Below are 115,343 nucleotides of genomic sequence, written 5' to 3' on the forward strand. Positions count from 1 at the left end.
CGACATATATGCGTCTTGGTTCATAAATAGCGGCATCCACGGTGACACGTAGATCGGCAGAATAAACAGTGCGTATGCCAGCGGAACGCGAACCTTAACGTTCTTCGGTCCCTTGGTGATGACTAGGTCGGCGAGCAGGCCGAATACAGCGGCCACCGCGATGCCTCCCACCCAGTGGCCGGTCACGAAAAAGAGGATTTCGATGATAATCAGCATGATTGTCAACGCCCCCATCTTCGGAGTGCGTGCTGTGAACAGCGCAAAGACGATGCCGTTAACGAGGATAGAAAGCAGGAAACCGGCATACATGGCGGCGGGGATGAACCCGAGCATTCCGAATGCAAACACGATGACGAACATCAAGGCGGTGAAGACGCCAATGTTGATGAAGTCGCGCGCGTTGAGGCGCGAGGACGTGGGTGTGGACATAGTTTTTCCTTTCATGTGCTTATACGTGCTGTGTTTTAGACGAGTTGCCATCCGGCTGCGTTGATGCGTTCTTGCCAGAAATCGCGGTATTGACCTGGCTGGTTGACCAGCTCGTCGTGGCACCCGCGCTGAGCGATACGCCCACCGTGGGAGAGCACAATGATTTGGTCAGCTTGTCGAATGGTTTCAAGTTTGTGGGCGATGACAATCAGTGTGGAGTGTTTGCGTAGCTCATTCATCGCCGCAACAATATTGGCTTCATTTTCCGCGTCCAACGCGCTAGTGGCCTCATCGAAAAGCACGATCGGGGCCTTCTTCACCAAAGCGCGGGCGATAGAGACGCGTTGCCGTTCCCCACCCGACAGTGCACGCCCGCCAGAACCCGCCAATGAATTCCAGCCGTCTGGGAGGCGGTTGACGATTTCCGTCACGCCCGACAGGTCAGCGGCCCACCTGATTTCTTCATCGGTGGCTTCTGGGTTGCCAAGGCGAATGTTGGCTTCGAGAGTGTCGTTGAATAAGTAGACGTCTTGGAAGACAAGAGACACCTGGCGCATCAAATCTTCGGTGGTCTGCTCGCGCACGTCCACTCCGCCAACGCGCACGCTGCCGGACTGCACATCCCAGAAACGTGCAACCAACCGGGCGATCGTCGTCTTCCCGCACCCAGATGGACCAACCAGGGCACACATGCCGCCTTGCGGGACATGGAAGGAAATATCACAAAGAACCGGGGTGTCCGGATCGTAGCTGAAGGTGACGTCCTCGAAACGAACATCACCAGGGGCGTTTATCGGTGTGGAGGCATCGGGTTCGGACAGTTCGGGGGCGTCCATGACCTTGTCGACGTGGTTCATCTGCTGGCGGCGTTCTTCCAGCCCGGTCATGCAGCCACCGATGTCTTGGAGCATGGTGGTGAACCGCAGGCACATGCCGATTGTGACCACGGCGTTCAGCGCATTCATTTGCCCGCCGAGGGCGAGTTGGGCGGTGAGCCAGATCATCACCACAATGAGCGCTTGGACGAACATCCCATTAATCAGGTTCGCTAATGTTTCGATCCACAATGCTTTGCGGCTTTTGCGGTCAGCCTGTTTGAATGCCCGATCAAGGGCCGGGTAGTCGTCGGCGACGTGGCAGGAGCGCAGCGCGCCTTGGCAGGTGGCGAATTCGACCATGCGAGCCGCCAACTCTGATTCGGCTGGTTCGGAAATCTGCTTACCTTTATCAAGAAGCACGCGGGAGATATGGAGGAAGGCGAGCATGATCGGGAAGGCGATCGTCAAGGTCAGTCCCAGTCGCCAATCCCAGAACCAGGTTCCCACAGTCACTACGAGCACGGCCGAGAGTTTTTGGACGAGGGAGAAAATGAAATGCGCCGCCGACTCGCCCAAGTTCATCATTTCCTGGGTGACCATGCGCGACAGCCGTCCAGAGCTACCCGAATCGAACACTCCCAACGGTAGGCGGGCTACTTTGTTACCTACTGCCTGGTGTACGTCGTGAATGAATCCGAGCGCGCCGATATAGCCGGTGCGCATGCCATAAAACTCCGTGCCCACGCCCAGCATCGCGATCACCGCCAAGGCGATGAGCCAGCCCGAAAACGATAACCCCCACACCGGCATTCCGGTCGCTAGGGCACTTGCTGCGGGAAGCAGAGTCAGCAGGGCAAAGCCGTGACACAGTCCTGAGACCGCACCCCACGCTTGACCGACCGAGAGGTCTCGCCACGAGGCGGGTTCCATCAAACGCTTAAAGCGTGGCAGCAATAGTTGATTCATCGTGTCATCTCCTCGCATGCACCTTGGGCAAGAAGTGCCTGATAGTGCGCATTACCCAACAGCTCGTCGTGTTTACCGACCACAGCAATGCGCCCGCGTTCCATGACGACGATTTGGTCTGCCCCTCTGATCGAGGCCAGTCGGTGGGCGATCACAATCACGGTTCTGCCTTTGGCAAGAGTCGAGAGAGCTTGTTGGATTTTCGATTCCGATTCCGGGTCCGCCATCGCCGTCGCCTCGTCCAGCACCAACACTGGAGCATCAACCATGAGCGCCCGGGCGATCGCGATACGGGCTGCCTGCCCGCCCGAAACGTGGGTGTCCTCCCCCAACACGGTGTCGTAACCATCTGGCAGGCTCATGATGAACTCGTCGATCTGCGCTGCCCGCGCCGCCTGCCGCACCTGATCCAAGGTTGCGTCTGGCGCGCCAAGAGCGATGTTGTTGTGGATGGTGTCGCGAATAAGCTGTGCATCTTGCAGGACGAATGCGACCGTCGAATACAACACGTCCTGGGAAATGCTCTTTAGATCAACCCCGCCGATGGTGATCGTGCCAGCGTCCGGGTCATCAAAGCGGGCAATCAAACTCGCCAACGTCGACTTCCCCGCACCCGACGGGCCAACCAGCGCGGTCACCGTGCCTGCCGGAATGCTCAGGCTCACCTCGTCTAATGCCTGGATGTCATCATAGGCATACGACACACCCCGAATCTCAATATCATGACCCTTTGGTGTCTGTGGCGCATCGGGCTGACTCAACGCCGGTAGCTCCATGACGTTCACCAGCCTCACTGCCGCAGACCCTGCGAGCTGGTACGACCAGGCGATGGTTGCGACTGCCATCAACGCTCCCGGCAGCACCAAGGCGATCAACGTCGTCGTTATCACCTCGTAGATGCTCACCCAACCGGCGTTCATCATCAACGCGCCACCGCCAAGGTTCACGATCAACAACACCGGGATCGACACCCACGAAAATGAGGCGACCGACATCGACACCAGCGGCATACACCACGCCCGGTAGAACTTAGAAAACTCGTTAGCTGCATCTAAATAGGCTTTATGTGCTTGGCCGACCTTGCCGAACGCTTTCACCACTGAGATACCGGCAACGAACTCGGCCATCGTTGCCGAAACCTGAGCGAGCTTGGTGTCCATTTGTGCGGTCTTCTCATTCATCCCACGCATCGACATGCCATACATGCCCACATAAATCGGAATCGTCGCAATCGACAGCAACGCGAGTCGCCAATCCACCACAAACGCATACATCAACAAGGCGAGCGGGGATACGATCGCGTTCAGTTTCTCGATCGGCCCGTGCGCGATCACTGTGTGCACCGTGGCCGTATCATCCTGAATGGTCTTGCGGATCTTCCCCTCACCCTCGCGGGTAAACCACGACAGCCGAGCAGTCGACATTCGGGCGGCAATTTGCCGACGCAGCTGATTACGCAACGACAGGTCAATAAAATGCGTCACGCCCAATGCAACAAAATATAAGGTCAACCGGGTCATGTATGCGCTGACGAGGAGTATGACGATCCAGTTCACCCGCGCCGGGTCCACCTGGTCTTGCATAAGTTCTCTGCCAAGCTCCACCAGAGCCACATACGGGGCAATAGCCAACACACCAGAGAGAAAAGCCAAAACCTGCGCGATAAACAGTTTGCCTTTCACCGGCTGCGATAGCTGACGGATCGCGTTCTGGCCAGCGACAGATTTTTCCTTCGCGGACCCATACTCACCTTCAACAACCTGATCCGTTACACTATCGTCCATACAAACACCATCCTTATTAGGTAAGGCTAACCTTATCAAATGAAGCGTCCTGGGTTTAGTTCCTACCTCAGCTAAGGAAGGATTGAACTATGCCTAGAAAGTATTCCGTCGAGTTCAAGGAAAAGGCGGTCCATCAGATCATCGAAATGGTCCGCCTGGAGTCCTGCTCACTGCAATGCGCCTACACAGAGGTCGGCGAGCTCCTTGGAGTATCTCACCACACGTTGCGGGCTTGGTACCGTGACAGCGCTTCAGTACGTGATGACTCAGACGCTTCAGGTGGCGAAACAATGGAAGAAGAGCTCAAGCGTCTGCGCCGCGAAAACCGCGAACTGAAACGAGCAAACGGGATTCTTAAGACTGCTTCGGCTTTTTTCGCAGCGGAACTCGACCGACCCACGACCAAATGATCTCCTACATCGACGCGTACAAAGATCAGTTTGGGGTCGAGGCCATCTGCCGAGTCCTCAAACAAGCAGATCGTGGATTCATCACCTCACGCGGCTACCGCAAAGCCACCACACGCGTTCCCAGCGCAAGGGCCTTAAGCGATAGCCTTCTCATCCCAGAGATACAGCGTGTGCATGCGCAGAATTTCTCGGTCTACGGCATCCGCAAAATGTGGCACGCGATGAACCGTGAAGGCTTTCATATCGGCCGCGACAAGACCGCCCGATTAATGAAGCTAGCAGGTGTTTCCGGCCGCAGACGTGGGCGAACGCCCGTGACAACGATTAGCCCGAAGACACCGGATCATCGCCCGGACCTAGTGCAGCGAAACTTTCGTGCACAAGCGCCAGGCAGGTTGTGGGTTGCCGATATTACATACGTTCGTACCCTGTCAGGATTCGCCTACACCGCGTTTGTCGTGGATGTCTTCAGCCGAAAAATTGTTGGTGTTGCTACACGCTCGACGATGCGCACCGATGCGCTGCCCATGGAGGCCTTGGAGCATGCATTAACGACTGCCGGACGAATCCATGGTAACCAGCTGATTCACCACAGCGATCGGGGCAGCCAGTACGTGTCGCTGAAGTATTCCACCGCCCTAGCGGAATCAGGAATACGCCCGAGTGTGGGAACAGTCGGCGATTCTTATGACAATGCACTAGCCGAAACAGTCAATGGTCTCTACAAGGCGGAACTGATTCATGCCCAAGGCCCGTGGACATCGGTCGGAGAAGTCGAACTGGCCACCTTGCGGTGGGTGCATTGGTGGAACACCAAGCGGCTTCACGAAGCATTGGACTACGCCACCCCACAAGAAGTAGAAACCGAGTACTATCTCACCCAGCCCATCAACACAGGGCCGTAAAAGAAGCGGAACTAAACCCAGGACGCTTCAAAATTTCTGGGAGGCGTGCCTAGCCGTGCACGTCAACCGATACGAGCATCACCCTTTCAAGGCCATGCTCACCTGTTCACCGGTGCGGAATACAAACCGGATCGTATCCTCGCCTACGATGACGTGATAGATTAGGGCGTTCCAATCTACATCTGTAAGAACGAAGGTTCTTGGGCTGGAAGTTTGCTGCGCCCGCGAAATGAGTCCATACCGATCAAGCACTTCAGGACTGTCCAACACGAACTTGAAGCAAGTCCGTCTACTGCTCAAGAGTACGAAACACTCACAGAGTTAATCCTCGAAACGCTCAATCAAGCCGGTATTGAAACGCTCCGTGTCCTCCAACCACTAGCTGAAAGCGACGACACCCCCTAACCAGATACCCGCTAACACAAGCCCACCCGCAGACCCCCTTGGCTTCAAACGGACGCCACCCCCAGTGGGCGTTACAGCGATGACCGCCGGATCGCCGAACCTCCAGCAGCCCAGCGAACCGCTCCGAAAACAACAAAACCCCTGCCCAACAGGGGTTCAAAGGCTCAAGCGGCTTTTATCATTTTCGACGTCTTTGTTTCTCAGTTTCGTTCGCGGCACTTGTGCCCGCACCGCAGATCCCCATTCACGACATCGTTGCGCGGGCGCGAAACTTCGAACTCTGGAGCACCAGTTTTCGCACTCTGGCACTTGCGCTGTCATACTCTGGATTTACACTGTAGAAACGGAGTTACACTGTGCCGCCCAATGCGGCGGCGCACTCGAATTCATCCTCTCACTCAGAGACAATGTGATACTTCGTATCACGGTGACCCCAACCGCCATACTGGCCCACGCTGCCGGCCTCCTTGAGCTTGTTGAGCGCGTATCGCAAACGCCCGGTATTCAACCCGGTGCGAGCGCGTAGCTCCTGGAACGAGAGCGGCCCACTGGCGGCGAGAACTTCGAGCACGGCTTCCCCGTTTTTCGTCACGAAAGCGGTCAGCACGGGAACGGAAACGGGCCTTTCCGGACGATCCTGCTCCGCTTCCACATCCAAGGTTGTCGGCGCGGGCATCGTCGTCGGCAGCTCGGCATATGCGACGGGGGTGCCGTAGAGAATGGCGGTGAAACGCACGCCGTTATCGGCGAAAGTGGCAGCCGGGAGGCCGGCCAAACCGAGCTGACGGTACACCTCGGACACGCCTCCACCCTCACCTTCGATCACGCTCGCACCGGAATCGGTTCGGAGGCGCTTTGCCATGTCGTACAGGCGGGGGTTCACGGCGTTCTTGGCGAGCGATGCGCTCGCGAGCTGCTCCTTCGAGATGCCTCGCAACCCGCCAGGATTGGTGACGATCAGGTGATCGCCCACGATGCGCACCTCCACCCACTGGCCTTCCGAGTTCGGGGAAAGATCGCGGTGGACCAGCGCGTTCGCGATGATCTCGCGAACTGCGACGAGCGGGAAGAGCGGCTCTTCGACCATGTTGCCGTCGTCGAGGTAACGGTTGTGGCGCGGCGCATTTTCCTCCACCCATCGCAGGGCAGAATTGAGGAGGTCGGGAAGTGGGCCGTCGAAGTCCTGCCGGCTGCGCGTGCGGACGCTGCCCGAGCGGTCGCGCGGCAGTTGCACCGCGGCTGTCACCCGAAGCTGCGGGGCCTTTGCCTGCGGGTAGCGTCCGAGCGAGTACAGGCCGGCGAGCGTAACTTCGCCGCCCGGAGCGAGCACGTTTGTCAGTTCCAGGAGTTCGGCGTCGTCCGTTACCTGGGCGAGGCGCCTGCTCGTCTTGCGAGCATTTGCGCAGAAATCAGCCGCCGCGTTCGCATCGAGATCGTCGATCGACGTGCTGGACACAGCGGCAGAATCGAAGCGGTAGAGCTCGGACTGCCCCAGCTTTTGGATCTCGATAAGTGCACGGTCGGCGTCGTTCATCACGTAGTCGCCGTCCGACTGGCGCAGGTAGGCGCGGCCGCGATGCAAGGCGGGGCGCTGCGACAGCGGCAACGGAGTCACCTCGACAACGAGGACCTCCCTCCCCTCCCAGGTCAGAACCGTCGGCAAAAGCTGCGGGGCCGGGGTGACGGACGAGCGGGTTTGATCCACGACTCGCGCCGCCAGCTCGTGTGCGTTATCCACGCCGACGACGGCGAAGTTGTCGCGCTCGTCAACACCGAGGATGACCGCGCCGCCACCCGGCATGTTCGCGAATGCGCACATGGTTTCAGGCAGGTTGCACGGGAGCTTCGAGGCGCGCTTGACCTCGACATCAGTCGCATCGCGCTTGATCTGACGAAACTCTTCAAGAGTGCGAAGGAGCCGCTCTGTCGTCCATTTCATACTCTACAGTATGAATAGTTTCACTCTAGAGCGCAACTGTTGCGCAGGCGAATATCACTCTGGCGGCGCGGAGTCGCACTCTGGAAGCAGCGTTACACTCTGCCGCCGACACCCTACTCACAACACCTTTCCGACATCCGCGCTAGCAATTTGCCGTCGCCAAAGTCAGAAAAGCATCGCAGGTGCAGCGGACGCCGCGGAACCGCGCTACTCCTGGAAGGTCTCCACCGGAACACAGTCCTCCACCGGCTCCATCGCGGCGACCAGCTGTTCCTCGGTGGGGGCGGCCACCAGGTCGGTGTAACCCTCGCCGAGCACCACGTCCACGATCTGGCTGGTGATGTTCGGGTCGATGTGCACGAGGGCGTCGGGGAAGTAGGCGCGCAGCGTGTAGGCGCTGGTCACGCCGTCCGGGCTGGCGTAGAGCCGCACGGGTTCGGTGAATTCCTCGCCACCCCAGTTCGCGGTCTCGGACACGACCACCCCGGCCGCAGACAGCGACGTCGCCACCGTTCCCGCCAGACCCGTGCGGGTGGTGGCGTTGTAGACGCTGACGGTGATGGTGGTGGGATCGACGTGCTGCGCGCCGTCAATCGGGCACACCACGGAGTTCGTGTCCGGTGCCTTGGAAAACTCCCTGTCGAAGGGTATGGGCAGCAGTCCCGACCACGTGAGCGTCCCCAGCACGAGCAACACCGCCATGACGGCGATGATCGAACCGAAGATGACGGTCTGGCGTTGCTGCGTGCGCTTGCGGTACTCGGCGCGGGCGTTGAAACTCACCCGTCCAATCTAGCGGATTTACGCCGGGTTGCGCAGGAATCTTGCGGTACTGGGGGATGACGTTCACGACGCCGACGACGCCCCCCTGCCCGCCGCACGCGGAGGTGGGCAGGGTGCTGGCAACTTGGCAGGCGCCGGCGGGCCGGCCGGCGCCCGCCCCGCATTCCCCGGTGTCCGATTAAAAAAACTTGGACGATTTCGGGGTCATAGGCCCATATAGCGAAGATGACCCCGAAATCGTCCAGTAAATTGAAATCGGCCAGCGCCAACATTAACAGGAGCCAGCGCCGCGCCCGCTCCTAGTGCTCCCGCGTCAGGGCACCCGGCTCGAGCTCCGCACCGGCAGGCGCGGAGGCCGGGGTGGCGGGCTCGATCGTCGTGCCACGCCAACGCGACAGGGCCCGCATCGCGTGGTAGATGATGATCGCGGCGAACGAGCCGAGCGCGATACCCTCGAAGGTCATCTCACCCCAGTGCCAGGTGTAGTTCGCGATCGCGATCACCATGGCCACGGCGGCCGTGTTGAGGTTAACGGGGTCGGAGAAGTCCACGCGATTCTGCACCCAGATGCGCACGCCCAGCATGCCGATCATGCCGTACAACACGGTGGCCGCGCCGCCGAGCACCCCCGGCGGGATGGTGGCGATCAGCTGGCCGAACTTCGGCAGCATTGACAGCCCGAGCGCAATAAACGCCGCGATCACGTAGGCCACGGTTGAGTACACGCGGGTCGCGGCCATCACGCCGATGTTCTCCGCGTACGTCGTGGTACCGGAACCGCCGCCCGAGCCGGCGAGCATGGTTGAGACACCGTCGGCGAAAAGCGCGCGGCCGGTCACGTCGTCAAGGTCCTGGCCGGTCATCGCGGACACGGACTTCACGTGCCCCACGTTCTCCGCGATGAGCACAAGCACCACGGGCACGAACAGGCCAAGCAGCGTCACGTCGAAGTCGGGGGCGCGGAACTGCGGCACGCCCACCCAGCCGGCGGACGAGATCGCATCGAAGCTAACCTCGCCGCGCACCACCGCCGTGATGTAACCAACCACCACGCCGATCAGGATCGACAGGCGCCCGATGATCCCCTTAAACAGCACCGTGACCAGCAGGATCGTCACAATCGTCACCACCGCGGTGACCGGCGCCTGCTGCACATTCCCCCACGCCGCCGGCGCCAGGTTAAACCCGATAAGCGACACGATCGCGCCCGTCACGATCGGCGGCATGAGCTTGTCAATCCACCGCGCGCCCGCAAAGTGCACAACGACGCCGACCAGCGCCAGCGCCGCACCCGCCGCGATCACCCCGCCCTGAGCGAGCGACGCCTTCGCCGCGTCGACCGAACCGCCCCCGCCGGCAACGTAGCCGGTCACCGCACCGATCGGCGCAATCAGCGCGAACGACGACCCGAGGTAGGACGGCAACCTCCCCGCCGTCATCAGCAGGAACAAGATTGTGCCCACGCCCGTGAAGAACAGGGTGGTTGCCGGGTCGAACCCCGTGAGCAGGGGCACTAAAAAGGTGGCCCCAAACATGGCCACCACGTGTTGCGCGCCGATGCCGAACGTAATCGGCCACGACAGTCTTTCGTTCGGAAGAACAACCTCCCCCGGCGCGATAGAATGCCCATCGCCATGGAGCTTCCAAGTAAAACCAGCCATACGAGCCTCCAGTGAGTAGACGTCAAGGTGCACGCGAACCCCGTTCACGACCCTGCACGATCGTACTCACCACCACCCCGCACGCGAAATCGTCTCACCATCCGACAAGACGCCCGCCCAAACCTCGGACTCGCGGCCCGGCTTCGCCTGCGCTGGCGGTCGCGCCCGCTTCACGGCGACGCCGCCTGGCTCCCCCCCATCCGCGATGGAACTCTGACAGGTGCGCTAGTGGTGTGCCGTCGCCGATGTCAGAAAAGCGTCGCAAACGCGGGTAAGGGCCACAAGCTCAGCCCTGGCCCTCCTGCCAGTTGTGCATCCGCTTCCAGGTGTCGATCTCGGTTTGCCGCTGGCGCACGAGCTCCGCCGCATACGCGCTGGTCAGAATGCGCGTGAGGCCCGACACCACGGTGCCGCCGCCCAGCAGCGCACGTATCCGCCACGACATTCCCCGCTCCGACCTGCCAAACGCCGAGGCCAGCATTGCCCCGCCGATAGCAGCCTGCGCGGCCGACATCAGCGCCACCGCCCACGGCCGCTCCAAGTACACCTTGCGGTAGGCGCCCGCCACAGTCGGCTCCACGAAGCCCTCGCCGGCGAGCTCAAACGCCAGCCGGTCCTCAAACGCCGCCCCCGCGCTACTGGGCTCGAAGAGTCGCGAGTTCGGGATGTCGGCCAGCTCGCCGTCGCCCTCCAGCACGTCGGCCACCTCGCTGGGCAGCCCGAGCGCATCCACCAGCGCCCGCGGGCCGTCCTCACTGCACAGCGCCTCGCGGATGTCGCCAAACCGGGCCGCAATCACGTCGGCCACCATCTTGCGCGCCACCGCGCCCGCCCCCGTCTCATCGACCACGAACTCGTATTCCTCGGACCCCTGCTCGATCCAGGGGAACACGGGCAGCTCCCCGCTCCAATCCCAGGTTAGATACGAGTTGTCCCGCCGCACGTACAGCGTGGGGCTCTCCTCCGCGTTCCCCGCCGACACCGTGATCTGGAACGACGGCCGCGGGAAAAGCCGCCGCACCGAATCCATGCTCGACTTGGCCACCAGCACCAGGGTCTCCCCCAGCTTGGACACAGCCACCGCCTCGTCCTCCACCTTGACGATGCTGGGCACCTCGGACAGCGGCAGGTCCACGATCACCAGCATGGCGCCCTCGCGGTCAAATGCCGCGTCATGGATATCGGCGTCGCTAACCGGCTCCTCCTCGGAGTCGTCAAACAGCACCTCATGCGAGATGTCCACCGCGCCCAGGTCAATCGGGCCGTGGGCAACCGTGCCGTCGAGCTCCACCTCCACCTTGCGCAGCCGCTCCGACAGCTCCTCCACCAGGTCATTCACCGAGCGCCCGCGGAACACCGTGCCCGTGTCATCCAGCGTGGCAACCCGACGACGCCGGCCGCCCACCGCCACCTCAAACGTGTAGCCGCCCGAACCGTCCGGACGCCCGCGCCCAAGGATGCGTTCATCGGCGAAGAACGCCTCGATGTCGCCATCAGTCACCAGCGTCTGATCGAGCCGATGGATGTGCCCGTGAACTGTTCGCCAAGATGCCATGTCGCCTCCTTTGCCGTCCGGCCTGCCGTCACCTCCCAGCCTATCGCAGGCCTCCGACACATTTTTAGCCCTGCACGTCTTTTCTGTCGGAATCAATTTGGTAGAGCGCAATCCCGGTGGCCACCGCCGCGTTCAGCGACTCCGTGGCCGAATCAATCGGGATCGACACGACGACGTCGCACGTCTCACGCACGAGCCGCGACAGCCCCGCGCCCTCAGACCCCGTCACGAGCACAACCGGAACGTCCGCCATGTCCGCGCCCGCGACGTCGACCTCGCCGTCGCCCGCCAACCCCAGCACGAAGTAGCCCTGCTCCTTGAGCCAGGACAGCGCCCGCACCAGGTTCGTCTCCCGCGCCACCGGCAACCGCGCCGCCGCACCCGCCGACACCTTCCACACCGTGGCATTCACCGACGCCGAGCGCCGCTCGGGAATAAGCACGCCGTCGGCCCGGAACGCCGCCGCCGAACGCATGACCGCACCCAGGTTGTGCGGGTCCGTCACCGAGTCCAGCGCCACGATGAGTCCCGTCCGCCCCGAGCGTCGCCCGAGCTCCACCAGCCGCTCCACGTCCACGTACTCATACGGCGGCACCTCGATCGCCACGCCCTGGTGGACCGCGCCACCCGTCATCATGTCAAGCTCCGTGCGCGTGACCTCCACGATCGCCGTGCCGGCGTCCATCGCGGCGCGCGCGACCTCAGCCACCCGCTCGTCGTGAGACATCGCCCCCACGAGGAACACGCGCTCGTACGGGATGCCGGACTGCACGGCCTCGTAAACCGGGTTGCGGCCCGCCACCAGCTCATACCCCTCCGGCTGGCGCAGATGCCCGCGCAGCTTCGGGCCCTCGGCGCGCTTGGCCGCGGCCTCGCGCTCCTGCTTCTTCTTATACGCCGGGTGGTAGGTGCGGTCCTCCGCCTTCGGGGTGGGGCCCTTGCCCTCGAGCCGCTTGCGGGAGTGCCCGCCCGTGCCCTTGCTCGAGCCCTTCTTCGCGTTCTTGCGCACCGCCCCCGGGCGCCCACGGTGAGCGTTAGCCAAGGTCACCACCGACCTTCCAGCGCACGCCCTCCGCCGAATCCTCCACCGTGATGCCGGCGACCGTCAGCGAATCGCGCAGCGCGTCCGCCCGCGCCCAATCCTTGTTTGCCCGCGCCTCCGCGCGCTCCTCGAGCACCCGGTTGACCAGCGCGTCCAGCGCGTCATGCATCGACGACGACGCATCCGCATGCCGCCACGGCTCCGCCATCGGATCCAGGCCCAGCACGTCGAGCATCGCCCGCACCAGCACCTGCTCCGCGCGCGCCTCCACGTGATCATTGTTCGCCAGAGAGTTGTTGCCGGCCGTCACGTGCTCGTGAATCTGGGCCAGGGCGGCCGAGACGTTGAGGTCGTCGTCCATCGCCTCCGCAAAATCCTCCGGGAAATCATCGTGGCCGAGCGCCGCGATCTCCTCCGCCGGCACCTCGCCCACCGTGTCCACCGACCGCTGCACGAACCCAGTCAGGCGCTCCCAAATCGCGCCCGCCTCGGTGAGTGTGGACTCCGAATACGCCACAGTGGAACGGTAGTGGACCGTGCCCAGCGCCAGACGCACCACCACCGCCGGGTGCTCCTTCACGATGTTCTCCACCGTGAGCGAGTTCCCCAACGACTTACTCATCTTCTCGCCCTCGATCGTCACCCAGGCGTTGTGCATCCAGTACTGCGCAAAATCCCGACCCGCGCCATGCGACTGCGCCTGCTCGTTCTCATGATGCGGGAAACGCAGGTCAATGCCGCCGGCGTGAATGTCGAACTCCGCGCCCAGGTAGCGTCCCGCCATCGCCGAGCACTCCAGGTGCCAGCCCGGCCGGCCGCGCCCCCAGGGTGTCTCCCACGACGCCGTCTCCGGCTCGTTTACCTTCGCCGCCTTCCACAGCGCGAAATCGTGCGGGCCGCGCTTGTCGGTAGCCGCCTCCTCGTCGTCGTGAAGATCGTCCACCGACTGATTCGTCAACGAGCCGTAATCCGGCAAGGACGTCACATCAAAGTACACGTTGCCCGGGTTGCCCACGTATGCATGCCCGCGCTCGATCAGCGTGGCGATCAGGTCAATCATCTCGGGCACGTGGCCCGTGGCGCGCGGCTCATACGTGGGATCCAGCACGCCCAGGTCCCGATACGCCTTGGAAAACTCCTTCTCAAAACGGTAGGCCCACTCCCACCACGGCCGGCCCGCCTCCGCGGACTTCGCCAAAATCTTGTCATCGATATCGGTCACGTTGCGCACCATCGTCACGTCATACCCGCAACGCCGCAGCCACCGCACCAACACATCAAAGGCCAGAGCGGAGCGCATGTGGCCAATATGCGGCGACCCCTGCACGGTCGCCCCGCACAAATAGATGCCCACCTTGCCCGGCTCGATCGGGGTGAACTCGCGCAATGACTTCGTTTTCGAATCAAAAATCTTCACCCCTCCAGACTACCGTCTCCCACCGACACTCGCCCATTTCATCCCCAGCCCTTCGGGCCGCCGACCACACGACGGTGCCCGGGCATCGTCACGCGATGGGTGCAGCTGGCCGGGTGGGCGGCCGTCGTCGGGAAAGCCGGGCGGCACGCGCTGGGCATCGGGCGTGAGAGGCGCGGACGGCGTCGTCGACCTATTTACCAGACAGTAACGAAAACGACGTATGTTAAGACTATGAACCACAACGCGGCGGGCGGCGCAGCCCCAACAACCAAAACACTGACCAAGGACGTCTGGGCCTGGGGGCTGTGGGACTGGGGGTCGGCCGCGTTCAACGCCGTGGTCACCACCTTCGTCTTCACCGTCTACCTCGCCAACGCCGACCTCTTCGGGCCCGACGCCAACCGCCTCCTCGGCTTCGCCCTCGCCATCGCCGGCATCCTCGTAGCGATCGTCGCCCCCGCACTCGGCCAAGCCGTGGACCGCAGCGGCAAACGCGCCACCGTCCTCCGCGTCACCACCACCGCCACCGCACTCATTATCGCCTGCCTCTACTTCGTTATCCCCGGCCAATCCGGGCTATGGCTCGGCCTATTCCTCGTGGCCGCCGGCAACATCCTGTTCGAAACCGGATCCGTCATCTACAACGCCATCATCTCCGACCTCGCAGAACCCCACAATGTCGGGCGCATCTCCGGCTTCGGGTGGGGCCTGGGGTACCTTGGCGGGATCGTCCTGCTACTGATCCTGTTCGTCGGCTTCATCAGCCCCGAGGTTGGCTGGTTCGGCGTCACCAGCAAAGACGGGCTCAACATCCGGGTGGCGATGCTCCTCTCCGCCGCCTGGCTCCTCCTCTTCTCCCTCCCCCTATTCTTCACCCTGTCTAACAAGCCCGCCCGCACAGGCGAACCTCGGCTCGGCGTCATCGACTCCTACCGGCAACTCTTCCACTCCATCGCCGAACTGTGGCGCTCCGACCGGCAGGTAGTGTGGTTCCTCCTGTCCTCCGCCATCTACCGCGACGGCCTCGCCGGCGTCTTCTCCTTCGGCGCCGTGCTCGCCAGCGCCGCGTTCGGCTTCAGCGCCGACGAAGTGATCGTGTTCGGCGTGGCCACCAACGTGGTAGCCGGCATCGCCACCATCGCCTTCGGCTGGCTTGACGACAAACTCGGCGCCCGCGCCGTCATCATCATCTCCCTGACCTCCATGGTCGCCATGGGACTGTGCGTGTTCTTCTTCCACGCCGGGGTGGGGCCGCTCTCACCGAAACAGGTCTACTGGATCTTCGGGCTCGTGCTGTGCATCTTCGTGGGGCCCATCCAGTCCGCCTCCCGCACCTACCTGGCCCGCATTGCCCCGGCCGGCGAGGAAGCAGAGATCTTCGGCCTGTACGCCACCACCGGCCGCGCCGTCTCCGCGCTGGCGCCCTTCATGTACTCCACCGCGATCACCGTGGGCGCCGGGTTGCTCGGCATCGGCGTGGACGAGGCCGCCTACTTCGGCATCCTCGGCATCACGATCGTGCTAGTCATGGGCCTGGTGGCGTTCCTGCCAGTCAAGGCACAGCCGAAGGTTAAGGCGGAGGCTTAGTTCCCGCCCCTGTAGCCAACTAGTGAATCTGAGAGCTCTCATCGCCAAAACCGGCCTTCCCGGCCTCAAACTCATCTGTTCGCTACGGCTTCACCACTGCCTACCCCGGCTCCCAGCTGCCCGCCACCAGTGGGCCGTCTAGACCCTGCTCACCAGCGCCGTGGCGATCGCCGCCAGCCCCTCGCCGCGCCCGGTGAAGCCCATCCGGTCGGACGTCGTGGCCGACACCGCCACCGGCACCCCCACCACCGCGCTCATCGCGGCCTCCGCCTCGGCCTTCCGCGGCGCGAACCTCGGCCGCTGCCCGATGATCTGCACCGAGATGTTCTCCACCTGCCAGCCCGCCTCGCGCACCAGCCGCACCGACTCCGCCAGCAGAGCCTCGCCCGACGCCCCCGCCCACTCCGGGCGGTCCGTCCCAAACACGGTCCCCAGCTCGCCAACTCCGCTCGCCATCAAGATCGCATCACAGGCTGCGTGCGCCGCGACGTCCGCGTCCGAGTGCCCCTCCAGCCCCCGCTCACCGTCCCAGCGCAGGCACGCCAAAAACAGCGGTCGCTCCTCCTCGGTAAACCGGTGGGCATCAAAGGCCGTGGCCACGCGCATGTTAGCGCCCCCTCTTCTCCAGCAACATCTCCGCCACCGCCAAATCCCAGGCCGTCGTCACCTTCATTGCCTCCGGCGAGCCCTCCACGAGCACCACCTCGTGCCCCATGGCCTCCACCAGCGCCGCGTCGTCCGGCGCCGCGCTCAGCTCGTCCGCCCCGCGCTCCCGCCCGGCCCGGTGCGCCTCCCGCACCAGCTCCGTGCGAAAACCCTGCGGCGTCTGCATCGCCCGCAACCGCGAGCGCTCAAGGGTCGCCACCACCGGCTCGACGACGACGCCGCTCCCAGCCGCGTCCCCACCTCCGGCCGCCTCCGGCCCGACCACGCCAGCCCGCCGGTCCCCGACCTCCTTGATCGTGTCAGTCACCGGCAGCGCCGGCACCACGGCGTCATACCCCGCCTCCAACGCGACGCGCACACGGTCAATGACAGCCACGGGCGTCAGCGCCCGTGCGGCGTCGTGAATAAGCACAAAATCGCTGGTCACGGCCGCGAGCCCGTTCGCCACGGACCCCTGCCGCGTCACCCCGCCGACCACCAGCCGCGCGCTCACCCCGCCCGCGGCGAGCGCCTTGTCAAACTCCTCGCGCACCGCATTGCCGGCCGGGATGGTGACAACGACGTCGTCCACGCCCGCCGCGTTCATCCCGCGGATCGCGTGCACCAACAACGGCACGCCGCCAAGCGGCACCAACGCCTTGGGCATGTTGGCGCCAAGCCGCGTGCCCGAGCCGGCGCCCGCGATGACGGCGGCGATCGACATTAGTCCGCTGACTCAGCCGACTCCGGCGTGGCAGCCGTGGCCGCCGACTCCGCGTCGATCCCCATCACTTCATCAAGCAAAACTTCGGCCTCTTCATCCGAGATGTCGCGGGCAAGCGCCACCTCAGACCCCAGGATCGCGCGGGCCTGCGCCAGCATGCGTTTCTCCCCCGCCGACAGGCCACGGTCCACATTCCGACGCGACAAATCGCGCACGACCTCAGCCACCTTGTTCACGTCACCCGACGTCAGCTTCTCACCATTGGCCTTGTACCGGCGCGACCAGTTCGCAGGCTCCTCCACGTCCGTCTCACGCAACACATCAAACACGCGTTCCAGCTGCGCCTCATTCGACACATCGCGCACGCCCACCTGCTCCAGCGCCTCCTGCGGAACCTGAATGATCAGATCGCCCTGAAGGATCCGCAGCGTCAGATACGTGCGGGTCTCACCACGCATCGTCTTCTCTGAGATTTCCTCAATGTAAGCCGCACCGTGGTGCGGGTAAACGACGGTTTCGCCAACTTTGAAGCTCACTGGGGGATCACTCTTCTCTCAATCGATGTCCCCCTATTCTACCATTGCACTTTGCCCGCTCGAGCCCCCAAAGTTTCGCCGAAAAGAAAACTACTGCGCCTCCGGGTTCGACACCAGCTTGTAGCCCAAACCCCGCACCGTCACCAGCGCCTGCGGCCTGGCCGGCTCCACCTCAATCTTCGAGCGGATGCGCTTAACGTGAACGTCCAACGTCTTCGAATCGCCAATGTAGGCCATGCCCCAGACCCGGTCGAGGATCTGCCCGCGGGTCAGCACCCGATCCGGGTTCTCCATGAACAGCTCCAGCAACTCGAACTCGCGCAGCGGCATCGGGATCGGCTCCCCCGCCACACGGACCACATGCGCATCCAGGTCCATCTCGATCCGGCCCACCGTCAGCAACTCCGACGACTCCTCGCGCGCCGGCGCATCCGCCATGCGACGCAGGATCGCGTGCATGCGCGCCACCAACTCCCGGTACGAATAGGGCTTGGTCACGTAATCGTCCGCGCCGATCTCCAGGCCCACCACCTTGTCGATCTCCGCGTCCTTCGCCGTAACCATAATGATCGGCACCTGGGACTGGGCCCGGATCCGCCGGCACACCTCATTCCCCGACAGGCCCGGCAACATGAGGTCAAGCAGCACCAGGTCGATCTCCTCGGAGAACTTCTCTACCGCGGCCAGCCCGTCCGCCGCCGTCTCCACCTCAAAGCCGTCGCGTAACAGGTTAAATTCGAGCATGTCCCGATAGGTGGGCTCATCCTCCACCACAAGAATCCGCGTCATCTCGCGCCCTTCATGTCCACCACCACCTGGCCCTGCGCGCCTTCCGGCACGTAGGCCTCGGGCAGAATCATGGTGAACGTCGAACCCTGCCCCTTCTGACTCCACACCTTGACACGCCCGCCATGCTCGGCCACCACGTGCTTCACTATGGACAACCCTAGTCCGGTTCCACCCGTTTCGCGCGAGCGCGCCCGATCCCCCCGGTAAAAGCGCTCAAAAATCCGTTCACGGCTGCCCTCCGGGATGCCCTCGCCCTGGTCAATCACAGAAATGTGGACCTCCCCGGACTCCGCGCTCACCGCCACCGACACCTGCCCAAAATGGCGCGAGTACCGCACGGCGTTATCGAGAAGGTTCCGCACCGCCGTCGTGAGCAACGCCCGATCGCCATACACCTGCAGGTCCGGCGTGCCACCCGACACGAGCCGCACGTCCCGCGACTCCGCCTCCACCCGCACCCGGTCCAGGGCCTCGGCGACGACGCTGTCAACCTCCACGAACTCCGAATCCGCCAGCGCATTCGCATCCTGGAGGCGCGACAGCTGGATGATCTCCTGCACCAACTGGGACAGGCGCTCAGCCTCCTTCGTCAGCTGCGCCGAAAACCGCCGCACGTGCTCCGGTTCATCCGCCACCTTAGTCAACGTCTCCGACAGCAGCCCAATCGCCCCCACCGGGGTCTTCAACTCATGCGACACATTCGCCACGAAATCCCGCCGCGTCTCCTCCAAACGACGCTTTTCCGTGTTGTCCTCAAACAAAATCAGCACCTTGTCACCCGAAATCGGAGTGGCCAGCACCGACAGGCGCAACTCCGGCGCATCCTCATCCAAGCGCGGCAGCCGCAAATCCAACGCCGACACCTCCCCTGCCGCACGCGCCTCCGCCGCCAAATTCCGCAACTCCTTGCGCAACTGCCCATTCCCGACCAGCCCGTAAGCGTAAGTGATCGACGAAGCCCGCACCACGGCGTCGTCAACATCAATGATGATATGCGACTGCGGCAACGCCGCCAGCACCGCCATCACATCCGAATCATCCACGACAGGCGACGGAACCTCCGCATTCCCGAGGAGCCGCTGCGAAATCTCATAGGCCGCAACCGCCACCACAACCACAAGGATGCCAAGGAAAAACCCCAGCCCGAAACCGAAACCGTCTGCCATGACTCCAAGCGTAAACCATCCCACCGACACTCTTACCCCAACGCCCAAGCTTCCTCCCACCCGTCAATTCCCGTTAACCTTCGCGGTAAACTGTGTTCACCTGAACATGGTGGAATGTCCAAAGGGAGCGAAGCCGCGCCCCTCCACCCGCTCGGGTCACTCAACCGCGGCACACAAAAGGAGTACCGTTGCGCGAACAATTCCGTCAGCAGATGCAAGAACTGTCTGACACCCTCGTCTTGCAAGCAAAGGCCGCCGCGAAAGCCATGAATGGTGCCGCCGCTTCCCTCACGGACGCCAACCTCGCCCTCGCCGAGCGAGTCATCGACGCCGACCACTCCATCGACATGCTCGAGCGCAACATCGACGACATGGGCATCTCCCTGCTCGCTCGTCAGGCCCCGGTCGCCGGCGACCTGCGCACCGTCGTCTCCGCCCTGCGCCTGTCCGCCACCCTCGAGCGCATGGGCGACCTCGCCCGCCACGTCGCCTACGTCGCACGCGGCCGCTTCCCGCAGGCCGTGGTCAAGGGCGAAGTGCAACAGCTCTTCGAGAAGATGGCCACCAAGGCCGCCGAGGTGGGCAACCTCGTGGCGAAACTCGTCGAGACCCAGGACCTCTCCATCGCCGCCCAGATCATCGCCGACGACGACGTCCTCGATGACTTCCACTCCCGCACCTTCGACTACGTCCTCGACGATTCGCTCGACCTCACCCGCCAGGAGATCGTGGACATCATCCTGCTCGGCCGCTACCTTGAGCGGTTCGGCGACCACGGCGTGTCCGTGGCGCACCGCATGCGCTTCCTCGTGACCGGCATGGCGCTGGACGACGAGGAGATGGCCCAGATCGAGGAGTTCTAGGCCCGGCTGGCCAGCTGCCCGGGCTCGAGGGCCGGTTCAGCGCCGGTTCGCCCGCGTGCAGGCCCGGCTCAGCGCCCCGCCGCTGGGTCACCTCGCAAATGCTGTACTAAACCGCAAGATGCGGCACTAAATAACGGTAAAGTAGTGCCGCATCTTGCGGTTTAGTGCCGCATCTGTGGATCGGACCGCGCTCGACAGCCTCGGACACCCACCCCATCCACACGAACCCGTCGCAAAACCTGTCCACAGGCGCGCGATGTGCCGACCCTATCCACATATGGGGGTTGGGCAGCATTCGTCGTCGCCGGAAAACAATATGCTCATGGGCAAACAGGGAAAGGACACCCATGAGCACGCGCCCCCGCCTCGTCTCGCAGCCCACGCCGAACACAGACATTGGGTTGCCCTCGTGGCTCAAGAATGCAGAGGTGCGCTTCTTGCGGATCCGCCAGCAGGGCGTACGGCTCGGCGACCTTCACACCGATGATCACCGCGAGCTTGGCCGGCATGCCACCGCTCACCGTTGGCATCGGCCTTTCCCCGGCTATGTTTGCCCCAGCCCAGATCCGGAAGCCCAGGCGTACGAGCGCGAGCGGACGGCAGCCCTCCACCTCATCGACTACGTCGACCGCCGGCGCACAGACCGAGCGCGCTCCAAACACGTGGCACTGGCCGGGCAGTCCGCCGCGATGCTGCTCGGGTTACCGCTGGTCCACGGGCATCCCAGCTACGTTGTGCGGCAAGTGGGGCCCGCGAGCTCTTCAGGACGCACGGCCAACACCCGCACCTTTCGCTCTCCCGCCGAGCCGGAGACGGTGGAGGTGGCGGGAATTGTGGTGTCGTCGCCGGCGCAGGTGGTGGTTGACCTGGCGCGTTTCGCCACGGTGGAGGATGCACTGGCCTGCGCAAACTTCGTCCTCCACCGCGAGCTCGCAACCCGCGAGCAAATCGAAACGATCGCAGGGCAGCTACAACGGGTCAAAGGGGTGGGGAACATTCGGCGGGTGCTACGGCTGATGGATGGAAGGATTGAGTCGGTGGGCGAATCGCTGACGCTGTTGCGCCTGGACGATTTCTCCCTCCTTCCGGTCAAGCCGCAAGTGTGGGTGCAGTTGCGGGATCGGACGTACCGGCTCGACTTCCTCGACCTCGCCCGCAAGATCGCCTACGAATTCGACGGCAGGGCGAAGATGTTCACACCTTCCATGCTCAAGGACGGCGACGTCCGCGCCGCCATCAGCCACGAAACCGACCGCGACCGCCATCTACGCGCGATCGGCATCGATCCGCTTCACTTGGTGTGGAGCGATGTGAAAACCCGGGAGGGGTTCGAGAACTGGCTCGCGGATGCCCGCGCGCGTGGCGTGAGGATCTAGCGTCGTCGCTACACCCGACCGGACACACTGCGCCCAGATGCAGGGGGGAGAACAGAGGGCGCGGGCAAAAGGGCGGGTGGCCTGGGCCGGCTTCTGCCGTGCTCAGGCCACCCGTGCACACCAGGTTGTAGACCTGCTACTTGCCCTGGTTGGCCACGGCCTCGATGGCGGCCTTGGCGGCCTCCGGGTCGAGGTAGGTGCCGCCCTTCTTGACGGGCTTGAGAGTCTCCTCGTCGAGCTCGTAGTAGAGCGGGATGCCGGTGGGGATGTTGAGGCCGGAGATATCCTCGTCGGAGATCTCATCGAGCATCTTGACAATGGCGCGTAGCGAGTTGCCGTGGGCAGCAATCATCACGGTCTTGCCCGTCTTCAGATCGGGGACGATGGCTTCCTCCCAGTAGGGGAGCAGGCGGGCGATGACGTCCTTGAGGCACTCGGACAGCGGGATCGGTTCGCCGGCGTAGCGCGGGTCCGAATCCTGGGAGTACTCGGAACCGACCTCGATCTCCGGCGGGGCGACATCGAACGAGCGCCGCCACTCCATGAACTTCTCATCCCCGTACTCGTCGCGAATTTCCTTCTTGTTCTTGCCCTGCAGGGCGCCGTAGTGGCGCTCGTTGAGGCGCCAGTTGCGGTGGACAGGAATCCAGTGGCGGTCGGCCGCGTCGAGTGCGAGGTTCGCGGTCATGATCGCGCGGCGCAGCAGCGACGTGTGGAGGATGTCGGGCAGCACACCCGCATCGGTGAGGAGCGTGCCGGCGTGGCTCGCCTCCTTCACGCCCTTCTCCGACAGCGGCACGTCAACCCAGCCGGTGAAGAGGTTCTTTGCGTTCCATTCGCTCTCGCCGTGGCGAACGAGCACCAACTTGTACACCATATTGTTCCTTCTCTTGGAGAGGTTACGCGTTTTCGCGCATCCCTTTCATTCTATCGTTTTGCGGGCCCCTATTTGTGGGACTCCTCGCGTGGGAGCTGTTCCCATCGCACGCCCAGGTCGGTACTGGCGATGAGATTCGCGAACGCGTCCTCGACTGCGGCCGAGATCCCGTCCGCCACGTCTTCCCCGGCGGAGACCAGATCCAGCCCCACGGCTCCCGCGTGCTCGCATTCGACGACGCCGCCCTTCACGGCCCATCCTCCACGGCCCGGCATCCCGCCATCCTGGGGAAGCCCGGCGAGCCACTCCTCGGCAGCAGCCCTCGCGTTCGTCTCCGCCCCGTCGGTCAACACCAGTCGCAGCACGGCCGGCGTGCCGTCATTGTGCGGGGGTTCTTCCCACAGCCAGCCGTAGTCAACCACGTACCGCCGCGGATCCTCCTTCTTATCCCACGCGATCGGCAGCTTGCGCGCGCCTTCCACCCGGCCTTCCCGCTCCTTCGCCCAGGGGATGGCGATTTCCTCCATGAGGTCCGCCACCGGGCACGCCGACTCGTCGCGCTCCCGTAGGTGCCGCGCCGTTTCCGCGATCCCCTCCGCCGACAGGTTCTGGCTCAACTTCGCCTTCCCGATCACCTCGGCGACCTCCAGCTCCACGCCCACCATCGCCGCGAACGCCGCGTGCACGAGTTCATAGGACGTGTGCTGCCCCACCCGCCATTCACGCTCGAAGTGCTCCACCAGCGCGGTGAGATGAGCTTGCTTCCACGCCGTGTCGTCGTGAATCGAGAGCGAGCCCCTGAGGTGGACCGTGACGTAGTTGAGCGTGGGCACGGTGGGCAGCTTAGCGCCGGGGCGCTCGGCCGGGAGGTCCAGGCCCGACACGTGTGCGCTCGGCCCCTGGACGATCAGCATCGCCTCCCCCGCGTCCCGCCACTGCGGGTTGACCCGGTTCAGGTGGAACTGGGCCACCACCTTGCTCCCGCACTCCACAATATTGAACGGCAGATACGTGGCGTTGAGGCCCCCGGCCCCAACGGACACGAGCTGCCCCACGCCGATGCTCCCGGCAAACCCGAGGGCGGCGGCGCGATCCATGGCATGTTGCTGTGCGACGTACATGCCCCCACTCTACAATCTCCCTCCGACAAATTTTCCCGACGCCGTCCGGCCCGGGCACAACGCCAGGCAGGGCGCCCCGGCCGCACCCTCATGAACCTGGAACTGATCCGCCACGGCTACCCGGCCATCACGATCGCCCTCGTCGCCGACCTCATCGGCCAGGAGGGAGTCCTCATCGCTGAGCTCCTCACCCGATCTTGCCCCGGTACGTAGAGCCGGACAAACAAAAGTCCGGCAACCACGAATGGTTGCCGGGCTAGCCGAGCCGCCTGAGAGAATCGAACTCTCGACCTTCTCATTACGAGTGAGACGCTCTGCCGACTGAGCTAAGGCGGCCTGCAGTTCAATTTATCGAACTGCTCCCCCGTTTACCAAATAGCCGGACGTGATCTATGCCGCCTATTCGGCCGGGCAGGTCAGCCCGTCCTCGGGGGCCTCGCCCGTGAGCAGATACTGATCGAGCGGCTGGGAGATGCACTCGCCCGCACGGCTGTAAGCCGTGTGCCCCTCGCCTTCCCAGGTCACGAACCGTGAATTTTCCAGGTTGTCGGCGAACGCCTTGCCCCACTCGTACGGGGTGGCCGGGTCGCCCGTCGTTCCAACGACCACGATCGGGTCCGACCCCGCCGCCACGAACGGCCCCAGCGACCCGTCCTCGCCGCCCGGCATGATCTGGCAGGCGTACTCGGAATAGCCCATCGCGGCGCCGAACACCGGGGAGATCTCCTTCAGCTCATCCGACATCCTGTCCCAGTCGGCCTCCGTGCCCTCCACGTGCGTGTCAGCGCAACTGATCGCGAAGTTCGCCTCGAACATGTTGTTGACGAACTTATCGCCCTCGCGGCCCATGTACTGGTCGAACAGGAGGGCGAAGATCGAGCCGTCGTCGTCGTGAATGAGGCTGTCAAAACCCGCGTCGAGCGCGAACCACAGCGAGTCGTCGTAGAGCGGGGTGATGATGCCGTAGAAAAAGCCCGTCTCGCCCAGCACCCGGCCCGAGCCGGCGGACACGGGCTTTTCCTTGATCTGGTCGGTCAGCTCGGCCAGCTTCGCCCAGCCCTCATCCACCGTGGCACCTAGCGCACACTTGCCGCCCTCCACACAGTGCTGCAGGTAGGCGTCAAACGCCTCGGTGAAGCCCACCACCTGGGCCTTCGCCTGGTCGAAGCTGGAGATCGAATCGTCCACCGCGCCGTCGAGGATCATGCGCCCCACGTTGCCCGGGAACAGCTCCGCATACATGCCGCCCAGGCTGGTGCCATACGAGAAACCCACGTAGTACAGCTTCGGATCGCCCACCACCTGGCGCAACACGTCCAAGTCTTTCGCGGCAGAGCGCGTGCCCACGAACTCCAACAAGTCCCCCGACTTATCCTTACACCCGGCCACGAGCTTCTCCGTGTCCACCTTGGCCTGCGCCTTGCCCTCGGGGGTGTCCGGGTAGGAGGTGTCGAGGTAGGCGGCCAGGTCGGCGTCGTCGAGGCAGTCAACCGGCGTCGACTCCCCCACCCCACGCGGGTCCGCACCCACGATGTCGAAGTTGGCCAGGATTTGGTCCGAGAAATAGAGATTCGCCTGGTCGACCATGTCCAGAGCCGACCCGCCCGGCCCACCCGGGTTGACGAACAGCGTGCCGATCGGATCACCCGTGGCCAGCATCTTCTTCATCGAGATCGTGATGGTCTTCCCGCCCGGGTTGTCGTAGTCGAGCGGCACGGTCGCCTCGGCGCACTCAAACCCGCTACCGCAGGCGCTCCACTCCACTTCCTGGTCGTAGAACTCCTCCAGGCCGGCCGGCGCCGCCGGCATCTCCGCCTGGATCGCCACCGCACCCGCAACGTTCGTGGGCTCCGGCGCAGGCGACGTTGACGGGCCAGCATTCTGACCACCGGACGAGCACGCCACGAGCAGGCTCGCCGCGGCACACAAGGACATCATCTGAAGCTTCTTCACACAGCCAATCTATCGCATGGCTCGCACCGCAGTCTTCGCCAACGGGCGCATTCGGGGGTTGCGGCCCCGCAAGCCCCGTTGTGGAAAACTTCTCGACGACGACGCCCGGCCCGCCCCACGCCGCTCGCCCGCGCCTACTGCCGCATCGCCGACAGCGCCGCCTCCATGAGCAGCTGCGGGGCCACGTTGGAGCGCAGGCGCTCGCGGGCCTCGCTCAGCGTGTCTATGCGGTACAGCGCCTCGGACGGGCCGATCCCCGCCGAGACCTTCTGGATCGCCTGCGCATAGTCGCCGTTAATGAGCGACACCTGGGCGCCCAGCTGCACGGCCACCACGTCACGGTAGAAGGAGATCATGTAGGTCAGCTCGCGGTCAATCATGTCGTGGAGCGTGCGCGTGGCGCGGCGCTTAGAATCGACGCTGGTCGCCTTCACCTGGCTCCGCACCGCCGCCGGCACCCGCGCTCCGGCCTCCAGGCCCAGTGCGGCGAGACGCTCAGCCTCCTCACGCTCCTCGGACTCCTTGTCCCGCTTCGTGTTGCTGACACCCATGAGTTCCGGGTCCACCAGCATCCACGCGGCCACGGCCGCATCCCCCACCCCGTGGATCGACGCCAGCGCGTCTAGGGTCTTCTTTCGCAGCCCCGCGGCCTCCGGGTCCGTGGCCAGCGCCTTCGCAACCCCAATGTGCGACTGCGCGGCCTGCGCCGCCACGAGCGCCGCCTCCGGCTCAACGCCCTCGCGCTCCACGAGCAGGCGCGCCACCTCGTCCACCGCCGGCGTCACCAGGTTGACGTTCCGACACCGGGAGCGGATCGTGGGCAGAACGTCGGCCACCGCCGCCGTACACAACAGCCAGACCGTGCGCGGGCCGGGCTCCTCAATCGCCTTGAGCAGGACGTTCGTGGTGCGCTCGACCATCCGGTCCGCGTCCTCAATGATGAACACCTTCCATGATCCACTCCCCGGCGCCTGATAAGAGCTAGCCACGTAGGCGCGCACCTCGTCGGCCTTGATTGTCACCAGGTCAGTCGACAACGAGCTCACATCCGGGTGCTGGCCCGCCATCACGGCCTTGCACTGGGAGCACTCCCCGCACCCCGGGGTAGGGCCCGTGCACTGGAGGGCGGCCGCGAACGCGCGAGCCGCGAGTGAGCGGCCCGACCCCGGCGGGCCCGTCATCAGCCAGGCGTGGCTCATCGCCGAGTTCCCCCGCGCCGAGCCAAATCCCGCACCCGCGATCTTCCGCGCCGCCTTAACGGCGCGCGTCAGGTCCGCCACCGCCTCCTGCTGTCCGACCAGCTCATCAAAGACGCTCACGCGCGCTCGCCTCCCGGCCCGCCAACGACGCCGTCCGCGCCCTCGTCGCCGCGCATGCCCCCAGCGCCGTCCGCCGTGGCTCCCGGCCTCTGCCGGCGTTCCTCGAACATCCCCACCACGACCTCGCGAATCTCCTCCGCCAAATCTTCCACCGGCCGACGGGCGTCTAACGTGTAAAACCTCTGCGGCTCGCGGGCGGCGAGCAGGCGGTACTGGGCGCGGACGGCGTCGTGAAACTCCTGGCCCGCGCGCTCGAGCCGGTCCAGTCCGGGGGACTCGCCGGCACCCGAGCCCTCACCCGCCGTTCCTCCAGCGCGCGCCGCGGCGCGCCGCGCGGCGTCCTCAGCGGGCAGGTCGAGCAGGAACGTCACATCGGGCAGCAACCCGCCCACAGCCCACAGCGACAGCTCACGCACCTCCTCAGTGCCCAGCTCCCGCGCCGCGCCCTGGTAGGCCACCGACGAATCCAAGTAGCGGTCGGTCACCACCACCGCCCCGCGCTCCAGCGCCGGGCGCACCTTCGACTGCACGTGATGCGAGCGGTCCGCCGCATACAGCAGCGCCTCCGCTCGCGGGCCCATGTCCTCCCCGTGCAACAGCAACTCACGGATCGCGTTGCCCATCTTCGTGCCGCCGGGCTCGCGCGTGACGACGACGTCGCGCCCCGTCTCCTCCAGCCAGGCTGCGAGCACGCGTACCTGCGTGGACTTACCGCTGCCGTCCCCGCCCTCGAAGGAAATGAACAGGCCCATCGCTTCCTACTTCCCGTCGACTACTTCCCGCCGCCATCATGAGCCGCGCCCAGCGCGGCCGCCAGCCGCCTACTTCTTCTTCGCTGCCGTCTTCTTCGCCGGTGCCTTCTTAGCCCCTGACTTGCTCACCGTCCGCCGCGTCTTATTGCGCGCCTTCGGCCCGCCCTGCTCGGCAATCTTCAGCCGGCGCTGAACCAGCAGCTCCTGGGCGCGCTCCGGGGTGATCTGGTTGATATCCTCCGAACGCGGCAGGGAGGCGTTGGTCTCCCCGTCGGTCACATACGGGCCGAAGCGCCCGTCCCTGAGCAGGATCTTTCCGCCCGACACCGGGTCAGTCCCCAGCTCTGCCAGCGGCGGGCGCGCCTGGCGCTGCCCGCGCACCTTCGGCTTGGAGAAGATCTCCTCCGCCTCCTCCAGCGTGATGGAGAAGATCTGGTCCTCGCTCTCCAACGACCGCGAGTCCGACCCGCGCTTCATGTACGGGCCGTACCGCCCGTTCGTGGCCACGATCATCTCCCCGTTCGACTCGCCCACCTCACGCGGCAAGGACAGCAGACGCAGCGCGTCGTCAATCGTCACCGTGTCCGGGCTCATCGAGGCGAACAGCGAGGCTGTCTTCGGCTTGGGCTTGACCTTCGATACCTTGCCCGTGGGCGTGTAGGCCACCGCGTCCTCCGGCAACACCTCCGACACGTAGGGCCCAAAGCGCCCGTCCTTGACCACGATCGAGTAGCCGGTGTCCGGATCCTTGCCCAGCTCCCGGTCCTCCTGCATCGCGGAGTCCAGCAGCTCCTTGGCCTTCTCGATCGTCAGCTCATCCGGCGTGACCTCCGGCGGGATGTTGGCCCGCCGCGTCACCGCGCCGTCCACGGTCTCCTCCAGGTAGGGCCCGTAGCGCCCCACGCGCACCGCCACCTGCTCCGACAAGTCGATCGTGTTGACCGCCCGGGCGTCAATATCGCCTAGCCCGTCCACCTGCCCGTGCAGACCGCCGCCAGCGCCACCACCAGCCGCGCCCTCGCCCGCGCCGCCCGTACCAAAGTAGAAGCCGCCTAGGTAGTCCACGCGGCTCTTGTGGCCCGCGGCGATGTCGTCCAGGTCGGATTCCATCTCCGCCGTGAAGTCGTAATCAATGAGCTCAGGCAGGTTGTCCTCCAGCAGGCGCACCACCGAGAACGCCGTCCACGTGGGCACCAACGCGCTGCCCTTCTTGTCCACGTACCCGCGGTCGATCACTGTGGAGATCGTGGAAGCGTACGTGGACGGGCGCCCGATTCCGCGTTCCTCCAGCGTTCGCACCAGCGAGGCCTCCGTGTAGCGCGGGGGTGGGGTGGTCTCATGGCCCTCGGCCGTGGCCTGCAGATTCGCCACCTCTTCGCCCTCGGCCAGGTCCGGCAGCCGCGCCTCCGACTCCTTGTCCTCATAGCGCTTCTTGTCCCGGCCCTCCTCGTACGCCGCGAGGAATCCGCGGAAGGTGATGATCGTTCCCGACGCCGCCAGCGTGGCTTCCTGCACGCCCCCGGCCTGCACGTCCACCACCAACCGCACCGACGCGGTGGAGCCCGTGGCATCCGCCATCTGGGAGGCGACCGTGCGCTTCCAGATCAGCTCGTACAGCTGAAACTCCCGCCCGCGCAGCTCGTTCGCCACCTGCTGGGGCGTGCGGAACGAATCGCCCGCCGGTCGGATCGCCTCATGCGCCTCCTGGGCGCCTTTCGCCTTCGACGTATAAAGCCGCGGCTTTTCCGGCAGGTAGTCCGCGCCGTACAGTTCCTGCACCTGGCGCCGCGCCGCCGAGATCGCCTCGGTGGACAGGTTGGTCGAATCCGTTCGCATGTAGGTGATAAAGCCGTTTTCGTACAGCGCCTGGGCCACCCGCATCGTGTCACGCGCCGAAAGGTGCAACTTGCGCGAGGCCTCCTGTTGCAGAGTGGAAGTGGTAAATGGCGCCGCCGGCCGCCTGCGGTACGGCTTCGTCTCCACCGAGGCCACGTACGCCGACGCCGCCTCGATCGCCTTCGCCACCTGCTCCGCCTGCTCGGCCGACAGCGTGGCCACGCCCGCCTTTTCCGACTTGGCGGTCAGCCGCCCGTCGTCGCCAAAATCCTTGCCCGACGCGATCCGCACGCCGTCCACCGCATACAGCTTCGACTCGAACGGCTGGCCTTCTTTGTCATGGCTGACCGTCACGTCCCAGTACGAGGCCGGCACGAACTTCATACGCTCCCGCTCGCGCTCCACCACCAGACGGGTGGTCACCGACTGCACGCGCCCCGCTGACAACCCCGGCGCCACCTTGCGCCACAGCAACGGCGACACCTCATACCCCACCAGCCGGTCAAGGATGCGGCGCGTTTCCTGGGCATCCACCAGCTGTGTGTCGATATCACGGGTGTTATCCAGCGCGCGGGTGATCGCTTCCTTCGTGATCTCGTGGAAGACCATGCGCTTGACCGGCACCTTCGGCTTCAGCACCTCGAGCAGGTGCCACGCGATCGCCTCACCCTCGCGGTCCTCATCGGTTGCGAGGTAGAGCGTGTCGGCATCCTTGAGCGCTTTCTTCAGCTCGGCGACCTTCTTTTTCTTGTCCGCATTCACCACGTAATAGGGCTCAAAATCGTGCTCCACGTCCACGGCAAACTTGCCGAAACTGCCTTTCTTCATCTCGGCTGGCAGCTCCGATGGGCGCGGGAGGTCACGAATATGCCCAATGGACGCCTCGACCACGAAATCGGAACCCACATAGTTCCCGATCGTGCGCGCCTTGGCAGGAGACTCGACGATGACAAGCTTCGTCATTGATTCCTCTTTCTATTCGCCCCGCGGCGAGATTGAACGTGAACGCCGGCTAAAGCGCCACCGGCTCGACGAAAGTCAGCATACCCAACTGTTTGAGCTGAACAACTTTCGATATCAACTTTTCCACCAGTGTATCCGGCGCCTCCGACAATATTTCCGCCAGCGCGGACACGATCTGCGCCGTGGTCAGCTCCCCGTGCGCCACTGGCGCCAACCTCGCCAAGTCCTCCTGCCGCAGCCCGGCCCAGATCCGCTCCATGTACTTGTGCAGGTTCGGCAGGACCATTCCGTGTAGCTCTTGCGCGATCACGACGCCGTCGCCCAGCCCACGGCCAGATATCCCATGCCGATGTGGGTCACCTTGCGCGCGCCGAAGTCCGCCAGCCACGCGCGGTACGAGAGGGCAGAGTCAGGGTGGCGTGGGTGAGCGCGCCGTCACGCAGCCACATCTCGATGTAGGACGTGACGGGCAACAGCTCGCGCATGACGAGGTCAACGTCCAGCCCAGCGTCCCGATAGTCAAGCTTGCCCACGCCCTCCCGCGCGGCGGCCGGCGTGATAACGAACGGCGGGTTACCGGGTGTTTGTTGATGGCACCTTGGTTCGACACCTGATGTCCGGCGATGCGGAATTGGACGGGGGCGAACCTATTGTTGACAAGTCTCGTTTTGCGTTCGTGGAGGATGGTCAGGACGAATCATTGGCCGAGGTGGGTGGGGACCTGGTCATTCAAGAACTTCAGCGTCCCGTTGGGGCCGTAGGCCGGGACGACGATGCGTTCACCGTGCGCGCACGGCACTTTGCCTACACCCACCCCGCCCCTGACGGTGTCAGAAATGGGCCGAACAGCGCCCAGGCAGCAAACGCCTGGACCGACGATCTGCCGAAGAAGACTTCGTTCTTCGGCAGATCATTCGGAAAGAAGTAACCCCACCTCGCCCGTCTAGGCCTTTTTGTGCTCGACGAGTTTACGCTGTTCGAGGCGGAGGGTGATGTCGGCTGCTCGTGCCAGCTGCTTCGAGTGCGTGACCACGATGACGCATTTGCCCTGCTGGTGGGCTGCGTCCCGCAGAATCTCGATGACGCCTTCGGCGGTTTCCTCATCGAGGTTGCCGGTGGGCTCATCAGCCAGGATGACAGGAGCTGAGGAAACCAGGGCCCGTCCGATCGCCACTCGCTGCTGCTGACCACCGGACAGGGCCAGCACGTTGCGCTTTGCAGCGGCCGCGTCGATGCCCAACCGCGTGAGGTCGTCAATGCTGGCTTTGCGGTTGACCAGGCGCAGGTTCTCCAAGGGTGTCAGATAGTCGATGAGGTTGTAGTTCTGGAACACCAGCGCAATCTGGTCCTTGCGGTGACGGGTGTACCCGGTTTCGGCAATGTCGTCGCCGCCAAACCGGACAGTCCCCTGAGTGGGTGTATCCAGCCCAGCCAGCAGGTTCAACATGGTTGTTTTGCCCGCACCGGACGAGCCCACGATTGCGTAGAACGTTCCTTCTTCGAAGTCGTAGCTGACGTTGCTGAGCACCCGCTTGGCGCGGCTGGCATAGCTGAAGTTGACGTGATCAAGCTGCATGATGGCCATGATGTTTCCTAACTGAGTTTTGCAAGAATTCGTTTGGGGCGCTGCATGACGAGCGGCAGGACTCCCACGGACACTCCGAAGAGCACGATGACGGCGCCCAGCACCAACGCTAGGACAACATCACCGGCTCCGGTGCTTAGCTGAATCGACGACAGCGCCTCCCCGCCTACCTGCGCGAAGACGGCCTGTCCCAGCCGGGTGGAAAGAGCTGTGCCGACCACCGCGGCGATGACTGCGGCCGCACCGGCGAAAATGCCGGCTTCGATCGCAAACTGCGACAGCACATTGGCTTTGCTTTTGCCCAAGGACAGAAGGACGCCGATTTCGTAAGTACGGCCGCGCGCCCAGAAGGTGCTCACCAGTGCCAGCACACACGCACCGGCCACCCCCAGACCCAACAGCAGGATTCCCAGCAGTCGGTCCACCCCGGAAATCGCCTGGAGTACGGGTGCGAACTGTGCGGAATTGTCCTCCAGTGTCAGCTCGGGCGCTATGCGCCCAGCAGCCGCGAGCGTCTCCGGCAGCTGCTGTGCGTTCTGCGTGAAATAGCGGCCCGTGGTCAGGGGCGCGCCCAGCTTCTGCGCAGATGAAAGGTCCACGAAAATGTGGTTCTCAGATGCCCCGGATGGCAGACCCGTGGGGTTGTCGGTTTTGCCTTCGAGGATGCCGGCAACCGTGACCGTGACCTTCGCACCATCGCGGGTAAGCGTGAGCTTGTCGCCCACACCGAGTTTGTTCTGATCAGCGAACGCGCGGTGGATAATGGCCCGCGGCTCCCCAGCGCTGGACTTCGAATCTTCCTGCGAGCCCACGTGCTCCCCTTCGACAAGCCGGTACAGCTTGCCCTGAAAAGCCGGGCTGAGCGAAGAATCACTGGTTCCGGTCACACTGACATCACCGGCGAATTTCGGGTCCAGCTGAATTCCACTGGTACCCAGTACCGGCTGCGCGCCTTCGGGCCGAGCCAAGGTTTCAGCTTCGAGACTGTGCCGCGCCACCTGGGGCAGGGCTGCCAGGCGCTCGGCCAGGTCACGATCAAGACCCGTGAAATCTCCCGAGGTGGAGCCCACCACAGGTGCCTCACCTGGGGTGGTCTCCACCTGGTCACCTTCCCGAGGTGCCGGGTCACCTTCCGAACCGGACTCCACCTCGCCAACGGTCTCCCCTGCCGACACGGTTGCCGTAAATCCGGCACCGACGTTGGTGTTGATGGCGTTTTTGACCTCGGCCATGGTGGAGCGCACACCGGATTGGGCGACGAGCGCGGTGCACACCACGGCCATGATGAGGATCATGGTCAGGGTGCGGCCGGGTTTGCGAGTAACGCAGCGGATTGCGCGTGACCAGGGGCTGGTCATTTGGTGTCCGCCAGGATCGCACGGGGGCTCTTACGTAGCATGGGCACAGCTGTGATGGCAACGACCACGGCGATGACGACCGCGCAGATGATAACGGCTTGAACAACCGAAGCAGAGGTCAGTCCCACTGTCAGGTTTTCCAGTGTTTGGGCTGACGCGGAAGATTCCATGTCAGCACCGAACTGTCCGGCCTGCGCCATGTCCTGTGCTGCCGACTTGTTCACACTGGCCAGGGTGGTGTCGCCCATCCATTGGGCGAATCGGCCGGCGGCGAAGTAAGCGGCAATGAACGCCGGTACGGCGATCATGATCATTTCGGTGAAGTATTGTGCGGCGATGCTGGTTTTGGTCACGCCGATGGACAGCAGCGTGCCGGTTTCCCTGTTGCGTTCGCGCAGCCATAGGAACAGGACGAGAGCCACGATTGCAGCAGCAAAAATGGTGGCGGCAACGGTGGTGCTGCGCATGATGCTCTTGATGCCGTCAACAGCGCCGGTGATGCCCGAAAGGTACTGGGCTGCTGGGGAGATCTGATAGTTCTGCCAGTCGACGTCCTGCTGCTTGGCAGCTTGCGCGACCTTGTCGAGGTCGGCGTCTTTACTGATGAAGAAGTTCGCGTCCTGATAGATCTCAGTTTCTGGCGTGAACTCGTACAGCGCGCGCGTGGTATCAAGGTCAGTGAAGACGGTGTTGGCGAAAAGCTCATTGCGCGTTGCCGGCGGGCGGGGGTTGTCGCCGGATACGAGGCCCACGATTTCGGTTGTGACTTCTTCTGTGGACTGGCGTTCGTTGTCGACGTCGTACTTGTTGCCCTTCAGCGTAAGTTTGCTGCCCACGCTGAGGTTGTTGGCTTTGGCGAGATCCTCGTGGATGATGGCCTTGTTCTTGTCGTCGGGTGTCAGGTGGCGGCCCTGGGTGAGTTTCAGCGTGCCGCTGCGGAAGTTGTTGGCGATTTCGCTGTTGTTGACACCCCACACGTTGACGGCATTGCCGAACTGTTCTTCACGCTTTTTGTCATAGTCGGCGTGGTCGAGTTTCTGCACTTCCGCCCCCACGAGGTCAGCGGTCACGTTCTGGCGGGCCACGTACGATTCCACACCGTCCAGCCCCGCGAGTTTGTCGATGTCAGCAGCTTTGACGGTGCCGGCGCCTCGTGGTGTTCCGGGGTTATGTTGGGGGTTGTTCTCCAGGACGAAACCGCGGCCAGTCTTTGCTTCGATTTCATTGGACACGTGGTCTGCTGAGCGGGTGACCGCACTGGCGGACATAACCACGGTGGCCATGATGGCCAGAACAGCAAAGATGATGAGTGTTTTTACTGGCTTGCGTACACAGTAGCGCCAAGCTCTCCCTACGAACTTCAAAACATCCCTTCCAAAATGACAGTGGCAAGCGCCCACGACCGGGTTGTGGTGCGTTGCCGAAAATATTCTGGACGGATACATTACCGGAGCCTCTAGGCTTGCCCGCTGGTTGTTGACGGTTCAGTTGTGCAGTTCACGCTGTGATGCCCATCTCAGCGCGCAGTTCGTATTCGAGCGGGCTTTAACTAAAGAGGACATCGTCTTCCGCGGCCGGTGGCGGATTAGGAGCTGCGGGCGCGGCTCGCAGGGCGCGAGCCGGGCCTCGGGCGTCGTGAAGCGGATCCCCCCACGGGCGGAGGCGCGACCACGGTGCGTGCTGAGTTTGTTGAGGAGAAGGGCGGATCCCCCCCCCACGGGCGGAGGCGCGACCCTTGCCCGATGCCACACGCGAGTTTATTGTTAATCAATAACATCGATTAACGATAAGGAGTTGTCATGACCCGTTGGGAGAAGATCCTCCTCTGGGGCGCCGTGGCCATCATCTGGCTCGGCACGTGCCTGCTCGGTGCCGGCCTGCTCGACACCCTCGTCGCCCTGACCGTGGGCTCGCACCTGGGCGGCGCGCCCGCCAGCGCGTGCGACCTGCCCTACTTCTGCATGAACGGCGAATCAAGCGTGCCCATGAGCTGGGTTTCGTCCGCCACGATTGGGTGGACCGTGGCCTACGACGCCGTCGTCCTCCTCACGCTCGCCACCGCGCTTGTGCTCGGCACGGGGGTCATCCGCCGGATCAGCAAGGCCCAGGCCTTCGCGCGCGCCACGCTAAGCCGGATGGGCCTGGTGGCGGGGCTGCTCGTAGCCGGGGGCGTGATCGCCTACGTCCTGGGCGAGGCCTCCACGACCCGCATCTCCGAGGACTCCAGCGCCTTCCAACTCGCCACGAGCGGGGACGGCGCGACCATCGCCGCGGGGCCCGACACGCTCGGCCTCGCGCTCGTGTTCGCCGGCATCCTCGCCCTCGCGTTCTGGGCAGCATTCCGCCAGGGCTCAAGGATGCAGGAGGAGCTCGACTATGTCGTCTGAAAAGGATCACCGGATCGTCTGCACGCTCGATGCCGTGCTCGCCGCCCGCGGCATAACCCTCACCGAGCTCTCCGAACGCACCGGCCTGACCATGGCCAACCTCTCCATCCTTAAAACCGGCAAGGCGCGCGCCGTCCGCTTCACCACCCTCACCGCGATCTGCGAGGCGCTCGGCTGCCAGCCCGGCGACCTCTTCGCCATCGACTGAGGTGCCCTTTTCGGAGGGGCCCGCGGCGCGGCTGACGCCGGGCGGCGGGGCAGGCGTGCGCAAGGTGCGCACCGCGCGAGCCGCGCCCTTTCGGGAAGCCGCGCCTCGACCGTCGTGCGGGCGGGTCTGAATTTGTCGGAGCGGGGTGGCACACTGGCACCATGCTCCTCGATGTTGCCCGATCCTACGGCGCCGACCAGCTCACCGGCCACGTCGTCGTCCCGCCCCGCGCGCCTCGCTACGGCACGTGGGGTGAATGGGTTGCGCCGCAGGTGCGCGCCGCGCTTGCCCAGATCGGGGTGGAGCGGCCGTGGATCCACCAGGCCCAGGCTGCCGACTCCGCTCACAGCGGCCGCCACGTCGTGGTGGCAACGGGCACGGGGTCAGGCAAGTCGCTGGCCGCGTGGGTGCCCGTGCTGTCGGCGATCGCGGAAGGGCGCGCCACAACGTCGCTGGCCTCGGCGCGTTCCCGCCCCACCGCGCTCTACCTCGCGCCCACGAAGGCGCTCGGTGCCGACCAGGAGCAGGCGCTTTCGCGGCTCGCCGCCCTCGTGGACCGGCGGATCGGCGTGGCGAGCGTGGACGGCGACGCCGACGGCCCCACCCGCGCCTGGGCCCGTACCAGCGCCGACGTGGTCATCACCAACCCCGACTTCGCCCACTTCGGCCTGCTCGGCCGGCAGGAGATGTGGCAGCGGCTCTGGCGCGGCCTGGCCTACGTCGTGATTGACGAATTCCATTCCTATCGCGGCTCCTTCGCCTCCAACGTGGCGCTGGTGGTGCGCCGGCTGCTGCGCGTGGCACGGCATTACGGCGCCGATCCCACGGTCGTGTTCCTCTCCGCCACCGCCTATGAGCCGGCCGTGTCCGCCCAGCGCTTCCTCGGGGAGGCCTTCGGGCAGGTCGTCGCTGTGGTCGACGACGGCTCACCCGCTGGCCAGCGCGACATCCTCACCCTCGCCTGCCGCGAGGTCGAGGACGCCCAGCCCGCCGCGATTGACGACGAGGGCAACATCGACGTCCGCCGCCGCTCCGCCAACACCGAGGCCGGCGAGCTCACCGCCACCCTCGTGGCCGCCGGCGCCCGGGTGCTCACCTTCGTGCGCTCCCGGCCGGGAACGGAGCGGGTGGCCGAGGTGTCGCGGGAGGTCCTCCACGAGCGGGCCTCCCACCTCGAGGGCACCGTGGCGGCCTACCGCGGCGGCTACCTACCCGAGGAACGCCGCGAACTGGAACGCCAGCTCCGCACGGGCGACCTGCGCGGGCTCGCCACCACCTCCGCGCTCGAGCTCGGGATTGACATCGCGGGCCTGGACGCCGTCGTCGTGACGGGGTGGCCCGGAACGCAGGCCTCCTTCCAGCAGCAGATCGGCCGGGCGGGCCGTGCCGGTGAGAACGGGCTGGCGGTCCTCATCGGGCGGGACAACCCGCTCGACCAGTACATCCTCAGCCACCCCGCGATCCTCGAGGCGAGCCCGGAGATGAGCGTCTTCGATCCCACCAACCCGTGGATCCTGCCCGGGCACCTGTGTGCGGCGGCCACCGAGGTCCCGCTCACGGAGGCGGACATGATGATCTTCTCCCTGCCCTCCACCGAGGTCTTCGAAGACCTCGAGCGCGCCGACCTACTTCGGCGCCGCCCGCGCGGCTGGTTCTGGAACCCGGCCTTGCACGTAAGCCCGCACGACATGGTTGACATCCGCGGCGGTGGCACCACCGTGTCGATCATCGACGCCGAATCGGGCGCCCTGCTTGGCACCGTGGACCAGGCGCGCGCCGACATCACCGTCCACCCCGGCGCAATCTATCTCCACCAGGGCGTGGCGTACATGGTGGAGAGCCTGGCCGACGACGTCGCGCTCGTCCACCGCCACCGCGAGGAGGAGATCCGCACCTTCGCCCGTGAGGAGACCTCCGTGGAGATCCTCTCCACCGACGCCGAGGTGCGCCTCCCCCACGGCACGTGGTGCCGCGGGCGGGTGGTGGTGCAGTCGCGGGTGGTGGGCTACGACGTGCGGCGGGTAGCCGACGGCCTGTACCTTGGCACCCACCCGCTGACCATGCCCATGCGGTCGTTGGAGACCACCGGAGTGTGGCTGACGATCGACGTCGAGGCGCTCACGTCGGCCAGGATCCGCACGGCCGACGTGCCCGGCACCTTGCACGCCGCCGAGCACACGATGATCGCATTGCTCCCACTGTTCGCCACGTGCAGCCGTTGGGACATCGGCGGCCTGTCCACCGCCCCCCACCCACAGACCGGCAAGCCCACCATCATCGTCCACGACGCAATGGCCGGCGGGGCCGGCTGCTCCGACCGCGGGTTCGACGCCGAGGCGGATTGGCTGCGCGCCACGCTCGACACCCTCGAATCCTGCGACTGCGCCCACGGCTGTCCGCGGTGCGTGCAGTCACCCAAGTGCGGGAACAACAACGAACCGCTCGATAAGCACGGGGCCACCGCCCTGCTGCGCTACCTGCTCGCCTCCTGGCCCAGCCCTACGGGCCGCGAGCCGGGCCCGCCACAGCGCTAGCCTCGTGGGCGCGGGTGATCCAGGCGAAGCGGGACTCGCGGCGGACCGTGACCCGCACGTTCCTCCCTTCTACCTCGCAGGTGATTGAGTAGCCGAGCACCAGCTCGCGGGCCCGCGCGCACGCGCCCTCCTGCGAGCTCGTATCCCGGTAGGTGATCGCGGCCGCGATGGCCGACAGGTCGGCGACGTTCTGTGCCTCCATGCGCTCGCCCGCCGCCGCGACCAACTGGAATAGGAGGGTGGCCAACGCCGCGAGCGCCACGATGATGCCCGCCGCGAGAGTCGTTGCGGAGCCCCGCTCCGCCCGGGCCCTAGCCATGGCTCCTCGGTTCGATGACGGCCCGGTGAGTGCCGCTGAAGTCGAGGTCAAACCAGGAGTAGAGGCCGCCGCCACGGCGGGTGACCGTCACCGTCACGACCTCCCCTTCCACGCCGAGCCGCACGTCCGCTCCCGTTGCCTTGGCCTGCTCAGCCAGGGTGGTGTGCCCGTGAAGGGAATACTCCCGGGCAATCTCCTTAGCCTCGTTGCCCACCTCCACCTGCTTCCAGCCCATCACCAGCATGGAGATGAGGGCCAGCGCCACGAGGATCACGGCCGGCGTGACGATGGCGAATTCCGCGGTGACCATCCCGCCCTCGGCCCGCACCCAGCCGACTGGCATGTCGCCCGCCGCACGCGTTGCCTCAGCCTGCCCAGCTGGCCCACCTCCCGGAGCACGCCCTGACCCAGCCCGCCGCTCGCTTCCGTTCACCTCGTTCCCTCCTTTCCCTATGACCGGGTTCGGCGGGTGGGGTTCGCCCCACCCGCCGAACGGCTAGGCGTACTTGAAAATGAGCCTGAAGATCGCCGCGATGCCCTCGCGGAACCAGTCCTGCTGGACCAGCCAGATCAAGATCCCCGCGATGGACGTGGTCGCTACCGTACCGACCGCGTACTCCGCCGACACCATGCCCGACTCAGCCTGCGGAGTCAGAAACTTCTTTGCCTTCATTGTTTTTCCTCTCTCGTGTTGTATGCCCCCGTGTGGGGCCGTCACGGTGTGTGACATCTCCAGTCTCATCAATCGCAAAATCTGGAAACGCCGATAATCCCCAAAAGTGAATAGCCCTCCCGGGAGCTTCGCTGTGGATAGTTCGCCCCCGCCCCGTCGCCGGGCCCCGTCAAAGCCAGCTACCCGGCACACCCGACACAACTCGTGAAAATAAGACTCACCAACGCCCCATACACACCGCCAGCCGGCATACTCACGACTTCTGACGGGTCAGCCGGGTATACGGCCGGCTAAAGCCCGAACAGGCGCCCCGCCGCGCCCGCCACCACCGGAACGACGCCCAGCAGGATGAACGCGGGCAGGAAGCACAACCCGAGCGGCATCACTAGCCGCGCGCCCAGCCGGGCCGCGGCCTCCTTCGCATTACGCTGGCGCTGCAGGCGCAGGCTCTGAGCACTGCGCTGAATGAGTGGCACGGGCGCGGCTCCGTCGGTCCAGGCGGCGCGGAGGGCGTCGCGGAGTCGGTCGCGGTGTAGGTCCTCCCAGGCTTCCTCCCAGGTGGCCCCCATGAGCAGCAGGTTCGCGGTCTGCGTGCGCGCGGCCCCGCCGATCGCCGCGTCGAGCGCCTTGAGCGTCCCCGGGATCGACAACCCCGACCCCAGCGCCGCCGCCGCCAGATCCAGCACGACGGCCATGTCCACCGGCTCGTCCGCCCTCTTGCCGAGCACCCCGGCCCTGCCCACGACGCGGGCCACCCGCTCGCGCACCCGCGCCAGCCCCGAGCCCGCGGCCCCAGCCCCGCTCGAGCCAGCGCCTCCTCCCGACACCCTCCACGGCATCCACACCACCGCGAGCACCGCCGCAACCACCATTAGCCCCAGCACCTATTCCTCCTCTACCCGCGCCCGCGCCACCATCCGCGCAGTCCACATCAGCCCCGCCACCTCAAAGCTCAGCCCTGCTACGAGTGCGAGGCGCCCGAGCGTCGTCGTGAATAGGAAGCCCAGCGGGTCCGCGCCCATGACGTACCCCAACGCAATCCCGATCGCCGGCAGCCCCGCGAGCATGCGGGCGGACGTGCGCGGGCCGGCCAGCGCCACCTCGCGCGCGTTCTTCGCCTCCCCCGACTCGGTGATCCCTGCCGCGCACGCCTCCAACACGTCGGCCATCGGCGCGCCCGTGCGGAAACTCATCACGCACACGGCGTACGTGGCGGGCAGGGTGTGTAGCGCCACGTCGGTCACGCCCACTTTACGCCGCTCCCACCAGCCCATGCGCTCGAGCCCGCGCAGCGCGAGGGGGACGCCGTCGTCGCCGAGAACGGGGTCGTCCACTTCGAGCCCTGCGTGTTGCAACGTCTGCGCCCACGCCCGCTCCGGGCTCGACCCCGACCGCAGCCGCGTCGCCACCTCCGTCACGATCGCGCCCATGTCCATCACCGGCCGGGGCTGTTTTTCCGGGCGACGCCGCCCGCGCAACTTTCGCTCCACGCTCCGGCGCGGCACGGTGACGAAGGCGACCACCAGGAGCACGCCGAACCAGATCACCGCCCGACCCCCGCCCCCGGCTCCAACCCAAGCCTTTGGGCCAGGGCCGCCCACCCGTCGTCGTGCGTGACGCATCCGCCGGGCCGGTCCACCCGCATCGCGACCGGCGCGAACAGCTCCCCACCTCGGCGCGCGAACACGGAGATTTCGGACACGAAGCGGCGCCCGCCAAGCCGGCGGACGTGGATGGCGGCGTCGAGCGCGGAGGCGGCCTGCGCGGCGACCGTGACCTCGTTCATACCGGCCAGCGTGCCGAGCGCCACGAGCCGAGCGGGGATGTCCGCGGTCGAGTTGGCGTGGATCGTGGCCCACCCGCCCTCGTGGCCGGTGTTGAGCGCACCGAGCACGTCGCGCACCTCGGCGCCACGGCATTCGCCGAGCACGATCCGGTCGGGGCGCATGCGCATCGCGGCGCGCACGAGGTCGCTCATCGTCACCTCGCCCGCGCCCTGCACGTTAGCTTTGCGCACCTGCAGGTGCACGACGTGCGGGTGGTCGGGCCGCAATTCCGCCGACTCCTCAATCACCAAAATCCGCTGCTCGGCTCCGATCAGCGACAGCATGGCGTTGAGGAACGTCGTCTTGCCCGCGCCCGTGGCCCCCGAGATCAGCACGTTCGCCCGCCGCTCCACCAGCGCGCGCACCACCCGCCCCACCTCGGCCTCCACCGAGCCGCCCGCCTCCAGCTCGTCCAGGGTGAGCACGCGGGCGCGGTGCGTGCGCAGGGAAATGAGCGTGCCCTCGGCCGACAGCGGCGGAATCACCGCGTGCAATCGCACGCCGGAGGGGAACGTGCCGTCCACGATCGGGCTCGCGTCGTCCAGGCGTTGCCCGCAGGACGCCGCCAGCCTCACCGCCAACGCCCGCGTCGCCTCCTCGCCCTCCAGCTCGGCCGCCACCTTTTCCATGCCCTGCCCGCGGTCGGCCCACACTTCCACCCCGTTCACGACAACGTCCGTCACCTCCGCGTCCTCCAGCAGCGGGGCGATGATGGGCCCGGCCCCGATGAGTTCGCGGCGCACCTGCGCGTCCAGGGCCGCGACGTCGGCCGTGAAGATCGCGCCGGGAACCGCTGCAAGCGCCCCGCGCAGGTTCTCCCCCGCCGCGAGCCGCCGCCGAATCCCCGCCAGCTGGGCCGGATCGAGGTTCATGCCGTCACCTCCAGCACGTGCTCCCACAGGGCGCGCAGGTCCCGTTCGGCGCCGGAGCGTTTGCGGTCGCCGGGGGTGACGCCGTGGTCGAGATCGCCGCGGGTGCCGCGCAAGGTCCGCACGGAAAACATCGCCGGCACGCCGATTGCACCGGCCAGGTGGGCGGCCTCCATCTTTGATCCCACCGTGTTGCCCACCGCCACCATCTGCCGCCCGATCTGGTCTCGGCGGGCGCGAGCGTGAGCCAGGGCGACGGCGTCGGGCCTCGTCACCAGCAGCACCACGTCGCACCAATCGAGTAGCCCGTGCCACTCACTGCCCGCCATCCCGGCCGCGACCGGCAGGTCGAGCACCGTCCACGCATGCGTTTGCGCGAGCGCGCTGATGACGCGGGTCGCGGCTGCGGCATCGGGAACCCCGCCCCGGTCGTCGGCGGAGACCACGCGTACATCCTGCCAGCGCGGCAGCACCCGGTTAAGGCGCCCGGCCAGGATCGCGCCGTCTCCGGCCAGGTCCGCCCAGCGCTTGCCAGGTTCGGCATCGATCGCGAGCAGGTGGTCAATCCCCACCGACGCCGGATTCACGTCAACAAGCGCGCAGTCGTCCTCCACCGCAATCAGCCGCGCCAGCCAGGCCGCAATCGTCGACGCCCCGGCCCCACCATGCGCGCCCACGACCCCGATCACCCGCCCCCGCATCGTCAACCCCACGGCGGCCATGAGCTCGAGCACATCCGCGGACTCGTGCGGATCCAGGCGCACCCGGCCGCGCGGGAAGTAGGGCGCGAACATCTCGTGGAAGTGGGCCTCGACCTGGCCGGGGGCGTCGGCGTCGTCGAACATGAGCACCGCGGGGGCGCGCAGGCGCGCAAAATCAATCCCCACGAGGTCCGCGAGCCGCGCCAGCTCGTCGCCCACGGTCCGATCCGTGCCGGTGTACACCACTGAATGCATGTTCTCCATGCCGGCAGTCTTGCGAATCCGGCGCGGGTGCGGCGCCCCGGCGGCGCAACTGTGGATAGTTTTGCGTTTTCCACACAGGCACGCCGACAAGTTCTGGCTTATCGCCGCTCTTTGTCGTTACGCTGGAGCAAGAAGTAGAAGGAGAACAACGTGTCAACGCCTACCGACCCCTACAACTCCAACTCGCGCCGGCCCTTCGACGACGAGGATTCGATCCTCGAGCCGCTCGACGACCGCGCCGCCGCCCCCGCACCCGCCGCCGAGCCCGGCAAGGCCGAACCCACACTGGGCAGCTTCGCCAACGACGGCCTGCCGCACCGCTTCACCGGGTCGGTGGAGCCCGAGTTCCCCGCGCACAACGAGGCCGGCACCGAGGGGACATGGGAGGCGGACCCGCTGGCACCTGGTCGCGACGAGGGGAACGGCTGGTCGTCTGATGCGCCGGCCAAGGGCGCTGAGCCGACTGAGGGTGGGGCGCCCGCCAAGGATGCCACGCCCGCCGAGGGCTGGGCCGAGGGCCTGGCCGCCGATTCCACTGAGGGCCGAGCTGATGGCCCGGCCCGCGCCGACTCGCCCGCCAGCACCGACTCCGATTCCAGCCCCCGCGGCTTCGGCCCGCTGAGCTCCGAAACCTCCGACGATCCCGCATCCTCCACCCACGACGCCCCGCGCGGCCCCACGCGCACCTCCGTCATGAGCGCGGCCACCTTCGGCGATTCCTACGAACCATACGCGAGCTCCCCGGCCAGCCCGGACACCGCCGTCGAGCAGCCCACCCTGGACTCCCCCGCCGCGCCGGCGTTCATGACCGCCGCCAGCTCCGCCGACGCCGAAGAGCGCCGCGAGCGCTGGTCCGCCGACCCGGGCGACACCGTCCTCGCCGACAGAATCCCCGACGCCCCCAAGGGCCGCGGCCTCACCCACACCGGCGCCCTCCTACTCACCCTGCTGCTTGTGCCCGCGGCCTGGTACCTCATCGCCGACGCCGGGGCTCGCCTCGCGATCGTCCCCGACAACCCGTGGATGACCGGCTCCCCGCAGCTCATGCCGTTGCTGGAGCTGGCGGGCGGCGTCGTCGTCGCGGGAATTATTTGGTGGATGGCCCGGGCGTCGTCGTTGGGCGCGAACGTGATCGGCACGCTCGTCCTGCTCGCGGGGGCCGGCGCGCTCGGCGCCCCGAAGTTCGCACAGGACGTGGTGGAGCAGCTGTCGAACGCGATCGGCGGCTACAACGCATTTACCGGCAACGTCGTCTACCACCTCGGCAACGACCTCGCCACCGGCCGCATCGCCGTCTTCGGCGCGCTGCTGCTGCTCACGGGCATCGTCTCGCACGGCGCACGACGCCGCGGCCAGGCCTTCGGCACCACCGTCACCCGCCGCAACCTACTCCTTCGCGATTCCTAATGCCCGCCGACACCACCTGCATCACCCTCCCCGGCCCCTGGCGCCACGAATACATCCGCGCCAACGGCGCCCAGTTCCACGCCGCGATCGCCGGCTCCCACAACCCCGACAAGCCGCTCGTACTGCTCGTCCACGGGTTTCCCCAGTATTGGTGGGCGTGGCGCAACCAGATCGAGCCACTGCACGCCGCCGGCTACCACGTGGTAGCCATTGACCAGCGCGGGATCGGCGGCTCCGATAAGACCCCCGACTCCGAAGACGGGCTCACCCTCGCCTCCGACCTCGTGGCGATCGTGCGGGCGCTCGGGGCGCGCAGGGCGGTCGTCGTCGGGCATGGGCGCGGCGGGGCGCTGGCGTGGAGCGCGGTGTCAATGGAGCAGGACCTCTTCGCCGGGCTCGTCACCATTTCCTCCCCGCACCCGCGCACCCTCCACCGGCTGGGCATGCATGTCACGTTGCGGACGTGGCGGCACGTGCTCACCTTCGCGCTCACCCCCATTTCAGGGCGCAACCTGGCCAAGGAGTCCGTGGTGCGAGCACTGCTCACCGAGTGGTCCGCCTCCGGCAACAACGGCGCCTCCAGCCAGTCCGACATCTACACCCAGGCCCTGCAACTGCCCGGCGCGGCGAAGATCGCCATCAACCAGCTGCGGTGGACGTGGAACTCGCAGCGCAGCGCCACCGGGCGCACCTACCTGCGCGCCTCCGCGAACTCCGTGCACATCCCCGTGCTCGCGATCCGGGGCGAGGCCGACCCCCTCCTCCCCGACCGCGCCTGGGATAAGGACCTCGAGTTCTCCACCGGGCCGTACCACAAGGTGCGAGTGGCCGGGGCCGGGCATTTCGTGGCCGAGGAACAGCCCGAGACCACCACGCGCCTGCTACTGGACTTCCTTCAGGGGCTCGAGTAGCTGCTTTCCGGGTGGGATCGGCGCACCGGCGGGCCGCAATGTCCGATTTGTCAAGAATTGCTCGGCTTAGCCAGGGGCGGTTGTTCCGTTTTGCCCGATTGGCTCGGCGGCGCCCCGTCAATTGTCAGGACCCTGAGGCCAAAACGGCCTCTTTTGCCGACGAAAACTCTCAGAGTCCTGACGTTTGCCCGGTTACTCTACCGACCCGGCGGCTGGGCCCTATTCTGCCGACGGGCAGATGTCCGCCAGCGCACACGCCCCACACTCCGGGCGGCGGGCGTGGCACACCCGCCGCCCGTGGAAGATGATGCGGTGGCAATCCATGGTCCAGTCCTCGCGCGGCATGATCTCCATCAGCTCGCGCTCGGCTTTGACGGCGTCGGTCTGCTGCGTCCACCCCCATCGCCGGGTCAGCCGGCCCACGTGCGTGTCCACCGTAATCCCGGGCACGCCGAAGGCGTTGCCGAGCACCACGTTCGCCGTCTTCCGCCCCACCCCCGGCAACCTCACCAGTTCTTCTAGCGTTCCAGGCACGACGCCGTCGTGGGCCTCGAGCAACGCCCCGCCCAGGCGCGAAAGCGACTTGGCCTTGGCCCGAAAGAAGCCGAGCGGGCGCAGGATCTCCTCCAGCTCGGGGATACTGGCGCCGGCCAGGGCCTCCGGGCCGGGGAAGCGGGCGAATAGTTCGGGGGTCACCTGGTTGACCCGCACGTCGGTGGTCTGGGCCGAGAGAATCGTGGCAACCAGCAGTTCGAAGGGGGTGGTGAAGTCAAGTTCGCAGGCGGCGTCGGGATAGAGGGCGGCAAGGCGCCCCAGGATTTCCGTGACCTGCTCGGGCGAGCCGGGTTCCATCATGTCAACCTCCATCGGCGGCGTAAGACCAGATTAGCGCGACAAACCCCCGTATACACCGTGCGAATAGCGCGCTAGCATGGCAAGATGTAGTGTGTATGACCTCGGACACAAGCCCGACCCGCCGCGCGGCCCCAACCGCCCACCGGCATGGTCACGAAGACCTCAGTAAACTTAAGTAGAAAGGTAAGCGGATGGAATCGAACATCCTTGCCAACGTTGAACTCTTCAAGGAGCTTGGCGACGACGAGCGCGACTCCCTCATGGCCCTCATGTCAGAGACCAGCCTCAAGCGTGGCGAGTCCCTGTTCCACGAGGGTGACGCGGGCGATCGGCTCTACGTCATTGTCGAAGGCAAGGTGAAGCTGTCCCACACCTCCGACGACGGGCGTGAGAACCTCATCGCGATCCTCGGCCCGGGCGAGATCATTGGCGAGCTCTCACTGTTTGATCTGGGCGCGCGGTCCTCCACGGTCACGGTGATTGCGCCGTCAAAGTTCCTTTACCTGTCCCACAAGGACATGATGAACTACATTGACGAGCACCCGAAGATGGCCAAGGCCATGTTGCGCGAGCTCGCCACCCGCCTGCGCAACACGAACGACCAGATGGCCGACCTCGTGTTCTCCGACGTGCCCGGACGCGTGGCCAAGGCCCTGCTTGACCTGGCCGAGCGCTTTGGCGAACGCACGCCCGAGGGCATCTACGTGGCCCACGATCTGACCCAAGAGGAGCTGGCGCACCTCGTGGGGGCGTCGCGCGAGACGGTGAATAAGTCGCTGGCGGACTTCACGGCCCGCGGCTGGATCCGCCTCGAGGGCCGGGCCGTGCTGCTCATCCAGGTGGGGCGCCTGCAGCGCCGCGCCCACTAGTCGCCGCCCGGCGGCTCGGGCATTTCGCTTAGCTGGACGATGTCGGGGCTATCTGCTCCTTTACGCAGATGGCCCCGACATCGTCCAATTGCCTTTAACGGGTAGAGCACCCCCAATCGAATGCCTTGCCGGGGCCCGCCCGTCTCATTACGCTGGAGCCATGACTACTTGGGAATACGTCACTGTACCGCTCTTGATGCACAACACGAAGCAGATTCTTGATACGTGGGGGAAGGACGGCTACGAGCTTGTCACGGTTATCCCCGGCCCGAACGGCACGAACCCCGTGGCCTACATGAAGAGGCCGGTCGAGTGAGCATCGCGCAGGCGCTGGCTGAGCTCGGCCTGGAGCTTCCCGACGTCGCCGCCCCAGTTGCGGCCTACATCCCGGCTCGGCGTGTCGGCAACGAGGTGCGCACCTCCGGCCAGCTCCCTTTCGTCAAGGGTGAGCTGGTGACGGGCAAGGTAGGCCAGGCGGTGTCGGCCGAGCAGGCCTACGACCTGGCGAAACAGTGCGCGCTCAACGCGCTCGCGGCGGCGGCGTCCGCTGCCGGCGGGGTGGATCACCTGGTGAGTGTGTCGCACGTGACCGGCTTCGTTGCCTCCGACCCGGGCTTCTTTGGTCAGCCCGGCGTCATCAACGGCGCCTCCGAGCTGCTGGGCAAGATCTTCGGCGACGGCGGCGCGCACACCCGCTCCGCCGTGGGAGTTGCGGTGTTGCCGCTGGATGCGCCGGTGGAAGTGGAAGTCACCTTCATCGCCAAGTAGGCCGGGCACCAAGCTCAATCGAATACTTCCGGGACGATGTGAGCCACATCTGCACATATGCGCCGATGTGGCTCGATCCGGCCCGCGAATTATTGTTGCCGGCCGAGCTACGGGCAGGGCGGGGTGTCAGCGCGCTGCCGGACGCCGCGAGAGGCGCGGAATGCGACCCGCGCGAAGCTCGATCGCGACGGCGTCGTTGGATTCGGTGAGGTAATCCCACCAGTCGGTGATGTGGGGGAAGCGGCGGACGAGGGCGCGGCGCTCGCGTTCGGTCATGCCGCCCCAGACGCCGAAGGACATCTGCGAATCGAGGGCGTCGGCCAGGCACTCGATGCGGACCGGGCAGGAGAAGCACATTTGACGGGCGTCGGCTTGCGCAGAGCCCCTCACGAAGAGCGAATCCGGATCAGTGTTTGCGCAGATCGCGCGCACTGCCCACGTCTGATCCTCATATACCTGCGTCATTTACCTATCCCTTCACCGAAAGCGCCCTTGCTCCCGAACTGGCGTGACTGCGGTCACTCACCAACATGTTACCCAACTGCTCCGATAAAATCACATCCGGCCGGTCCGCGGACGCGGCGTTCACCCTGTTCAGAGCGCAGAACACCGGAGATAAACGGGCCACATCCGCCCTTGGCATGCCCCAATTCACGCAACTTTGTCGGTGGCAACCACTATTGTTGAAACATGCGTAGTTCTGGCCGAAAGATGACCATCCGACAGATCATCGTCGCCCTGCTCAGCTTCTTTTTGCTCACCGGTGTCGGCGGTGGGATTCTTGCCGCCGCGGCGCTACCTATAGTGGCCACCACGGGCACGGTTGCTAACGCGGGCACTCGGGTGTTTGATGACCTGCCCACGGATATTGACTTCACCAAGCCGTCCGAGCAGTCCGTTATCTTGGCGGCGGACGGCTCGCACCTGGCCACGTTCTACGCGGAGAACCGGATCGTAGTGGCATCCGACCAGATTTCGCCGCTGATTAAGCAGGCGGTGGTCGCGATTGAGGACGAGCGCTTCTACACGCACAACGGCATTGACGCCCAGGGTCTCATCGGCGCGGCGTTCAATAACTTCACGGGCGGGCGGCTCGCGGGCGGATCCACGATCACACAGCAGTACGTGAAGAACGCGATCATCGAAGAGGGGCGAATCCTCGGCGATTCCACGCTCATTGCGTCGGCCACCGAGCGTTCGATTTCCCGCAAGCTGAACGAGGCGCGCTACGCGATCGCGGTGGAGAATAAGCTGACGAAGGATGAGATCCTCACGGGCTACCTCAATCTGGCCCAGTTCGGCCCGTCGCAGTGGGGCGTGGAGGCGGCCTCGCGCTACTTCTACGGCATCTCGGCGAAGGACGTGTCGCTGCCGCAGGCCGCGATGATCGCCGGCATCACGCAGGCGCCCGGCAAGTGGAATCCGGTCACGAACCCGGAGGAGGCGAAGAAGCGTCGGGACGTGGTGCTGGGCCAGATGTACAAGCTCGACATGATTTCGCGTGAGGACTTTGAGGCCGCGGTAGCCGTGCCGGTGGAGGAAATGCTGAACGTCACCTCGGTGCCCAACGGGTGCGCGGAGGCCGGAATTTCGGCCTACTTCTGCGAGTATGTGGTGAAGGACGTGCTGAACGATCCGGCGCTAGGCGAGACACGCGAGGAGCGCATCGCGGCCCTCTACCGTGGTGGCATCGTCATTCACACCACGATCAATCCGGCTGAACAGCAGGCCGCGTATGACGCGGTGGTGGGCTCGGTGCCGGTGGGTGACGAATCGTCCATCAACATGGCGCTGTCGTCGGTGGAGCCTGGAACCGGCCACATCCGCGCGATGGCGCAGAACACGAACTTTGGCAACCCCACCCCCGAATCGCCGGATGACATGACGCTCAACCTCAACGCGGGCATGAACATGGGCGGCGGATCGGGATTCCAGGCCGGATCGACGTTCAAGATTTTCACCCTCGTCGAGTGGCTGAAGGAGGGGCACGGCACGCTGGAGCGGGTCAATGGCACGCCGCAGAAGTTCGCGCCTAACTCCTGGAAGATCCGGTGCGCGCCCGGCGCGCGGCCCGGCGAGGCGTGGGGGCCCGGCACGCTTGACGGCGTCGGCACGGGCATGATGAGCGTGCTGACGGCCACCAAGCAATCGGTCAACCCGGCCTACGGGCAGATGGCCAACCAGCTCGACCTGTGCAACATCATGGACATGGCCAGCAACCTGGGCGTGGAGCGCGGACGCGTGGCCATGGATGGGGACGCGGAGACAGCGCAGATTGCCAACCTCAGTCTGCCCTACGAGCTGGGCGAGCCCCTGCCGCTCATGCCGAACCCGGCTGCGATTATCGGCTCGAACCCGGTCACCCCGCTGTCGATGGCGGTGGCCATGGCTACCCTGGCCGCTGACGGCAACCGGTGCGAACCGCAGTCCTACACGCTCATTGAGGATTCGAACGGCAACGTGCTGTCGGACCGGCAGCCGCAGTGCCGCCAGGTCATTGACAAGGAGCTCGCGCGGCGGACCACCTCCACGCTGGCCCAGGTGGTCAAGAGCGATGCCACGGGTGAGCGCGCCCAGCTGGCGGGCGGGCGCCCGGCCGCCGGCAAGACCGGTACTGCGAACGAGGACTACCATGCCTGGTTCGTCGGCTACACCCCTCAGCTCGCCTCCGCCGTGTGGCAGGGTCACCACGAAGGCTACATCTCAATGTTCCACTCGGTGATCAACGGGGTCTACCACCGCGAGGTCTACGGCGGCCTGTACCCGGCGATGACGTTCAAGAGCTACATGGACGCCGCGCTCGCCAGCGAACCTATCCAACAGTTCGCCAAGCCCACCGCCGATCCGACCACGATCCGCGTGCCGCGCACGAAGCTCGAGGAGTCGGAAGAAAAGGAAGAGACAAAGGAAGCGGCAAAGGAGACCACGGAGCCGGCTGGTGACACGGCGGCAAACCCCGCCCCGTCGTTGCTGGGGATGACTCAGGAAGCCGCGCAATCCGCGACGCTTGCCGCCGGATACGGGTACGTGACTCGAACCGAATCCTCGAGCCAGCCCGCGGGGACCGTCCTTCGGCAGAGTCCTGCCCCTGGGCAGGAGGCGACGCCGGGTAGCCGGATCGAGATCTGGATTTCAGGCGGAAACTAATTTCAACGCGGTGGACGTGATGGCGGGCGGCCCGGTGGGCCGCCCGCCCGACTAGGAGGCATACATGCGAACTTCTCATGCCGTGCTGGCAGGTGGCGGCGGGCTAATAGCGGCTGGCCTGGGTGCCGGCGTCTATGGGCTGGTGCATTCGCACAGCTACGTGTTGCGGCGTCGTTCGCTGTTGCTCCCCGGGCAGGCGCGTCCGCTGCGCATCTTGCACATCTCTGACGCCCACACCCTCGCTCGGCACACCAAGCGCCTGCGCTTCATCCGCGACCTCGCGGAGACCTCACCGGACCTGGTGGTGCTGACGGGCGACATGATCGCCGAACCCGACGCCGTCGCCCCGGTCCTCGCCGCGCTCGACGAGTTGCTGGAGGTGCCCGGCGTGTTCGTGTTCGGTTCGAACGACTACGTGGCGCCCACGTTCAAGAATCCGCTCGCCTACCTGGGCGGGCCGTCCAACCGCGGGGCGAAGAAGGGCCAGCCCGATCGCCGACCCCTGCCGTGGCGGGACATGCGCGCCGAGTTCAAGGCGCGCGGGTGGGCGGACCTGACGAACGCGCGCGCCCAGATGTCAGTGGCCGGGTGGGATCTCGAATTCGTGGGCGTGGACGACCCGCACATACACCTCGACCGCTTCCCAGATCCCGTCGATGGGCCCGCCGCTGGAGATTTTGCGGGCACTGCCAGGTCCGCCGGCGCAGCCGGCACAGCCATCTCAGCCGGCAAAACCCGCCCGGCCTCGCCGACGGGCAACTCTGGAAAGCCAGCCACCAACCCGGGGGACAGCGTCGGGAAGCTAGGCGATGCCGTCGTGGGCGAACAACCCCGGATGCGGATCGGCGTGGCGCACGCGCCCTATCAGCGGGTGCTCAATCAGATGGTCGCGGACGGGTGTTCGCTCATTTTCGCAGGTCACACGCATGGCGGGCAGGTGTGTCTGCCGCCGCATCGGGCGCTGGTGTCGAACTGTGACCTCGACCCGTCGCTCGCCTCCGGCCTGTTCGACTGGCCCCGCTTCCCCGACTCCGAGGAGCCGATCAAGGGCGACGGCGCTGCGATCGCGAAGGAGGAGGCTGGCGGGGCGTGGGTGCAGGTGTCGGCCGGGATTGGGTCGGCCACCTACATGCCGCTACGCACGTTCTGCCCGCCGGAGGCGATCTTGTTGGACGTCGTGCCGGTGGCCGCCCAGCCTGCGGGTGTGAATTCGCGCGCACTGCCGTGAGCGATTTCGAATTCGGGGGTGTAGCGGCTACTATTTATTGAGTCGCAAGATATCGGGGTGTGGCGCAGCTTGGTAGCGCGCTTCGTTCGGGACGAAGAGGCCGTGGGTTCAAATCCCGCCACCCCGACCAGAATTCGGGTGAACCGTGAGGGTTCACCCGTTTTTCATGCCCGCCCAGGAGTCCCCGGCCTCCACCAGCAGTGCCGGCGACCCCGACCACCGGCGCCGGCGCGGTCCCCGATACCCGCCCGGTACCCGCCACCCCCGACACAACTCGTGGACCTCAGACCCACCAGGCCCCATAGCAATCGCCAGCCGGTATATTCACGACTTCTGTCGGCCACCACGCCCGGGCCTCTATCCAAACCGCCCCCGCACCCACCCCCCACGCGGTAGCCTTGAGGGACCAAACAAAGGAGCAAAAGTGCTGGAACACGCGATCTGGTGGCAGGTCTATCCGCTTGGCGCCCTGGGCGCCCCGATCCGCGAAGATTGGCGGGACACGGGCGAGGAGCACCGGCTGCGCAAGCTCGGCCCCTGGCTGGATTACGTCGCGCAGTTGGGTTGCAATGGCATCCTGTTCGGCCCGCTGTTTGAGTCGACCACGCACGGCTACGACACCACGAACCACCTGCGCATTGACCCGCGCCTGGGCTCGAACGAGGATTTCGACTGGTTGGTGGCCGAATGCCGCGCCCGCGGCTTGCACATCATCCTCGACGGCGTGTTCAACCACGTGGGCGTGCGCCACCCGCTCACGCTCGCGGCCCTGGACGGCCAGCCCTCCCCGGTTATCGTCGCCGACGACGGCTACCCCCAGCATTGGGAAGGCCACCTGGACTTGGCCGAGCTCGACCACGCCAACCCCGCCACCGAGGACCTGGTCGTGGAAGCCATGGAGTTCTGGCTCGAGCGCGGGATTGCGGGCTGGCGTCTCGACGTCGCCTACTCGGTTCCCACCGACTTCTGGGCCCGCGTCACGGACCGCGTCCGCGCCCGCTTCCCGCACGCTGTCTTCGTGGGCGAGATCATCCACGGCGACTACCTGCGCCTCATCGACGCCGGCCACCTCGACTCCGCCACGCAGTACGAGCTGTGGAAGGGCATCTGGTCGTCGCTCAAGGACCGCAATCTGTGGGAGCTCGCCCACGCGCTCGAGCGCCACGACGCCTTCTCGGCTGACCACCGCCTGCAGATTTTTGTGGGCAATCACGACGTCGACCGCATCGCCTCCACCCTCGACGACGACGGCGCCGCCATTGCTGCCGCGATCCTCTTTTCGCTGCCGGGCATCCCATCGATCTACCAGGGCGATGAGCAGGCGTTCCGTGGGATGAAAGGCGAGGGCGCCTCCTCCGACGATCAGATCCGCCCACCCCTGCCGGCCTCCCCGGAGGAGCTGAGCGAGTTCGGTTGGTGGATGTACCGGCACTACCAGGAGCTGGTGGCCGCGCGGCGCCGGCACCCGTGGCTGGTCGACGCGCGCGTCGAGGTCCTGGACAAAGCCAACGAGCGCCTCTCCTACCGCGTCACCTCGCGCCCAGGCAACGCCGGCTGCCCCGGCAACCTCGGCGAGGGCTCGCTCACGGTGACGATCGACCTTACGGCACCCTCGATCACGTTGGCGTTCGACGACGGCGACACCGTCACCTACGCCGGCTAGGCGAACACGCCCTCCTCGAGCCCGGCGCTTTCCTTGTCTATCTACGCCCTAAGTCTGGTTTTTTCTTCCCGACCCCGATCCGCCCCCCCACACCTTCTCACCTGCGGTTTTGCCCGTGCACGTTTTCGCACAGCTTGGTGTTGAACAATTCGGTCCCACCCCGTAACGTGGCTGTTCAGTAAGACACCGAGGCGAGGATGTTCATGAGTGAGGCCACTGCCGAAACACTACAGTTACGTGACCAGTGGGGTCGCGTGGCGCGTGATTTGCGCATTTCGCTCACGGACCGCTGTAACCTTCGCTGTTCGTATTGCATGCCGCCCGAGGGCTTGGACTGGTTACCCACGGAGCGGACGCTGACCGACGCCGAGGTCATGCGCCTCATGCGGATCGGTGTGGAGATGCTTGGCATTGAGGAGATCCGCTTTACGGGCGGCGAGCCGCTTCTGCGCAGGTCCCTCGAGGACTTGGTGGCGTTTGGCGCGAGTTTGCGCACGACGTCGGGCGCGCGGCCTGGCCTGTCCCTCACCACGAACGCGCTCGGCTTGGACAAGCGGGCCGCGGCGCTTGCGGAGGCGGGGCTGGACCGGGTGAATGTGTCGATGGATTCGGTGGACCCGGATGTCTACCGGCACATTTCCCACCGTGACCGCCTGGCCTCCGTGTTCGCCGGGATCCAGGCCGCTTTCGACGCGGGGCTCACGCCCGTGAGAATCAACGCGGTGGCGATACGGGATGTCAACGACGCCGGTCTGCGCGACTTGCTGCGCTACTCTCTGCGCGTCGGGGCCCAGTTGCGCATTATTGAGCACATGCCGCTTGGGCCGCGTGAGACGTGGTCGCGGGCGAATATGGTGCCGCAGGACGAGATCCTCGACTACCTGGGCGAGGAGTTCGAGCTAACGCCGGCCGAGACCGCCGACCCGTCGGCGCCCGCGAAGCTGTGGAATGTGGCCCCGGGAGCGGATCACCCGGGTGGGAGCGTGGGCGTGATTGCGTCGGTGACGAAGCCGTTCTGCGCGGATTGCGACCGCACGCGCCTCACTGCCGACGGCCAGATCCGCAACTGCCTCTTCTCCCGCACCGAGACCGACCTGCGCGGCCCGATGCGCTCCGGCGCCGACGACTCCAAACTCGCCCGGCTGTGGGCCGACGCCATGTGGGAGAAGAAGCCCGGCCACGGGATCGACGACCCGGGTTTCATCCAGCCCGAGCGCTACATGTCAGAAATCGGCGGCTAAGCAGCCCGTCCGAACGGGGCGCTCGACAGAACACGTGAATATACCGGCTACCGGTTCTATATGGGCCTGGCAGGTCTCAGGTTCACGAGTTGCGCCGGGGTTCCCGACTACGCCGAGCCCACCCACTCGTCGGTGCCGTCGGTGAAGAGCTGGCGCTTCCACACGGGCAGCTTGTCCTTGATCGTGTCCACCACGTCTGAGATCGCTGCGAACGAGGCGCTGCGGTGCGGGCTAGCCACCACCGCAACCATCGCGAGCTCCCCGATGGCGAGCTCGCCCACCCGGTGCACCACGGCCACCCGGCACTCCGGGTGCCGCTCGGCCACCTCGGCGGCGACGTCGGCCACCACCTCAGCCGCGCTCGGGTGGCAACTGTACTCGATGCCGGTCACCCCGCGGCCGGCGTCGTGATTGCGCACGATCCCTTCGAAGACCACGAGTGCGCCGGCGGCATCGTTGCGGATTGAGTCGGCGATGGCGGCGGTGTCAAGTGGGGTGTCTTGCACGCCGGTGAGGCCGATGCGGTCCATGTGCGTCCTCCCTATTGTTGCGACCCGCAAACACTAGCATGGTGTGGTGGTGGCGCGCCCACCGAGGCCCGCCCAGAAAGGACATTCATGAAGCTCACCCACCTCAATTCCGCCGGAGAGGCCCGCATGGTCGACGTGACGGGCAAGCAGCCGACCGTTCGCGCGGCGAACGCGCAGGCGAAGGTCACGTGCTCGGCCGAGGTCATGGCCGCGCTCCGGGACGGCACCGTGCCCAAGGGCGACGTGCTGGCCGTGGCCCGCGTGGCCGGGATCGCGGCCGCCAAGCGCGTGCCCGACCTCCTCCCCCTTGCCCACACGATCGGCGTGCACGGCGCGCAGGTGGACCTCACGCTCGAGGTCGACCACGTGCTCATCCGCACCACCGTCCGCACCGCCGACCGCACCGGCGTGGAGATGGAGGCGCTGACCGCGACGTCGGTGGCGGCGCTCGCGGTGGTGGACATGGTCAAGGGCGTGGACCGCTCCGCCGCCATCACCGACCTGTTGATTACCGCCAAGTCCGGCGGGCGTTCGGGCACGTGGGAGCGGCCCGGATTCGAATCCGACCGTTCCGTGGAGGCCTGATGGGCGCGCTCACGACACCCGAGGCGTACCTCGCGTCCCTCCTCTCCGCCTTCCGCCCGCAGCGGCTGGCGTCCGAGAGCGTGCGCCTGGCCGATGCGCTGGGGCGCACCCTCGCCGACGACGCCGACGCCCTGCTCTCCGTCCCGCCCTTCGACAACTCCGCGATGGACGGTTTCGCCGTGCGGGTGGGGGATTTTGCGGGCGAGGGGCCCTGGGAGTTCGCGGTGGTGTCGGAGATCGCGGCGGGGACTGTGGGCGATGAGCTGGGCCCGGCCGAACTGGGTGGAGCCGGGGCGGCAGGCGCACGTCCGTCCGCCGCCCGCATCATGACCGGCGCACCCGTGCCGCCGTGGGCCGACACCGTGGTCAAGGTCGAGGACACCGATGCCCCCGCGGGTGCCTCCGAACTCCCGGCAACCGTGCGGATCACGGCCGCCCCGCGACCGGGCCTCAACATCCGCTGCGCCGGCGAGGACCTCACCGCCGGCTCTCCTGCCATCCCGGCGGGCACGATTCTCGGCGCCCGCTCGCTGTCCGCACTCGCTGCGATCGGCTACGGGCAGGTGGGGGTGGTGCGCAGGCCGCGCGTCGGCGTCGTCGCCACCGGATCGGAACTGGCGCGCCCGGGCGAGCCGCTCGGGCCGGGCATGATCCCCGACTCCAACTCCACGCTGCTGGCGATGCTCGTGCGCGAGGCGGGCGGGGAGCCCACGGAGGTCCTCACGGTGGCGGACACGGCCGAAGCCTTCGGCGCGGCACTGCCCACCGACGTCGACCTCATCGTCACCTCCGGCGGCGTGTCCATGGGCGCGTTCGACCCCGTCAAGGAATACGGCCTCGCCCACGGCTGGACCTTCGAGAAAGTGGCGATGCAGCCCGGTAAGCCGCAGGGCCACGGGCGCAGCCCGGGTGGCGTGCCCGTCATCTGCCTGCCCGGCAACCCCGTCTCCGTGGCGGTGTCCTTCGCCCTGTTCGTGCGGCCCTACCTCGCCCGCCTCCTTGGTCACGCCGAGCACCCCGCCCGGATGCTACCGGCCGGCGCTGGCTGGACCACCCCCGCCGGTCGGCGCCAGTACCTGCCCGCGCGCGTGGTTCCGGGCGACCCGGACGTTGTGGTGCCCGTGCACGAACGGGGCTCGGGCTCGCACCTGGTGGCCGCGTTGCACCACGCCGAGGTGCTGGCCGTGGTGCCGGCAGACAAAGAGGAGGTCCGGCCAGGGGACCTCCTCCAGGTCATTCAATTATAGGAACGTTGCTAACTGGTGAGTCTGAGCGGTTTCGTGCGCACAACCGGCCTTTTCAAGCCCAGATTCACCAGTTAGTTACGGCGATCAGTGGTCGGCACCGGACTTCCACCCGGCAATCCTCGCCGGACGCCGTTCGCGGGACGATTTGAGCTTCATCTTCGTATATACGAAGATACGGCCGAAATCGTCCCGCGAAGGGACCACCTCTCCGTCACACCCCAATCTGGGCGGTGACAATTGGGGCAATTGTGACTGGTGTGAATAGGGTTGGGGCAGGCAGAAAAACAAGCGCCCGCCGGCAAATTATCGGCGCCGGCAGGTTTCGCCCCAATAGGTTGGGGCCGGCCTCGGCACCAAAACCGGCCTCGACACCAGGGTGGATTGAAATATTTTGGACGATTCCGGGGCGATCTCCTCATATAGAAAGATCGCCCCGGAATCGTCCAGTATTTTTAAATCGCTCAGCCCGGCCACGGTGGCCAACATCCGCGGGCGATCAGTGGTCGGCGCCGCGCATCTGGTCCACGGCGTGGGGCAGGATCGGGATGATCACTTCCATCCCGTCCGTCACTCCGCCCACCGAACCGGGCAGGTTGACCACCAGGGTGCGGTTGCGCCCGAGCACCATGACGCCCGCGCGCGAGCGGGACAGGACTGCCGACGGCGAGCCCTTCTTGATCCCGTGGTAGCGGATCGCCTCCGGGATGCCGGGGATGTCGAAGCGCAGGAGCGGGTCCATCGCGCGGGCCGTGTAGTCCTGGGGCGAGATGCCGGTGCCGCCGGTTGTGATCACGACGTCGACCTCGTCGTACGCCGCGGTCTGGACGGCTTCGGCGATGGCGCGGACATCGTCGTGAACCACGGTGGCGGTGACGACCTTGACGCCGGCCTCTTCGAGATAGCGCACGGCGGTGGGGCCGGAGATGTCCTCCCGCTTGCCGGCGGCGCTTCGATCTGAGATCGTGATAACGGCAGCTGAAATACTCATAGGCTCATTATAAATTAAGTAAACGTTCGCTCAAGAATGTTTAGGAACGTCTTGCTTAACGAAGCCTGCGACCCAAGGACACACATGTTCAAGAAGATCGCCGCGGTCGCCGCGGTTACCCTCCTCCTCGTCGCCTGCTCCCAGGGCACCGGTAACGACGCCGGCTCCGGCCCTGGCAGCCCGGGCGGCTCGGGTTCCAGCAGCCCCGCCAGCTCCGAGCTCATCGTCTTCGCCGCAGCCTCTCTCAACACGGCGTTCCCGCAGATCGCCGAGGAGGTCTTCGGCCCGGATAACCCGGGCGTCAACGTCACGTTCTCCTTCGAGGGCTCCTCCTCGCTGGCGGAGAAGATCCTGGCCGGCGCCCCGGCGGACGTCTTTGCCTCCGCGAACGTGGGCAACATGGACAAGGTGGGCGACCTCGCCGTCTCCCCCGCCGAGTTCACCAAGAACACGCTGCGCCTCATCGTGCCCGCGGGCAACCCGGCCGGCGTCACGGACTTGGCCTCGGCCAACGCGGCGAAGTTGGTGGTGTGTGCGCCGCAGGTGCCGTGCGGGGCGGCCACCACGCAGCTTGCCGAGCACCTCGGGCTCACGCTTACGCCGGTCTCGGAGGAGCAGTCGGTGACGGACGTGCGCACGAAGGTGGAGACCGACGAGGCCGACGCGGGCCTCGTCTACGTCACCGACGCGATGCTGGTGGCGGACAAGGTGGAGATCGTCGATGTCCCCGGCATCACTGACGTCGGCACCTCCTACATGATCGCCACCCTCACCGACGCCCCGAATCCCGACGCCGCGAAGGCCTTCCTTGACGCCGTCATGTCGGAGAAGGGTCAGGCCATCCTCGCGGAGTACGGGTTCGGCACGGGCGCGGGCGAAACCAAGTAATGCGCGGCATCCCGCGGGGCTTTTGGCTGCCGGCCACGATTGCGCTAGCCATGCTTATCCTGCCGTTGGTGGGCATGGCCTCGCGGGTGCCGTGGGCGGAGCTGGGGCCGATCCTCACCTCCGCCGCGTCCACAGACGCGCTGTGGCTCTCACTGCGCACGTGCCTTCTTTCCATGGCGATTTGCCTGGTGGTGGGAACGCCGCTCGCGCTCATGTTCGCGCGCGCCGCTGAGGCGCCCCGGCGCCCGGCGTGGCTCACCCCGCTGCGCACGTTCGTCCTCGTGCCGTTGGTGATGCCGCCGGTGGTGGCCGGCCTGGCCTTGCTCACCACATTCGGCCGGCGCGGGCTGTTCGGCCCGGCGCTGAACGTGGCGGGCATCCAGATCCCGTTCACCACCACGGCCGTGATCTTGGCCCAGGTCTTCGTGTCTTTGCCCTTCCTCGTCACCACTGTGGAGAGCGCCGCGCGCGCCGCCGGCTCCGACCTCGAGCACGCCGCCGCGGGCCTGGGCGCCAGCCGGTGGGTGCAGTTCAGCCGCATCACGGTGCCGGTGCTCGGCCCGTCGATCATCTCGGGCGCGGCCCTTGCGTTCGCCCGCTCGCTCGGCGAATTCGGCGCCACCATCACCTTCGCCGGCTCACTCCAGGGCACCACACGCACGCTCCCCCTCGAGGTCTACCTCCAGCGCGAACAAGACCCCGACTCCGCCCTCGCCCTCGCCCTCCTCCTCATCCTGATCGCGTTGCTCGTCACCGCGCTCACCACCGCCTTCGAGGCCCGCAGCTCTCGCCGCTTTGCCAACGACGCCGGTGCCGCGGCCCGCGCCGATGCCCCGGGTGGGGGCCGGGAGGACGGCGTCGGGAACGACACCGAGGCTGGGCGGAAGATACAGGCGCCGGTGGGCTTCGTGCTGGACGCGGACGTGCCCGAGAGGCACGTGCGCTACCGGCTGGAGGCCGAGCCGGGCGAGACGATCGCGCTCATCGGGCCGAACGGCTCGGGGAAGTCGACGGGGATCCGGCTACTGGCCGGAGATATCACGAGCCCGGGGTCGGTGGTGGAGAAACCGGCCGCCGTGGGGTTCTTGGACCAGTCGCCGGCGTTGTTCCCGCACATGTCCGTGCTCGACAACGTAGCCTTCGGGCCACGGTGCGCCGGGGTGGGCAAGGCCGAGGCGCGGGAGCGGGCGCGGGCCGAGCTGGCCGCCGTCGGGATGGCCGGGCAGACGGAGCGTAACCCGCGCGAGCTGTCGGGAGGGCAGGCACAGCGCGTGGCACTGGCCCGGTTGCTCGCCGTGGACCCGCAGCTGCTCCTGCTGGACGAGCCCTTCGCCGCGCTCGACTCCACCGCCACCGCGCAGCTGCGCGCCATCATCGCGCGGCGGGTGGCGGGCATTACCACGGTGATCGTCACGCACGACATCGTCGACGCCCTCACCCTTGCCGACCGCGTGGCCGTGCTCGAGGGAGGGCAGCTCGTGGCGCTCGCGCCGATGCAGGAGGCGCTCAGCCGGCCGGCCACGGCGTTCGTGGCGAGCTTCGCGGGCGTCAACATGCAGTTCGGGCAGATGGGCGGCGATGGCCTGCGATCCGGGGCCGTGACCTTCCAGGGCGTGGCCGACGGGCTGACCGACGGCGACGCCGGTGCCGCCGTCTTCGACCCCACCTCCGTCTCGCTTCGCACCCAGCGAACTCCCGGTTCGCCGCGCAACGTGTTCGAGGGCCGGGTGCAATCGATGAGCACCGGGGCCGTGGGGGTGAACGTGATGCTGGATATCGGCTCTGCGACGCCGATCCACGCAACCATCACCGCGGCCGCAGCCGCCGAGCTCGGGCTGGAGGAGGGGGCTGCCGTGTATGCCGAAGTGAAGGCGATGCAGGTGCGACTCATCTCCATTTCGCACGGTGCAAATGTGAATAAGTAGCTACCGGGGCGTAAGATGAGTGTGTGCGTTGCCCGATCCGGGCGGCGCTGACCTGAAAGGAGTCCACCCATGGTCAACATCATCGGAACGATTATCTTCGGAGCTGTGATCGGCTTCCTCGCCCGCTTCATCCGAAAGGACGCCCCGATCTCCGTGCTGGCAACTGTCGGCCTCGGTGTGGCCGGCGTGGTGGTCGGTAACCTGATCCTCCAGCTCTTCAGCTACCCAACCGACACGCCCGGCATTGATTGGATCCGCTGGATCGTGGCCACCGTGCTCGCGATTTTCTTCATCGGCATCTACCTGGGCCGCGCGGGTAAGAAGAACTAAGCGGCGCTGAACGGGGGCGGCGGGCGAAGGCCCGCCGCCCCCTTCGCGCATCTGCAACGTTAGTTCCCAAGATGCAACACCAAAATGCGGCTTTTTGCCGTTGCACATCGCGAATTAGCGTTGCACCTGCGGAGGTGAGGGGCCGGGCCGAACCAGAATGGCCAGGCCAGACAGGCCGAACCGGGCAGGGCCGCAAACCGGCCGAAAACATAAATGAGGCGGGCCGCCATCCACGCTAGGCGGCCCGCCTCGGGCAGACGCTCTGACCTTCAGGGAGAAGACTGCACAAATTCCTTCTCCAGCCAGTGCGTCAGGTTTCATCACACACACGAAAGGGAAGACCTTGAAGGAGATCTCCTTGCGATGTCTCTAGTATGGCAATCGATACTTAGATATCCATTGATGATTTCTGGGAGTTTTCTGGGAAATCTTTACCTCCCGCCGCAACCCAAACAGGCGCCCGAGAACCCGCGGTTTTCCGAGCCATTAGACCCATGACTGTGGCGTACGGAACATTAAGATGGCTTTCATGAACGACGCCCCACGCGCCGCGTCCAACGACGGACCCGCCCCCACCACCACGCCCGCAACCGGCCAGCCCTCGGCTGCCCGCCCAGCCCCCGGCCAAGCCCAACCCACGGCCACCCCGGCTGGCGCATCCAAGCCCCGCGCTAAGCGCCCGGCCCGCCGCCCACGCAAGGCACCGGCCGCCCAGCGCTGCACGCCGCTTGGCGCGAAGGAGAAGATCGGCCTGATTCTGGGCGCGATCGCCTTCGCGTTCCCATTCGTGGTGGATATCCCGAACCTGGAGCCCCTGGGCGAGCGCATGCTGGCGATCTTCCTGCTGGCCATTATTTTCTGGATCACGGAGCCGATTCCGCTCACGGCCACGGCGGTGCTCGTCATCTTGCTGGAGGTGCTGTTCGTGGCCAAGGGCGGCGTCTTCACCCCGAGCCTCGACCCCTCCAGCCCCGACGCCGCCACCATCGCCGACCAACTCCTGCCCTCCTCGGCCTACTTCGCCGCGCTCGCCAACCCGGTCATCATCCTGTTCCTGGGCGGCTTCATGATCGCCCACGGCGCCGAAAAGTACGGCCTGGACCGCAACCTCGCCTCGGTCATGCTGCGCCCGTTCCCCGATAGCGCCCGGGCCACCACCGCGGGCCTCATGCTCATCACCGCGATCCTGTCGATGTTCATGTCGAACACGGCTACCACGGCCACGATGTTCGCCGTCGTCGCCCCCATCCTCAAGGGCCTGCCGAAGGGCAAGGCGCGCGCCGGCGTCGCGCTGTCCATCCCGCTCGCGGCAAACGTGGGCGGCATCGGCACGCCCGTCGGCACCCCACCCAACGCGATCGCTATCGGCGCGCTGGCCGAGCGTGGCATCACCGTCTCCTTCGTGGACTGGATGATCATGGCCGTGCCGTTCATGGCGATCATCCTGCTGTTCTCCTGGCTGTTCCTCTCCTTCGTGTTCCTCCCGAAGGACGCCCGCATCCACGTGGAGATGACCTCGAACTGGGACCGCACCTCGAACGCCCGCATCTTCTACGCAATCGCCGCAATCACCATCCTGCTGTGGATGAGCGAGCCGCTCCACGGCGTCTCATCCAACACGGTGGGCTTCTTCCCGGTCGTAGCCCTGCTGTGCCTCAAGGTCATGGGCGGCGCGGACATCAAGGCGCTCGACTGGTCGGTGCTGTGGCTGGTCTCGGGCGGCATCGCGCTCGGCACGGGCGTCGGTGCCACGGGCCTGGACGCCTGGCTGGTCGGCTCGGTGCCGTGGGAATCCCTGGGCGGAGTGTGGATCGTCGCGATCCTCGGCCTCATCGGGTTCGGTATGGCGAACGTCATCTCTCACTCCGCGGCCGCGAACCTCCTCGTCCCGCTGGCCGTGTCGCTGGCCGTCTCCCTCGACGGCGTGGACACCATCACGGTCAGCGTGGTCGTGGCGATCGCCTGCTCGCTGGGCATGTCGATGCCGATCTCCACCCCGCCCAACGCGATCGCGTACTCCACGGGCGAGATCAAGATCTCCCAGATGGCGCTGCTCGGCATGGTGGTGGGCACGGCCGCCACCGCCGTCCTCATCTTCGCCCTGCCTACCGTCTGGTCTGCCATGGGGTTGCTGTAACGATGGGGTTCCCGACGACGTCCGACTCGGTCGCGTTCAACCGCGCACCATTCCATACCCCCGCGCTCGACACGGCGAACTTCGGCGTCCAGCCGTCGATCCCGATTGTGGACGCGCGCCCGCTCGACGTCGTCATGCTCGGCACCGACCCCGCCACCGCGGCAGTCCCCGAGTGGCTCGCGGAGGGGTTGCGCGGGGAGTGCCGGGTCCACCTCATGGCCGACCTGACCGAGCTCATCGAGCGGGAGCCGGAGCTGGACGAGCTCGCCGTCGTGACCCTGACCGTGGACAAGCACGGGCTCGGCCCCGGTCACCCCTTGTTCGACTTCATCGCCGCCCCCGGACATGAGGACGTGCGCGTGGCGCTACTCGCCACTGAGCGCGAGATCAGCGGCCTGTCCGCCCTCGCCGACTCCAACCGCCTCGACCTCCTCGCTTACCTCCCCGACATCCCCCACCTGCCCTTCACTCGCGACATCCGCACCCAGCTGCGCCGCTACCGCAAGAACACTCGCGTCAAGGCCGGCGGGCGCCGCGAGCGCGCCACGGTGGACGAGCGCTTCGCCCTCCACCTCGACGCCTCCGACCTGGAGATCGTCCACCGGATCGTCGAACTCGCCGACGAGCTACTCGGCTACCAGCCGCGCGTCCACCACCCGCCCAACACGCGCCTGACCACCGAGGGCGAACGGGTGGAGGAGATCACGCTGGCGCTGTCGGGGCAGGTCGCGCTCGAGATGCGTTCCGACGTCGGCGACGTCACCATGCACCGCTCCACCACCGGCCGCCTCATCGGCATGCTGGCCCTGACCTCCGGCCGCAACGCGTTCTTTACCTCGCGCACGACCACCAACGTGGTGGCCGTCCAGCTCACCTTCGAGCAGATGAACTACATTTGGAGCCACAATTCGGAGATCCCCTCCCTGGTGGCGGCGCTGTTCGTGCGCTCGTTTGACCGGCGCCTGCGCCGCTCGGAAGATATTCAGATCGAGCAGGTGGAGCTCACTGCCGAACTCGAGCGGGAGCGCGCCAACCTTGCCCAGGCTCTGCGCAACCTCGAGGCGGCCCGCGCCGAGCTCATGAGCCAGGCGCGTTTCGCGTCGCTCGGCGAGCTCGCGGCCGGAGTGGCCCACGAGCTCAACAACCCGATGGCCGCCATCGAACGCATCGGCGACCACCTCTACGACGACGTCCACGCCCTCACCTCCACCGCGAAGGACCAAAAGTGGGCGCGGCGCGTGCTGGCGGCGATGGACGCGGCTCACGGGGCGGCGTCGTTAACAACGCGCGAGGAGCGAAAGATTCGGCGCGAACTGGAAGCGGTGACGGGTGACCGGGCCGCGGCCCAGCGCCTCGTGCTCGCCGGAATCCACGACCCAGGCTTCGCCAAGGAAGTCCTGCGCTCGCGCGGCATCGACCTGGAGACCGTGGAGCTGGCGGCGTCGATCGGCACGGGCCTGCGCAACATTTCCACGGCCACACACCGGGTCACCGAGCTGGTGGCCTCGCTGCGCTCCTACGCGCGCCCCGACGGCGACCCCATCACGAACGTGGACGTGCACGTGGGTCTCGACGACACCCTCCGACTCGTCTCCCATCGCCTCCTCAACGTCGAAGTGGAACGCGACTTCCACACCATCCCCCACATCACCGGCAACCCCGGCCAACTCTCCCAAGTGTGGACCAACCTCATCACCAACGCCGCCGAAGCCATGGCCGACCAGCCGGGCGCCCGCATCCGCATCACCACCGGCGTGGAGGGCGGCAACGTCACCGTGGCGATCGCCGACAACGGGCCCGGCATCGCACCCGACATCCAGAAGAACATGTTCGAACCGCGCTTCACCACCAAGGGCGGGCAGGTGCGGTTCGGGATGGGGATTGGACTGTCGGTGGTGCGGTCAATGGTCACGCGGCACGGCGGCCACATCCGCGTGGACACCGGGCCGAGCGGCACCACCTTCACCGTGTCGCTGCCAATCGCCGGGCCCCCGACGGAGGCTGAGGGCGCTGGTGCGGGCCGGGCGGACGGCGTCACAACAAGCCAAATAGCAGAGCAGAGAGCCGAGTAGGAGGAACCATGAAACTTGCAATTCTCATCGTGGAGGACGAGCCGGAGGTGCGCGCCTCCATCGAGCGCGACCTCATCGACTTCGCTGACGTGGCTCGTATCGAGCCCGCCGAGGACGTCGAGGACGCCTGGGAGGTGGTGGACGACATCGACGAAGACGGCGACGCGCTCGCCCTCGTCCTGTGCGACCACCGCATGCCCGGCACCACCGGCGTGGAATTCCTGGTGCAAATGATGGACGACGATCGGACCGTGGACACTCGCAAGGTGCTCGTGACCGGGCAGGCCGACCTGTCCGACACGATCCGCGCCGTCAACGACGCCGACCTCGACCACTACATCGCCAAGCCCTGGCAACCCGAGGAGTTACGCGAGACCGTGCGGCAGATGCTCACCGATTATGTGGAGGTCAGCGGGATTAATCCGCTGCCGCACCTGGCCGTACTTGACCCGGAGCGTGCGATGGAGCTGGCGCGGGACTTCTCGATCGCCGACTAGCCGGTGCCGGGCGGTCAGCGGGGGCCGAAGGGGATCTCCTGCGTGCGGCCGGCGAGCACGTCGATGAAGAGGACGCGCCCAACCAGCGGGTGGCCAGCCCCGGTGATGAGCTTGATGGCCTCGGCGGCCATGACCGCGCCCGTCTGGCCGGGCGCCGCGCCCATGAGCCCCACCTCGGCGGTGGTGGGCAGGGAGCCGGCGGGAGGTTCAACGGGGAAGAGGTCGCGCAGACAGAGCCCGTCAGGACCGGGGAATCCGGCGGCCACGGCCCGCGGCCCAGTCCAGAACACCGACACTTGGGCCTGCCAGCCCAGCAGCGCACCCCACACCACGGGGATGCCGGCACGCGCGGCAGCATCGGAGATGAGGAACCGGGTGGGCAGGTTGTCGGTGCCGTCCAGCACGAGGTCCCAGCCGGCCAGCACCCCATCGACGTTATCCTCCGTCAGCCTCACGGGGAAGGTCTCCACAGCAAGGCCCGGGTTGAGCTCCTTGAGCCGACGCGCCGCCGAAGCCACTTTGAGCTCCCCGACCGCGGCGGTCGAATGGATAACCTGGCGTTGAAGATTGGTGAGGTCCACGCGGTCGGCGTCCACGACGCCGACCGCGCCCACTCCCGCCGCCGCCAGATAGAGCAGCGCTGGCGATCCGAGGCCTCCGGCCCCGATCATCAGCACCCGCGCCCCTAGCAACCTCCGCTGTCCAAGCTCGCCGATCTCCGCCCGCGCGATGTGGCGCGCGTAGCGTTCCCGCTGGTCGAGGGTCAGTTCGGGGCCTGGCTCCACGAGCGGGGCGATCATCCCAGCCGAACTGCTCTTCACGCCCACCTCAGCCTCCGGCGAACGGGGGTAGAACGTCCACGCGCGGGTCGTCGGGGAGGACGGCCTCTCGCTCGGCGTGCTTGCCGTTCACCAGGAAGGAACACAGGCCCAGGACGCGGGTGAGGCGGTCGGGGTCGGCGGGGGCGACGGCGTCGTGAACGCGCGCCGCCAACTCCTCGACCGTGGCGCCCTGCGGGACCTCCACGGTGGCGGTGTCGGTGCCGGCGGCGTCGGCTGCCGCGGCGAAGAAACGAAGCTCGGCGATCATGCACTCTCCTCGAAAAACGGTTCGGGCTTCCACAGGGGCGTGGGCTCGTCGGCGCGCGCCCGGATGATCCACCATAGCGCCTCGACCGCGAGCGCGCCCGCCAAGCCGATCAGCGTGGCTTGCCACATCATGGGGCCGTTGGAGGAGTCGAGCATGAAGATGCGCTGCGTGAGGTCCCAGTTGAAGATCACGCCGTACCCGACCAGCGGCAGCACCACGAGCGCGAGCTTCCACGCAGAGAGCGGGCGGGCGATGCAGAACAGCACCCAGGACGAGGGGATGATGAGGGCCACGAGCGCCGCGGTCGACTCTTGCACGTGCACGTCCGGCACGTCCCACCCGGAGGCAACCATGTAGGCGAGGAACGACGTCGTCCCGACCACCACCCCCGCCGGCACCGCGAAGCGCAGCACGCGGCGCACGAAGTGTGGCCGCGCCCGGTTGTGATTCGGGGGCAGAGCGAGGATGAAGGCGGGGATGCCGATGGTGAACCAGCCGGTGATCGTCACGTGGATCGGCATGAAGGGGAAGGGCACGGCGGCGAGGATCACGAGGATCGCGAGGAAGGCGGAGTAGATCGTCTTCGTGAGGAAGAGGTTGGCGACGCGCTCGATGTTGCCGATTACGCGCCGGCCCTCGGCCACGACGTGCGGGAGGGTGGCGAAGCGGTTGTCAAGCAGGACGATCTTGGCCACCGCGCGGGTGGCGGCGGAGCCGGAGCCCATGGCGACACCGATGTCGGCGTCTTTGAGGGCGAGGACGTCGTTGACGCCGTCGCCGGTCATGGCCACCGTGTGCCCGTTGGATTGGAGGGCCTTGACTATGTCTTGCTTCTGGTCGGGGCGTACGCGCCCGAACACGCGGTTGTGCTCGATGGTGCGGGCGAAGTCGTCCGGCTCGATGTGGCGGGCGTCGACGGGCGTGCCCTGCTCGACGCCGAGGCGCTCGGTCACGGCCCCCACCGACGCCGCGTTGTCGCCCGAGATCACCTTGACTTCTACGTCCTGCTCGGCGAAGAACTCGAGGGTGGCGCGGGCGTCGGGGCGGATCTTCTGCTCGAAGATGATGAGGGCAAGCGGAGTCACGACGCCGGGCGCGCCTTCCTCGCCGACCTCCCGTTCGGCCCTTCCCAGCATAAGGACGCGGCGGCCCGTGGCCCCGATCTCCTCAGCGCGTGCGGCGGCAGGGTGGTCGCCGCCGAGGACATCCGGGGCGCCCATAACGTACGTGACCCTGTCCGGCCGAGCGAACGTGGCCCCCGACCACTTCGTGGCCGAACTGAACGGCGCCCGCTCGGCTACCTCCCAGGCCTCGCCCTCCACCGAAAAGTGCTCGGCGATGGCTTGCGCGGTAGCGTTCGGGTCCGGGTCGGTAGCCACCAGCTGCGCCAGGATCTGGGCGCACTCGCTTTCCTGCGCGTTCGGCTCACCACGGCCGACTGTGCCGTCGGCGCCCTCGGCCCCGCCGTCGTGCCCCGCACTGTCGACGCGAGCCGCGCGGCCGGCGTCGTGAACAACCTCAAGTTCGGCGAACACCAGCGTGTTCTCGGTCAGCGTGCCGGTTTTGTCGGCGCAGACCACGTCCACGCGCGCCAGCCCCTCGATCGCGGGCAGCTCCTGGACCAGGCACTGCCGCTTGCCGAGCCGGATCACCCCGAGCGCGAACGCCGTGGACGTGATGAGCACCAGGCCCTCCGGCACCATCGGCACCAGCGCGCCCGTGATCTCCAGGACCACGGCGCGGTAGCTGTGGACGCCGTCGCTGGTCTGTGAATAAATCGTCAGCAGGCCCACGGGGATGAGCACCCACGTGATGTATTTCAGGATCGTGTTGATGCCCGCCTGCAACTCCGAACGCGCGAGCGAAAACCGGGAGGCCTCCGCGGCGAGCTTGGCCGCGTACGAATCCGCGCCGACCTTCGTCACCTCATAATCGCCCGACCCGGACACGACAAACGACCCCGACATGATCGGATCCCCCGGCGCCTTCCGCACCGCGTCCGACTCTCCCGTCAGGTTCGACTCGTCCACCGACAGGTAGTCCGAGGCGCGCACCACGCCGTCGACCACGATCTGGTTCCCCGCGCCGACCCGGACGACATCGTCGAGCACCAGCTCCTCCTGGGCCACCTCGGTAAGCTCGCCGTCGCGCCACACGCGCGGGCGCTCCTCCCCCACGATCACGAGGGACTCGAGCGTGCGCTTCGCGCGCAACTCCTGGACGATGCCGATGCCGGAGTTCACCACGATGAGCAGGCCAAACGCGCCGTTAATGAGCGATCCGGTGGTCATCACCATGACGAACAGGACGAACAGGATCGCGTTGATCCGCGTGAAGACGTTCTGGCGGACGATCTGCCCCACGGACTTGCCCGTGCGCGGGGGGAGCTCGTTAGCGCGGCCGTCACGACGCCGTTCCTCAACTTCCGCCGACGTCAAGCCGAGCGTTGTAGCTGGCATGCTATCTCTTCCTGTAAAGGGTCTTGCGCTGGTAGTGCGGCTCGGACGTGACGAGGATGCCCAAGTTGCGGAAAATCCCCTCGTCCACCGTGCCCAGGATCGTGGTGGTGTGCACGTCGCAGCCCTCAAGGTTGCGCAGCTGCTCAAGCGCGAGGCGGGCCTCGGGCGACGTCGACGCCGACACCGACAGCGCGATCAGCACCTCGTCCGTGTGCAGGCGCGGATTACGCGAGCCGAGGTGCTCGGTCTTCAGGGTCTGGATCGGCTCGATTGACTCCGGGGAGAGCAGGTGCAACTCCGGATCGATGCCGGCCAGGTGCTTGAGGGCGTTGAGCAACATCGCCGCCGAACAGCCCAGTAGCGGGGAGGTCTTGCCCTGGATGATCGTGCCGTCGCGCAACTCGATCGCGCAGCCCGGCTCGCCCGTCGCCTGCTCAATCGCGAGCGCCGGCTCCACCACGCGCCGCTCCTCCGCCGTGATCCCGGCCTCCGCCATGATGAGCGCAATCCGGTCCGACTGCGCCGGCTCCAGGTCATTCGCTGCCTCATCCACCAGCGCCTTGTAATACCGGCGCACGATCTCCTGGCGGGAGGCGCGCCGGACGACGTCGTCGTCGGAAATGCACATGCCCACCATGTTCACGCCCATGTCCGTGGGCGACTTGTACGGCGACTCGCCCATCATCAGCTCGAGCAGCGAGCGCAGCAGCGGAAAGACGTCCACGTCACGGTTGTAGGACGTGACCTGCTTGCCGTAAGCGGCGAGGTGGTAGGGGTCAATGACGTTGTTGTCCTCGAGGTCCGCGGTCGCCGCCTCGTAGGCCAAGTTCACCGGGTGCTCCAGCGCGATATTCCAAATCGGGAAGGTCTCGAACTTGGCGTAACCGGCCGGGACGCCCCGCTTGAACTCGTGGTAGACCTGGGAAAGGCAGGTGGCGAGCTTACCCGATCCCGGACCGGGCGCCGTGACCAGGATGAGATCGCGGGAAGTGCGGACGTAATCGTTGCGGCCCAGCCCCTCATCCGACACGATCAGCTTCGTGTTCGACGGGTAACCCGGGATCGTGTAATGGTGGGCCACCTTCAGGCCCAGGCGCTCCAGCCGGTCCGAGAACTGGTGCGCCTGGCGGTTACCCGCCTCAATCTGCGTCATCACCACGTTCTCCACCAGGAACCCGCGCTCGCGGAACACGTCAATCAGGCGCAGCACGTCCTCCTCGTACGTAATCTGCAAGTCGCCGCGCTTCTTCTGCCGCTGAATGTCCTTCGCGTTGAGGCAGACCAGGATCTCGATCTGGTCCTTGATCTGCTCCAACATCACGATCTTGTTGTCCGGCGTGAAGCCGGGCAGGACGCGGGCAGCATGATTATCGTCGAAGAGCTTGCCGCCCATCTCCAAGTAGAGCTTCCCGCCGATCCGCTCACGCCGCTCACGAATGTGGGCCGACTGCATATCAATGTACTTGTCCCGATCAAAACCGATCGACGACGGGGTTGGGCCGGACAAATCTTGCGACACAGTTACTCCTTCACGCCTCGCACACTGGGGCCGCGGCTTTGGGGCCGCCGCACCTCCCACAGCACACCGCCCTGGGCGGGTGGGGTGCCGGATCACGCTTTGGGTCGCGTGGCCCGGAACCGTGCCGGAGCAAAAGTTCGCGCACCACGCGACCTTCAACCGTCCTAGTCTAAACGCGACCGCCCCGCCGTGCGAAGTAGACCGGGGGATGACCTCGGGGCGCGCGTTCTTTCGTTTCTCGTCACCAAAAGGGTTTTGTGCACTCCAAAATCGGCCGTTTAAGTGACGCGAAAACACTGTGCGTGACGAGAAACGCAGGGCAGGGGTTCGGTGGCGGCTAGGCGCGGCGGGGCGACGTCGTCGGGCGGGCTGGCGTCGGCGACAGGTGGCGGCTAGGCGCGGCGGGGGCGACGACGTCGGGCGTCCAGAATAAAGCCGATGACGATGGCCGCGAGGGCGGGGGTCGTCCAGCCCATCTGGAGGTCGGAGGCGGGGAGGGCGTCGACGGCGGGTTTGATCGCGAGGAAACACTCGGAGGCGGCGATCAGGCCGGCCTCGGCGAACGCGACCACGGCGGCGGCGAGCGCGCCGAGCTTGTACGCCCAATCAAGGGCGAAGGGCAGCGCCAGCTCGACCAAGCCCAACACCACGATGACGATCGCGATCGGGTAAATGAACTGGTTGAGCGGGGCCACAAACTCGAGAATCCGCTCCAGGCCAAGGTTCGCGAGCGCCACCGACACCACGATCTGCACCGCGATCACCACCGGGCGCGGGACCACGCGCAGGAGCCGGGTGAAGTAGGCGGTGGAGGCGGTGAGGAGGCCGATCGTCGTCGTGAGGCAGGCGAGCAAAGTGATGATGCCGAAGATGACCTGGCCCATCGAGCCAAACATCTGGCCCGCCACGGACGCGAGCAGCTCCGCGCCATTCGTGAAACCCATGCCCGCCTGGCGCGCGCCGATCAGGGCCAGGCCCACGTACACCACGGCCAAGCACGCCCCCGACACCAGGCCCGCCTTCATCATCCCACCAATGCGGGCGGCGCGGGTGGCGGCGCCGCGCTTCTTCAGTTCCGTCACGATCACGACACCGAACACGAACGTGGCCAGCACGTCCATCGTGTAGTAGCCCTTGATCATGCCGCTGGTCAGCGACGACGGCTCCGTGGACACCGCGTTCGCGATCTGCGGCAGGCGGATGAGGGCCCCGACGATCAGGAGCGCGAGGAAGCCCAGGAGGAGCGGGGTGAGGACGCCGCCGACGCGGTCCACGACCTTGCGCGGATTGACCAAGTACAGCGTGGAGACCGCGAAAAACACCAGCGTGAAGACGAGGAGAGGCGTGCCGGAGGTGTGGGCGGCGTCGGAAACGAACGGGCGAGTGGACATCTCGTAGGCGACCGTGGCCACGCGCGGCACAGCGTACAGCATGCCCGTCGACAGGAAGATTGCCAGCGTGAACAGGAAGCCGGCCGGTCGACCGATGCGCATCGCGACGCCGCCGGCCCGGAGCTCGCCGGCCGTTTCGGTGGCGTTCACCACCATCGCTAAGACCGGTAGCACGACGCCCGTCAGCAAGAAACCCAGGAGGACCGCCGGGAGGTGGCCGACCGAGTTCGCGCCGATCATCACCGGGAAGATCAAGTTGCCCGCGCCGAAGAACATGGCAAACAGGGCGAAACCGACGATGACGGGGGTGGGCATCTTGCTCGTTGGTGTTGGCGTGCTCACTGTGTGTCCCCTCGTTGTGTAGTTGTGCAAGTGGGCCGGTTGGCCGGGTGGGCCGGTTGGGCGGGCCACTCCCCCGTATGGCAGGCTACCCCGCGAGCCCGGGCTGACCGTAGATCACTGGTCGCAAGTACCACATGATGTTCGCCATGTTTACCGGAGAAATCGCCCGGTCCGCCGGCCCCAGGCTTGACCCCGGGCTTGACCGGGCGTCGTCGGGCATGAAAAATCCTCCGGCGCGGGCAAACCCGTACCGGAGGACTCTGGCGGTGGAGGCGGGATTTGAACCCGCGGTAGCTATTAACTACACAGCATTTCGAGTGCTGCACCTTCGGCCGCTCGGACACTCCACCTCGGCACGCCATCTTAACCGAATTTCGTGCCGCTGAGCAATTCGCCCTCGGGGTGAGCCGCCCCACGGCCCGCACCCCGCGTCGCGAGCCGGCTCGAACACCCGGCCGGCCAGCCCTTACACCCGCCGCGCGGCGAACCACTCCCGCAGCTGCCGCCCCGCCTGTTCCTCGGCCACCCCACCGAATACTTCGACTTCGTGGTTGAGGCGGGCGTCGCGCAGGACGTCGCGGACGGACCCGGCGGCGCCGGCCTTCTCATCCCAGGCCGCGAACACCACCCGCGAGATCCGGGCGTTTACGATCGCCCCGGCACACATCGTGCACGGCTCGAGCGTCACATACAGCGTGCACCCGGCCAGGTTCCACGAGCCGCGCGCCCGCCCGGCCTCGCGCAGCGCGTTGATTTCGGCGTGCCCGGCCGGATCGTGGTCGATCTCACGGGTGTTGACCCCGCGCCCGATCTCCCGTCCGGCCTCGTCCACGACGACGGCGGCGACGGGGACGTCGCCCTCGGCCCCGGCGCCGCCGGCCAGCTCGAGCACCAGGTTGATCCACGATTTTTCCATACCGACATCGTATCGATCCAGAAACGCAACCGCCCTGAACGCGGTAGATTAGAGCTATGAAACTCCAGGTTATTGATCACCCGCTCGTCTCCCACAAGCTCACCGTGTTGCGCGATAAGAAGACACCCAGCACGGTTTTCCGCCAGCTTGTCGAGGAGCTGATCATGTTGCTGTCCTACGAGTCCACCCGCGACGTGGAGGTGGTGGACAAGCAGATCGTCACCCCGGTTGCTCCGATGACGGGCCGCGCGATGGCCACCCCGGCCCCGATCGTCGTGCCGATTTTGCGCGCGGGCTTGGGGATGCTCGAGGGCATGATGAAGTTGATGCCCACGGCCGAGGTCGGCTTCCTTGGGCTCAAACGCAATGAGGAGACGCTGGAGGCAGTCACGTACGCGAACCGCCTGCCGGATGACCTGACGGGCCGCCAGTGCTTTGTGCTCGACCCGATGCTCGCCACCGGCCACACCCTCATCGCGTCGATCGATTACCTGCTCGAGCGCGGCGCCCGCGACGTCACCGCGATCTGCATCCTCGCCGCACCGGAGGGCCTCGCCACCCTCGAGGAGCACCTGGGGGATCGCGCGAACGTGCGCGTGGTGGTGGCCGCCGTCGACGACCACCTCAACGAGAAGGGCTACATCGTCCCCGGCCTGGGCGATGCGGGCGATCGCCTCTACGGCGTCGTCGACTAGTGGCCGCCCCCGCGCCTAGCTGGCTCGGCTCCCCCGGCCCGGACTACCTGGGCCCGTCCTGGCGCGCCCGGAGGATTTATCTTCGCGACGACGACGGTGGTGCCCCTCGCGCCCACGGCTCGACGTGCGGCGGCACTGAGTTCGCCGTGTTGGTCCATGAGGTCGATGCCGCGGACCTGGTCGCCCGAACGGGCATGGCGGCCCTGTGGATCCCGGGCTTCGTGGACACGTTTTTCCACGTGGAGCATGCCGCGGCGTGGCGGGAGGCGGGCGTGGCCCTGGTGGGCCTGGACATGCGCCGGGCGGGCCGCGCGCTCATCGGCTGGCACCGCGACGACATCCGCGACATGTCCGTGCGCAACGAGGAGATCGACCGGGCGATTGAGGTGCTGCGCGCGTGGGGCGCGGACAAGGTGATCCTCATCGGGCATTCGACGGGCGGCCTTCAGGTGCCGATCTTCGCGGCGGCTCACCCTGGCGCGGCGGACGCGATCATCTTGAACTCGCCCTGGTTTGACCACAACGGCCCGGACCTGGAAAAGAAGCAGCTCACCGCCCTGGTGGACCGGGTGGGCGCGCGGCTACCGCTGTTGCGGATTGGCAAGCTCGACCCCGCCTACGCCCGCCGCCTTCACGTGGACTACGGCGGCGAGTTCCGCTTCGATCCGGCCCACAAGCCCCTCGATTCCGTGCCCGTGCTGGCCGGGTTCTTCAGGGGCGTGCGCCGGGCGCAGGCCCAGCTCGCGGCCGGATTGGCCATCCCGACGCCGATCCTCGTTGCCCATTCGAGCGCCTCGGGCAACCCTAAGAAGCCCACCGGCGCCGAGCTGGACAGCACGGACGTGGTCCTCAACGTGGGCGACATGGTCCGCCTGGCCCCGAAGCTCGGCCGGAACGTCGAGCTGTTGGCGGTGCCGGGCGGCCGGCACGACCTCTCGCTCTCCCCTGCCCCCGCGCGCACGTTCTACACCGAGCGCACGATTTCCTGGGCGCTCGACGCCACCAGCACCGCCACGCGCTACTGACCCTCGGCATATGTCAGGACCCTGTAGCTTTTCGTTGCCAAAATCGGCCGATCCGGCCTCAGAGTCCTGAGATTTGACGGCCAGCCACGCGGGCGCCGTTGTTACCGGTTATTCCACCAGCGCCGCGCAAGGACCCCGATGCCGAACGCGACGGCGAAAATGCCGACATACTGGATGATTTTGACGGCGGTAGGGTCAGCGGAGGTGGCCATAAAGATTGCAAGATTCACAAGCCCAGTCTATCCACAGGCGCCCGCCGCCGCCCGAAGGCGGCCAGCGCATTTGCTAGTCTTGGTCCAAACGCGCCCGCATCGGCGCCGCGCACCGACAGAACAGGAACTTTTGATGGGCAAGTCCAGCCGCCGTAACAAGGAAGCCAAGCCGAAGAGGCCCCGTATCCAGTTTGTTGACCGCCCGTTTGAGGGCCTGCCGTTCGAGGCGGAGCTGGTGGCGATGCGCGAGATCATCCCGGCGGCCACGCTGACGGTGATCACCACGCCGGAGTACGGCTCGCGCGAGGTCACCTTCGTCACTATCCTGCCGGGCATGGGGGCGGCGCTGCGCCGCAAGAACGGCGAAGTTCTGGTGGCGGTGCAAGCGGTGACGTCGTCGGGAGATGCGTCGCTCGACATCGCAGACCGTCTGGTCAAGGCGCTCGAGCTGGAGCCGGGAGAGTCCATCCTGCACGCCGACCTGCCCGAGCCCGGCCCGCGCCTGCAGGACGTGCTCGATGCGGACAGCGCCGGCGAGCTCACGATCCTCGATTCGTTCGAGTACTGGGTGGACGCGGAGGACGCGCAGGATCCCAACGTGCAGGCCGCAATCCAGCAGACCTCCGACCAGATGGTCCCCACCACCCAGGTGGAGGGCGTGGAGGGCGCCTACTGGTGCCGCATGCAGCGCGAGTTCCTGCGCTGGGTGCGCCCCGAATCGGAGGATAAGGTGCTCGACGGCCTTGCCCGCCTGCACTTCAAGCGCGAGCTCTCGTTTGACGACGCCCGGTTCGTCGGCGCCTTCCGCGCGCTCGGCCTGCTCATCCCCGTCTTCGAGCTGGCCCCGGGCACCGAGGCGGAGGAGCTCGAGGGCCCGCTGGCCAACTTCGAGAAGGTGCTGATCGCTGCGATCACATCCGACGAGCCGCTCTCCCCCGAGGAGCGCCGCACCCGGTCGGGCATCATTTCCCGCCAGGTGACTCTGCGATAACTTCCTGCACGTTCGCGCATTCCTTTGCACATTCTTTACCTGGAATGGTTAGACTTTACGTGTGAAGGGCGAACGTGTAGCAGTCGTTATTCCGGCCAAAGATGAGGCGGAGCGCATCGGCGCGACGATCCGTGCCGCGCGCGCCATTCCCAAGGTTGACCTCATCGTGGTGGTGGACGACGGCTCCGACGACGACACGCGTTCCGTCGCCCGCGCCGCCGGCGCCACGGTGGTTCGCCACTCGGTCAACCGTGGCAAGGCCTCGGCACTGGAGACGGGCGCATCGGTGGTGGCGATGCGCGACGCCGAAGACGCCACGCCCCGCACGCTCCTCTTCCTCGACGCCGACCTAGGCGACTCCGCCATCGAGTGCGCCCCTCTGGTGGCGCCCGTGCTGGCGGGCGAGGTCGACATGACGATCGCCTACCTTCCCCCGCAGGCCGGCGCCGGCGGGCACGGCATGGTGACCGGGTACGCGCGGCGTTGGATCAAGAAGCTCACGGGCTGGGAGGCGCAGCAACCCCTGTCCGGCCAGCGGTGCCTCACGCGCGAGGCCGTGGAAGCTGCTCACCCGCTCGCCCCGGGGTGGGGCGTGGAGGTCGGGATGACGATCGACCTGCTCACCCAGGGTTTCACCGTGCAGGAGATCGCGTGCAAGCTTTACCACCGGCCCTCGGGCAACGACCTCGCGGGTCAGTTGCACCGGGCCAGCCAGTACGCCGACGTCGTCCGGGCCGTGACCGCCCGCCGGATGCGGGGCGTCCGGGTCCATTCGCGCAAGCGCTCCGGGCAGGTTCCCGAGCCGGGCGTGCCGTTCCGCGCCGTCAAGTAGGGTGAGCGCGGGCCGGCCCGTTACTAACTAGCGAATTTGGGCCCGAAACCGCCGGTTTTTCGAACGAAACTGCTCACACTCACCAGTTAGCCACGCGCGTGCTCTTTGGACAGGGGCGTTTCGAAGACGTTGCGCCCGTAGCGCTCGTTTTCAGTGCCGTCGAGCCCGGCGATCACCCACAGGCCGCCCATGTAGATCCCGCCGATGAGCGGGATGACCAGGCCGGAGTCGTTGATGAGCATGGCGATGAGTAGCGTGGTGATGGCGGCAATGGCGCCGGCGCGCAGTTCGGGGAAGTCGGTGCGGTCGCGCAGGGGATCGAGGCCGGCCCGACGCACGGCCACCACTACCCCGGTCAACACCACTGCGGCCACAATCCAGCTGGGCCACGGCACCTGCGTGAAGAGCTGGTGGGCTTTGCGCGCCACGACGTCGAGCGCCTGCCCGTCGAGGAGGGTTTGGAAGAAGTGGCCGAGGTGGGTGGGGTCGGGGCGGAGCCAGTCGAGCCAAGAGATCCCGACCGCGAGCGCGGCCGCCGCCACCCCCACCACGATCACCCGCAGCGGCGTGATCCGCACGCCTCGCATCATGAGGATGAGGAGCAGGAAGCCGATGAGTAGTGGGGGCGGGCCGCCGAAGTCGGCGCCGATGTGTGGGGCGCCGTTGATGAAGATCGCCACGGATCCGAGCAGGCTCACGACGCCGACCGCGATCCACCTCCCCGCCAGCACGCGGGCCGCCACCACGGCGAGGAAGATCATTGACACAGCCCAGATGGCGAAGGGGGCGTTTGAGATGCCGTAAAAGCGCCCGCCGGATTGGGGTTGGTCGCCGAGCACGGAGCTGGCGTGCAGGTGGGAGCCGAGCATGGCGTCCACGCCAATCACCACCGCGGTGAGGCACGCGATGAGGACGGGGCCGAGCGCGATGGCGGGTAGGCCGCCGGCGTCGGGGGCAGTGAGGACGTCGCTGGTCTGGCCGGTTTCCGCCTGCTCCTCGGCGAGCCGACGCCGGGTGGCGCGCCGCACCACGAGCATCGCCAGTTCCGCGATGGCCAGGGCAATGAGGATGACGCCGACCGTGAAGCTGATCGTGGAGAAGCGGCCGGCCCGCCACCAGGGCAAGAGGTTGATGAGGAAGGAGGCCACGGGCATGGCGGCTACGACGCCGAGGGCGAAGACGTGGTGGAGGCCAAAGCGCCCGCCGCGGATCGTGATGATCATGGCGGCAAAAATGAGGGCGGCCCCGAACACGAAGAGGAGGTAGAAGAGGACGACGACGGCGCGGGTCATGATCGCGCGGTCGTTGGCGTCGACGAGGGTGGCCGGCCCGGCGTCGGAGGCGAGGAAGGTGACGGCGGCGCCGGCGGCGGTGGCGGGGGCGGTGAGGCCGAGGGCGTCGAGGATGGCGGCGTGGACGTCGACGTTTTGGATGAGGCCGCCCTTGCGGGTGGACGCCGAGGTGGCGAGCCCGTGGTGGGATTCGCCGATCACGGTTTCAAGGAAGATCTGCAGGCGGGCGGCGCGCCGGTCGGAGTCGCCGATGGAGGACACGATGAGGGTGGTGCCGGGTTCGAGGGTGGCGATGAGCTCGCCGAGCTGGCTGTCTATCGTTTCGGCGACCGCGCGGGTGTGGGCCGACACCTGGCCGGGCGGGACGAGCGCGGCCTCGAGGTGGGAGGAGGGGGTGGTGTCGCGGTGAGCGCTGCCCAGGTCGATGACCACGAGGTCGGCGTCGCTGACCAGCTCGTAGGCCTCGACCACCTGGTTGACCGTGCCGTAGGAGGAGACGGCGAGAGCGGGGCCGAGGGGGCGGCCGTCGTCGTCGGCGATGGCAACCGCGCCACCGCCGCCGATGGAGGCGACGCTGAGCCCGGCGTCGGTGACCGTGGTGGCGAGCGCGCCGAAGGCCGGGCGGAGCGGGTTGGATTCGTTGTGTTCGAGGAGCGTGTCCCACACGCCCAGGCGGCCGTCCTGGCTGAGGCTGCGCCCTACGAACGTGCCGCCGTATTCCTGGCAGGGCTGCTGGGAGTCGGCGAGGCCTCGCGTGCGCACGCCCGTGTTCAGCGTGGCCCAGCCGGCGAGCGAGCAGGTGGTGAGGTCGAAGGTGCGGACGGAGACGTTGGCGATGGCGGAGTCCTCGGCGAGGGCGAGGAGCGTGGGGGTGCGCGGGCCGACCGCTTCCCACGGCAGGCCGGTCATCCCAACGAACACGACCTTGTTACCGCGCGGCATCGGCTCGGGGTCGGGGCGCAGGAGCGGGAGGAAAATCGAGGCGAGCAACGCGAGCGCCGTGCCCACAACGATCGCGATGCCGGCGCGCCCGAGTCTCATGCTTTTTGCCATGAGATTTAGCCTAGCGTGCCCCGGGTAGACTAGCGGCCATGAGCAAGCTTCGTTTTTCGTTTCTCGGCCCGCGCGGCACGTTCACCCAGCAGGCGCTGAACGAGATCTCCACTGAGGAGGAGTCGATCCACATTCCCGCGATCGACTCGCCGCGCGCCATCAAGATGGTGCGCGCCGGGGAGGCCGACTACGCCGTGGTGCCGATCGAGAACTCGGTGGAGGGCGGGATTAACGCCACGCTCGACACGCTCGCCGCCGGCTCCGACCTGCTCATTTACGCCGAGGTGCTGGTGGACATCGCGTTCACGCTTGCCGTACGGCCGGGCACGAAGATGGAGGACATCACCCACATCTCCACCCATAACGCCGCGTGGACGCAGTGCCGCAACTGGTTGGGGGAGCATCTTCCCGACGTCGTCCACCTGCCCGCGTCGTCCACCGCGGCCGGCGCCGAAAAACTGGCGCGCGAGGAGAACCCGGGCTTCCAGGCCACGCTCGTGTCGAAGCTGGCCGCCCAGCAGTACGGGCTGGAGTCGCTGTCCGACGCCGTGGCCGACAACCACGACGCCGTCACCCGCTTCGTCCTCATCGGCAAGGCCGGCAAGTTACCCGAGCGCACGGGCGCGGACAAGACCACGCTCATGGTGCAACTGCCCACCGACGAGGCCGGCGCCCTGCTCAACATGCTCGAACAGTTCAAGGCACGCGGGGTGAACCTGTCGAGGATCGAGTCGCGGCCGATCGGCGATTCACTCGGCCGGTACGCCTTTTCCATCGACGCCGAGGGGCACCTCATGGACGAACGCATCCAGGCCGTGCTACTCGGCTTGCACCGGGTGTGCCCCAAGGTGACGTTCCTCGGGTCCTACCCGTCCGCGGCCCACAAGAGCATCCGGCTGCGGCCCGGCACCGCCGACGACGACTTCATCGGCGCCCGCGCCTGGGTCGACGCACTGGTGGAGCGCTCGCTGTAGGGCTTACCGGGCCCGCGGATGTGGCGGGCGGTCAGCGCGGGCTCGCGCGCCGGGCGCGTTACACCACGCGCACGCGCAGCGCGCCCTTGTCGATGTAACCGGAGATCGTGGTGGCGGCGCCGAGCACGTCGCCATCCACCTGGACAAGTTGGGCGGATTCGGCCACCACGGTGGCCGAGCTGATGCGGTGAATGTGGAGGTCCCCCGAGGGCTGCACCCCCGGCATGCTCACCGGCTTTAGGCCCAGCCCGTTGAAACCGACTTTGCGCGCCACGTCCACCCAGCCGATGAGGCCGCGGCGGGTGTCGAGCACTCCGAGTTCAAGCCACCCGTCATCCGGGCGGGTGTGCGGGTCGAGGAGCAGGCCGCCCACCAGCTGCCCGCAGTTGAGCAGCATGACCGAGCGGGCCTCTACCTGCACCGGCTGCCCCTCCTGGCCAGCGGTGATCGTGGCCGACATCCTGTCCGCGCGCAGGTACGGCATCGCGGCCTTGACGTAGGCCAGCCAGCCGATCTTGGCCTTTAGCTCCGATTCTTCATCGGCAGCCGCCATGATGTCAGCATCGAAACCCAAGCCGGCCACCACCAAGAAGGCATACTTGCCCGGCTTGGCCGCCTGGGAGGCATCGGGATCCGTGGACTCGCCAGCCCCGGGCGCATCCGGCGCGGGCGGCGCCGGGGCGCCCTCGGGGATTTCCAGCCACCCCACGTCAATCGTGGTCTCCTGCCCGGTCAGCGCGGTGACTGCCATGCGCCGGGCGGAGGTGAACGGCAGGTCAAGATTGCGGGCCAGCAGGTTGCCCGTACCCACCGGGAGCAGGCCGAGCGGCGTGCCCGTGCCGGCCAGCACCTCGGCCACATTGCGCACCGTGCCATCCCCACCCGCGGCGATCACCACCGAGGCGCCCATCTCCAGCGCCTGGCGGGTCTGCCCGCCGCCGGGATCCTCCGCGGTGGTGGGTAGCCAGATCGGCTCCGGCAAGTCCGCATCCGCGGCGACTCTGGCCAGCAGGGTCTTCAGGTAGTCAAAATCCGTCTTCTTCGTCGGATTAAAGACAACCACAGGGCCCGCCTGCTTCCCGGGCGGGGGCTCCGCCTCCGCGGCGCCCCCGCCCGGATCCACCAGCTCCCGCAGCGCGTCAATCTCCGCCTCATTCGCATCACACTTGAGGCGCAAGGAATCGGCCGACGAATTCACCCGCGCCGCCGACCACAGCGCAAAAAGCCCGACCACCAGGCCGAGCACTCCGACAACGATTCCCCAATCCATGAAATCATCCTATCCCCACCCTCCGACAATTCTTCCCCGGCCCGCAAATGCGCCCTTTTCTCCCGGTCCGCCCGCGTCGCAGGCGACGCAAGCCGCGCCCAACGCCACCACAACGGGGAGCGCAAGCCGGCCGCCGTCGTCCCTCACACCCCGCCCGCGCACCGAGCGTTCCGGACGTCAATTGCCCCGTTCGTAAGCCAAGGCATATCCTTGAGGCATGATCGATATCCGCACCATCCGCGACAATCCCGAACAAGTAAAGGCCTCCCAGCGCGCCCGCGGGGCCGCGGAGTCCGACGTCGACTCCGTGCTCGCCGCCGACGAGGCCCGCCGATCGTCGCTCCAGGAGTTCGAGGACCTGCGTGCGGAACAAAAGGCGCTCTCCCGCACGGTTGGCAAGGCCAGCCCCGAGGAACGCCCCGCGATCCTGGCCAAGGCCAAGGAAATGGCCGAACAGGTCAAGGCGCTCGAAGCGAAGTCCGACTCCGCCGCGGCCGCCTTCCAGGAGGCCATGCTCAAGCTGCAAAACATCATCGTCGACGGCGTGCCCGCCGGCGGCGAAGACGACTACGTGGTGCTGCGCGAGGTCGGGAAAATCCGCGACTTCGCCGCCGAAGGCGTGCAGGTCAAGGACCACCTCGACGTCGCCGAGGGCATCGACGCGCTTGACATGGAACGCGGCGCGAAGGTCTCCGGCGCGCGCTTCTACTACCTCACCGGCATCGGCGCGCGCCTCGAACTGGCGCTGCTCACCATGGCCGCCGACCAGGCCGAAGCCAACGGCTTCAAACTCATGAACACGCCCACGCTGGTCAAGCCCGAAGTCATGGGCGGAACCGGCTTCCTCGGCGCGCACTCCGACGAAATCTACTACCTCCCCGCCGACGACCTCTACCTCACCGGCACCTCCGAAGTGGCACTCGCTGGCTACCACGAAAACGAAATCCTCGACCTCACCGCCGGCCCCAAGCGCTACGCCGGCTGGTCCACCTGCTACCGGCGCGAAGCCGGATCGCACGGCAAGGACACCCGCGGCATCATCCGTGTCCACCAATTCAACAAGGTGGAAATGTTCTCTTTCTGCGACGCCGCCGACGCCGAAGCCGAGCACGCCCGTTTCCTCGGCTGGGAAGAGGACATGCTCGCCAAGGTGGAGCTGCCCTACCGCGTGATCGACACCGCCGCAGGCGACCTCGGCGCCTCCGCCGCCCGCAAGTTCGACTGCGAGGCCTGGTTGCCCTCCCAGAACCGCTTCATGGAGGTCACCTCCACCTCGAACTGCACCACCTTCCAGGCGCGCCGCCTCAAGATCCGCCAGCGCGGGGAGGACGGGATGGAGGCCGTGGCCACCATCAACGGCACCCTCGCCACCACCCGCTGGCTCGTGGCCATGTTCGAAAACCACCAGCAGGCCGACGGCTCGCTCTACGTGCCACACGCGCTCCGACCCTACCTGGGCGGACGCGAGGTCATTGAGCCGGTCCGGGGGCTGCAGGCATAACAATGCGCGAGCTAAGTGACGCCCTTTCCGGCCTCGCGGCCGGACCCGATCTGCTTATCGGGCTCGACGTCGACGGCACGATCTTCCACCACGACACCTCACTCTCGCCCCGCGTCCGCGACGCGATCCTCGCCCACGTAGCCGCGGGCACGCACGTCGTGATCGCCACCGGGCGCGGGATCGCCGGCACGCAGCTGGCGCTCGACGCGCTTGGACTCAGCGGCGTCTACGCCGTGTGCTCGAACGGCGCGATCATCGCCGCGTTCGGCGAGGACCCGGGGCTCGCGCCCACCACGCCCGTCTCCCCCTTCATCACCGACCGGGCCGTCCACATCGTCCGCGTCCACACCTTCGACCCCAGCGCCGAAATCGCCAAAGTCCTCGTAGGGCTTCCCGACGCCGCCATTGCCGTCGAGTCCATGAGCTCCGCCACCCGCATCTCCGCACCCTTCCCGGTCGGCGAGCTCTCCGGCAACGTGGTGCTCTCCGCGCCTGACCAGCTGGTGGGCCCCGACACCACGCGCGTCACCATCCGCGCACCCCACATGACCGCCATGGAACTGCTCGACGCCATTGAGGCGCTCGGGCTACGCGGCATCGAGTACGCCGTGGGGTGGTCGGCGTGGATGGACCTCGCACCCGCCGGGATCTCCAAAGCCGTGGGGCTCGCCGACGTGCAAAAGATCGTGGGCGCGCGGCGGACCCTGACCGTCGGCGACTCCGGCAACGACTGCGAAATGCTCGCCTGGGCCGACACCGGCATCGTCATGGCCAATTCCCGCCCCTACATTCGCGAGTTCGCCGACGCCATGGCACCCCATGTCGACGACGACGGCCTGGCCGTCGTGCTCGAGGCCCTGCTGTAGGCGGGGCTGGCCTGACGCCTTTCTTTCCACCACCTGGCTCCTTTCTCCCCTCATTGTCTACTTCGTCCCGCGTGTCCTTCTCCCCTGGCCGGGCGAATTGGGCGGCAGTTTTTGGCAGGGGGTCGGCCAACGTGCCAGAATGACACGTAGCTCGCGCGTGCGGCGCGAGCGCTGGAGGGTTGTCAGAGCGGCCGAATGAGGCGGTCTTGAAAACCGTTATACGGCGATCCCGTATCGGGGGTTCGAATCCCCCACCCTCCGCCACCGGCCCGGAAAGGGCGACGCCTCGCCCTTTCCGGGCCTCCTTCTCAGCGTTCATGGCTAACGCCGTGACTGACATGCTCGCGGGCGCGGTCGGGCAGGGCGCCAAGGCTCGCGTAGACAAATCATGAGGATTTGCTCCGAATGGCCGATTTTGGAAACGAAAACTCTCAGACTCACGAGTTAGCCACACCAACCCGCTAGCAGCCCACTTCCAGCGCACTCCACCCTTTAAGACCCCATTAATTCAATTTTATTTGCACAATTATAATTGCCGCATTAGGCTGGTCCCATGATCACCCCAGATACCGCACCCACCACCCAAACCCCAACCCAATCCCTGTGGCGCCAGCACGACTACCGAGCCTGGTTCGTCGGCGACACCTCCTCTCAGCTCGCCGGCGCCCTGCGCGCTTTTGCGCTTCCGCTCGCAGTCGTCGCCCTCACCGGCTCGGCCACGCAGGCGGGCCTCATCGCCACGGCCTCCCAGGTCATCGGCATCATTTGCATGGTGCCGGGCGGCGTGATCACCGACCGGGTGGACCGCCGCAAGATCCTCTACCTCTTTGCCACGCTCGGCACGGTCATCTGGTCAGCGATCGCGATTCTCTTCGTCACCGGCGCCCTCAGCTTCCCCGTCCTCATCACGCTGACCTCGCTGGGCGCCATCAACGCCGGCCTGTTTGGCCAGGTCACGGACGCGATCCTCCGCACGCTTGTCCACGGCGAGGACCTCGTCAAGGCCAGCGCCGCCAACCACGGCCGCGACGCCACCATCGAACTCGGCGCCCCACCCATCGGCGCCGCCCTCTACGCCCTGGGCGCGTGGGCACCCTTCGCCGCCTCAGTTGTCGGCTACCTCCTCCTTGGCCTGTGCGGCTCCCTCATCCGCCGCGACCTCCGCCCGCGCACCACCCCCGCCGAACCGGCCACCCCCGCCGAACCAGCCTCCACCACAGCACCTGCCCCGGCCACCACCCGCGTCGACGACGCCACCGGCCCGACCGTCGTCGTGAAAGCGTGGACCACCTTCACCACCGACGTCCGCGACGGCTTCGCCTACCTGCGCGAACACCCCACGATCTTGCAATTGCTGGCACCACTGTCAGTGGCGAACATCGGGTTCCTCGGCGCGCAGCACGCGATCACGTACGCGCTGGTGCTGGACGGCCGGTCGCCGGGCACAATCGCGGGCTATAACATGGCGATCGCGGTGTTTGCACTGGTCGGATCCGCGCTGGCGGGCCGGTATTCGAACCGCTTCCGCACGGGGCGGGTGTTCACGGTGGCCATTCCGGCGTCGGCGTTGGTGCTGATCCCGGCGGTGTTCAGCCGCGAGCTCGTGGTGATCATCCCGTGCATGGGCCTGTACCTCATGGCCGCGATCACCACTGCGGGCCACCACTCCATCATTTTCTCCACGGCGCCCGACCACATGCAGGGCCGGCTATGGGCGGCGTTTGGGCTGATCACGTCGTTGCCGATGGCGGCCGGCCCCACCCTGGCCGGCGTGCTGCTCGACCGGGGTGCCTACAGCGTGGCTATGGCGGCGTTCATCGTGGTGATGGTCGTGCCTTTGCTCACCTGGTCGGCGATGCCGCGGGTGCGCTCGCTGCCGCGCCCAGGCGAGTGGTCTAATGTGGAGCTATGACGAACATAGCCACCCCGGAGGTCGTGGCCGCGCTGGCCAATCCCGTGCGGCTCAAGCTCCTGTACGAGATCACGGCAGCCGGGCGCGCCCGCACCTCCGACCTCGCGCAGGCCGTGGAACTCGCGCCCAACAAGGTCTCCTACCACCTGAAGAAACTCGGGGCGGCCGGCGTCGTGACCAAGCAGCCCGGCGACGACGCCCGCGAAACCTGGTGGTCCGCCGTCCCGGGCGGGTGGCAGGTCGACGACCCGGAGCTCGCCCCCGGCCTCACCGCCGCGCTCACCCTCCTCGACCAGCACGTCCGCGACCGCTCAGAGGCCTTCGCCGCCCAGCAGCGTGACGCCGGCGTCGTCCTCCCCTTCGCCAACGGCGACACCGTCCTCACCCTCAGCCTCGACGACGCCCGCACACTCGCCGACGAACTTTCCGCACTTGTCGAGCGGTATGTGGGGCGCCCGGCGACGCCGGACGAAGACACCCAGCCGGCAGGCGCCGGGCCAGCCGACGCCAAGCCCGCCGATGCCGGGCCGGGCGCGATCCGCTACGACTTCCGATTCTCGCTCCTGCCGATTGGATACGCCGCGCCCGCCAAGGAGTAGAGGTAAGCGAACATGACACTTGAGACCGAACGACTACTCTTGCGCCAATGGGAAGAACGCGACGCAACCGACCTCTTCCACTACGCCAGCGCCCCCGCCATAGGTCCGATGGCGGGGTGGCCACCGCATAAGAGCGTTGAGGAAAGCCTCGGAATCATCAGAAACTTCCTGGACGGCCCGGAGGCGTATGCCATGTGCCTGAAAGATGACGGCAGACTTGTCGGATCTATCGAACTCAAGGTCGACAGCAAGGACACACCCGCCGACGAGTGCAACCTCGGCTTTTGGATCGGCCAACCGTACTGGGGCCGTGGGCTCACACCGGAAGCCGCCCGGGAGATTCTTCGCCACGCCTTTGAAGACATCGGCATCACTAAGGTCTGGTGCAGGTTCTACGACGGCAACACCCAGTCAAAGCGCGTCCAGGAAAAGCTCGGCTTCGTGCATGTTGAGACTCTCCACGACGTCGACATCCCGCGGTTACACGAGAAGCGAACCGTTCACGTCAACGCGATGACCAGGGACGCATGGCTTGCACGACAGCGACGCGCCTGACGGCGCCGGGGCTGCGGTAAATTGGCGCCGCCCGGGCGATATCCGCTATTCTGATCAAGCCTGGAGATGTGGCTGAGTGGTCGAAAGCGCTCCCCTGCTAAGGGAGTAGCCGTGGAAACGTGGCTCGCGGGTTCAAATCCCGCCGTCTCCGCCCAGCGCCCGGAAACCGCGCGAAATCAACGTTTCCGGGCTTTTCCTTGTCCGCGAATGACTAAACAATTTCGGGCCTTGCCACGCCCTCGCAAGCTAGCCCTCAAAGACCCGGACTTTCCGTGTCCTAGCAACGAAAAATCCAAGTATTAGACCCACATTTTGCCTATTGAACCAAGGCTCTGATACCCAATCGAGCGAGCCACTTAACAACAGTGGACGATTTTGACGCCATGACCTCATATAGGAAAGATGGCGCCAAAATCGTCCAGTGAATTTAATTGGCTCTTCCCAATTAGGGGTGAGGCTTGGGATCCGCCGGGCCGGACGCCGATAATCCGTGCCGCCGGCCCACGCGCTGCCCGACACCGGCCCCAGGTCGTGCCCGGTACCGGCTGCGGCCGACACAACTCGTGAACCTAAGATCCGCCAGGCCTCTACAGAAATCGCCAGCCGGTATATTCACGAGTTCTGCCGAATACCCTCGATCGAGAAGATCCCTAGATAGATAACTGCAACCCAGTGGTTGCATGCTTGTATGATAAGGAGGCTCGCCATAGGCATCTATGACCAGCTCGGGATCGACGTCACCGCCCCGGCACACTCAGCTCAATCGAGATGTATACCCAGCTTCGCCAGGTCACGACATGACTTGTGGAAATCCGCAAGGAGCGCGAGATGCGCCAGGAAGATCTGGCCAAGGAGCTGATAATCTCCCACCAGGAGGCGGCGAAAATCGAAGATCCGCGCAACAGCTCGAAAATGTCCACCCTCATCGGATACGCTCTTGCGGTCGGCGCCGGATTGACATCCAGGTCCACAAGGACGACACCCATTCTTGCGGCCCCGCGAACGACCCCAAGCGCGCTCGCTCCGGCGTAAAAACTCGTGAGCCTGAGAGCAAGACCGCCGGTTTTCCCGACGAAAACTCTCAGACTCACGAGTTAGCAACAGCGCCCGTTAGTTCAGCTCCACCTTCTTGTTCCACGAGCGGCGCGACAACCACAGGAACACCACGATCATGATCGCCATGCCAACGAACATGCCGAGCGGCATCACTTCGCTGTCCGGGTCGGCGGCGATGAGCTGCGCCATGCCATAGTGGACGAACTCGGGGGCCCCGCCCCTCTCGATCATCGACATGTCGAGCCCGAACGGCACTGCCGCCAGCGAGATCACCGCCGCCACCTGCCACGCGATCCATGCCACGATCGCGACGACGATCGGCCCGCCCGCGCCCATCCGGCCGAAGCGCCCCTCGCTTCCCACGGTGGCGACGAACGTGAAGAACACCGGCCACATGAAGAACACTCCGATGAGCAACAGTGGGATGACCAGCCCATACAGCACCGGGACCGGGACCACCTGGCCCGCATTCCGCAGCACCTCACCCACAACGGCGAACAGGTTCGGATCGGGATCGAAGAAGGCGGCGCCGAGCGTCGTGCCTACGACGAACCACACGAGCGCAAGCAGCAGGAAGTCGATCACCAGCGCCACGGCGGTCACAATCATCGCCCACCCCAGCTTCGTCCAGTAGATCGTGGAGCCCTTGACCGGGATCGCGTGCGTCAGATAGCCCTCCGAGCGGAAGCTGGAGCGCCAAAAGTCCACAGCCAGGATGATCTGCAGGGCCGGGACCAGCACGATCACCGGCAGCAGGCCGAGCACCACGCCGAATTCATTAAGAACCGGGATGCGAAACGCCATGAGCGCACACCCGAGCGCGATGGCGGCGAGGGCGGCGCCGACCACGACTCCGATAATCCCGCGCGTACGGATAAATTCATGCTTGAGCAGTTTGCCGATCATCGGTACACCTTTCGGAAGAGCTGGTCGATGCTGAGGCCGTGTTCGGAACGGAGGTCGTCGGCGTCGCCGGTCATGGTGATCTGGCCGTGGCGCATGAAGACGACCGTGTCGAGAGCCGGCTCGAGGTCGTGGACGAGGTGGGTGGACATGACGAGGAGCGAGTCGGATTCGAGGTTGTCGAGGATCGCTTGGAGGATGCCTTCGCGGGCGGCGGGGTCGACGCCGCTGATGGGCTCGTCGAGTAGGTAGAGCTTCGCGCGGCGCGCCATCGTCAGCGAGACCTGCACCTTTTCCCTCATGCCCTTCGACATCTCCGACAGCTTCATCGACTCATTCAGCCCAAAGTTGCCGATCATGTCGAGGGCGCGGGCGCGGTCGAAGTCCGCGAACAGGTCGTCGTAAAGGTCGAGGCAGTAGCGCACGGCGAGCTTGCGCGGCAGGAATTCGCTATCGGGCAGGAACGCGGTGACTGCCTTGGTCTCCGGCCCGGGCGCGTTGCCGAGCACACGCACCTCGCCGCTGTAGCCGGCGTTGACGCCGGCGATGGTCTTGAGCAGCGTGGTCTTGCCGCAACCGTTTTCGCCGAGGAGCCCGACGATGCGGCCGGCCTCCAGGTCCAGGTTGACGTCGGCGAGCGCCTGGACGTCGCCGTAGCTCTTGCGCAGGTCGCGGATGTGGAGCAGCGGTTCACGCTCGTTCATGGGTTATCTCCCTTCGGGGTTGAGGTCGTAGCTGTGCCAACTCGAGGTGATGAGCTGCTGCGCTTGTTCGTGGGTGAGGCCGAGGCCGCGGGCTGCGCGGATGTAGTCGTCGGCCGACAATTGGGCGAGTTCGATGCGCAGGGCGTCGACCCGTTCGGCGCTGTCGGTGATGAATCTGCCGGCCGTGCGCTCGGTGCGGCACAGCTCGCGGCGTTCGAGTTCGGCGAGTGCGCGCTGGGCGGTGTTGGGGTTGACCCCGAGCTCCGCCGCGAGTTCCCGCACGGAGGGCACGCGCGCGCCCGGCGCCCATGCGCCGCTAACGATCCGGCGGGTGAATTCGTCCACCAGCTGCATCCAAATCGGGATTCCGGCTTCGAAGTCCACGTACACCACCTTCCTTTGTGTTGCTGTATTACGCACATAATACACCGACACAGTTACGCAGGGCAAGGCCCTCTTCACGACGACGGTCGGCCCATTTCACTGCGCTGGGCTCAGCTCACACCCACCCGGCGTGGGCAACTGGTGAATCTGGGACCGAAAGGACCGATTTTGGCAACGAGAGCTTCCAGACTCACCGGTTAGCAACACGAGCCCGACAGGTCACCCCTCGGGCACTGGCCGGGCTGGACAAGCCAGGGCGGCGGGCACGGGCGCCCGCCACCGCAACAGGAACACGTGCTAGTCGGCCCGCGTGCGGTCCTCCCACGCGGTCTCGATCAGTTCGCGCAACACGGATTCGTCAAGCTCGTCAAAGGCTGGCAGCACAATCGCATTCCGCCCAAACGGCACCGACCCCAGCCGGGCCAGGATCGGCGCGTAGTACTCGGAGTAGCGGCGCAGCACGAGCACCAGCTTCGTGCCCCGACGGGAAAACCCGATCTCGAACCCATCCGGCGACGACTCATCCACACACACCGGCACCTTCTCCCCGAACCCGATGACGGACGGCCCCCACATCACGGCTTCGTGCCCCGTCACGGACTTCAGCAGCCCGTACAGTGCCCGCGCGTCCGCCTGTAGCTCGGCGGGGAATCGGTCCACGACCTCACAGGGGTCCAGCCGGGTCTGCGCCTCCATGCCGATCCCTCCTTCGTTTGGCCTCCTGCCGGCATTCTATCGGCCGCGTCCGCCCAAGTGGCGGGTGCCACCTTGCCCCTTCCGCACGACGCCGCCCGCCCGGCTCCCCGCCCACCCTCCAGCTTCTCCCCACCCCACCCCGCTTTCACGTCACCAACCCGGCAACCACGCCCACCCCCGTTTCACGTCACGCAAAGCCTTTTCTCGTCACTCAAATCGCGGATTTAGGTGACGAGAACACACTTTGCGTGTGCCGAAACGGCGATAGCCCGCGCGAGGGCGAACACCGGCCTCGACGTCGTCGTTGATAACAATTCGGTAACATCTTGATATTGAGACAATCCGCCGGCGAAAACCTTCCTAGGATGGCACCAAGCCCCCGAGGACACAACGTCGTGCCCTCGGGCATCGCTTCACCGCCGCACCAGGCCAGCCGCACAAAACCCACCAAGAGAGGTCGTCATGAGCACGCCGAATCTCATCAAAGACTCCCCCATTTCCGCAGGTTCCCAAGACCACCACGACGAAACGATCATGCCCCAAGGCCACCCCTGGCTGCGCCACCTCGGCGGGCTGGCGGCCGGCGTCGTGGCCGGGCTGATCGTCTACTTCATCTTCCCCAAAGAGCTCTCCGCCTCCCTGCTCGAGCAATTCGCCGCGAAGGAGATGGATACCAGTGCCACCAACATCGCCATCACCGCGGGCATCGCGGTCATGATGGGCGTGTGGTGGATGACCGAAGCGATCCCGCTGGCCGCCACCGCGCTCGTGCCCGTCACGCTCTTCCCCATCTTCGGGATCATGAGCTTCAAGGAGGCCGGCGGCGCCTACGCCTCCTCCACGATCTTCCTGTTCATGGGCGGGTTCTTCCTCGCGCTCGCCATGCAACGGTGGAACTTCCACCGGCGGCTCGCGCTCACCATCGTGCGGGCGATCGGCACGAAGCCCACGCGGCTCGTGCTCGGGTTCATGGTGGCCACCGGCTTCCTCTCGATGTGGGTGTCGAATACCGCGACCGCCGTCATGATGCTGCCGATCGGCATCTCCGTGCTCTCCACGATCGGGCATGTCGGCGACGACGACGGCCCCCGCCTGTCCAACTTCGGCACCGCGCTCATGCTGGGGATCGCGTACGCGGCGTCGATCGCGTCGCTGTCCACGCTGATCGGCACGCCGCCAAATGCGCTGCTGCGCGGGTACCTGCAGGACACGCATGACATCACGCTGTCGTTCGGCAAGTGGATGCTCTTCGCCACCCCGATGGCCTGGCTGTTCCTGCTGGTGGCCTGGCAGCTGCTGGTGCGGGTGTACAAGCCCGAGGTGAGCGAGATCCCCGGCGGTAAGGAGCTCATCGAGCGCGAGCTGCGCGACATGGGGCCAATGTCCGCACAGGAGAAGATCGTTGGCCTGATCTTCGTGGCCGCCGCTGCCGCCTGGATCATCATCCCCACCTTCTGGCCCGACGGCCCCATCTCCGACTCCACGATCGCCATGATCCTCGCGATGGTCCTCTTTATTACGCCGGCCAAGCCGAGCGAGGGCGTGGCAATCCTGGATTGGGAGACCGCCAAGCACATCCCGTGGGACGTGCTTCTGCTGTTCGGTGGCGGCCTGTCACTGTCTGCAGCGTTCGGGAGCTCGGGGCTGTCGGTGTGGATTGGCGAGGTGGCCGGGTCGATGGCCGGGCTGCCCACGATCATCATCATCGCCGGCGTGGCCGCGATCGTCATCTTCCTCACCGAAATGACGTCCAACACCGCCACCGCCGCGGCCTTCCTGCCGATCATCGGCGCCGTGGCGATCGGCATGGGCGTGGACGTGCAGCTGCTCGTGATCCCGGTGGCCCTCGCCGCCACCTGCGCCTTCATGCTTCCCGTGGCCACTCCGCCGAACGCGATCGCCTACGGCTCGGGCTACATCTCCATCGCACAGATGGTCAAGGCCGGCCTGTGGCTCAACATCCTCGGCATCGTGATGATCACGGTGTGGACGCTGGTGTTCGGGCCGATGCTGCTGGGCTTCAGCCTGTAGGCGGGCGGCCGGCGCGGGCGGGGCCACAGCTCCGGGCGGAGGACGCGGGGCCGGTTTCGTCGGCCCAGAGCCCCGTTCCGACGGCGCGGTCGGCGCGCGTCCGATCCCGGGTTTCGCAGGCTCGGCTCACCGCCCGCCTCGCCTCCGCTTTCGGTTTCACGTCACGCAAAGTGTTTTCTCGTCACTCAAATCAGGGGTTTACGTGACGAGAAAACACTTTGCGTGTGTCGAAACGGTGGGGCTGACCGCCGCACGCAACCTCGGGCCAGCAGGCGGCACGTAATCAAGACCACGCCGGCCCAAGTGGCATCTCGCGGGTTTGGCGCGTAAAGTAAACGCTGTTCAAGAGAACAAAGCGCCCGTAGCTCAACGGATAGAGCGTCTGACTACGGATCAGAAGGTTGGGGGTTCGAGTCCCTCCGGGCGCGCACATCGGCTCAGTGGTTGATCTAGAATCCCGCTGAGCCGTTTGTTTTGCCGAAACTAGGCTTAGGCTTATCGGCTTATCGGCCAGATTGCGTTTGATTTCGGGCTATCTTTCGTTGCTACAAAGCCAAAAAGTAAGAGTTAGATTCGGTCTAACTTGAGTTCGGGTTTATAGGCCAGACTGGGCTTACCGGGCTCTTCCCAAGTAGCAACTGGGCCGGCTACCCGGATTATCGGCGCCCTGCTCGGCGGGCCTCGCCCTACACCTTTAATTGGGAAGAGCCGCTTGCGGACGCTGGCCCGAGTACCGGCCTCCACTCAATCTTTCCGGGACGATCTGAGTCACATCTGCGCATGTGTGCAGACGTGGCCGAAATCGTCCCGCAAGCACCTCGCCGTCCTTCAGCCTTGGCCCGGCTCCCCCTCGGCCAGTTGCCACCGCCGGCCCAGGTACCCATCCAAGCCGACCAACAGCAGTGCGATGAACCCCACCATGGCCAGCCCGCCCTCCAACCCACGGGTCTCAAACGCGGTCTGCTTCCCGTAGAACATAAAGCCGGTGGCCAGGCCAACCAGCACGTCGAGGACGTAGCGCCAGCGCGCCGGCACCCGCCGCACGTGGCGAGCGGACAGCCCGCCCAGCGCCTGCCCAAGCAACCTCCTCTACAGGAAGTGCGCCCGCAGTTCCTCCGCACTCACGGCCGACAGCTCCCCGAGCGTCACATCAAACGCGGTGATCGCCCCGGTCTGCCCGCCGGCGGCCTTCCGGGCCACTGCCCGCGCGAAGGCCACGAGCACCGACCCCGTGAATTCGGGATTCGACCCAAGTTCGAGGCTGAACGTGACTGTGGCGGCGACGTCGTCGTCCGTCATCCCCGTGCGGATCACCTGGCCGCCGTGCGGCATGCCGGCGTGGTCGGCGGCGAGTTCGGCGGCGGTGAGGAAGGTGACGGTGGTGTCGTAGTCGGCGAAGTAGTTCGGCATCTCAACGATGGCGCGCTCGATGGCGGCGCGGTCGGCGCCCTCCTCGGCCACCACGTAGCACGCGCGCTTGTGCATGGTGCGCGGGGTGAGGTCGACGTCGCTGTGCTCCTTGACCGCCGCGACCGTCGCCTCGACGGGGACCGTGTACTGCTTGGCGTCAACGACGCCGGGGATGCGGCGGATCGCGTCCGAATGCCCTTGCGAGACACCGGGCCCCCAGAACGTGGTGGTGGCACCGGTGGGGAGGACGGCGTCGCCGAGCACGCGCAGCATCGAGAACAGGCCCGGGTCCCAACCGGCGGAGATCAGGGCGAGGGTGCCGGCGGCGCGGGCGGCGTCGTCGAGCGCGGTGAAGTGGGCGGGGATGTTGGCGTGGGTGTCGAAGGAGTCGACCGTGTTGAACAGCGCGGCGACGGCGGGGCCCTGGACGTCGAGGTCGGTGGCGGAGCCGCCGCAGTTCACGACGACATCGAGCCGGCCCACGTACTCCTCCATGCGGTCGACGTGCACGACGGGCGTGCCGAGGGTGGTGACAGTGGCGGGATCGCGGCGAGTAAAGACGACGACGCCCTCCACGCCCGGTTGGCGGCCGAGCGCCAGTTCCACGCCGCGGCCCAGATTGCCGTACCCGTTGATGCCTACACGAATCATGAGCCCCTCTTTCGCTGGTGAACTAGTGCCTAGTGTGGCAAAACTGCGAGCGGAAGAGAAGGGCGGGTCACGGAGCGGACGGTGGGGGTCGGACTGGTTCGACAGGACATGATGCGGCACGTTAAGAACCACCACTTCGTGTCTGTATTCGGCTGCGTGAGAATTACCTGCCCGTGGGAGGAAAAGCCTGGAATCTGTTCGCTTTCCCCCTGATAGACTTCGCAACGCTTACTGGCACGTCAAGCGCGCGCTGGGAATCAGTTCGCTTTCCCCCTGATAGACTTCTCATCGCGCTCATCGTGGACGCCGCGCAGCTGGGAATCAGTTCGCTTTCCCCCTGATAGACTTCAAGCCCTGCGATCTCTGCAGCGCGCGCTCGCTGGGAATCAGTTCGCTTTCCCCCTGATAGACTTCTCCGCAAGTGGTCGAACTTCGCTCACCTGCTGGGAATCAGTTCGCTTTCCCCCTGATAGACTTCTACTCGATGCACTCCCTACGTCACAGGTGCTGGGAATCAGTTCGCTTTCCCCCTGATAGACTTCCACCTCCTATAAGGGAGAGCGCCCGCACGCTGGGAATCAGTTCGCTTTCCCCCTGATAGACTTCCGTGTGCTGGACATGGTGTGGTCGAACTGCTGGGAATCAGTTCGCTTTCCCCCTGATAGACTTCTCCTAAAAGTCTCTGTCCTGTCTTACCTGCTGGGAATCAGTTCGCTTTCCCCCTGATAGACTTCTCCTAAAAGTCTCTGTCCTGTCTTACCTGCTGGGAATCAGTTCGCTTTCCCCCTGATAGACTTCGCGGCGCATAGCCAATTAGCCGTAAACAGCTGGGAATCAGTTCGCTTTCCCCCTGATAGACTTCTCCGCGCCACGAACGACACACTCGCGGCGCTGGGAATCAGTTCGCTTTCCCCCTGATAGACTTCGTGCTCGACGCCGCCGCCGATCTTTCCCGCTGGGAATCAGTTCGCTTTCCCCCTGATAGACTTCTGACGTCGGGGATGTGGTCAACCTCAACGCTGGGAATCAGTTCGCTTTCCCCCTGATAGACTTCTGCGCCTCAAGCGCGACTCGAACGGCCAGCTGGGAATCAGTTCGCTTTCCCCCTGATAGACTTCGCGCCGATGGCGTCGTTATTAACCCGCAGCTGGGAATCAGTTCGCTTTCCCCCTGATAGACTTCAGGCGGCCCGTGAGCTCAACAAGAAAGCGCTGGGAATCAGTTCGCTTTCCCCCTGATAGACTTCGGTGCAAGCAAGGGAGGGGCGCAAAAGGGCTGGGAATCAGTTCGCTTTCCCCCTGATAGACTTCACACGAAAATGTTCAAGATTGATGATGCGCTGGGAATCAGTTCGCTTTCCCCCTGATAGACTTCAGGGGGAAAGGTTTCCCCTACCATGACGCCACAATCTAGCCATTTGATATCAGAAAAACATGAGCTGCTCAGGCTCTTCCTGGATCGTTTCCTCGGTTGCGTTGAAGAATCTGATGGTATTTGCCCACTGCTTATCCGATACATGTAGGATCCTGATCTCACCCTGCGGTGGCACACCCGACTTAATGAGTGACACGGTTCTGCTCGACAAGACTCCCGACGGTGAGTACTTCGCATAAACGCTGTACTGAGTTCTCACAAAACCATTATCAAGCAGGAGGTTTTTGAAACTGGTGTACTGGCGACGGTTCTCCTTCGTCTTCGTAGGCAGATCAAACATTACTACGCACCACATTGGCTCATCTGCCATCACACAACACCGCACCAAGGCTCGGTGTCTAGCTTCGCAACGTCACCTTCGACATACCTACCGTATTGTTGGGCAAGTGCAGCGAAGGACGACGGAATCCGAGTGCCGTCAGACGCAAATACGCGTGATGCGGTGCCGACAAGATGATGCCGTACCTCCGGGTCTTCGATCGGAGCATCACAAGGTAACTCAAAGACAGCTGCATCAACAGCTGGCCTAAAAGGTTCCATCAAATCATCAACGAGTGAAAAGTAGTTACCTCTTCCACGATGGAATACTCCCAGTGTGGGCGATAGCCCTGCTCCCATCACTGCTCGAATGCCATGCCCGCGCAGAATCGTGTAGGCATAATCAAGGTGGGCGTTTCGAACGAATTGTCCCTCCCTACCCTGGCCCGGTACTCGCCTAAACCGCTCTTGTGGGCTTAGCGCCTGCCAGTAGATTCTCGCCGCGCGAGCCTCAACGTTGGCGGGATCGCCCGACCTCACCTCATGAACCAAAGCGGTCAAATCGCGTGCCTGAGCTAGCCCTTGGGCTTGAAGCACTTTGGCTTGACCCGCGACCTTCGCCTTAACGATCCTTCCCCACGCGTTTTTCTTCCGTGGAACAGAAAGGTTAGCCTGCGCCAGGTGCCTCGCTCCGACACGGCTATGGTCATTGTTCGGGTATGCAGCCCCCTCAGGGACACCTTTCCAATCGCAGAACAGAACCGCGATGTCGTTTTCCAGTAACCTATGCATCACAGCCGATGAGAATGAGACATTAATCCCCACGATCACCACAGCGACGTCCGCTACTGGTACAACAACCGGGGCTTCGCCCTGGCGGGTGATTTCGATTGCTCCACGTAAGGAACCGATTCTCCCCGTCATTGATGAGCAATCAATCACCCGCCAGCGTTGCACGTCTGTTACCCCCTTATTGCAAAAGAACTTGGAAGCCCTCGAGCGGAATTCACTCGCTCACTACCAAGGGCGTTTCTCCTGACGACTCTTAGATGCCTCGATTTTACAAGCACTCCCAGCTCAACGATCCAACCCGTCTTTGAGGCGATGATTTTATGCGATCCTGCAGAGTACTCGCCCGTTTCGATACCTTCACTCGACAACTGAGAGGGCCTCAAACGCAACTTCGAATTCGTTGTAAAACCTTTGACAACCCAACTATGCGTGGACGGGAAATCCTCGAGGAGTTGACCAATCGCATGCTTGTGGAAGCTCGGATCCGACAGATCAATATCGAGTTCGGTACCTGCGACCAGCCATCCAAGGTAGTCGGCATTCCCATTAATAACAGCATCTCGAACTTCAGGTCTAGCATCGCGCATTGAGATCGTTTCCGGCCCAAGGTCCACGCTGAAGAGATCCTCGTTTCGATGCCTAAGGAGGTCAGAGGCAAATACCCGCACCATTCCGTAGGTGTCACTCTTTGCTCCGGGAATACGATAGATCCTTGCGTGGTGGATCGTATTTCCGACCTTAGCGTAACCTCCTCGAACCGAGATTGCCGCGATATTCTTCGGCAGAATCCTTAGGTCGTCGTCGGGACCGAACCACTCACTTTTTACGCGAAGGCGCCTCTTCTGAATTCTCCGGCAGTCCTTCTATTTCGGAGAAGTCCGGGTCACGCGAAAGGGCGATCCACATTTGGGGAGTGCTCGATCGATCTATCTCATCTCGCGTCCAGGCCTCTCCAACTCGCTTAGGATCGAGCTTACTAATGGTGGCGTCATGGGCAGCGCTGTCGCCTAGCCGCAATCGCACATTCTGCATGACCGGGATTTCGTCACGTGCCAACGCTGTATTGAACAATTGGAGCAGTCGATTCATCTTGTTGAGCCACTGCCCAAACTGTAACTGATGCGCGGCATCCTTACCACGGTAGTCTTTCCATGCATTTGTGAAGTCACGGGTCTGTTGCGCGGCAGTCTTCATGCTCTGCCTTTCGGCGAGCGTTTGAGCAACATAGTCCGACATCAACGCAATAACCGCAGCATCCATTGCATGGTGCCGGCGATCGAGCCGCGTCTTCCCGCGTCCGCCGATTAGCTCAACCCGGTTCTCGAACCCCGACGCACGGCGCGCTTCAGCAGTGATCGCGCCTCGGAAGACACGCACCTTGACGTCCGCGCCGCCATAGTGACCGACAATTCGATCACGTAGCTCATTGGCCATCCAGGCGACGGACTCGATTGACCGGTTATCGATCGGCTCGTCTGCCTCCGTTCTCCGCAAACGTGTTCTGACATCTTGCTTAAAGTTACGGTTCTGTTTTGGGCTCAACCCTAGATCATCAATGAAGCCACGCACGCGCTTAACAGCTTCTTCGATGCTTACCCCCGGCCTAGATTGCTGGCTTGCCCAAACAGCGAACGGGAGATTGGACTTCGACTTATTACAGATTTCGCACACCGCCGCAAGGTTGTCTCGCGTGTTTGTGGAGCCTGCTCCCTTTCGAGGAACAATATGATCCATCTCTGCGTTTTCAAAGGTAATCACGGCGCCGCAATAGAGACACTGCGAATTCTGGCGTCTGATAGCGAGGTAACGCGTGATATCGCTCCTGCGCATCTTCGATGTAATGCCAAGGTTCTGATGTGCCTCTTCCAAAACCCTCTGGTTGCGTTCATGCCTCTTCTTGAGGTCCTTTTCGTACTCGCGAACCATAGACTCAGAGGAGAACCCGGATCGAATGTGCTCGATGTTGACAGACTTAGGTGTGCCCCACTTTCGCTCAACTGCCATAAGCCATCGGTTGACGATCTTGAAAACCCGGTCAACGGCAGGATTGCCAACCGGTTCGCCAATTGGGGAGGTCGGCGGTGTCCAGGAATCCTCAACATTGAACTCGATCTTTCGAGCTTCGTGCACATCCAAGGAATCCTTAAGCATTCGCTGAGTTAGGCGCTCCAGCGAATCTACCGAATATGCGGCACGCCCTGCAGGCAGAGAGATCTGGGATATCTTTTCCAGCACTGTCTCGTCTTGTCGCTCAAGAAACTCACGTACCGCTTCGGCCCCTAGCGTTGATTCATCCAACTCATCGGCGTTTGAAAGGGCGATCACCATCGCGGCTTGTTCGTCAGGGTTTGCCTGACCCCACCAGTTGACGAGCGGCATGATCTTTGATGCTCGAATGCGTCGATCAGTCGTGTTGACCGGCGGGAAAGCCGCTGGCCGCTCTCCTTCGACCGCGACCTTTGCCGTACCGACAAGATGCTTTCTTTCAACACCAATACATTCAGCCACGTCATTCCAGGTCACACCATCTTCGACGACGCCGCTCATAAGCAGCTCAATCGCCGTAGCCTTTTCCTCCGCCGTCAGTACACGAGTCTGCCCATCTTCCTTGATTCGAAGGTTCGCAATCACCGAGACAATCCGAAAACGCTGAAAGACTGGATGCGCCTTTTGTGCTCGATCCTTATCCTGTTGTCCGGGTAACGCATCCTTTCCAACGCGTTTACCCGCCGTGCCCTTCGGACTCTCTGACTCGAAGACCCAGGAGATCAGTTGCTTGACGAAATCTGGATCTAGCTCCTGCACACGGCCTATCTTGATGAGCTCTCCCGCGTTGTCGCTCTGCATGAGTTTCCCGCCGAAAACACCTATCTTTTCCTCGCCGGCAACGCTCTCACCGTCTTTGACAGCGCGCTCCTTATATTTCACCCCCAAGGCACTGCGAAGCCTATTTCCTGGGTTCAGCCCCAGATTCACCACGACCTCGGCAGGAGTCGTGTCGTCGTCGAACACGACGCCGCTCTTCTCGGTCACCCTCTGCTTCATGTCTTCAAGCTGAGAACTCGGCGGCTTCGCAATGAACAGGGTGCTGACATCAGCGTATGGCGATCGCCAGCCTCGGTGCCTTGCCATGTGTCGCACGGCAATCGATAGGGCACGATTAAGATCCTCACCTTCAAGTTTCTCCGTCACCAGCTGGTATCGAACGTTCCACGGCAGATACGGATCCGTCAACTCCTCGTGATCAACAATCGGCCACCCCAGGCTCCTGAGGCGACGATCAAGCTGATCGAGCCGCTTGCGGCGCCGCTGGATCAGCCTGCGAGTTCGACGCGCCACCCCAGAATTAGCTAGCCGAGTAATAGCGGCTTTTGCTTGCTCCGGGTCTACGCCAGAGTCGTGAAGCATGACGACCGAATTGAGAATGCGAACAGGCAAATCCTGGCCATCAACTTCTATCGCAGCCAGTCCAACGGAGTTGGTTCCCACGTCAATACCAATACGATAATTTGTGTCTTGAGTCATAGGGACATCCTAGCCACAGGCTCCGACAAAACGATCCAAATGAAACGGGGTGCCGTCAGGCACCCCGTGGAGCATTCGGAATCCCAAACATGGGGACCCTTACTGAGAATCAGTTCGCCTTCAACTCTAATCGGACTCTGTACAGACCGTCAACTGGCAAGAAACCGGCACAACTTTGCCATAGCAGTGGTAGCACAATCGAAGTCTTCCGTCCTTGGAAGCCGAAAAGGCACCTACGCCATCGCCCCGGCTCGCCCGTGCTCTCGTAACCTGCGCCTTAGGTCCTCCTCAACGGGCAAGAAGGCGGTCACGCCGTCACGCAGAAGGCTGAGCTCCCACATTTGAACGACGTGGTCAGCCCACGTCACGTTCTCACTCGGGCTCATCGCCTGGTCCAGAACCGCGCGAAGTGCCAGGCTACTGCCGGTACGCTGGGCTTCAAACCGCGCCTCGATGAAGGATTCGCGCAGGGGCTGGCCCTCCGCGAATAGCGAGCTGTCGAGCTCCCAGCCCACCTTCGCGCACACGAAAGCCTCAGGAAGTTCGTCCGCTCGCGCACGGCTGAAGCCGCTCTTGAGTAGCTCCGTCACGTCTTCCACCCCTCAGAGTTCCCGGTTACTTCAGTATGCCTCCCCACCTTTCCGCCAAAACAGGGGTCTGGACAACGGGCCCAACCCCAAGTTGTTTCAAGTTGTTTGCGAAGTTGTTTCAAGCGGTTGTTTGACGCGGCTCGCGCCCCGTCAACGCCGGCCGCATCCCGATCGTCGCCACCCGGCAGCGCCGCGTCACGCCTCGCACGCCCGCCTGAGGAGACACACCGTCTCGAAGTGCTCGGTGTGCGGGAACATGTCCACCACCTGCGCCTTCACCACGTCGAACCCGCCCATCGCCGCCACATCCTTCGCTAGCGACCGCACATTGCACGACGAGTACAGCACCGTCGCCACCCCCGACCGCGCGATCCACTCCGCCAGCTCCGGCCCGATCCCACGCCGGGGCGGATTCACGACAACGACGTCCGGCCGCTCGCCCTGCTCCCCCGCCCACGCGGTCGCATCCGCGACGACGAAGCGCGCCTCACCCCGACCGCGGGCCTGCACGCCGGTTGTTGGATCACTCTGCTTGCCGAAGCTGACGTCAGCTCGCCCGCAGGCGGCGGCGTCCGCGCCGCCGCCGGCCGTGCCAGCCAACTCCTCCGCTGACTCCCGCGCCGCCTCGACTGCCTGCTCTTCGGCCTCGACCCCGACCACGTTCATCCCCGCGCTCGCGAGCGCGAGTGCAAAACCGCCGACCCCGCAGTACAGGTCCCAGACCGTGGCCGGCCTGCCGGCCTCGCGATCCCCGGCGGCGTCCTTCTCTCCGTCAGCGCCCGTGTCCACATCCGCACCCGCGCCGGCCACCCATTCGACCGCCCGCGAGTACAGCACCTGCGCGGCCTCGGTGTTGGTCTGAAAGAACGACTTCGGCCGCAGGTTGAGAGTCAGCTCGCCGCCGGCCACTTCGAGCCGCATCGGCAGCGCCGACTCGTCGGAGATGACGATCTCCTCCTCGCCCTCGATCACCGCCTTGCGCTCAGGCTGGACGTTGAGCGACACCACGCGCGCCGCCGGTAACAGCTCCCGCAGGCGCGCCAGCTTCTTGAATAGCATCCCCTGCACGCCGCGCCTCCGCGCGACGAATCGCACCATCAGCTCCCCGCTCGGCGACTCGGTGACGATCACGTACTTGAGCACCCCGCGGTCGCTCACCGGGTCGTAGGGGTGGAATCCGCACTCGCTCACGAACTGAGCCAGCGCCGGGATGGCCAGCTGGATTCCCGGGGTGGGCAGCGGGCAGTCGCGCAAGTCCTGGCCTCCATCCGGGCCCAAGATACCGAGCTTCGGGCGGGCCGCCGTGCCCGTCACCACCAGCTTGACCTTGTTGCGGAACGTCTCCCGCCCCGAAGCCCCCGGCTCCAGCCACTCGCCGTTCATGAAGGGGGCGAGCGCCTCTTCGGCCCGCGCCTGCTTGGCGGCGAGCTGCTCATCCTGCGGGGTCTCGATCAGGGTGCAGGATCGGCAACGCCCCTGGTCATAGTAGTGACACTCGAGGAGCGGCTCGGCGGCGGCAGCGCGAACTGGAAGGGGGAATCGCATGCCCTCATCCTACCGTCCGCGCGATCCCACCTGCCCGGGCCCGGCCGGGCAGGCCCCGCACACCCAGTCCCCGGCACCCGCCCCACACAACTCGTGAAAATACCGGCTACCGATTCCTATTCGGGCCAGGTCGCCCCCAGATTCACGACTTGCGCCGGCCACACCCCGAGCCGGACCAAAATCAAAGCCGACGGCACAGATTATCGGCGCTCGCCGCGCGGCGGCCTCCGACCCGCGTTTACCGCCCGGCCCGCGGCTTGGCCCGCCTCGTCGGTTCGGCGGTCAGCGGGTCTTCGGGCCAGGGGTGGCGCGGGTAGCGCCCGCGCATTTCGGCCCGGACCTGCGCATATGACCCCGCCCAGAACGACTCCAGATCCCGCGTAATCGCCAGCGGCCGCTGGGCGGGTGAGAGCAGCTCGAGCGTGACGGGCACCCCGGCCAGCCGGGGCGTGGCCGTCCACCCGAAGCACTCCTGCAACCGCAGCCGCACGGTCGGCACTCCGGACGAGTAGTCCACCTTTGCGCTCCCCGTCGGCGTGGCGATCCGCTCGGCGGCCAGCTCATCCAGCCGCGCCGCCTCCGGCCAGGGCAGCAGCGCACGCAGCCCGGCCAGCAGGTCGGGGCGCCCGGCGCCGAGCAGCGGGGTCAGCCACTCGTCCACGCGCGCGGCCAGCCCCTCATCGGACACGTCCGGCCAGGGCTCCCCCACGGCCTCGTGCAGAAACGCGAGCCGCTCCCGCAGCGCCACCGCCGCCGCGGGCCAGTCCAGCATCCCGACCCCGGCCCGCTCCACCTCGCGCGCCCTCGCCGCCGCCACCTGATCCGTCGTCAGTTTCACCGGCTCGCGCCCTAGCTCGATCGCCCCCAGCGCCCGCACCCGCGCGCCCGTCACCTCCATGCCGCGCACCGCGGTCTCCACCCGTTCACTCACGCCCGGCCCGTACTCCGCCGCGTCCTCCGGCGCCACCGGCACCGCCGCCCGGATCACCGCATCCGCCCGACCCTGCGCCTCGCCCAATTCCGCGACAGCCAGCCACTCCTGGCCCTCCAGCGGCGAGCCGTCCTCCAGCACCGCCCCCGCGCCGTTCGCTAGCACATACCCGCGCCCGCGCCTGCGCGCCACCCACATGGGGTGTGCCATCACGACGACGGCCGCGATCTCCTCATCCACACTCGCCCGCCTCGCGCCCGTCCCGGCTTGCACCAGAGCGCCCGCCCCGGCTCGCGCCCGCCCGCCTGCCTGACCTGGCACCTCACCCGTCACCTGACCAGCACGCCCGCCCGCCACCGCGCCCACCCGGCCCGCCAGCGCCTTCAGGCGCTTGGCCTCCCGGGCCCATTCACGGTCGCCACCTGAGCGCCGGAGCTGCGCCGCGAGGTCAGCACCCGGAATGCGCGGCGCCAACGACAGCAGCGCCACCACCTCGGCCGCCCGCCGGGCGCCCACCACGGCGGCCCCCTCGATGAGGGCGCGCCCGAGCTGCGGGGACAGCGGCAGGCCGGCAAGTGCCCGCCCACGCGCGGTGATCACTCCCGATTCCTCCACAGCCCCGATCGCCGCCAACGTCCGCTGGGCCGCTTCTGCCGCCGCGGGCTTGGGCTGGTCGAGCAGGCGCAGGCCGGCCATCCCCGGGTTGCCCCACGCCGCGGCCTGCAGGCTCGCGCCCGTCACGTCGCCGACCACTATCTCCGGCTCCGAAAACTCCACCGCCCGCGCGTAGCTCAGGCATCGCCACGCCCGGCCCGGCCCTTCGCGCCCGGCCCGCCCGGCGCGCTGGTCCAGCCTGGCCCGCGAGGCGTGCACGGTCACCAGGTCCGAGATGCCCGTGCGCGGCTCGAAGCGCGGCTCTCGCGCCAGCGCCGCGTCCACCACGGCCCGCACACCCGGCACCGTCAGCGACGATTCCGCCAGTGACGTCGCCAAAATAATCCTGTCTTCACCGCCGGCCAGCACCCGGTCCTGCTCCTTCGCCGGCATCGACCCGTGCAGCGCCATCACCGGCAGGGGCGCGCCCGCCAGCAGCGCCCGCATCTTCTCAATCTCCCCCACGCCCGGTAGGAACACGAGCACCGAGCCCGGCGGGTCGCCCTCACCGGGCACGACGCCGCCCACGCCAGCCGCGCCCACACCACCAGCCGCACCGGCCCCACTGCCGCCGCCGCGCCCCGCAGCCCACTGCGCCGCCTCGTGCACCACGCGGGCCACGTGCGCGAGGAAGTCACGCGAGACCACCACGCCGTGTCCCACGTCGGTCAGGGCCCGCGGGCCGAGCCGCTCCTCCACCGCCACCGGGTGGATCGCGCCGGGGATCTCCACCACCGCACCGCCTACTAGCTCCGCGAACCGTCCGGCCTCGAGCGTGGCGGACATCGCTACCAGCCGCAGGTCGGGGCGCAGGGTGTCTTGGACGTCGAGCACGAAGGCGGTTGCGAGGTCGGTGTCGAGGTCGCGCTCATGGATTTCGTCGATAATCACGGCGCCCACGCCCGCCAGCTCCGGGTCGTGCTGGAGCATGCGTAGCATGACACCCGGCGTCACCATCTCCACGCGGCTGCCCGGCTTCGACTCTCCTCGCACCCGGAATCCCACCTGTTGCCCCACGGGCTCGCCCAGCAGGTAGGCGATCCGCCGGGCCGCCGCCCGCGCTGCCACGCGCCGGGGCTGCACCACGATCACGCGCCCCTCCACGAGCGTGGCCATGAGCACGGGCACCAGCATCGTCTTGCCCGACCCGGGCGACGCTGTCATCACGATGTTGCCGCGCTGGCGCGCAATATCCCCCAGCCCGCGCGCAACGGGCAGGTCCGGCAGGTTTTCGAGCAGCCGCTCCATGCTTAGCGCTCGCGTACTAGCGCCCGACGAGCGCGGCGAGCAGCCGCAGCGCCGTCGCCTTCACCTCGCCGGCCGGGTACCCGTGGTCGAGCAACCGCAGGCCCGCGTCCAGGATCGACCGGGTCATCTGGGCGTTGACCACCGCGGCTTGCGGCGTCACCTCGCGCCACAGCCGCACCACGCTCCCGGCGAGCTCGCGGTGGAAATTCAGCACGGCGTCGGACCTGGCCTGGATCTGCGCGCCCGACGGCGCCTCGTCCCGCTTCCCGCGCCCGATCCCGGCCTTGACCACGTCGATCAGCCACTGGTGCCCGGCCTCCGCGCCGATGTCCAGCGTGATCTCGACGAGTGTGCGTAGCTGCTCGTACGGCTCCGCGTCCACCTCCAGCGCCGTGTCCAGCCGCTTCTTCCAGCCCGGGATATAGCGCTCGAGCACAAGCAGACGCAGGTCGTCAATCGACTCCACGTAACGGTAGATCGAGTTGCGCGCGATCCCCGCCCGCGCCGCCACGGCCCCCGCCGTCAGCGCCGCCGGCCCGTCCTCGCGCAGGATCTCCTCGGCACAGTCCACCAGCTTGGTGTACATCATCGAGTGATGTTCCTTCACGGAGGGCGCAGAAATCTTCGGGCTCATGGTCTTTCTTTCACGACGACGGTCTCCCCAGTTTACCGGCTATTCCCATTTCAGGGTGGAGCGGGAAAACTCGTGAATCTAGTACCTACCAGGGCGATATAGCAACCCGTAGCCGGTATATTCACGACTTCTGCCCGCGTCACCAATGAGGAAGAGCCCCAAGCAAGCCAACACGGCTTAGTCCCGCCCTGCCTTCGCCCGCCGGCGTTCTCCCACGCCCTCGATCAGCCGGTACAAAATCGGCAACAGGATGAGGGTAAGCAGGGTGGAGGTGATGAGTCCGCCGATCACCGTGATCGCCAGCGGGGTCGAAATAAACCCGGTCGACGACGACAGCCCCAGCGCCATCGGGATCATCGCCACAATGGTGGCCAGCGACGTCATCGCCACCGGCCGCACGCGCCGCATCGCCCCGTCATGCACTGCGCTCGCTAGATCCATGCCCTGCTCGCGGTACTGGTTCATGAGGTCCACCAGCACCACCGCGTTGGTCACCACGATGCCGGTCAGCATGAGCAGGCCGATCATCGCCGAGATGTCGAGCGCCGTGCCCGTGATGAGCAGCGCCAGGAAGGAGCCGATCGCCGCGAACGGGATCGCCACCAGCAACAGCGCCGGCTGGACGAGCGAGCGGAAGATCCACACGAGCACCACGTAGATGAGCAGCACTGCCGCCGCGAGCGCCAGCCCCAGCTGGTTGAACGAATCCGCGAGCTGCTGGGAGGCCCCGTCCATCGACGTCACCGTCCCGTCCGGCAGGTCCAGCCCGGCCACGGCCTCCTTCACCGCGTCCGTGGCGTGGCCGAGGTTGTCGGCGTCGACGGGCGTCGCGGACACGGTCGTCGTCGTTTGCCCGTTGATCGTCACGATGGTCGGCAGCGAGTCGACCTCCTCCACGGTGGCGAACGCCTCGAGCGGCTGGCCGAGGATCGTCATCGCGCGCAGGGCCTCGATCGTGGTGACCGGCTCATCAATCGAAATATAGATCGAGGTGTCCACGTTGTCGATCGTGATCTGCCCGATATTCGGCTCCACCATCTGCGCCGCGATCATCCCCACGATCGCGTTCTCGGTCAGCCCCACGGCCGCGGCCGCGTCCCGGTTGACGTTGACCTGCACGGCCGGCGTGATTGCACTGGCGTTGTGCTCAGCCCGCTTGATCTCGGGGAGCTGGGCCACGGCGTCGTTGATTTGCTCGGTCGCCGCCGCGAGCGCCTCCGGGGTGGGGGCCGTGACGTTGACGTCGATCGTGCCCGAGCCCAGCATCGACTGGCTCGAGTCGGAGGTGGTGCCCTCGCCGGTCACGGAGTCGCCGGCTGCCACGATCGCGTCGGTGAGCTCGGTGATGTCCGCCTTCTCGTCCACCGAAATCATGTACGTAATCGTATCGCCGGCCCCACCCATCGCCATCGGGCTGGAGCCGATCATCGCCGCCGTGGACTCCACGCCCGCGATCGCCGAAATCTTCGCCTCGGTGGCATCGGCCTGCTCCACCTTCGCCTCCATCGACGCCCCCGGAGCGGTCGCCTGCGCCACCGTCACGTTGCCCTGGTTCGTGCCGCCCAGCAGGTTGATCTTGAGTAGCGGGAACAGCGCCAGGGTCGCGGCCAGGATCGCCACCGCCGCCACCAGCGTGATCGCCGGGTGCTTCTGCGTGCCGCGCAGGGCCGGCTTGTAGGCTCGGTGCAGCCAGTAGTGGTGCTCCTTTTCTTCCGCACGACGCCGGAACTCCTCCACCTCACCGCTCTCCAGGGCCGCCTTCGCCTCCTTCGACGGGCGCAAGAACCAGTACGCGAGCACCGGCACGATCGTCAGCGCCACCAGCAACGACGCCGCCAGCGCGATCACCACCGTGAACGCGAACGGGCGGAAAAGCTCTCCCACCATGCCCGGCACCAGGCCCACTGGCACGAACACGATGAACGACACCACGGTCGACGCCGTGATTGCGGACGCGACCTCCTGGACGGCGTCGAGAATCGCCTCCCGCCTGGGCTTGCCGTACTCGAGGTGCCGCTTGATGTTTTCGATAACGACGATCGAATCGTCCACCACGCGCCCGATCGACAGGGTGAGCGCGGCGAGGGTGAGCATGTTGAGCGAGTACCCGCCCACGAGCATGCCGATGAAGCCCACGAGCAGGGACAGCGGGATCGACAGGGCCGTGACCAGCGTGGAGCGGATCGAGGTGAGGAAGATGAGGATCACGAGCACCGCGAAGATGAGGCCGAGCGCGCCCTCCTGGGCCAGCGACTCGATCGAGCCCGTGATGAACGGCGCCTGCGTGAACAGGGTGGTGAACTGAGTATTGTTCCCGACGGCGGGGGCTAGCTCGTCCAGCACGCCGTTGACCTGGTCCGTGACCTGCACGATGTTGGCATTCGCGGTGGGGAAGATGACGATGCCGAGCGCCGATTCGCCGTTGAGGCGGCCGACCATCTGGGCATCTGCTTGCGTGAGCTCGACGTCCGCGATGTCCGAGAGCGGGTAGACCGTGGCCGGCTGGCCCGGCTGCGCCTCGCCCGCCACCACCGGGATCTGCTTGAGGGCGTCGACCGAGTCAATCTCCTGGCCCACCGTCACGTCCCGCGACTCCTCGCCATCCACGAGCGAGCCCACTGGCACCGACAGACCGTTGTCTTCGAGGGCCTGCTGGACGGCGTCGGCGGAAATGCCGAGTTCGGCGATGCGGGCCTGGTCGAGCGTGATCGAGATGCGCTGCTCCGGGGCGCCGAGCAGCTGGACGGAGGCGACCCCGTTCTCCTGCTCAAGCGCTGGAACAACTGTGGTGCGCAGGCGCTCCGCCACCTCCAGCGGGGTGCCGTCCGAGGTCACGGCCACGTACGCGAGCGGGATGTCGGACGTGCCGCCGGAGACGACGTCGTAGGTCAGGCCCTCCGGGAAGTTATCGTCCGCACGCGAAATCTGCTGCTCCACGCGGTTGGTGGCGCGGGCGATGTCCGTGCCGTAGTCGAGCTCGATCGTGACGATCGAGACCGAGGACCGGGACGTGGTGGTCGTCTCCGAGACCTCCGCGATCGTGGAAACCTGCTGCTCGATCGGGACCGACACGCGGTCGTGCATCTGCTCCGACGTGGCACCCGGGGACACCGAGATGACGTTGATGACCGGCAGCTCCACGCGCGGGATGAGCTCCTGGCGCAGGGTGCCGAGGGCGAAGATACCCAGGACAAAAATCACGGTGGAGAGGAGGGCCACGAAGGCGCGGTTCTTCAAGGAACCTTCGGCAAGCTTAAACATTTTTCCCCAGATCAGTAGGCCAACATACTGAGCCTAGGGAAGGGGTGCGGGAGGGCGCCAACCTGTCCTCTCACAGAGTAGCGGGCGGGGCTAGGGGCTCGCCGCACACGCCTAAAGGCGCTCCGTCTCCCGCTCCAGGCGGGAGGTAGGGCCGGCGAGAATGATGAGATCGCCGGATTCGAGGGTGTCGGTGTCGCGGGCGGCGCGGAAGTTACCCTCCCCGCGCTGGACCGCGATGATCTCCAGGCCGGTCTTCTTGGCGTTGACCTCGCCCACGGTCTTGCCCAGCAGGCGGGCGGGCGGGGTGGCGGCGGCCACGGAGAAGCCGTGGGTGAACTCGAGGTAGTCCTCCACGTCGTTGCGGATGAGGTGGGCCACGCGCTTGCCCATGTCGATCTCGGGCCGGACGATGTGGTGGACCCCGATCTGGGACAGCAGTATGGCGTGCGATTCCTTTGACGCCTTCGCCCACACGTCCGGCACCCCCATGGTGATGACGGCGGAGGCGGCCAGAACCGAGGCCTCCACGTGCGAGCCGATCGCGATGATGACGCGCGAGGCCTCGTCCACGCCCAGCTGGCGCAGCGCCTCGGTGTTGGTGGCGTCCGCGTGGACGATGTGGTCGAACTGGGTGGACAGCTCCTGGACCACCTCGCGGTCGGAGTCCACGCACAGCACCTCCACGCCGCTGTTTTCCAGTTCCGCGGCGAGCGCCCGGCCGAACCGGCCGAGGCCGAGGACGACCACGGCGCCGTCGTCGGAATTGCGGTGAGCAAAGATGTTAGCCAATGGCAGGCCTTTCTTCGGGGTACTCGTACAGCCGGTTTGTCACGCGCCCAGCGAGGGTGGTGGCGAGGCCTAGGGGGCCCACGCGGCCGGCGAACATGAGGACAATGAGGACGAGTTGGGCGTGGCGCGGCAGGCTCTCCGTGATGCCCGTGGATAGACCCACCGTACCGAAGGCGGAGGTGGTTTCAAAGAGGACCTGGTCGAGGGTGAAGCCGGGCGAGAGCGCAAGGATGACGAACGTCGCGCCAACCACGAGCGTGAGCGCCGCGACCGTCACCGACAGCGCCTGGCCGATCACGCGCCGGGACATGGCACGGCCGTGTGCGGAGACGACGCGCCGGCCCCGCACCTCCGCCCCGATCGTGGCGAGAAGGACGGCGAGCGTGGTGATCTTGATGCCGCCCGCGGTACCACCGGAGCCGCCACCTATGAACATGAGAATGTCGGTGCCGAGCAGGGTCTGGGCGCGGGCATCGGCGTAGTCAATGGCGTTGAAGCCGGCAGTGCGGGGGCTGACAGCGGCGAAGAAGGCGTTGAGGAAGCGGCCGGGAGTGTCGAAGCCGGCGAGCACCCCATTCCATTCGGTGAGCATCAACAGCACGCCCAGGATGATGAGGACCCCCGTGCCCACCCACGTGAACAGCGCGGTCAGCGACCAGCGCCGGCGCAGGCACTTCGGCGTGCGCAGGCGCCGGAACGTCTCCAGTAGCACGGGAAATCCCAGTCCGCCCACCATGAGCCCGAAAGCGAGGGGGAGGAGGATGAGGCCATCGTCGGCAAAACCGATCACGTTGTCCGTATACAGCGCGAAGCCCGCGTTATTGAAGGACGAAACAGAGTGGAACAGGCCTTCCCAGGTGGCGCGCCCCCAGCCGTATCCGTAGCCGAAGCGGAAGCGCGCGGTGAGGAAGAGGAAGATGACGGCCTCGATGGCGAAGGTGAAGAACACCGTGGCGCGCACCACCCAGCGCACGTTCCCCAGGTCGCCACGGCCCTCGGCTCCCGCCGTCAGACGACGCCGGAGCCCCAGCCGCGCCCCCAGCAACATGGACAGGAGGCACGCAATCGTCATGATCCCCAGACCGCCGAACTGGACGAGCACCATGATGACTCCCTGGCCGAAGTGGGTCCAGGCCTGGGCGGTGTCGAGCGTGATGAGGCCGGTGAGGCACACGGCGGAGGTGGCGGTGAAAAGGGCGTCAACGATCGCTACGGGTGCTCCGGCGGAGGCCCATGGCGTGGCGAGCAGGACCGTGCCGATCGCAATCAAACTGAAGAAACTTAGTGCTACCGCGCTTGCCGGGCGCAGATGACGCAAATAGTGCACGAGCACAGCGTAAGCCCACGCACGCCCCCGCGACTACTTCCGTGCCAGGCGCAACATTTTGCTCAAAGCGCCGAGTTGATAAGAATGAGGTTATGGATTTCATGGAGTGGGCCCTGCAGCAGACCTCCCAGCACCCGCGGCTGGCGAATTCCCTGGTGACGGCGAACGGGGACTGGCTGGACGTCCTCCTCGACGACGGGCGCACCTTCCGCTTCCGCCCCGGCGCCCTCATCAGGCAAGACGCCCCGCTCGACCAGCGCGCCGAACTCCTCGACCGCCTCATCTCCATCGGCATCGACGAGGCCGAGTCCGCCACCGTCACCGAACCCAACCGGGCCTCGGCCGCAAAGCCCGACGACGGCGTCGTGCCCGGCTACCCCGACACCACCGGCGGCGCCTACCCCGGCCCGAGCGGCGAACCCTCCGACGACCTAGATGACCCGGACGCGGAGGCCCTGATCGTCCCGATCGTGCGCTCGGCGGACTACTTCCTGCCGGCCACCCCGGACTCGGACTCGATTGTCTACATCCCGCTGACGGCGTTCCTCGCGGTGGGGCTCGCGCACGACTACCCGGACACCATCCAGCCGATCTACTACGACCAACTGGAGGATTCCCGCGAGATCGGGGAGATCATGTCCGACGCCGTCATGACGCTGCGGTTCATGACGAACGGCACCCAGCAATCGGTGGAGATCGGGATCACGGAGATCGCGGGCGCGCAGGTGATGACATTCCTCCAACCACCGAACTACGAACTGTCCTGGTTCTCGGATCTGGACATGATCCAGCAGGTGGCCGACCGTATTTGCGAGCAGCACCCGGACGACATCCCGCTGTTCATCCCTGCCTCGCGCACGAAGCTCTTCATCGTCTTCGCCGACGACCCGCACCTGGCCGACTTCTTCAAACTCCTGCTCGCCCAACGCAACTCCGACGACGCGATCTACCCCCTGCCTCACACCGTGGCCGCCGACGGCTGGCTCGAATGGCAACCCTTCCCCGACTCGGAGCTGGCGGCCGTGCTCGGCGCGCTGCGCAACTACTTCCGGCAAAAGATCTACACGGCGCAGGAGGACATGATGCGGCAGTGGCCCGCGTTCGGGCAGGTCAAGACCTTCCAGCCGCGCCGGCTCACCACGGGCGAGCGGGTGTCCGCCGCCACATGGGATGCCACCGACGCCCACGGCTCCATCCCCCACACCGACTTCGTCACCTTCACCCGCTCCCCGCACCCGTGGCAGGAGGTACCGGCGGTCAACATCACGGTCCGCACGCACGTGGCGCGCGAGATCTGGCCCGACGGGATCGTGGAGGACGACACGGTGTGGCCGCCGCGCTACCGGGTCACGGGTTTTCCGGACGAGGACACTCTGCGCAAGCTCCGGGACGCCACTGACCGGCGCTTTTAGCGCCAGCCGGCGTGGTGCCGCGCTCGGGTACGCTCAGGCGCCGTCAAATCTCAGGAGAATACAGCTTGTCGTGCGCGAAATCGGCCTTTTTGGCCCCAGAGTCCTGAGAATTGACGGGCGGGGCGCAAGACCCGAGCCCCCGAGTCCCCGAGTCCCCGAGCCGGGCGCTACTTGGCCATCGGCCCCGCGCTCCCATAAAACCGGCCGAGCGTCTCTTCCTTATACTCCCAGTACGTGCCGGCCGCGATGGAGGCCCGGATCTGGTCGACCAGGTTAACCGTGAAGTGCTCGTTGTGGATCGTGCACAGGGTGGCCGAGAGCATCTCCTTGGCCTTGAACAGGTGGTGGATGTAGGCCCGCGTGTAGTTGCGGCACGTGTAGCAGGTGCAGCCCTCCACCAGCGGGGTGAAGTCCCGCTTGAACTCCGAGCGCGTGATGTTGAAGCGACCGGTGGGCGAGTAAATCGCGGCGTTGCGGGCCACCCGCGAGGGGTTGACACAGTCGAAGGTGTCCGCCCCGGATTCGACGCAGGCGAAGAAGTCATCCGGCTCGGAGATGCCAAGCATGTGCCGCGCCCGGTCCTCGGGCAGCTCCTCGCTCACCCACGCCGTGATCGTGGACAGGTTCTCCTTCTCCAGCGCGCCCCCGATCCCGAAGCCGTCGAAGCGCTGTCCGTCCACCTCCATCGAGCCCAGGTCGCGGGCGGCCTTGCGCCGCAGATCCTCGTACTGGGCGCCCTGGATCACGCCGAACAGCTGCTGGTAGGGGGCTTGCCCTCCCGCTCTTCGGTCAGCCGCTTGTGCTCGGCCAGGCACCGCTGCGCCCACAGCCGCGTCCGCTCCAGCGCCTCCTCCTGGTAAGGCCGCGAGTTCATGAGCGTGGTCAGCTCGTCGAAGGCGAAGATGATGTCCGCGCCCAGCTCGTGCTGGATCCGCATCGAGATCTCCGGCGTGAAGCGGTGCCTATCGCCGTTGAGGTGCGA

At 66.0% G+C, this 115,343-nt stretch carries 101 protein-coding genes, 6 tRNA genes, 1 pseudogene and 1 CRISPR repeat array (2 of these 109 cut by a window edge); of the genes and pseudogenes, 43 read left to right on the forward strand and 65 right to left on the reverse strand.

Going from position 1 to position 115,343, the window contains the following annotated elements; all coding sequences use genetic code 11:
• The 3 genes in view from QPC17_RS08140 to QPC17_RS08150 are tightly spaced (at most 35 nt apart) and all read right to left on the reverse strand, a layout consistent with a single transcriptional unit that may run on beyond the window.
• Nucleotides 1-429, reverse strand: the 5' portion of a protein-coding gene (locus QPC17_RS08140) for an MptD family putative ECF transporter S component (RefSeq protein ID WP_016444300.1). Its footprint begins 168 nt before the window's first position; only the first 429 of its 597 coding nucleotides appear in the window; the start codon lies at nt 427-429; the stop codon falls past the left edge of the window.
• A 35-nt stretch (nt 430-464) separates the two neighbouring features.
• Nucleotides 465-2,213 carry an ABC transporter ATP-binding protein gene (locus QPC17_RS08145; RefSeq protein ID WP_070448234.1) on the reverse strand — a complete coding sequence of 583 codons (1,749 nt, stop codon included), beginning with the start codon at nt 2,211-2,213 and terminating at the stop codon, nt 465-467.
• Nucleotides 2,210-3,997, reverse strand: coding sequence for an ABC transporter ATP-binding protein (locus tag QPC17_RS08150; RefSeq protein ID WP_285347216.1), 1,788 nt, complete (start codon nt 3,995-3,997; stop codon nt 2,210-2,212). The genes QPC17_RS08145 and QPC17_RS08150 overlap by 4 nt, the downstream gene beginning before the upstream one ends.
• An 89-nt stretch (nt 3,998-4,086) precedes the next feature.
• Between QPC17_RS08150 and QPC17_RS08155 the strand changes: the two genes are divergently transcribed.
• A protein-coding gene (locus tag QPC17_RS08155) for an IS3 family transposase (RefSeq protein WP_101923944.1) occupies nt 4,087-5,312 on the forward strand; the annotation gives its coding sequence in 2 pieces (ribosomal slippage) (nt 4,087-4,366 and nt 4,366-5,312; 1,227 coding nt in all).
• Nucleotides 5,313-6,111: 799 nt separating this feature from the next.
• On the opposite strand, the gene QPC17_RS08160 is transcribed toward QPC17_RS08155, so the two are convergent.
• The 6 genes from QPC17_RS08160 to cysS all read right to left on the reverse strand — a co-directional run bounded on the left by QPC17_RS08160 (nt 6,112) and on the right by cysS (nt 14,114).
• Nucleotides 6,112-7,656 (reverse strand): ATP-binding protein, encoded by a 1,545-nt coding sequence (locus QPC17_RS08160; protein ID WP_285347217.1) that lies wholly within the window; start codon nt 7,654-7,656, stop codon nt 6,112-6,114.
• 207 nt (nt 7,657-7,863) lie between these two features.
• Nucleotides 7,864-8,439 (reverse strand): LytR C-terminal domain-containing protein, encoded by a 576-nt coding sequence (locus QPC17_RS08165; RefSeq protein WP_062613087.1) that lies wholly within the window; start codon nt 8,437-8,439, stop codon nt 7,864-7,866.
• Nucleotides 8,440-8,738: 299 nt separating this feature from the next.
• A complete protein-coding gene (locus QPC17_RS08170; RefSeq protein WP_062613177.1) occupies nt 8,739-10,100 on the reverse strand; it encodes a uracil-xanthine permease family protein in 1,362 nt (453 codons plus the stop codon).
• Nucleotides 10,101-10,386: 286 nt separating this feature from the next.
• Nucleotides 10,387-11,655: a hypothetical protein gene (locus QPC17_RS08175; RefSeq protein ID WP_062613085.1), complete on the reverse strand. Its 1,269-nt coding sequence runs from the start codon at nt 11,653-11,655 to the stop codon at nt 10,387-10,389.
• Nucleotides 11,656-11,719: 64 nt separating this feature from the next.
• On the reverse strand, nt 11,720-12,706 hold the full coding sequence (gene rlmB, locus QPC17_RS08180) for a 23S rRNA (guanosine(2251)-2'-O)-methyltransferase RlmB (RefSeq protein ID WP_285347218.1): 987 nt from the start codon (nt 12,704-12,706) through the stop codon (nt 11,720-11,722).
• Nucleotides 12,690-14,114: a cysteine--tRNA ligase gene (gene cysS, locus QPC17_RS08185; protein WP_068539069.1), complete on the reverse strand. Its 1,425-nt coding sequence runs from the start codon at nt 14,112-14,114 to the stop codon at nt 12,690-12,692. Before cysS ends, rlmB begins: the two co-directional genes overlap by 17 nt.
• Nucleotides 14,115-14,345: 231 nt before the next feature.
• Between cysS and QPC17_RS08190 the strand changes: the two genes are divergently transcribed.
• The gene (locus tag QPC17_RS08190; protein ID WP_062613082.1) at nt 14,346-15,701 is read left to right on the forward strand and encodes an MFS transporter; all 1,356 of its coding nucleotides are present in this window, start codon (nt 14,346-14,348) and stop codon (nt 15,699-15,701) included.
• A 138-nt stretch (nt 15,702-15,839) separates the two neighbouring features.
• Here QPC17_RS08190 and ispF read toward each other — a convergent pair whose 3' ends face one another.
• The 5 genes from ispF to QPC17_RS08215 all read right to left on the reverse strand — a co-directional run bounded on the left by ispF (nt 15,840) and on the right by QPC17_RS08215 (nt 19,561).
• Nucleotides 15,840-16,307 (reverse strand): 2-C-methyl-D-erythritol 2,4-cyclodiphosphate synthase, encoded by a 468-nt coding sequence (ispF, locus tag QPC17_RS08195; RefSeq protein WP_062613080.1) that lies wholly within the window; start codon nt 16,305-16,307, stop codon nt 15,840-15,842.
• Between the two features lies 1 nt (nt 16,308).
• Nucleotides 16,309-17,070, reverse strand: coding sequence for an IspD/TarI family cytidylyltransferase (locus QPC17_RS08200; RefSeq protein ID WP_070445775.1), 762 nt, complete (start codon nt 17,068-17,070; stop codon nt 16,309-16,311).
• Nucleotides 17,070-17,606 (reverse strand): CarD family transcriptional regulator, encoded by a 537-nt coding sequence (locus QPC17_RS08205; RefSeq protein WP_062613078.1) that lies wholly within the window; start codon nt 17,604-17,606, stop codon nt 17,070-17,072. Before QPC17_RS08205 ends, QPC17_RS08200 begins: the two co-directional genes overlap by 1 nt.
• A 90-nt stretch (nt 17,607-17,696) precedes the next feature.
• Nucleotides 17,697-18,395, reverse strand: coding sequence for a response regulator transcription factor (locus tag QPC17_RS08210; protein WP_062613076.1), 699 nt, complete (start codon nt 18,393-18,395; stop codon nt 17,697-17,699).
• A complete protein-coding gene (locus tag QPC17_RS08215) occupies nt 18,392-19,561 on the reverse strand; it encodes a sensor histidine kinase (protein WP_062613075.1) in 1,170 nt (389 codons plus the stop codon). Before QPC17_RS08215 ends, QPC17_RS08210 begins: the two co-directional genes overlap by 4 nt.
• Nucleotides 19,562-19,749: 188 nt before the next feature.
• On the opposite strand from QPC17_RS08215, the gene phoU reads away from it, so the two are divergent.
• A complete protein-coding gene (phoU, locus tag QPC17_RS08220; RefSeq protein WP_062613074.1) occupies nt 19,750-20,424 on the forward strand; it encodes a phosphate signaling complex protein PhoU in 675 nt (224 codons plus the stop codon).
• Between the two features lie 347 nt (nt 20,425-20,771).
• Complete coding sequence (locus QPC17_RS08225; protein WP_148132185.1) at nt 20,772-21,800, forward strand: hypothetical protein; 1,029 nt, start codon at nt 20,772-20,774, stop codon at nt 21,798-21,800.
• 136 nt (nt 21,801-21,936) lie between these two features.
• Here the strand turns inward: QPC17_RS08225 and QPC17_RS08230 are convergent, their stop codons facing one another.
• Together QPC17_RS08230 and QPC17_RS08235 are read right to left on the reverse strand one after the other, a co-directional pair.
• Entirely contained in the window at nt 21,937-22,677 is a 741-nt protein-coding gene (locus QPC17_RS08230) for a phosphoglyceromutase (RefSeq protein ID WP_062613072.1), read from the reverse strand.
• 68 nt (nt 22,678-22,745) lie between these two features.
• Nucleotides 22,746-23,798: an FMN-binding negative transcriptional regulator gene (locus tag QPC17_RS08235; RefSeq protein WP_285347219.1), complete on the reverse strand. Its 1,053-nt coding sequence runs from the start codon at nt 23,796-23,798 to the stop codon at nt 22,746-22,748.
• 90 nt (nt 23,799-23,888) lie between these two features.
• Between QPC17_RS08235 and QPC17_RS08240 the strand changes: the two genes are divergently transcribed.
• Nucleotides 23,889-24,011, forward strand: coding sequence for a hypothetical protein (locus QPC17_RS08240; RefSeq protein ID WP_256359245.1), 123 nt, complete (start codon nt 23,889-23,891; stop codon nt 24,009-24,011).
• 50 nt (nt 24,012-24,061) lie between these two features.
• On the opposite strand, the gene QPC17_RS08245 is transcribed toward QPC17_RS08240, so the two are convergent.
• From QPC17_RS08245 to QPC17_RS08275, 7 genes are all read right to left on the reverse strand, one after another.
• Nucleotides 24,062-24,134: transfer RNA gene (locus tag QPC17_RS08245), tRNA-Thr, on the reverse strand.
• A 63-nt stretch (nt 24,135-24,197) separates the two neighbouring features.
• Nucleotides 24,198-25,751 (reverse strand): alpha/beta hydrolase, encoded by a 1,554-nt coding sequence (locus QPC17_RS08250; RefSeq protein WP_148132186.1) that lies wholly within the window; start codon nt 25,749-25,751, stop codon nt 24,198-24,200.
• Nucleotides 25,752-25,885: 134 nt separating this feature from the next.
• A complete protein-coding gene (locus tag QPC17_RS08255) occupies nt 25,886-27,070 on the reverse strand; it encodes a DNA polymerase III subunit delta' (protein WP_062613066.1) in 1,185 nt (394 codons plus the stop codon).
• Nucleotides 27,067-27,822, reverse strand: coding sequence for a dTMP kinase (gene tmk, locus QPC17_RS08260; RefSeq protein WP_070808041.1), 756 nt, complete (start codon nt 27,820-27,822; stop codon nt 27,067-27,069). The genes QPC17_RS08255 and tmk overlap by 4 nt, the downstream gene beginning before the upstream one ends.
• Nucleotides 27,823-27,891: 69 nt before the next feature.
• On the reverse strand, nt 27,892-30,621 hold the full coding sequence (gene topA / locus QPC17_RS08265) for a type I DNA topoisomerase (protein WP_285347220.1): 2,730 nt from the start codon (nt 30,619-30,621) through the stop codon (nt 27,892-27,894).
• A 49-nt stretch (nt 30,622-30,670) separates the two neighbouring features.
• Nucleotides 30,671-30,931, reverse strand: a complete 261-nt coding sequence (locus tag QPC17_RS08270; RefSeq protein WP_068539062.1) for a hypothetical protein — start codon at nt 30,929-30,931, stop codon at nt 30,671-30,673.
• 46 nt (nt 30,932-30,977) lie between these two features.
• Nucleotides 30,978-31,154, reverse strand: coding sequence for a hypothetical protein (locus QPC17_RS08275; protein ID WP_168160569.1), 177 nt, complete (start codon nt 31,152-31,154; stop codon nt 30,978-30,980).
• A gap of 47 nt (nt 31,155-31,201) precedes the next feature.
• Between QPC17_RS08275 and QPC17_RS08280 the strand changes: the two genes are divergently transcribed.
• The gene (locus tag QPC17_RS08280) at nt 31,202-31,549 is read left to right on the forward strand and encodes a hypothetical protein (RefSeq protein WP_068539061.1); all 348 of its coding nucleotides are present in this window, start codon (nt 31,202-31,204) and stop codon (nt 31,547-31,549) included.
• 15 nt (nt 31,550-31,564) lie between these two features.
• On the opposite strand, the gene QPC17_RS08285 is transcribed toward QPC17_RS08280, so the two are convergent.
• The 3 genes from QPC17_RS08285 to QPC17_RS08295 are packed head-to-tail and all read right to left on the reverse strand — an operon-like array spanning nt 31,565 to nt 34,928.
• Complete coding sequence (locus tag QPC17_RS08285) at nt 31,565-32,206, reverse strand: ABC transporter ATP-binding protein (RefSeq protein ID WP_062613056.1); 642 nt, start codon at nt 32,204-32,206, stop codon at nt 31,565-31,567.
• A gap of 8 nt (nt 32,207-32,214) precedes the next feature.
• Nucleotides 32,215-33,501, reverse strand: a complete 1,287-nt coding sequence (locus QPC17_RS08290) for an FtsX-like permease family protein (RefSeq protein ID WP_201783142.1) — start codon at nt 33,499-33,501, stop codon at nt 32,215-32,217.
• 59 nt (nt 33,502-33,560) lie between these two features.
• Nucleotides 33,561-34,928, reverse strand: a complete 1,368-nt coding sequence (locus tag QPC17_RS08295; protein WP_068539060.1) for an ABC transporter permease — start codon at nt 34,926-34,928, stop codon at nt 33,561-33,563.
• A gap of 435 nt (nt 34,929-35,363) precedes the next feature.
• Between QPC17_RS08295 and QPC17_RS08300 the strand changes: the two genes are divergently transcribed.
• From QPC17_RS08300 to QPC17_RS08310, 3 genes are all read left to right on the forward strand, one after another.
• A complete protein-coding gene (locus QPC17_RS08300; RefSeq protein ID WP_101923722.1) occupies nt 35,364-35,951 on the forward strand; it encodes a DUF2975 domain-containing protein in 588 nt (195 codons plus the stop codon).
• Complete coding sequence (locus tag QPC17_RS08305) at nt 35,941-36,159, forward strand: helix-turn-helix domain-containing protein (RefSeq protein WP_101923721.1); 219 nt, start codon at nt 35,941-35,943, stop codon at nt 36,157-36,159. Before QPC17_RS08300 ends, QPC17_RS08305 begins: the two co-directional genes overlap by 11 nt.
• Nucleotides 36,160-36,320: 161 nt before the next feature.
• Nucleotides 36,321-38,693, forward strand: a complete 2,373-nt coding sequence (locus QPC17_RS08310; RefSeq protein ID WP_285347221.1) for a DEAD/DEAH box helicase — start codon at nt 36,321-36,323, stop codon at nt 38,691-38,693.
• On the opposite strand, the gene QPC17_RS08315 is transcribed toward QPC17_RS08310, so the two are convergent.
• The 7 genes from QPC17_RS08315 to QPC17_RS08345 all read right to left on the reverse strand — a co-directional run bounded on the left by QPC17_RS08315 (nt 38,659) and on the right by QPC17_RS08345 (nt 43,345).
• Complete coding sequence (locus tag QPC17_RS08315; RefSeq protein WP_062613045.1) at nt 38,659-39,012, reverse strand: Rv3654c family TadE-like protein; 354 nt, start codon at nt 39,010-39,012, stop codon at nt 38,659-38,661. The genes QPC17_RS08310 and QPC17_RS08315 overlap by 35 nt on opposite strands.
• A complete protein-coding gene (locus tag QPC17_RS08320) occupies nt 39,005-39,445 on the reverse strand; it encodes a TadE/TadG family type IV pilus assembly protein (protein ID WP_145989868.1) in 441 nt (146 codons plus the stop codon). Before QPC17_RS08320 ends, QPC17_RS08315 begins: the two co-directional genes overlap by 8 nt.
• 63 nt (nt 39,446-39,508) lie before the next feature.
• On the reverse strand, nt 39,509-39,685 hold the full coding sequence (locus QPC17_RS08325; RefSeq protein ID WP_068539055.1) for a DUF4244 domain-containing protein: 177 nt from the start codon (nt 39,683-39,685) through the stop codon (nt 39,509-39,511).
• A gap of 290 nt (nt 39,686-39,975) precedes the next feature.
• Complete coding sequence (locus QPC17_RS08330) at nt 39,976-40,569, reverse strand: type II secretion system F family protein (RefSeq protein WP_251769513.1); 594 nt, start codon at nt 40,567-40,569, stop codon at nt 39,976-39,978.
• Nucleotides 40,570-41,232, reverse strand: coding sequence for a type II secretion system F family protein (locus tag QPC17_RS08335; RefSeq protein ID WP_068539053.1), 663 nt, complete (start codon nt 41,230-41,232; stop codon nt 40,570-40,572).
• Nucleotides 41,229-42,383, reverse strand: coding sequence for a TadA family conjugal transfer-associated ATPase (locus QPC17_RS08340; protein ID WP_062613037.1), 1,155 nt, complete (start codon nt 42,381-42,383; stop codon nt 41,229-41,231). The genes QPC17_RS08335 and QPC17_RS08340 overlap by 4 nt, the downstream gene beginning before the upstream one ends.
• A complete protein-coding gene (locus QPC17_RS08345) occupies nt 42,380-43,345 on the reverse strand; it encodes a cellulose synthase operon protein YhjQ/BcsQ (RefSeq protein ID WP_101923719.1) in 966 nt (321 codons plus the stop codon). Before QPC17_RS08345 ends, QPC17_RS08340 begins: the two co-directional genes overlap by 4 nt.
• 150 nt (nt 43,346-43,495) lie before the next feature.
• Here QPC17_RS08345 and QPC17_RS08350 point away from each other — a divergent pair, with 150 nt between their 5' ends.
• A complete protein-coding gene (locus QPC17_RS08350) occupies nt 43,496-44,752 on the forward strand; it encodes a hypothetical protein (protein WP_285347222.1) in 1,257 nt (418 codons plus the stop codon).
• Nucleotides 44,752-45,663: an alpha/beta fold hydrolase gene (locus QPC17_RS08355; RefSeq protein WP_101923718.1), complete on the forward strand. Its 912-nt coding sequence runs from the start codon at nt 44,752-44,754 to the stop codon at nt 45,661-45,663. The genes QPC17_RS08350 and QPC17_RS08355 overlap by 1 nt, the downstream gene beginning before the upstream one ends.
• A gap of 219 nt (nt 45,664-45,882) precedes the next feature.
• Here QPC17_RS08355 and nth read toward each other — a convergent pair whose 3' ends face one another.
• Complete coding sequence (nth, locus tag QPC17_RS08360; RefSeq protein ID WP_210382938.1) at nt 45,883-46,518, reverse strand: endonuclease III; 636 nt, start codon at nt 46,516-46,518, stop codon at nt 45,883-45,885.
• Nucleotides 46,519-46,709: 191 nt separating this feature from the next.
• Here nth and QPC17_RS08365 point away from each other — a divergent pair, with 191 nt between their 5' ends.
• The 3 genes from QPC17_RS08365 to QPC17_RS08375 all read left to right on the forward strand — a co-directional run bounded on the left by QPC17_RS08365 (nt 46,710) and on the right by QPC17_RS08375 (nt 48,155).
• Nucleotides 46,710-47,387, forward strand: coding sequence for a Crp/Fnr family transcriptional regulator (locus tag QPC17_RS08365; protein ID WP_062613030.1), 678 nt, complete (start codon nt 46,710-46,712; stop codon nt 47,385-47,387).
• 160 nt (nt 47,388-47,547) lie between these two features.
• Nucleotides 47,548-47,703 carry a Sp36 family protein gene (gene sp36 / locus QPC17_RS08370; RefSeq protein WP_162839027.1) on the forward strand — a complete coding sequence of 52 codons (156 nt, stop codon included), beginning with the start codon at nt 47,548-47,550 and terminating at the stop codon, nt 47,701-47,703.
• Entirely contained in the window at nt 47,700-48,155 is a 456-nt protein-coding gene (locus QPC17_RS08375) for a RidA family protein (RefSeq protein ID WP_062613028.1), read from the forward strand. Before sp36 ends, QPC17_RS08375 begins: the two co-directional genes overlap by 4 nt.
• 126 nt (nt 48,156-48,281) lie before the next feature.
• Here QPC17_RS08375 and QPC17_RS08380 read toward each other — a convergent pair whose 3' ends face one another.
• On the reverse strand, nt 48,282-48,620 hold the full coding sequence (locus tag QPC17_RS08380; RefSeq protein WP_062613026.1) for a WhiB family transcriptional regulator: 339 nt from the start codon (nt 48,618-48,620) through the stop codon (nt 48,282-48,284).
• 225 nt (nt 48,621-48,845) lie between these two features.
• Between QPC17_RS08380 and QPC17_RS08385 the strand changes: the two genes are divergently transcribed.
• The 5 genes from QPC17_RS08385 to moaA all read left to right on the forward strand — a co-directional run bounded on the left by QPC17_RS08385 (nt 48,846) and on the right by moaA (nt 55,434).
• Nucleotides 48,846-51,302: a penicillin-binding protein gene (locus tag QPC17_RS08385; protein ID WP_070445810.1), complete on the forward strand. Its 2,457-nt coding sequence runs from the start codon at nt 48,846-48,848 to the stop codon at nt 51,300-51,302.
• Nucleotides 51,303-51,366: 64 nt separating this feature from the next.
• Nucleotides 51,367-52,530 (forward strand): metallophosphoesterase, encoded by a 1,164-nt coding sequence (locus QPC17_RS08390; RefSeq protein WP_285347223.1) that lies wholly within the window; start codon nt 51,367-51,369, stop codon nt 52,528-52,530.
• A 53-nt stretch (nt 52,531-52,583) separates the two neighbouring features.
• Nucleotides 52,584-52,660 (forward strand) — tRNA-Pro (locus tag QPC17_RS08395).
• A gap of 294 nt (nt 52,661-52,954) precedes the next feature.
• On the forward strand, nt 52,955-54,193 hold the full coding sequence (locus QPC17_RS08400) for an alpha-amylase family glycosyl hydrolase (protein WP_062613019.1): 1,239 nt from the start codon (nt 52,955-52,957) through the stop codon (nt 54,191-54,193).
• A 203-nt stretch (nt 54,194-54,396) separates the two neighbouring features.
• Nucleotides 54,397-55,434: a GTP 3',8-cyclase MoaA gene (gene moaA, locus QPC17_RS08405; protein ID WP_285347224.1), complete on the forward strand. Its 1,038-nt coding sequence runs from the start codon at nt 54,397-54,399 to the stop codon at nt 55,432-55,434.
• A gap of 107 nt (nt 55,435-55,541) precedes the next feature.
• Here the strand turns inward: moaA and QPC17_RS08410 are convergent, their stop codons facing one another.
• Nucleotides 55,542-55,964 carry a molybdenum cofactor biosynthesis protein MoaE gene (locus tag QPC17_RS08410; RefSeq protein WP_062613017.1) on the reverse strand — a complete coding sequence of 141 codons (423 nt, stop codon included), beginning with the start codon at nt 55,962-55,964 and terminating at the stop codon, nt 55,542-55,544.
• An 87-nt stretch (nt 55,965-56,051) separates the two neighbouring features.
• On the opposite strand from QPC17_RS08410, the gene moaC reads away from it, so the two are divergent.
• Nucleotides 56,052-56,549: a cyclic pyranopterin monophosphate synthase MoaC gene (gene moaC / locus QPC17_RS08415; protein ID WP_285347225.1), complete on the forward strand. Its 498-nt coding sequence runs from the start codon at nt 56,052-56,054 to the stop codon at nt 56,547-56,549.
• Entirely contained in the window at nt 56,549-57,796 is a 1,248-nt protein-coding gene (locus tag QPC17_RS08420; protein WP_285321190.1) for a molybdopterin molybdotransferase MoeA, read from the forward strand. The genes moaC and QPC17_RS08420 overlap by 1 nt, the downstream gene beginning before the upstream one ends.
• Nucleotides 57,797-58,292: 496 nt before the next feature.
• On the opposite strand, the gene QPC17_RS08425 is transcribed toward QPC17_RS08420, so the two are convergent.
• On the reverse strand, nt 58,293-58,784 hold the full coding sequence (locus tag QPC17_RS08425; RefSeq protein WP_068539044.1) for a MogA/MoaB family molybdenum cofactor biosynthesis protein: 492 nt from the start codon (nt 58,782-58,784) through the stop codon (nt 58,293-58,295).
• A gap of 84 nt (nt 58,785-58,868) precedes the next feature.
• Between QPC17_RS08425 and modA the strand changes: the two genes are divergently transcribed.
• From modA to QPC17_RS08455, 6 genes are all read left to right on the forward strand, one after another.
• Nucleotides 58,869-59,672: a molybdate ABC transporter substrate-binding protein gene (gene modA, locus QPC17_RS08430; RefSeq protein ID WP_276787240.1), complete on the forward strand. Its 804-nt coding sequence runs from the start codon at nt 58,869-58,871 to the stop codon at nt 59,670-59,672.
• A 50-nt stretch (nt 59,673-59,722) separates the two neighbouring features.
• A complete protein-coding gene (locus tag QPC17_RS08435) occupies nt 59,723-61,597 on the forward strand; it encodes an ABC transporter permease (RefSeq protein WP_285347226.1) in 1,875 nt (624 codons plus the stop codon).
• A gap of 69 nt (nt 61,598-61,666) precedes the next feature.
• Nucleotides 61,667-61,927, forward strand: coding sequence for a GlsB/YeaQ/YmgE family stress response membrane protein (locus QPC17_RS08440; protein ID WP_062613006.1), 261 nt, complete (start codon nt 61,667-61,669; stop codon nt 61,925-61,927).
• Between the two features lie 529 nt (nt 61,928-62,456).
• Nucleotides 62,457-64,064, forward strand: a complete 1,608-nt coding sequence (locus QPC17_RS08445; RefSeq protein ID WP_083281084.1) for an SLC13 family permease — start codon at nt 62,457-62,459, stop codon at nt 64,062-64,064.
• Nucleotides 64,065-64,066: 2 nt separating this feature from the next.
• Nucleotides 64,067-66,136 carry an ATP-binding protein gene (locus QPC17_RS08450; protein ID WP_244899239.1) on the forward strand — a complete coding sequence of 690 codons (2,070 nt, stop codon included), beginning with the start codon at nt 64,067-64,069 and terminating at the stop codon, nt 66,134-66,136.
• An 8-nt stretch (nt 66,137-66,144) separates the two neighbouring features.
• Nucleotides 66,145-66,633: a response regulator gene (locus QPC17_RS08455; RefSeq protein ID WP_062613003.1), complete on the forward strand. Its 489-nt coding sequence runs from the start codon at nt 66,145-66,147 to the stop codon at nt 66,631-66,633.
• Nucleotides 66,634-66,647: 14 nt separating this feature from the next.
• Here QPC17_RS08455 and QPC17_RS08460 read toward each other — a convergent pair whose 3' ends face one another.
• From QPC17_RS08460 to QPC17_RS08490, 7 genes are all read right to left on the reverse strand, one after another.
• Complete coding sequence (locus QPC17_RS08460; protein WP_201783140.1) at nt 66,648-67,454, reverse strand: HesA/MoeB/ThiF family protein; 807 nt, start codon at nt 67,452-67,454, stop codon at nt 66,648-66,650.
• A 7-nt stretch (nt 67,455-67,461) separates the two neighbouring features.
• Nucleotides 67,462-67,722 (reverse strand): MoaD/ThiS family protein, encoded by a 261-nt coding sequence (locus tag QPC17_RS08465; protein WP_068539040.1) that lies wholly within the window; start codon nt 67,720-67,722, stop codon nt 67,462-67,464.
• Nucleotides 67,719-70,181 carry an HAD-IC family P-type ATPase gene (locus QPC17_RS08470; RefSeq protein ID WP_068539039.1) on the reverse strand — a complete coding sequence of 821 codons (2,463 nt, stop codon included), beginning with the start codon at nt 70,179-70,181 and terminating at the stop codon, nt 67,719-67,721. Before QPC17_RS08470 ends, QPC17_RS08465 begins: the two co-directional genes overlap by 4 nt.
• A 1-nt stretch (nt 70,182) precedes the next feature.
• Complete coding sequence (locus QPC17_RS08475) at nt 70,183-71,634, reverse strand: DUF1846 domain-containing protein (RefSeq protein WP_285347539.1); 1,452 nt, start codon at nt 71,632-71,634, stop codon at nt 70,183-70,185.
• A gap of 458 nt (nt 71,635-72,092) precedes the next feature.
• Nucleotides 72,093-73,433 (reverse strand): branched-chain amino acid transport system II carrier protein, encoded by a 1,341-nt coding sequence (gene brnQ, locus QPC17_RS08480; protein ID WP_148132391.1) that lies wholly within the window; start codon nt 73,431-73,433, stop codon nt 72,093-72,095.
• 261 nt (nt 73,434-73,694) lie between these two features.
• Nucleotides 73,695-73,783, reverse strand: a tRNA-Ser gene (locus QPC17_RS08485).
• Nucleotides 73,784-73,899: 116 nt separating this feature from the next.
• Nucleotides 73,900-74,349, reverse strand: coding sequence for a nucleoside deaminase (locus tag QPC17_RS08490; RefSeq protein WP_068539038.1), 450 nt, complete (start codon nt 74,347-74,349; stop codon nt 73,900-73,902).
• 56 nt (nt 74,350-74,405) lie between these two features.
• On the opposite strand from QPC17_RS08490, the gene upp reads away from it, so the two are divergent.
• Together upp and QPC17_RS08500 are read left to right on the forward strand one after the other, a co-directional pair.
• Entirely contained in the window at nt 74,406-75,044 is a 639-nt protein-coding gene (upp, locus tag QPC17_RS08495; protein WP_062612995.1) for a uracil phosphoribosyltransferase, read from the forward strand.
• The gene (locus QPC17_RS08500) at nt 75,044-76,069 is read left to right on the forward strand and encodes an alpha/beta hydrolase (protein ID WP_062612993.1); all 1,026 of its coding nucleotides are present in this window, start codon (nt 75,044-75,046) and stop codon (nt 76,067-76,069) included. The genes upp and QPC17_RS08500 overlap by 1 nt, the downstream gene beginning before the upstream one ends.
• A gap of 101 nt (nt 76,070-76,170) precedes the next feature.
• Here QPC17_RS08500 and QPC17_RS08505 read toward each other — a convergent pair whose 3' ends face one another.
• Complete coding sequence (locus tag QPC17_RS08505) at nt 76,171-76,299, reverse strand: hypothetical protein (RefSeq protein ID WP_256359270.1); 129 nt, start codon at nt 76,297-76,299, stop codon at nt 76,171-76,173.
• A gap of 115 nt (nt 76,300-76,414) precedes the next feature.
• Between QPC17_RS08505 and QPC17_RS08510 the strand changes: the two genes are divergently transcribed.
• Entirely contained in the window at nt 76,415-77,272 is an 858-nt protein-coding gene (locus QPC17_RS08510) for a DUF5926 family protein (RefSeq protein WP_251769500.1), read from the forward strand.
• Between the two features lie 61 nt (nt 77,273-77,333).
• Nucleotides 77,334-78,104 carry a glycosyltransferase gene (locus tag QPC17_RS08515; RefSeq protein ID WP_068539036.1) on the forward strand — a complete coding sequence of 257 codons (771 nt, stop codon included), beginning with the start codon at nt 77,334-77,336 and terminating at the stop codon, nt 78,102-78,104.
• An 86-nt stretch (nt 78,105-78,190) separates the two neighbouring features.
• Here QPC17_RS08515 and QPC17_RS08520 read toward each other — a convergent pair whose 3' ends face one another.
• Nucleotides 78,191-80,449 carry a hypothetical protein gene (locus QPC17_RS08520; protein ID WP_285347227.1) on the reverse strand — a complete coding sequence of 753 codons (2,259 nt, stop codon included), beginning with the start codon at nt 80,447-80,449 and terminating at the stop codon, nt 78,191-78,193.
• 38 nt (nt 80,450-80,487) lie between these two features.
• Between QPC17_RS08520 and pheA the strand changes: the two genes are divergently transcribed.
• Entirely contained in the window at nt 80,488-81,423 is a 936-nt protein-coding gene (gene pheA / locus QPC17_RS08525; protein WP_285347228.1) for a prephenate dehydratase, read from the forward strand.
• A gap of 58 nt (nt 81,424-81,481) precedes the next feature.
• On the opposite strand, the gene QPC17_RS08530 is transcribed toward pheA, so the two are convergent.
• Nucleotides 81,482-82,693, reverse strand: coding sequence for a diacylglycerol/lipid kinase family protein (locus tag QPC17_RS08530; RefSeq protein WP_285347229.1), 1,212 nt, complete (start codon nt 82,691-82,693; stop codon nt 81,482-81,484).
• Between the two features lie 217 nt (nt 82,694-82,910).
• Between QPC17_RS08530 and serS the strand changes: the two genes are divergently transcribed.
• From serS to QPC17_RS08570, 8 genes are all read left to right on the forward strand, one after another.
• Nucleotides 82,911-84,194, forward strand: coding sequence for a serine--tRNA ligase (gene serS / locus QPC17_RS08535; protein ID WP_062612981.1), 1,284 nt, complete (start codon nt 82,911-82,913; stop codon nt 84,192-84,194).
• Nucleotides 84,195-84,196: 2 nt separating this feature from the next.
• Nucleotides 84,197-85,060 carry an HAD family hydrolase gene (locus QPC17_RS08540; RefSeq protein ID WP_285347230.1) on the forward strand — a complete coding sequence of 288 codons (864 nt, stop codon included), beginning with the start codon at nt 84,197-84,199 and terminating at the stop codon, nt 85,058-85,060.
• A 173-nt stretch (nt 85,061-85,233) separates the two neighbouring features.
• Nucleotides 85,234-85,324: transfer RNA gene (locus tag QPC17_RS08545), tRNA-Ser, on the forward strand.
• Nucleotides 85,325-85,613: 289 nt separating this feature from the next.
• The gene (locus tag QPC17_RS08550) at nt 85,614-86,972 is read left to right on the forward strand and encodes an MFS transporter (protein ID WP_285347231.1); all 1,359 of its coding nucleotides are present in this window, start codon (nt 85,614-85,616) and stop codon (nt 86,970-86,972) included.
• Nucleotides 86,969-87,571 (forward strand): ArsR/SmtB family transcription factor, encoded by a 603-nt coding sequence (locus QPC17_RS08555; RefSeq protein WP_068539031.1) that lies wholly within the window; start codon nt 86,969-86,971, stop codon nt 87,569-87,571. Before QPC17_RS08550 ends, QPC17_RS08555 begins: the two co-directional genes overlap by 4 nt.
• Before the next feature lie 12 nt (nt 87,572-87,583).
• Entirely contained in the window at nt 87,584-88,126 is a 543-nt protein-coding gene (locus QPC17_RS08560) for a GNAT family N-acetyltransferase (protein ID WP_068539030.1), read from the forward strand.
• 62 nt (nt 88,127-88,188) lie between these two features.
• Nucleotides 88,189-88,277: transfer RNA gene (locus QPC17_RS08565), tRNA-Ser, on the forward strand.
• Between the two features lie 677 nt (nt 88,278-88,954).
• Nucleotides 88,955-89,158 (forward strand): hypothetical protein, encoded by a 204-nt coding sequence (locus QPC17_RS08570; protein ID WP_062612969.1) that lies wholly within the window; start codon nt 88,955-88,957, stop codon nt 89,156-89,158.
• A 78-nt stretch (nt 89,159-89,236) separates the two neighbouring features.
• Here QPC17_RS08570 and QPC17_RS08575 read toward each other — a convergent pair whose 3' ends face one another.
• The 4 genes from QPC17_RS08575 to QPC17_RS08590 form a co-directional block, all read right to left on the reverse strand.
• Nucleotides 89,237-90,088, reverse strand: coding sequence for a hypothetical protein (locus tag QPC17_RS08575; RefSeq protein ID WP_285347232.1), 852 nt, complete (start codon nt 90,086-90,088; stop codon nt 89,237-89,239).
• Entirely contained in the window at nt 90,085-90,789 is a 705-nt protein-coding gene (locus QPC17_RS08580; RefSeq protein ID WP_068539322.1) for an ATP-binding cassette domain-containing protein, read from the reverse strand. Before QPC17_RS08580 ends, QPC17_RS08575 begins: the two co-directional genes overlap by 4 nt.
• Nucleotides 90,790-90,792: 3 nt before the next feature.
• Nucleotides 90,793-91,173, reverse strand: a complete 381-nt coding sequence (locus QPC17_RS08585) for a GntR family transcriptional regulator (protein ID WP_062613162.1) — start codon at nt 91,171-91,173, stop codon at nt 90,793-90,795.
• A gap of 297 nt (nt 91,174-91,470) precedes the next feature.
• A complete protein-coding gene (locus tag QPC17_RS08590) occupies nt 91,471-91,869 on the reverse strand; it encodes a hypothetical protein (RefSeq protein WP_062612963.1) in 399 nt (132 codons plus the stop codon).
• Between the two features lie 462 nt (nt 91,870-92,331).
• Between QPC17_RS08590 and QPC17_RS08595 the strand changes: the two genes are divergently transcribed.
• Entirely contained in the window at nt 92,332-93,900 is a 1,569-nt protein-coding gene (locus QPC17_RS08595; protein WP_062612961.1) for an SLC13 family permease, read from the forward strand.
• A gap of 355 nt (nt 93,901-94,255) precedes the next feature.
• A tRNA-Arg gene (locus QPC17_RS08600) sits at nt 94,256-94,328 on the forward strand.
• 400 nt (nt 94,329-94,728) lie between these two features.
• Here the strand turns inward: QPC17_RS08600 and QPC17_RS08605 are convergent.
• From QPC17_RS08605 to QPC17_RS08665, 13 genes are all read right to left on the reverse strand, one after another.
• On the reverse strand, nt 94,729-94,983 hold the full coding sequence (locus tag QPC17_RS08605) for a hypothetical protein (RefSeq protein WP_285347233.1): 255 nt from the start codon (nt 94,981-94,983) through the stop codon (nt 94,729-94,731).
• 6 nt (nt 94,984-94,989) lie between these two features.
• On the reverse strand, nt 94,990-95,961 hold the full coding sequence (locus QPC17_RS08610) for a diaminopimelate dehydrogenase (RefSeq protein ID WP_285347234.1): 972 nt from the start codon (nt 95,959-95,961) through the stop codon (nt 94,990-94,992).
• A gap of 185 nt (nt 95,962-96,146) precedes the next feature.
• A CRISPR array of direct repeats spans nt 96,147-97,335; the repeat unit is 36 nt; unit sequence GCTGGGAATCAGTTCGCTTTCCCCCTGATAGACTTC.
• A gap of 49 nt (nt 97,336-97,384) precedes the next feature.
• Nucleotides 97,385-97,705, reverse strand: coding sequence for a CRISPR-associated endonuclease Cas2 (gene cas2, locus QPC17_RS08615; protein WP_311590625.1), 321 nt, complete (start codon nt 97,703-97,705; stop codon nt 97,385-97,387).
• The gene (cas1, locus tag QPC17_RS08620; protein ID WP_285347540.1) at nt 97,705-98,577 is read right to left on the reverse strand and encodes a type II CRISPR-associated endonuclease Cas1; all 873 of its coding nucleotides are present in this window, start codon (nt 98,575-98,577) and stop codon (nt 97,705-97,707) included. Before cas1 ends, cas2 begins: the two co-directional genes overlap by 1 nt.
• 38 nt (nt 98,578-98,615) lie before the next feature.
• Complete coding sequence (locus tag QPC17_RS08625; protein ID WP_489749504.1) at nt 98,616-99,293, reverse strand: hypothetical protein; 678 nt, start codon at nt 99,291-99,293, stop codon at nt 98,616-98,618.
• On the reverse strand, nt 99,262-101,970 hold the full coding sequence (gene cas9, locus QPC17_RS08630) for a type II CRISPR RNA-guided endonuclease Cas9 (RefSeq protein WP_285347237.1): 2,709 nt from the start codon (nt 101,968-101,970) through the stop codon (nt 99,262-99,264). Before cas9 ends, QPC17_RS08625 begins: the two co-directional genes overlap by 32 nt.
• A 233-nt stretch (nt 101,971-102,203) precedes the next feature.
• Nucleotides 102,204-102,560, reverse strand: a complete 357-nt coding sequence (locus QPC17_RS08635) for a hypothetical protein (protein WP_285347238.1) — start codon at nt 102,558-102,560, stop codon at nt 102,204-102,206.
• A gap of 195 nt (nt 102,561-102,755) precedes the next feature.
• On the reverse strand, nt 102,756-104,105 hold the full coding sequence (locus QPC17_RS08640; protein WP_285347239.1) for a class I SAM-dependent methyltransferase: 1,350 nt from the start codon (nt 104,103-104,105) through the stop codon (nt 102,756-102,758).
• Between the two features lie 238 nt (nt 104,106-104,343).
• Nucleotides 104,344-106,938, reverse strand: coding sequence for an ATP-dependent RNA helicase (locus QPC17_RS08645; protein WP_285347240.1), 2,595 nt, complete (start codon nt 106,936-106,938; stop codon nt 104,344-104,346).
• A 16-nt stretch (nt 106,939-106,954) separates the two neighbouring features.
• Entirely contained in the window at nt 106,955-107,572 is a 618-nt protein-coding gene (locus tag QPC17_RS08650; RefSeq protein WP_062612935.1) for a TetR/AcrR family transcriptional regulator, read from the reverse strand.
• 177 nt (nt 107,573-107,749) lie between these two features.
• Nucleotides 107,750-110,833 (reverse strand): efflux RND transporter permease subunit, encoded by a 3,084-nt coding sequence (locus QPC17_RS08655; RefSeq protein ID WP_285347241.1) that lies wholly within the window; start codon nt 110,831-110,833, stop codon nt 107,750-107,752.
• A 111-nt stretch (nt 110,834-110,944) separates the two neighbouring features.
• A complete protein-coding gene (locus QPC17_RS08660; protein ID WP_201783139.1) occupies nt 110,945-111,622 on the reverse strand; it encodes a potassium channel family protein in 678 nt (225 codons plus the stop codon).
• Nucleotides 111,615-112,949, reverse strand: a complete 1,335-nt coding sequence (locus QPC17_RS08665) for a TrkH family potassium uptake protein (RefSeq protein ID WP_285347242.1) — start codon at nt 112,947-112,949, stop codon at nt 111,615-111,617. Before QPC17_RS08665 ends, QPC17_RS08660 begins: the two co-directional genes overlap by 8 nt.
• 92 nt (nt 112,950-113,041) lie before the next feature.
• Between QPC17_RS08665 and QPC17_RS08670 the strand changes: the two genes are divergently transcribed.
• Nucleotides 113,042-114,361, forward strand: coding sequence for a hypothetical protein (locus QPC17_RS08670; protein WP_285347243.1), 1,320 nt, complete (start codon nt 113,042-113,044; stop codon nt 114,359-114,361).
• Nucleotides 114,362-114,528: 167 nt separating this feature from the next.
• Here the strand turns inward: QPC17_RS08670 and tgt are convergent.
• Nucleotides 114,529-115,343, reverse strand: a pseudogene (gene tgt, locus QPC17_RS08675) (tRNA guanosine(34) transglycosylase Tgt); it runs 417 nt beyond the window's last position.

This window comes from Trueperella bernardiae (assembly GCF_030246965.1).
Lineage (GTDB): Bacteria > Actinomycetota > Actinomycetes > Actinomycetales > Actinomycetaceae > Trueperella > Trueperella bernardiae.

Coding starts and splice junctions, on each gene's coding strand:
- QPC17_RS08145 (WP_070448234.1), bottom strand. CDS start 2,213: ATGAATCAACTATTGCTGCCACGCTTTAAGCGTTTGATGGAACCCGCC.
- QPC17_RS08150 (WP_285347216.1), bottom strand. CDS start 3,997: ATGGACGATAGTGTAACGGATCAGGTTGTTGAAGGTGAGTATGGGTCC.
- QPC17_RS08160 (WP_285347217.1), bottom strand. CDS start 7,656: ATGAAATGGACGACAGAGCGGCTCCTTCGCACTCTTGAAGAGTTTCGT.
- QPC17_RS08170 (WP_062613177.1), bottom strand. CDS start 10,100: ATGGCTGGTTTTACTTGGAAGCTCCATGGCGATGGGCATTCTATCGCG.
- QPC17_RS08175 (WP_062613085.1), bottom strand. CDS start 11,655: ATGGCATCTTGGCGAACAGTTCACGGGCACATCCATCGGCTCGATCAG.
- QPC17_RS08190 (WP_062613082.1), top strand. CDS start 14,346: ATGAACCACAACGCGGCGGGCGGCGCAGCCCCAACAACCAAAACACTG.
- ispF (WP_062613080.1), bottom strand. CDS start 16,307: ATGCGCGTGGCCACGGCCTTTGATGCCCACCGGTTTACCGAGGAGGAG.
- QPC17_RS08200 (WP_070445775.1), bottom strand. CDS start 17,070: ATGTCGATCGCCGCCGTCATCGCGGGCGCCGGCTCGGGCACGCGGCTT.
- QPC17_RS08210 (WP_062613076.1), bottom strand. CDS start 18,395: ATGACGCGGATTCTTGTGGTGGAGGATGAGCCCACCTATCGGGACATG.
- QPC17_RS08215 (WP_062613075.1), bottom strand. CDS start 19,561: ATGGCAGACGGTTTCGGTTTCGGGCTGGGGTTTTTCCTTGGCATCCTT.
- QPC17_RS08225 (WP_148132185.1), top strand. CDS start 20,772: ATGAGCACGCGCCCCCGCCTCGTCTCGCAGCCCACGCCGAACACAGAC.
- QPC17_RS08230 (WP_062613072.1), bottom strand. CDS start 22,677: ATGGTGTACAAGTTGGTGCTCGTTCGCCACGGCGAGAGCGAATGGAAC.
- QPC17_RS08235 (WP_285347219.1), bottom strand. CDS start 23,798: ATGTACGTCGCACAGCAACATGCCATGGATCGCGCCGCCGCCCTCGGG.
- QPC17_RS08240 (WP_256359245.1), top strand. CDS start 23,889: ATGAACCTGGAACTGATCCGCCACGGCTACCCGGCCATCACGATCGCC.
- tmk (WP_070808041.1), bottom strand. CDS start 27,822: ATGGGCCTGTTCATTTCCTTCGAGGGCGGGGACGGCAGCGGTAAGTCC.
- topA (WP_285347220.1), bottom strand. CDS start 30,621: ATGACGAAGCTTGTCATCGTCGAGTCTCCTGCCAAGGCGCGCACGATC.
- QPC17_RS08285 (WP_062613056.1), bottom strand. CDS start 32,206: ATGGCCATCATGCAGCTTGATCACGTCAACTTCAGCTATGCCAGCCGC.
- QPC17_RS08290 (WP_201783142.1), bottom strand. CDS start 33,501: ATGATCCTCATCATGGCCGTGGTGTGCACCGCGCTCGTCGCCCAATCC.
- QPC17_RS08300 (WP_101923722.1), top strand. CDS start 35,364: ATGACCCGTTGGGAGAAGATCCTCCTCTGGGGCGCCGTGGCCATCATC.
- QPC17_RS08305 (WP_101923721.1), top strand. CDS start 35,941: ATGTCGTCTGAAAAGGATCACCGGATCGTCTGCACGCTCGATGCCGTG.
- QPC17_RS08310 (WP_285347221.1), top strand. CDS start 36,321: ATGCTCCTCGATGTTGCCCGATCCTACGGCGCCGACCAGCTCACCGGC.
- QPC17_RS08315 (WP_062613045.1), bottom strand. CDS start 39,012: ATGGCTAGGGCCCGGGCGGAGCGGGGCTCCGCAACGACTCTCGCGGCG.
- QPC17_RS08325 (WP_068539055.1), bottom strand. CDS start 39,685: ATGAAGGCAAAGAAGTTTCTGACTCCGCAGGCTGAGTCGGGCATGGTG.
- QPC17_RS08340 (WP_062613037.1), bottom strand. CDS start 42,383: ATGAACCTCGATCCGGCCCAGCTGGCGGGGATTCGGCGGCGGCTCGCG.
- QPC17_RS08345 (WP_101923719.1), bottom strand. CDS start 43,345: ATGGAGAACATGCATTCAGTGGTGTACACCGGCACGGATCGGACCGTG.
- QPC17_RS08355 (WP_101923718.1), top strand. CDS start 44,752: ATGCCCGCCGACACCACCTGCATCACCCTCCCCGGCCCCTGGCGCCAC.
- nth (WP_210382938.1), bottom strand. CDS start 46,518: ATGATGGAACCCGGCTCGCCCGAGCAGGTCACGGAAATCCTGGGGCGC.
- QPC17_RS08365 (WP_062613030.1), top strand. CDS start 46,710: ATGGAATCGAACATCCTTGCCAACGTTGAACTCTTCAAGGAGCTTGGC.
- sp36 (WP_162839027.1), top strand. CDS start 47,548: ATGACTACTTGGGAATACGTCACTGTACCGCTCTTGATGCACAACACG.
- QPC17_RS08380 (WP_062613026.1), bottom strand. CDS start 48,620: ATGACGCAGGTATATGAGGATCAGACGTGGGCAGTGCGCGCGATCTGC.
- QPC17_RS08385 (WP_070445810.1), top strand. CDS start 48,846: ATGCGTAGTTCTGGCCGAAAGATGACCATCCGACAGATCATCGTCGCC.
- QPC17_RS08390 (WP_285347223.1), top strand. CDS start 51,367: ATGCGAACTTCTCATGCCGTGCTGGCAGGTGGCGGCGGGCTAATAGCG.
- moaA (WP_285347224.1), top strand. CDS start 54,397: ATGAGTGAGGCCACTGCCGAAACACTACAGTTACGTGACCAGTGGGGT.
- QPC17_RS08410 (WP_062613017.1), bottom strand. CDS start 55,964: ATGGACCGCATCGGCCTCACCGGCGTGCAAGACACCCCACTTGACACC.
- moaC (WP_285347225.1), top strand. CDS start 56,052: ATGAAGCTCACCCACCTCAATTCCGCCGGAGAGGCCCGCATGGTCGAC.
- QPC17_RS08420 (WP_285321190.1), top strand. CDS start 56,549: ATGGGCGCGCTCACGACACCCGAGGCGTACCTCGCGTCCCTCCTCTCC.
- QPC17_RS08425 (WP_068539044.1), bottom strand. CDS start 58,784: ATGAGTATTTCAGCTGCCGTTATCACGATCTCAGATCGAAGCGCCGCC.
- modA (WP_276787240.1), top strand. CDS start 58,869: ATGTTCAAGAAGATCGCCGCGGTCGCCGCGGTTACCCTCCTCCTCGTC.
- QPC17_RS08435 (WP_285347226.1), top strand. CDS start 59,723: ATGCTTATCCTGCCGTTGGTGGGCATGGCCTCGCGGGTGCCGTGGGCG.
- QPC17_RS08440 (WP_062613006.1), top strand. CDS start 61,667: ATGGTCAACATCATCGGAACGATTATCTTCGGAGCTGTGATCGGCTTC.
- QPC17_RS08445 (WP_083281084.1), top strand. CDS start 62,457: ATGAACGACGCCCCACGCGCCGCGTCCAACGACGGACCCGCCCCCACC.
- QPC17_RS08450 (WP_244899239.1), top strand. CDS start 64,067: ATGGGGTTCCCGACGACGTCCGACTCGGTCGCGTTCAACCGCGCACCA.
- QPC17_RS08455 (WP_062613003.1), top strand. CDS start 66,145: ATGAAACTTGCAATTCTCATCGTGGAGGACGAGCCGGAGGTGCGCGCC.
- QPC17_RS08465 (WP_068539040.1), bottom strand. CDS start 67,722: ATGATCGCCGAGCTTCGTTTCTTCGCCGCGGCAGCCGACGCCGCCGGC.
- QPC17_RS08470 (WP_068539039.1), bottom strand. CDS start 70,181: ATGCCAGCTACAACGCTCGGCTTGACGTCGGCGGAAGTTGAGGAACGG.
- QPC17_RS08475 (WP_285347539.1), bottom strand. CDS start 71,634: ATGCAGTCGGCCCACATTCGTGAGCGGCGTGAGCGGATCGGCGGGAAG.
- QPC17_RS08490 (WP_068539038.1), bottom strand. CDS start 74,349: ATGGAAAAATCGTGGATCAACCTGGTGCTCGAGCTGGCCGGCGGCGCC.
- upp (WP_062612995.1), top strand. CDS start 74,406: ATGAAACTCCAGGTTATTGATCACCCGCTCGTCTCCCACAAGCTCACC.
- QPC17_RS08510 (WP_251769500.1), top strand. CDS start 76,415: ATGGGCAAGTCCAGCCGCCGTAACAAGGAAGCCAAGCCGAAGAGGCCC.
- QPC17_RS08520 (WP_285347227.1), bottom strand. CDS start 80,449: ATGGCAAAAAGCATGAGACTCGGGCGCGCCGGCATCGCGATCGTTGTG.
- pheA (WP_285347228.1), top strand. CDS start 80,488: ATGAGCAAGCTTCGTTTTTCGTTTCTCGGCCCGCGCGGCACGTTCACC.
- QPC17_RS08530 (WP_285347229.1), bottom strand. CDS start 82,693: ATGGATTGGGGAATCGTTGTCGGAGTGCTCGGCCTGGTGGTCGGGCTT.
- serS (WP_062612981.1), top strand. CDS start 82,911: ATGATCGATATCCGCACCATCCGCGACAATCCCGAACAAGTAAAGGCC.
- QPC17_RS08540 (WP_285347230.1), top strand. CDS start 84,197: ATGCGCGAGCTAAGTGACGCCCTTTCCGGCCTCGCGGCCGGACCCGAT.
- QPC17_RS08550 (WP_285347231.1), top strand. CDS start 85,614: ATGATCACCCCAGATACCGCACCCACCACCCAAACCCCAACCCAATCC.
- QPC17_RS08555 (WP_068539031.1), top strand. CDS start 86,969: ATGACGAACATAGCCACCCCGGAGGTCGTGGCCGCGCTGGCCAATCCC.
- QPC17_RS08560 (WP_068539030.1), top strand. CDS start 87,584: ATGACACTTGAGACCGAACGACTACTCTTGCGCCAATGGGAAGAACGC.
- QPC17_RS08570 (WP_062612969.1), top strand. CDS start 88,955: ATGCGCCAGGAAGATCTGGCCAAGGAGCTGATAATCTCCCACCAGGAG.
- QPC17_RS08575 (WP_285347232.1), bottom strand. CDS start 90,088: ATGATCGGCAAACTGCTCAAGCATGAATTTATCCGTACGCGCGGGATT.
- QPC17_RS08580 (WP_068539322.1), bottom strand. CDS start 90,789: ATGAACGAGCGTGAACCGCTGCTCCACATCCGCGACCTGCGCAAGAGC.
- QPC17_RS08590 (WP_062612963.1), bottom strand. CDS start 91,869: ATGGAGGCGCAGACCCGGCTGGACCCCTGTGAGGTCGTGGACCGATTC.
- QPC17_RS08595 (WP_062612961.1), top strand. CDS start 92,332: ATGAGCACGCCGAATCTCATCAAAGACTCCCCCATTTCCGCAGGTTCC.
- QPC17_RS08610 (WP_285347234.1), bottom strand. CDS start 95,961: ATGATTCGTGTAGGCATCAACGGGTACGGCAATCTGGGCCGCGGCGTG.
- cas2 (WP_311590625.1), bottom strand. CDS start 97,705: ATGGCAGATGAGCCAATGTGGTGCGTAGTAATGTTTGATCTGCCTACG.
- cas1 (WP_285347540.1), bottom strand. CDS start 98,577: ATGACGGGGAGAATCGGTTCCTTACGTGGAGCAATCGAAATCACCCGC.
- cas9 (WP_285347237.1), bottom strand. CDS start 101,970: ATGACTCAAGACACAAATTATCGTATTGGTATTGACGTGGGAACCAAC.
- QPC17_RS08640 (WP_285347239.1), bottom strand. CDS start 104,105: ATGCGATTCCCCCTTCCAGTTCGCGCTGCCGCCGCCGAGCCGCTCCTC.
- QPC17_RS08645 (WP_285347240.1), bottom strand. CDS start 106,938: ATGGAGCGGCTGCTCGAAAACCTGCCGGACCTGCCCGTTGCGCGCGGG.
- QPC17_RS08650 (WP_062612935.1), bottom strand. CDS start 107,572: ATGAGCCCGAAGATTTCTGCGCCCTCCGTGAAGGAACATCACTCGATG.
- QPC17_RS08655 (WP_285347241.1), bottom strand. CDS start 110,833: ATGTTTAAGCTTGCCGAAGGTTCCTTGAAGAACCGCGCCTTCGTGGCC.
- QPC17_RS08670 (WP_285347243.1), top strand. CDS start 113,042: ATGGATTTCATGGAGTGGGCCCTGCAGCAGACCTCCCAGCACCCGCGG.